We start from the raw sequence: 112,528 nt of genomic DNA, 5'->3' as shown, positions 1-112,528 counted from the left end.
GCTTGCTTATATAAATATCTTTAGTTACTGTCGGCGGCACACGGCGCTCCCGGGCGCCCTACCCCCCCCGGCCCCCCCCGCCCCCCCCCCCCCCCGCGCCCCCCCCCCCCCGTGTAGACCCCACACCCCCCCCCCGCCCCCCCACCCCGGCCCCGTGGCGCGCGCCGCCGGGGGGTTCCCCCCCCCCCCCCCCCCCCCCCCCCCCCGGCGGGCCCCCCCCCCCCCCCCCCGGGCCCCCCCCCCCCCCGGGCCGGGCGCGGCCCCGCAGGCGCTCCCGCCTCGGGCCCGCCACGGTCCCGACCCCCCGGGCCACCGGGCCCGCTGCCTGCCACCTGCCGCCTGCCGCCTGCCGCCAAGCCCGGCGTGACCGCGGCCGCCGTCGTAACCCCGGTGGCCGTCGTGCTCACACGGCGCCTCCCTTGCCCGCGCGCCCGAACTGCTCGTCCAGGACGGACAGCCGGCGCCAGTACTCGTCCTCGTCGATCTCGCCGGACGCGAAGCGGCGGCCGAGCACGGCGAGCGGCGCGTCACCCGTGGGGCGGGGGTCCTCCACGGCGCGCCGGGGTCCTCGGCGCCCGCGCCAGACGGTGCGCCGCAGGACGGTGACGACGCCGATCACGACGGCCGCCCAGACCAGCGGGAAGAGAAGGACCCAGGGGCCGGGGCCCCCTCCGTCCCAGTTCGCCAGTGTCTCCAGCATGTCGGTCATCTCCCTGTTCCTCGTCCGTCGGTCACGGCTTTCGTGATGCTTCGAGACTCGCCCGGAAAGGGGGTCCGGGTCGTCGTGCGGCCGGCGGCACCGGGGATACCCCCGCGGGAGTAGGCCACGGTCGTCCGGCTGCTCCCGGCGAGGGCCACACCGGAGGGGAACGCGCGACCGTCCCGCGGTGACCTCGACTCTGTACCTACTGGTATGTACAGTGCTCCCATGAGCACCCCGGACCGACTGATCGAGTCCACCCGCGAGCTGTTGTGGGAGCGCGGTTACGTGGGCACCAGCCCCAGGGCGATCCAGCAGCACGCGGGCGCCGGACAGGGCAGCATGTACCACCACTTCAAGGGGAAGCCGGATCTCGCCCTGGCCGCGATCCGGCGCACCGCCCGGGAGCTGCGCGCCGCCGCCGACGCCGTGCTGAGCGGTCCGGGCACCCCGTACGAGCGCGTCGAGGGGTATCTGCGCCGCGAGCGCGACGTGCTGCGCGGCTGCCCCGTCGGACGCCTCACCATGGACCCGGACGTGATGGCCAGCGAGGAGCTGCGGGCGCCCGTGGACGAGACGATCGACTGGCTGCGCGAGCGGCTCGCCGGTCTCGTCGAAGAGGGCCAGGAACAGGGGCAGTTCGCCCCGTCGCTGGACGGCGAGGAGATCGCGGCGACGATCGTCGCGACCGTCCAGGGCGGCTACGTGCTGGCCCGCGCGTCCGGCTCGCCCACCGCGTTCGACGCGGGCGTCCGCGGGCTGCTCTCCCTGCTGTCCGGCACCCGGTGAACGTTCCAGGAGGCACACCCGATGCACGCCATGCAGTACGAGATCACCCTGCCCGCCGACTACGACATGGACATCGTCCGGCGGCGGGTGGCCGACCGCGGCCATCTGCTCGACGACTGGGACGGGCTCGGGGCCAAGGCCTATCTGGTGCGTGAACGCGGGGTGCACGGTTCGCCGGTCAACCAGTACGCGCCGTTCTACCTGTGGAACTCCCCGGAGGGCATGAACGCCTTCCTGTGGGGCGGCGCCTTCCAGGGGATCGTGCGCGACTTCGGGCGGCCCGCCGTGCGGCACTGGGCGGGCGCCGCGTACGAGCCGGGCCTCGCGGCCGGTGATCCCGCCCGGTTCGCCGTGCGGCGGCGGCAGCCCGTCCCGGACGGCGCCGAGCTGTCCGAGGCGGCCGCGGAGGCGGTGCGCGAGGCGGAGCGGCTCGCCTCGCTGGACGGCGCGGTCTGCGCCGCCGCCGCGATCGACCCGCGGCACTGGGAGGTCGTGCACTTCTCACTGTGGGCCCGGGAGCCGGCCGAGGCGCCCGGCGACGTGTTCCAGGTGCTGCACCTCTCGACGCCCGAGCGCGACCGGCTGCCGCGGGGCCGGCAGTGGTGAGGAGGGTCCGTACGGTCCTCGGGGACGTGCTCCCCGGGGACCTGGGGTTGTGCGACGCGCACGGCCACCTCTTCCTGAGCAGCCCGCTGCCGCCCGGTCAGGAGTTGTGCGAGGCGTCGGCCGCGCGTGCCGAACTGGCGGCGTTCCGCGCGGCGGGCGGCGGCACCGTCGTGCAGTGGACGCCGTACGGGATGGGCCGGCGCGCCGCCGACCTGCCGCTGCTCGCCCGGGACACCGGCGTCACGGTCGTCGCGGCGACCGGGCTGCACCGAGCGGCGCACTACGCGCCACAGACGCTCACCGGGCTGCGCGGCGGGCCGGCCGGTTTGTTCGTCCGTGAACTCCCCGACGGCATCGGCACGTCCGGCGTACGGGCCGGGCTGATCAAGGTGGCCGGCGGTTTCCACGCCCTGGACGCGCACGCCCGCTGGACGATGACGGCGGCGGAGGCCCACCACGCCACGGGGGCACCGATTGCCGTGCACCTGGAAGGGGGACGGCCGCGCTCGACGTGCTCGACCTGCTGTGCGGCGAGTCCGGCGTGGATCCGGGCCGGGTGGTCGTCGGGCGTCTCAACCGCTTCCCCGATCCCGTGGTCCACCGTCAGGTGGCCGAGGCGGGCGCGTATCTCGCGTTCGACGGTCCCTCGCGCGCGAACCACGCCACGGACTGGCGCATGCCCGACGCGGTGGGCGCCCTCGCCGACGCCGGCTTCGGCCACCGGCTGCTGCTCGGCGGCGACACCACCACCGCGTCGGCGCGCTCGGCCGACGGCGGCCCCGGCGGCATGCCCCACCTCCTGCGCGGGGTGCGAAGACGGCTCGAACTCGCCGTCGGAGCGGACCTCGTGCACCGGATGCTCACCGAGAACCCGGCGAGGGCCTTCGCGGCCGAGTGGGCGTGACGGCCCGCCCGCGGACGGCCGACGCGGCGCGGCCGAGTGCCGGCCGGCGGGCGAGCGGCCCGCTCGGGCCGCCGGCGGAGGTCAGGCCGGGGCCAGGCCCGCCAGCGGGTCGTCGAGCACCGGCTGCCACGCCAGCTCGGCGGCGCCGACGAGGCTGTTGTGGTCCAGGGTGCAGGCGAGGATGGGCACCCCGCCGCTCTGTCCCCACAGGCTCCGGTCGGCGACGACGGCGCGCAGCCGGCCGGGGTCGGCGTCCAGCAGCGTGCGGTGCAGCCCTCCGAGGATGATCCGGTCGGGGTTCAGGATGTTGACCAGTCCGGCCAGGCCCAGGCCCAGCCGGTCGATCAGCGCCTCCGTGGCGGTGCGCACGGCGGGCTCGTCGTACCGGCCGTTGATCAGGTCGTTGGCCTGCCGGAGCAGCGAGCCCTCGGGACCCGGGTCCCGGCCCGCCGCGGTGAGCAGCGCCAGCGGGTCCGTCTCGACGTCGAGGCAGCCCCGGCTGCCGCAGTGGCAGGGGCGGCCCTCGGGATGGACGGTGAGGTGCCCGACCTCCAGGGCGAGCCCCGAACTCCCCGTGTGCAGCCGCCCGTCGAGCACGAGCGCCCCGCCGACGCCCCGGTGGCCGGTGGCCACGCACAGCAGGTCCCGGGCGCCGCGGCCGGCGCCGTGCCGGTGCTCGGCGAGGGCGGCGAGGTTGACGTCGTTGGCGGCGAAGGCGGGGCCCTCGACACCGGCGGCGCGGACGCGTTCCGCGAAGATCTGCCGGACGGGAGCGCCGGCGGGCCAGGCGAGGTGCAGCGGGTTCAGGGCGAGGCCGTCCGGTTCCGCGACGGCCGACGGCACGGCGAGTCCGGCTCCCACGCAGCGGCGGCCCGTCTCACGGAGCAGTTCGGCACCGGCGTCGACGACGGACCCGAGGACCTTCGCCGGGTCGGCGTCGACGATCTCGCAGCCGGGGGTCGTCGCGACGATCCGGCCGCCGAGCCCCACCAGTGCGGCGCGGTAGCCGTCGGCGTGGACCTGGGCGGCCAGCGCCACCGGGCCGTTCTCGGCGACCTCCAGACGGTGCGAGGGGCGCCCCTGCGAACCGGCCGCCGCGCCGGGCCGGGCGTCGACGTTGATCAGGCCCAGCGCCTCCAGTTCCGCCGCGACCGCGCCCGCCGTCGCGCGGGTGACCCCCAGTTCGGCGGTGAGGACGGCACGCGTCGGCGCACGTCCGGTGTGCACGAGCTCCAGCGCCGGCCCGAGCGCGCCGCGCCCCCGGTCCAGCCGCGTCCGGGTGGTCCCTTCCCCCGCCGATCGGGGGGCCGCCTTGCCGTTCATGAGGCCGAGTCTCCCATGATCCGCGGATCCGATGGCCGGTCCGGGTCGGCTACAGGCCGCTGACCCGCAGCGTGATGTTGAGCCGGCCTCTCAGGCCCAACTCCGGCGGTGCCGTGTCCGGGTGCACCCGCGGCACCCCGTGGTGGGCGAGCCGGGAAGGGCCGCCGAAGACGAACAGGTCCCGGCTGCGCAGCTCCACGTCCGTGTACGGGCGGGTCCGCGTCTGCGTGTTGCCGAAGCGGAAGACGCACGTGTCGCCGAGGCTCAGCGAGACCACGGGTGCGTCGGACCGCTCGTCGCTGTCGCGGTGCATCCCCATGCGGGCGTCGGCGCCGTAGAAGTTGATCAGGGCGATGTCGTACGCGTCGGAGGGGGTGGCGCCGGGCCCGAGGGTGTCCGCGACGGCCCGGCGTGCCAGCTCGTCCAGCCACGCCGGGAACGGCTTCACCGGGGCACCGTCGCCGTCGACGGCGGTGCGGGCGTAGCCGTACGGGTACCAGTGCCGGCCCAGGCAGACCTGCCGCGCGGTCATCGTGCCGCCGCCCGGGGTGCGCACCGTCCGCAGCCCGGCGGGCGGCCGGGCCCACTCCCGGCACGCCGCGAGCAGCCGCCGCTGGCCGGCCGTGTCCAGCCAGTCCGGCAGGTGCACGGCCCCGGGGGCGAGGTCTGCCCTGCCGCGAGGGAGGGGGAAGAGTTCCGCGTCCGCGCCCATGACTCCATCGTGGGGCACGGGGCGAGCCCGGGCGCACGCCCCGGGGTCGCGTCGCGGGGCCGCCGGAAGCGGGGAGGGTGCGTGGCTCGGATAGCCTGGGCGCACGATGAACGACCGTATGACCACACCGTGGGGCGAGTACACGCCGGCCCGCTTCCCCGAGGACCCCCGCGACCGGCTCCGCGCCTGGGACGCGGCCGACACCTATCTGCTGCGGCACCTCGCCGAAAGCGGCACACCGCTGACCGGGTCGGTGGTGGTCGTCGGGGACCGGTGGGGCGCGCTGGTCACGGCGCTCGCGGCGCACGGCCCGACGCAGATCACGGACTCGTTCCTGACGCGGGAGGCGACCCGCGCGAATCTGGCGCGCAGCGGTGCCGAGCCCGGCTCCGTGCGTCTGCTGACCACCCGGGACACTCCTCCCGACCGGATCGACGTCCTGCTGGTCCGGGTCCCCAGGAGCCTCGCCCTGCTGGAGGACCAGCTGCACCGGCTGGCACCCGCCGTGCACGCCGGGACGGTCGTCGTGGGCACCGGAATGGTCAAGGAGATCCACACCTCCACGCTCAGCCTGTTCGAGCGGATCCTCGGCCCGACCCGCACCTCGCTCGCCGAGAAGAAGGCCCGGCTGATCTTCTGCACGCCCGACCCGGCGCTCCCCCGGAGCGCCGGCCCGTGGCCGTACACCTACGCGCTTCCCGACGACGTCGGGCCGGTGTCCGGGCGGACCGTCACCAACCACGCGGGGGTGTTCTGCGCCGACCGGCTGGACATCGGCACACGTCTCTTCCTGCGGCACCTTCCCCGGGTGGACGGCGCGGCGCGCGTCCTGGACCTGGGCTGCGGCAACGGCGTGGTCGGAACGGCGGTGGCACTGGCGGCCCCGGAGGCCGAGGTGCTGTTCGTGGACGAGTCGTACCAGGCGGTGGCCTCGGCGCGGGAGACGTACCGGGCCAACTGCCGGGGCACCGCCGAGTTCCTGGTCGGCGACGGGGCCACGGACGTCCCGGCCGGGAGTGTCGACCTCGTGCTGAACAACCCGCCGTTCCATTCGCACCAGGCGACGACGGACGCGACGGCCTGGCGGATGTTCACCGGAGCGCGCCGTGCGCTGCGGCCGGGCGGCGAGCTGTGGGTGATCGGCAACCGGCACCTCGGCTACCACCTGAAGCTGCGCCGGCTGTTCGGGAACAGCGAAGTCGTCGCGAGCGACGCCAAGTTCGTGATCCTCAAGTCCGTGAAGAAGTGACCTGATCCGGACGAAAAACCCTAGGGGGCAGGCTCGTCGGTGAGCCGCTGGAGCAGGGCGAGCAGGGTCGACCGTTCGCCGTCGGACAGGGCGGAGAAGCAGTCCGCCAGGACCTCGTCGGCGATCCGGTGCCCCGCCGACAGGGTGGCCTCGCCGGACGGCGTGAGGTGGTGCTCGATCCGCCGGCCGTGTCCCGGTCGGCGCTCGACCAGACCCTGGGCGGCCAGCCGTCCGGCCAGCGTGCCGAAGGCCTGCTCGCTCTGGAAGGTGGCCGCCGCCAGCGACCGCGCCGTGGCCCCGGGCGCGCGGCCGATCGCGCGCAGCGCGTCCCACTGGGCCAGGGTCGTGCCGACGGTACCGAGCCTGCTGTCCAGGGCCCGGTGCTGACGGTACTGGGCCTGTTTGACGGCTCTTCCGAGGATCTGCGGTTCAGCGGGCATGGCCTCAGACTACCTCATGACTAAGCTTGCTTATATAAATATCTTTAGTTACTGTCGGCGGCACACGGCGCTCCCGGGCGCCCTCCCGCCCCGGGCCGCCTCGGCCCCGGCCCACCCTCTTGAGGAGCACATCCCTTGACGACCACTCACCCCACCCCGGCCCCGCATCCCGGACCCGACTCCGCCCTGTCCGAGGCAGGCACCGGACGACCCGTGCTGGTCCTGCACGGCGGCGGGGGTCCCGCCACCGTCGGCGGACTGGCCGGCCACCTCGCGCGCAGCGCGCACACCCTCGTACCCACCCACCCCGGCTGGGACGGCACCCCCCGGCCCGAGCGGATCGACAGCGTCGGGGATCTCGCCGAGTACTACCTCCGCCTCCTCCAGGACCGGGGACTGCGCGACGTGCTGGTCGTCGGCTCGTCCATGGGCGGCTGGATCGCCGCCGAGATGGCACTGCGGGACGGCACCGGAGCCGTCACCGGCCTGGTCCTGGTCAACGCCGTCGGGGTGCGCGTCGACGGCGAGCCGATCCGCGATTTCTTCGCGCTCGACGCCCGCGGCGTGGCCGAGTACTCGTACCACGACTCCGACCGGTTCTTCGTCGACCCCGCGGACATCCCGGCGGACCGTCTCGCCGTACGGCAGGGCAACATGGCGACCCTGAGGCACTTCGCCGGCGACCCGTACATGCACGACCCGGAACTGCTGCCGCGCCTGCGGGACATCCGGCTGCCCACGCTGCTGGTGTGGGGCGAGAGCGACCGCATCGTCACCCCGGCCTACGGGGCCGCGTACGCCGCGGCGTTCGGTGACGCGCGGTTCGAGGTCGTGCCACGGGCGGGGCATCTGCCCCACATCGAGCGGCCGGAGGCCACCTTCGCCCTGATCGAGGCCCACGCCCGGCGCACGGCCTGACCCCCGCCCGGTTCCGGCGCGACCCGGGCGAGAGGCACGGTGCACCGGACGCCACGGCGGCGCGCGTGCGCCGCACGGCCCCGGGCCTCGCCGGGCCGCTCAGTCGCCCCGCAGCACCCGGATCAGCCGCGCCACCGTCCTCGCCATCGCCTCCCGCCCCACACCGAGGTACGTACGGGAGTCGACCGCCTCGGGGCGACTCGCGAGGAACTCCCGAACGGCCCCGGTCATCGCGATGTTCAGGGCCGTCCCGATGTTGACCTTGGAGATGCCGCCCGCGACGGCCGCGCGCAGTTGCGGATCCGGGACCCCGGACGAGCCGTGCAGCACGAGCGGCACGTCCAGCGCCGCGGCGAGCCGCTTGAGCAGACCGTGGTCGAGGGTGGCGGTCCGGGTGGTCATGGCGTGGGCGCTGCCGATCGCGACGGCGAGACCGTCCACGCCCGCGTCGGCCACGAAGGCGCGCGCCTGCGCCGGATCGGTGCGGGCACCCGGCGCGTGCGCGTCGAGCGGCGGCGCCCCGTCCTTGCCGCCGATCTGCCCCAGCTCGGCCTCGATCCAGAGCCCCTGGCCGTGCGCCCAGTCGGCGGCCGCCCGGGTCGCGGCCAGATTCTCCTCGTACGGCAGCCGCGCCGCGTCGTACATCACGGAGCTGAACCCGGCGCCCGGCGCCTGGCGCAGCAGGTCGTCGCTCTGCACGTGGTCGAGGTGCAGGGCGACGGGGACCGTCGCGCGTTCGGCCGCCGCGGCCGCCGCGCGGGCCAGCGGGAGCAGCCGTCCGTAGCGGAACCGCACCGCGTTCTCGCTGATCTGGAGGACGACGGGGGCGTCCACCGACTCGGCGCCCGCGATGACGGCTTCGACGTGCTCCAGCGTGATGATGTTGAAGGCGGCGACCGCGCCGCGGGTCCCGGCCGCGGCGCCGATCAGCTCACCTGTCGCTGCGAGGGGCACAACGCCTCCTTCTCAGTGGCCAGCGGGGCCGAGCACCACGGAACGGGTCAGATGACGGGGCCGGTCGGGGTCGAGGCCCCGGGCCGCGGCGACCGCGACCGCGAGGCGCTGTGCGCGGACGAGTTCGGCGAGCGGGTCGAGGCCGCCGGCCACCCAGGCCGCTCCGGTCTCCCGCACCTGTTCGGCGAGCCCCTCGGGCGCCTCGCCGAGCATCCAGGTCGCGGTGCCACGGGTGCTGACGCTGATCGGTCCGTGCCGGTACTCCATCGCGGGGTAGGCCTCGGTCCAGGAGAGCGAGGCCTCCCGCATCTTCAGCCCGGCCTCGTTGGCCAGTCCGACGGTCCAGCCGCGGCCGAGGAAGGTGAACTGGGCGCAGTCGACGAGTCCTTCGGGCAGCGGGTCGGCGAGCGCGGTCCGGCCGTCGGCGACGACGGCGTCGGTGTGCAGGCCGAGATGGGCGCGGAGCAGGGTGAGCGCGGTGGTCGCGAAGCGGGTCTGCACCACGGACCGTTCGTCCGCGTGGTCGAGGACGATCACGTCGTCGGCGGACCGCATCACCGGCGTGTGCGGATCGGCGGTGACGGCGACACTGCGGGTACGCCCGCGCAGGCGTCCGAGGAGTTCGAGCACCTCGGTGGTGGTCCCGGAGCGGGTGAGGGCCACGACGCGGTCGTACGCGCGGCCGTAGGGGAACTCCGACGCGGCGAAGGCGTCCGTCTCGCCCTGCCCGGCCCCCTCGCGCAGCGCGGCGGCGGACTGCGCCATGAAGTAGGAGGTGCCGCAGCCCACGATCGCGACCCGCTCCCCGGGGGCGGGCAGCGCGGCCCGGTGGGCGCCCGCCTGCCCGGCGGCGCGGATCCAGCACTCGGGCTGGCTCCTCAGTTCGTCCTCGACGTGGGTCATCCCTGCCCCTCCCTGACCGGCACACGGCCGCACTCACGGTCTCGTGCTTGTTTGTGCAAGATATAGCGCACTTTCGAGCACAATCAAGCACAGTGACGACTTCCTGGTGCGCTAGGGTCGCGAGGGATCAAGGGATCAAGGGACGGAGAGATCCGGGAACGGAGAGCGCCATGTCACGCGACGACCGCTGGAAGGCGCTGCTGGAACTGCTCGTCGAGCGCGGCCGGCTGGACGTCGAGCAGGCCGCGTCCGAGCTGGAGGTCTCGGCCGCGACGATCCGCCGGGACCTCGACCAGCTCGCGGAGCAGCAGATGCTGGTGCGCACCCGTGGCGGCGCCGTGGTGCACGGCGTCTCCTACGAGCTCCCCCTGCGCTACAAGACCGCCCGCCACGCCTCGGAGAAGCAGCGCATCGCGAAGGCGGTGGCCGCTCTCGTCGCGCCGGGCGAGGCCGTCGGGCTCACCGGCGGCACCACCACGACCGAGGTGGCCCGCGCCCTGGCCGTGCGGGGTGATCTCACGGACGGCACGCCCGCGCTGACCGTGGTGACCAACGCGCTCAACATCGCCAACGAACTCGTCGTACGCCCGCAGTTCAAGATCGTGCTGACCGGCGGCGTGGCCCGCCCCCAGTCGTACGAGCTCGTCGGGCCCCTCGCGGACGGCGTGCTCGGGCAGATCACCGTCGACATGGCCGTTCTCGGTGTGGTCGCCTTCGACCCGGTGCACGGCGCGGCAGCCCACGACGAGGCGGAGGCCGCGATCAACAGGCTGCTGTGCCAGCGCGCGGGGCGGGTGACCGTCGCCGCCGACTCGAGCAAGCTCGGCCGGCGCGCGTTCGCCCGGATCTGCGCGGCCGGTGACGTGGACACGCTGGTCACGGACACGGCGGTGGACTCCGCCACGGTGCGGCGGTTCGAGGAAGCGGGCGTCAGCGTCGTGACGGTGTGACGCTCCTGACTTCTGTCCGGCTACTCCCTTGTCGGCGCCCGGGCAGCCGTCTACCCTGCGTTTGTGCCGCTATTGAACAAACTAACCTCGCACAGCGTCGTGCCAGGTGACGGACTCGTCCGGCTCCGCCTCGCGCTCACGGCGTTCTTCGCCCTCGACGGCTTCGTCTTCGCCGGGTGGGTGGTCCGCATCCCCGCCGTCAAGGAGCAGACCGGCGCCTCGGCCGGCGAACTGGGGCTCGCCCTTCTCGGGGTCTCCGCGGGCGCGGTGATCACGATGACGCTGACCGGCCGGCTCTGCCACCGCTTCGGGAGCCACCCGGTCACCGTCGTCTCGGCGGTCCTGCTGGCGCTCAGCGTCGCACTGCCCCCGCTCACCCACTCGGCACTCGCGCTGGGCGGCGTCCTGCTGTTCTTCGGCGCCGCGTACGGCGGTGTCAACGTCGCCATGAACAGCGCCGCCGTCGATCTGGTGGCCGCGCTGCGCCGACCGGTGATGCCGAGTTTCCACGCGGCGTTCAGCCTCGGCGGCATGATCGGCGCCGGTCTCGGCGGCCTGGTCGCCGCGCACCTCTCCCCGGTCCGCCATCTGCTCGTCCTGACCCTGATCGGCCTGCTCGTCACCGCCGCGGCGGGCCGTGAACTCCTGCGCCACGAACCACCCCGGCCCGCTCCCGCCCCGATTCCGGCTCCGGCTCCGGCTCCGGCTGCGGTTTTCGGCACGGGCGACGGCGCGGAAGCGGGGACGGGCTCCCCCCGGCCCTCCTCCCGGCCCTCCCCCGGGCGCCCCGACGGCCGTCCGCACGGCCGCACCCGCGCACTGGTCGTGGTGTTCGGCCTGATCGCCCTGTGCACGGCGTACGGCGAGGGAGCACTCGCGGACTGGGGCGCGCTGCACCTGGAGCAGGACCTCGACGCCCGTCCGGGCGTGGCGGCGGCCGGTTACGCGTGCTTCGCGCTCGCCATGACGATCGGCCGGCTCACCGGGACGACGCTGCTGGAGCGGCTGGGACACACCCGGACCGTGGTCATCGGCGGTACCACCGCAGCGGCCGGCATGATGCTCGGCGCGCTCGCCTCCTCGGTGTGGGCCACCCTGATCGGTTTCGCCGTCACGGGCCTCGGCCTCGCCAACAACTTCCCCGTCGCCGTGGACCGCGCCGGGGCTCTCGCCGGCCCGTCGGGGGTCGCCGCCGCGTCCACGCTCGGCTACGGGGGCATGCTCCTCGGGCCGCCCGCCATCGGCTTCATGGCGGACTGGTTCTCGCTGTCGGCGGCCCTCACGAGCGTCGCCGCGCTCGCCGCCGTCGCGGCACTGATCGGCTGGGGGACCCGCCGGGCGGCCGCCGCCTGAACGGCCGTACGGTCCTGCCGCCCTCTCGGCTACGCCCCCTGGCCCTTGCCCGCCAGCCGGTCCAGGGCCGCCGCCGTCAGCGCCGAGATCGCCGGGGGCAGGGCCGAACGGATGTCGGGGGCGAACAGCGGCGAGTGGTTCGGGGGGACCCGCCCCCCGGTGGCGGCCCACTGACGGCGGCCGGCGACCCCTGTCATCCAGTACACCAGTGGCACGTCCCCCGCACCGTGCAGGCCGCCGCCCGCGCCGCCGTACAGCGCGAAGTCCTCCGACGCCGTCGACGTGGGCCAGTCCGTCACCCGCTCCGGCCCGAACAGGGCCGTGTGGGCGGCGCGGACCGCCTCCGTCACCCCCGGCGTCACCCACAGGGCCGGCGTGCGGGTCACCGCGGCGATGTCCGGGTCGCGCGGACACGCGGAGGCCGCGCACTCCGCCCGCACGATCCGCTCCACCGCCGCCAGCGCCCGCTCCAGCGACGGTTCGGAGAGCGCTCGCACGCCGATGCCCAGGGACGCCGTGGCGGGCACGACGTTCACCGCCGTGCCCGCCCGCAGCGTGCCCACCGTCAGCGTCACGTGCTCCCCCGGCGCTGTCTCCCGCGACACCACCGCCTGGAGCCGCAGCACGATCGCCGCCGCCGTCACCACCGGGTCGACGGTGAGCTGAGGGGTCCCCGCGTGCCCGCCCCGTCCGTGCACCGTCACCTCCAGAGCGGCGCTCGCCGCGGTCACCGGGCCCCGGGGCGTACCGTGCGCCACCATCCCGGCCGGCAGCGGCGCCGCGTGCTGGGCGAGCACGACGCCGGGGACGCCGAAGCGCTCGTACAGTCCCGCCGTCAGCATCGCCCGTGCCCCGGTCAGCGTCTCCTCCTGCGGCTGGCCGACCACCACGAGGGTCCCGTGCCAGTCCGCCGTGGTCCGGGCCAGCAGCGCGGCCGTCCCGGCCGCCGCGGCCAGGTGCAGGTCGTGCCCGCAGGCGTGCATGGCGCCGTTCCCGCTCGCGTACGCGAGCCCGGTCTCCTCCGTCACCGGCAGCGCGTCCAGCTCCGCCCGCAGATAGACGCAGGGCCCCGGGCCGTTGCGCAGCACTCCGACCACGCCGTGGCCGCCGACGCCCCGGGTCACCTCCAGGCCGAGCGCCGCCAGCCGGTCGCCGAACCGACGGGCCGTGCGCTCCTCCGCGCCGGACAGCTCCGGCGCGGAGTGGACGTCCAGATAGAGCGTCAGGGCGGAGCGGTCCGCCTCCCCGGCCCGCGCGAGGGCGAGAGCCGGGTGGAGGGCGGTGGGTGACACGGACACGGGCTCTCCTTCTTTCCGGTGAGGGCACGTCCGGCGGGGACGTGCGTGCCGCTGGCGCCGCGCGCCAGCGACCTGTCAGCGGACGGCGGGCCGAACGGTGAGCGGGGGGCGCTGGAATGGACCCATGCCCGTCGGCCCCGTCCGGGGCCGCGGAACCTGAGGAGGCAGCATGAACAAGGACCTGAGCACCCTCGCCGACGAGATCCTCGAGCTCGAGGCCGAGACCTTTGAGATCTCCGACTACTCGGACGCCAGCGAGGTCGTGCTGGCCGGCTCCACCAGCTGCAGCTCCACCTCGACGTGCAGCTCCACCACCAGCACGACGTCCTGTTCCGCCTGACTCCTCGTCAGGTCCTTCGGCGCGCCCGTTCTCCGTGGTCCTGCGGAGACCGGGCGCGCCAGGGCTTTCCGTCCGGACCGGGCCGGACCCCGCGAGCCCGGCACGGCCCCGGCGAGAGGTCTCGGCACACCCGGCGCGGACCGGGCGCTACGGGAACGGGTGCGGCACCCGGTGGATCTCCGCGTCCGTGAGGTCGGCCGTGCGGTGCCCGCCGCGCCGCAGCGCGGTCCGGAGCCGGGGCATCAGCGGCGCCCGCTGCCGGTTCCAGCCGAAGTCGATCGGCAACAGCCCCGGCACCAGCGTGCTGACCGTGCGCAGCCCCATCCGCTCCTGCTCGGGCGTCGTCTGGTCCACCACGATCACATCGTGGCCCGCACCGGCGAGCGCGTCCGTCACCGCGCGCAGATCGTCCCGCAGGTCGAGCGTCCTCGGCCGCTGCGACCGCTCCCACTCCTCATAGGTCTCCCCGAAGGAGCGGACCGCGCTCGGCTCCAGGAAGGCCCGTGCGTGCGTGGCCATTTGCGGCAGCCCGTACAGCTGCGCATGGTCCTTCAGGTGCCGTACCCGGTCGAAGTCGTCCGCCATCGACTCCAGTTCGGCCCGCCGCTCCTCCGTCTGCCGGGCCAGGTGAGGGATGTAGGTGAGGACTTCCGACAGCGCCCCTTCCACGGCCGCGCGCGGGTCGAGGGAGGCCGCCGCGGCGAACGACAGCAGCCCCGGGCCGCCGTCGCGGCGCACCGCGACCGCCGTCGCCACCGGCACCGGCAGGTCGATCCGGTGGTCCAGGACGTGCACGTCGTAGCCCTGGAGCGCGGCGCGCTCCGCCATCGCCCCCACGGCCCGCCCGCCCACCGTCGTCAGGTCGATCGCCGGCAGCCGGGCCGCCGAGTACCAGGCGTTCAGGAAGGCGTCGCGCTCGACGAGTTCGAGGAGTCCGCCGAGCACCGCCTCCTCCAGGCCGCCGCCGATGGCGCAGCCGTTGGAGCACTCGAAGACGAAGTTGTCCGCCTGGAGGCCCGCGCTGTAGTAGACGAGCCGGGAGGGCACCAGGACCGGCCGGCCGTCGCGCAGCGACCAGCCCCACTCCCACGGGATCTCGCGGTCCGGGTCGAACGGGGCGACGAGCGGGTCCTCCCGGTAGGTGCGGTCGTCGTAGAAGCCGCACTCCGCCGGGTCGACCGCCCGCTCCCGCACCTCGTTCCACGAACCGAGGACCGGAGCGTGCGGAGCCCGCCGGTGGGTGCCCGCGTACCGCTCCAGACCCTCCAGGAACGCCAGCGTGCGGCTGGTCGCGAAGGCGTTCTCCTGCCCGCTCCACGTCACGTCGTTGAGCCCCGCGTAGCCGCGCACGAAGACACTGCCCGCGACCGGTGCCGTCGTCGGCGAGGTGACGCTCAGCCACGTCCCGCCGCCCAGCACCCCGCACACCGGGTTGGCCAGCGCCTCCTGGGGGATCGGGTACGAGCCGGCCGGCCGCAGCCGGTACGCGTCGGGGCGCGGCTTGCGGCGCTCCACCAGCTCCACCGCGCGCGGCCCGGCCGGCTCCGGCGCCGGTCCGCAGTCGGGGCAGAGCGGGTCCGCGAGCAGCGGATACGTCCGCACCGTCAGCGTCGCCAGATCGACCCGGGTCACCTGCGGCAGGGCCCGGTCCGCGTCCCCGGCGGCCGGCGGCTCGGCGCCCGGTCCGGCCAGCACCGCGGCGCAGACCGCCGCCACCGCGTCGTAGGTGTGCGGGGTGAGCAGCGGCCAGACACCCGCCGGGCGCGGGCACTCGGGGCCACCGGTCTCCAGCGCGTCCCGCTCGCTGCGGCCGCGCAGCCGCTGCCAGCGCAGCGCCAGACAGCGCCCGCAGGCGGGAGCGGTGCCGTCACCGCCCCACGGGCCGACCAGGACGGCGGAAGCCGTGAGGTGGACCCGGGCCCCGGCCCGTTCGGCCTCCCACGGGTCGGGGGCTCCGGGGCCGCCCCGGGGCGCGCCGGCGTCGGTGACCCCGACCGGCACCACCGTCACGTCCGCGCCGAGCCGCCCGCCGAGCGCGGCCCGCAGCTCCGCCCGGGCCCGGTCCATCGGCGCCTCCACCGGCCGCTGGGCCACCGGGGTGCTCACGCGGACCTCGTCCAGCGGAAGGTCCTCACCGCGACCGCGCCGAGGACCGCCGCGAACACGGCCAGGCCCGCGCACCCCACCAGCACGTCGGAGGAGTCACCGCGTCCGGCCAGCGCGTGCGAGACGGCGTCGTTGAGGTAGCGCAGCGGCATCACCAGAGACACCTTCCGCAGCCACCCCGGCATCGAGTCGAGCGGGAAGAAGGAGCCCGACAGGAACGCCATCGGCAGCATCAGGAAGTTGGCGACCGCCGCCACCGACTCCGGGGTGTCCGCGAACGAGCCGATGATCACGCCGAGCAGCAGGAAGGTCGTCACCCCGAGCGCGAGCACCGGGACGAGCAGCGGCCAGCCGGAGGCGGGCCGCAGCCCGAACACCGGCAGCATCGCCACCCCGACGAAGAGCAGCGACTGCACGGCGCCGACCACCAGGGCGATGACGTACCGCGAGCCGATCACGGCCGACAGCGGCGCCGGGGACATCCGGATCAGCCGCAGGATGTCGTCCGACCGCCACTGCATGAGGGTGAAGGCGATCCCGAAGACGGCGGCGTTCGCCACGCCCCACGACAGCACGCCGGCAGCCGTGTACGAGAGGTAGGAGAGACCGCTCTCCTCCACCTCCTGCCCCTTGAAGATCAGGCCGAAGACGACGAGGAAGATCAGCGGGAAGGCGAAGGTGAAGAACAGGGTGGTCTTGTCGCGGATCTGGGCGCGGTAACCCGCCCCGGTCAGTGCGGCGTAGGCGCTCATGGTCACGGCTCCGTGGTCTCGGCGGTCCGCACGGCGCCTTCGGTGTCGAAGGCGCCGGCCGGCCGGGTGGTGAGGTCGAGGTAGACGTCCTCCAGGCTCGGGGTGCGCGTCTGCACCCCGTTCAGGCCGACGAGCCGGTCGACGGCGGTGAGGACCTGCCCGGGCGTGTGGGTCTCCAGAACGAGCGAGCCTCCCTGGACGCTCACCCGCTCCACGCCGTCGAGCCGGGCGGCGGCCCCTTCGTCGAGCCGTCCCAGCGGCAGCAGCAGCCGGCTCGGTGCGCGCGAGGCACCCACCAGGTTGTGCGGGGAGTCCGTCACGGCGAGCCCGCCGTTCACCAGGATCGCGATGCGGTCGCACAACTCCTCGGCCTCGTCGAGGTGGTGGGTGGTGTAGACGATCGTGCGGCCCGCCGCCTTCAGGCCGCGCAGCACCCCCCACAGCGCTCGCCGGGCCTGTGGGTCGAGCGCGGCCGTCGGCTCGTCCAGGAAGATCAGCTCGGGTTCGTGGACCAGGGCGGAGGCGATGGCGAGCCGCTGCCGCTGACCGCCGGACAGGTTCTCCACCCGTACCTTCCGCTGCTCGGTGAGCCCCACCGCCTCCAGCGTGGAGTCGACCGCCGCCCGCGGCGCTCCGTAGAGCGCGGCGACCGTGCGCAGGTGCTCGTGCGCGGTCTGCCGGACGAAGAAGGCGGAGGACTGGGTCTGCACCCCGATCCGGGGGAGCAGCGTCGTGTCGCGGGGCCAGGGCGGGCGGCCGAAGAGGGCGACGGCGCCCCTGTCGGCCCGGCGCAGCCCCTCCATGATCTCCACCAGGGTCGACTTGCCGGCGCCGTTGGGCCCGAGCAGGCCGAAGAACTCGCCCCGGTGGATCTCCAGAGAGACGTCGTCGACGGCGAGCCGGTCCCCGTACCGCTTGGAGACCCCGTCCACACGGACGGCGGCGGTCGGCGGACTGCCCGTGGCGGACTCGGATGACGTGGCCTGTAGCTCGTTCATGTGGCGGCTGGCCCTTCGTTGGAAGCGGGGACACGGGGGGTACGGCGGGGTCACCGCAGCAGCAGGAACAACAGGGCGGGGGTGGCCGTCACGGCGAACGCCATGAGGAGTGCCGCCCCTGCCGCGTACGCCGTGTAGATCCGCCGTGCCCGTGGCGGGTACTCGGCGACCGCCGGCGCCCCGCCGCTCCGGCGCAGCGCCAGGTAGGCGCGGGTCTCGGGGGCGAGTTGGGCGACGCCGAGGGCGTGACCCAGCATCCGGTAGCCGTCGAGGGGCGGCAGCGGCATCAGATTGCCCAGCCCCTGGATCGTGCCGAGCAGCAGCGTTCCCGCCACGAAAGGGCGTTCGGCGGCGCCGTCGGGCAGCAGCGGCCACCAGACGCCGAAGGGCAGCAGCAGCATCAGGTTGAGGTGGGCTCCCGCTCCGGCGATCACGAGCTTCGCCCTGCGGCCCGGCAGGAAGAGGTAGTCGTCGACCGTGCAGTAGAGCAGGGCGGCCGGCAGCCGCCATCTCAGCCCGATCTCGGTGACGTGCCCTCCGTAGTGCTGGGCGGCGACCCCGTGGGCCAGTTCGTGCACCGTGATGCTGAACCACAGGAAGAGGGCGATCCCGGCGAACGCGGCCGGCTGCGCGGTCAGCTCCCCCGCAGCGCCGGCCAGGGTGCCGGCCTGCCCGGCGAGCAGCCCGAGCAGCGCGAGTTCGGCGGCGAGGAGCGGCAGTTGGACGAGCGGACGCAGCAGGGGCCGCAGCAGGCCGTGGAGCCGGGCGGTGGTGGCGTCGGCGTCCTTCACCATCGGCCGGGTGCCCCGCCACGGCGAGTTGGGCGGCGTCCTCGGCGCGGTCACGACCGGGTCGGGCGCGCCGGCGAGGAGACTCCGTGTGCCGAGCAGGCCGAGCAGCCGCGCCCAGTGCTCCTCGCCGAGCCGCCGGCCGAAGCGCTCCGCGTACACGGGCGCCAGATCGTCGAGGTTCCGTGTCCCGTCGAGCCGCACGATCAGGAAGTACTCCTTCTCGCCGACCTCGAACGCGGCCCCGCTCACCGGGTGCCGGATCAGGTGGACGGTGCGGGGCCCGCGCAGCAGCGCCGGACTGAACCGGACCCCGGGCCGCAGCGCGGGCCGGTGGGCGCGCAGGGCCGCGGACGCCGCCGTCACCTCGCCACCCCCGCCGCCGTGCCCGGAACGCCGTCACGCAGCACCCGCCCCAGCACGTACGACAGGTACGCCTCGTCCCGGATCGTGACCTGGAGCCGGTTGTTGGTCATGTGCATGTAGGGCGAGAGCAGCCGGGGCAGCACCGCCGGCACGTTCGTCAGCGGCTCCAGCGGCGCCGCGTCCACCGGCTCCGTCCGCTGCTGCCCGGTGTCCTCCCGTGCCGGACCGTCCCACACGGGGAAGACGAGCGCGCCCCGGGCGGTCGCCTCCTCCACCCGCGACCTCAGCTCCAGACAGTGCTCGGCCCAGCCCCGCAGGAAGGACGGCAGACGTCCCAGCTCCCCCGCCCGGACCGCCGCGCGGACCGCCGCGAACCGGCGCCCGAGCGACGGGGCGAGTTCCGCGTAGCCGCGCTCGTACTCCTGCGAACCGATGAAGCCGGTGTCCGGGAACGCCCGGTGCCAGAACTGGTAGTAGCCGTCGAGGTACGCGGCAAGCCGGTCGTCCTCCGGCAGGAAGCAGCCCGCCATCACCATCATCAGCTGCGCCGAGGTGCCGAGCAGCACCGTCCGCAGATGCAGGTTCATGGTGCGGAAGGCGTCCATGACGAGATCGCTGGAGTGCCGGAAGTGCCACTCGGCCAGCTCCACCCCGGCCGGGCCGCCGTACTTGGCGTACTCGGGGGCGTACGGCTCCTCGCGGACGGAGTTGTTGGGCCGCAGCCGCATCCGGCCGTCCTCCCCCACGTACCGGCCGCGGTCCTCACCGGGGAACTCGATGTCGAAGAGCGCGTCGTAGAAGTCCTTCAGGAAGCCGGAGTCCACCTCGTACAGCGCCGGACGGGCCTTCAGGAAGGCGTCGAGCGCCTCCTGTGCCCGGTGTCTCACCTCCGTCGCGGCGGCCACGCTCGACGGGCGCAGCCGCAGTCGGACGTGCGGCCCCTCCAGCCAGTAGTTGATGAAGAAGTACCCGTCGAGCAGCCCCTCCTCGGAGAGGCGCGCGACCAGCGGACGGACACAGTCCACCAGGAGCGGGCGGGGGCTGGCCGCGTAGAAGACGTGCAGTGCCAGCCACGGTCCCGGCCGGGAGGTCAGCGGGTCGGTCAGTTCCGGCATGTCGGGCCGCCCTCGGCAGACGTACGGCGGAAGGGGGAGCGGGAAGCGGAGGTGAAGGTCTCCACGGCCAGTTCGGACACGTGCCGGCCCTGGCCGCGGACGAGCTGGAGCCCGTCCTCGTCCGGGAGCATCTCGCGCAGCACCACACGGGAGCCGGGATCGCGGTCGAGCAGGGAGTCGAAGGCGGTCAGCGACAGCGGGCTCGCGAAGTCGACGTACAGCGGCTTGGCGCCGGGCACCCGCCGCCCGTCCCGCTGCGGCGTCGCGAACACCCGGTCCGGCAGCCCGTGGGTCCGCTGCCAGCGCCGCCAGGCCAGCCACCAGCCCGCCTCGTCGGCGCCCGGCCGGCGCACCGGCAGCACCGGCGTCTCGGCGGTCCACGCCCGGCGGGCCAGGACGACGTCGCCGTGGACGACCCGCGGCCTGCGCGTCACCCCGTCGGCCGCTGGGCCCGTCGGCACCCCGCCCCACACGTCGGCCGGGGCCATGGTGCTGGGCGACAGGAGCAGCAGGGTGCGCGGAATCTCCGGCAGGGCCACCGGCACCAGATAGCCGAGGTAGACGGGGATCACCCGGCGGCCGAGCCGCTTCGAACGGAGCGTCAGCCGGTCCGTGTCCTCCTCGTGCACCAGGTAGAGGTCGTCCAGGTCGAGCCGCGCCTCCTCGGGAACGGTGGAGGTCTCGCCGGGACACACGATCTGGTGATCCGTCAGCCGGCCGTGCAGGTTGAGGTTGCTGGTCACCGGCCCGCCGGTCAGCTCGGCGAAGACCGCGCCCTCCGGTTGCCGCTCCCGCAGCTCCTCCCGCAGCCGCTCGGAGAGTCCCGGTTCGCCCGCCCCGTCGGGGCCGCCGTCGTAGGCGTGGGTGAAGCGGCTGAACGGGAAGGCGAGCCCGCCGTAGGAACGGTTGAGCACCACCCGGTGCCGGCCCTCGCGCAGGTCGATCTGGAGGTGATGGCTCTGCGGAACGAAGTCCTGTGCCGGCGGGACGAGTTCGGCCGCGACGCCGGACAGCAGCTCGTCCGGCAGCCGCAGCTCCTCCTCCCCGGCGTCCCGTTCCCACGCGGCCCGCATCCCGGCCGTGAACCGCCGCCGGGCCTCGTCCAGGCGGCGCATGGCCGGCTGCCCTAGCCAGTTCTCCTCCGGGACGTACGCTCCGTCCGCGTCGAAGGGGGAGCGGGTGGCGGTGAACGAGAGGTACTGGTCGAACAGGTCCTCGTGGAAGTCGTGCACGAGACCCAGCAGGTCGTCGCAGCGCCCGCCCCGCCCGTAGCGGGCGAGGAAGAAGCCGTGCAGCACGATCCGGTGGGGCAGCGTCAGGTCGAACAGCGGCAGGATTCCCTCGACCCTGCGCAGCGCACGTCCGGTCCGGCCGCCGAGCAGCCCGGGGCCGGCCGTCACCGCGTCGCCCGCGCTGACGTCCTCGTACAGCAGCGTCCGCGGCAGCACCGGGTCCACCGCGCCCAGCGCCCGCTGCACGTCGAGAAGCCTCTCCCGCAGCGAGCGCAGCAGGTCCCGCCGCTCGGCGAGCCCCGCCTCCGGGTAGGCGGCGAGACAGGCGGCGGGCGCGTCCAGGCCGTCCGCGACCGAGTCCGCCCACGGCACGCCCAGTCCGCGCAGCGCCGTCTGGAAGGACCGCAGCGGATCCGGGCTGTGCACATCGGTCCGCAGGGACGGGACCTGCACCATGCCGAGCTGGAGCAGCGCCGTCGCGTACCGCTCGCAGTCCGCCGCGCCGGCCCCGTGCTCCCGGCGCAGCCACCCGGCCAGATCCCGGTGGCGCAGCCCCTCCCGCTCACCGACGAAGGCCAGCAGCCGGTCCAGCGTGCCGCTGCCGCGCAGGTAGAACAGGCGGTCGCGGACGGCGTCGAAGGTGACGGCCGCGCCGTCGTCGCCGGCGGTCACCCACTGGCGGACGTACCGGATCCGGTCCTCGTCGCGCCCCCAGCCGGGGGAGAGCACGACCGGCAGGTCCTGCCGCCGCACGGGGTCCGCGAGAATCAGCTCGGCGATCCGGGAGAGGGCCACGACCGTCAGCCGGACGTGTCCCGACCAGTCCTCCCCCAGGCGTATCTCCCGCTGTCCGCGCGCGTCGAAGACGCCGGAGGCCACTGGCGTCAGCGTGCTGAACGGGCTGGTCTTGCACGCCGTCCGGAAGAGGTACGTGAGAGCGGACCGTTCGACCTTCCGCATCCGCTTGCCGGGCTCGGCCGACGTGTCCGCGAGGTAGGCGTCGAGGCGGGAGTCCAGCGTCGGGGAGGCGAGCAGCAGCCCGTACCGCAGGCGGTCGTCCGTGAGCGCCGCCTTGAGCGCGCCACGCGTCTCCCGGAGCTCCGCCGCGAGCAGCTCCGGGCCTTCGGCCAGGAGATCGCCGTACCGGTCGCGTTCCTTCAGCCAGCCCTCCACCCGGGCTCCCGCCGACGCGTCCAGGGCGGTGACGAGCTGCCGCGCCGCCTCCGGGTCGGCGGGGAGCCGGTTGTTGAAGACCTGACGGCGCAGTGCCAGGAGGGCGCGGCGGGCGTCGGCACCCGCGGCGTCGGCGGCCTCGACGAGGCCGTGGAGCAGATCGCTCAGCGCGGCACCCTCGTCCACGAGCCGGGCCTCGTGCTCCAGGACCTCGTCGGCCCAGGCCAGGGCGCGCGGACAGCGCAGTCCCCGGACGGTCTCCACCGGCAGGCCCGCGGCGCGCAGCAGGAATCTCCGGCCCACCTCCCAGCCCTCCGCCGGGCGGGCGGGGGCCGTGGCGGGCGTCGTCTCGGGCAGTGTCATCGCAACACCTCAGGCGATCTCGTGACGGAAGTCGGCCGGTGCGGGCCGCTCGTGCCCCAGCGGCATGATCAGCAGCGGTGCCTCCCCGGTGCCCGTGAGGCCCAGGCGCTCCACGAACGACACGTTGTCGAAGCCGAGCGCCACGCCCGCCCCCACCGACAGGGCCGAGGCGGCGAGGTAGAAGGCCTGGGCGACGGCGCCGGCGGTGCCGACGGCGATGCGGTAGCCCCGGCCTCCGACCGCGTCCAGGACGGCTTCGGTGCGGACCGTCGGCACGAGGACGGCACCGGCCTGCTCCAGGTTGTAGTTGGCGAGGAAGTAGTTCTCCTGGAGGAAGACCCCCTGCTCGCCCGGGACGACGAGCGCCAGTTCACCGCCGTCGGGGTCGTAGGCGTACGCGCCGGGCTCGACGCTCTCGACATGGTTGACGAAGACGTACAGCCGCACGAGCGGGCCGGAGCGCGGCTCCCCCGGCGCCCCGGCCTCCTGCGCCTCGCCCGCCCTGTCCGCCCCGTCCGCCTCGCCGCCCAGTGAGGTCGCGGCGCAGGCGGCGAGCACGGCCGACAGTTCGGCGGCCGTCACCGGCCGGGTCGCGTCGAACCGCCCGAAGCTGGACCGGCGGCTCCGCAGCACCCGCCGCACCGGCACCCCGGGCAGCGCGGGCACGGGCAGGGACACCCGGGGGCCGTCCTTCGGCAGCGGCCGGACGGCCGCCGCCGCGAGGGCCCCGGGCGCGGGCCGTTCGGTGGCCGAGGCGACGGTGGCCGCGTGCATGGCACGCACGGTCGGGAAGGTGATGACCGTGCGGGACCGCTCCAGGTCGCGGTGGCGGACGGCCGGATCCGGCCCGGCCGGCGCCGCGCGCACGGCGCCCCTCCCCGCGCCCTCCCAGCGCAGCGGCACCACCGCGAAGACCGACTCGTCCCCGCCCTCGGTGCCGAGCATCCTGTTGAGCCGGGGCTCGTCGAACCAGAACAGCGGGGCGACCCCGAGCCCGTGCGCGGCGGCCCAGACCCGCCAGGTCTGCACGAGGGTGCCCACGTCCGTGCAGACCACGTGGAAGCCGAAGCTGTTGTACTTGAACGCGGTCTGCCAGTACTTCACCGAGAGCAGCAGGTACTGGTCGGTCTCCCGTGCTCGGGCGGGCGCGTCCGCACCGAGCGCCTCGCGGACCCGGGCCGTCACGTCCCCGGTGAGCAGCCGCTGCACGGCGTGCCGCTGCACGTCGTAGTGGTGGAGCCCCGGAGTGAGCGGGCCGGAGGGGCCCGAGGCCCAGTGCACGGCCACCGGGTAGAGGCCGCCGCCGCCCGCCGTGCCACGCGACCAGTTGGCATGGGTGTACAGCGGCAGGCCGGGCAGGTCGCTGTTGGCCTGGACGCCCAGGCGGCGCCCGGTCAGCCCGTAGGAGTCCTTGAGCATCGCGGACAGCAGCGGCAGGGTGAAACCGCCGTCCGCCGCGGCGCCCGGTGCGGGGAGGAGCCCGGCAGCGGCCGGGGCGTCGAAGAGCCCGTCGCCGTCCGGCAGGGCGTACGGCTCCGCGGACGGATAGAACCTCCCCTTGCGCGGGGCGTCCGGCCAGTCCGGCACGAAGTCGGCGGGTTCCATCGGGACGCGGCCGCGGTGCAGCACGGCGTCGGCGTACTCATGGGCGTACCCCATGGGGTCGGCCCCCTTTCGGACGTTCGGAAGGTGAGCGGGAGGGACGGGCTGACCGGCGGGTCATGGGAAGGGATGGGGTGCGGGGTTGAGGCCGGCGGGGCCCAGCACCGTCCTCGTCCGGGGCATGTGGCGGGCGCGCTGCCGCGCCCAGCCGAAGTCGATCGGCAGCAGGCCGGGCACGAGGACCTTCACCGTGTGCAGGCCCAGGGCCCGCTGCTCGGGCAGGGTCTGGTCGACGAGCACCACGTCGAACCCGGCCGCCGCCACCGCGTCCACCGCCCGCAGCAGGTCCTCCCGGAGGTCGGCCGAGGCGACCGCCCCCGTGGCGTCGGGCCAGGCCAGATCGGCGACGGCCAGAGGTGGACGCGGGGACCGGGGCCGCAGCAGGAAGTCGGCGTACCGGCCCATCTCCGGGAGCCCGTACAGGATCGGATGGTCGTGGAGGCTGGTGACCAGGTCGAAGTCGGCGGCCATGGCGCGCAGCCGGGGCTCGTCGCGCCGGGTCCGGCCGGCCAGGTTCACCGCGTCGGTGGCGATCTCGCACAGCGCCGAGTCGAGCGCCGATTCGGGATCGAGACCGGCGCCCGCCCCGAAGCACATCCGTCCGATGCCTCCGTCGGCACGCTCGGCGCAGGCGGTGACGACCGGGATCGGGAACCCCACCCGGGTGTCGAAGAACCGGGCCCGGTAGCCGTACATGGCCAGCCGGTCGACCATGTGCCGGGTCGAGCGCCGTGTGCTCGTCGCCGGGTCGATCTCACGCAGCGGCACCTGCCCGTACCAGGCCAGCAGGAAGGCGTCCCGCTCGACGACCTCCATCAGGCCGAAGTAGCCGGCCTCGGCCCGACTGCCGCCGGAGGCACAACCGTTGGAGCTCTCCTGGACGAACCGGTGCTCCAGACCGGGGGCGTGGTAGTACGCGAGGACCTCGGGCACCGGCCGGGGCCGGGAGTCCCGCAGCGACCAGCCCCACACCCAGGGGATCGGCCGCTCGGGCGAGAACGGTGTGACGCGCGGGTTGGCGCGGTGGAAGGCGTCGTCGTACAGGCCGGTCTCGCGCGGGTCGACGGCCGCCGGGCCCAGGTCGTCGAGGGAGGCGACGAGCCGGGCGCCCCGCCCGCGCGCCCGCATCCCCGCGTACCGTTCCAGGCCCTCCAGCACCCCGATGCGGCGGCTGCGCGCGTAGGTGTCGGCGTGCCCGCCCCAGAACGTCTCGCGCAGATACGCGCCGGAACGGGTCGAGAAGCAGCCGATGCCGGCCGAGGTCGTGGTGGAGGCCACGTCGAAGATCACGGACGGGCCGACCGCCCCCCAGTGCGGGTTGGCGAAGGCGTCCTCCGGCAGCCGGTACTCCTCGGCCGGCCGTTCCCGGAAGGCCCCGGGCCGGTGCTTCGGCGCCGGCCGCAGCACCAGGGCCGCACCCTCGGCCGCGCCGGCCCCGGGCCGGGCGCACGACGGGCACTCCGGGTCGGGGACCAGTGGGTGGGTGCGGACGGAGAGGGCGTCCAGGTCGAGCAGGCGCACCAAGGGGAACGGGCCTGGATCGGGGCCCCGTTCGGCCGCCCGGGCCACCAGCGCGGCCACCGTCGTCGCCGCGTACGGGATCCCGTACGGCCAGGCGCCCGCCGCCCGGGTTCCACCGCCCAGTTCCAGGCCCTCCCGCAGCGGCACCGACCGGACGCCCTGCCACCGCCGTTCCAGACAGGTCGCGCAGCCGGCCTCCCCGTCCGCCGAGGGCCAGGGGCCGACGAGGATGTGACGCCCGTAGAGGCGCACCGGCAGCCGCCCGTCCGCGAGGGCGCCGCCGGAGGCGTAGGCGTCGGCCACGCCCAGCGCGGCCACCTCCGGATCGGGGCAGGGAGTCAACTCCCTCAGGACCGCCGCCAGTTCGCGGGCGAAGCGTTCGGCGGCCGCCACGCCGGCCCCGGGTGTCAGGGTGTCAGCCGGCATCGGCGGCCGCCCGGGTCAGCAGCACGCGCACCGTGACGATGCCCGCCACCGGCAGATCGGCGGCGTGCGTGGGGACGACGAACGCGTCCCGTCCGGCCGCCGAGAGCCGCTCCAGGACCCGCGGCCATTCCACCCCGCGGGAGTCGGCCCCGGCCGGTCCGGCGGCGGTCACGGGCACCAGCGCCGGGTCGAGGTCCCGCAGCAGCGGGTCGCCCGGATCGGCGACGAGTGCCGACTCGGGTCCCTCGGCGTCCAGTTGGGCCTCGCCCAGGAGGTCCCGTACGGCGTCCACGGCCGCGCCGGGCAGGTCGAGAGCCGTGCCGACCGCCCACCGGCCCGGCCCCTCGCCGGTACCTGGTGCGCGGGCCAGGATCACCGAGGCGCCCGAGCGGGCCCGCTCGCCGAGGTCGAGGAGTTCCACGTCGAGGTCGAGGAGCCTGGCCGAGCGGAGCAGGAAGGTGAGCTCCGGGTCGTCGCCGAGGACGTCGGGTGCGAGGACGGCCACCTCACCGGTGCCCGCGACCGCCCGGCACAGGGCGTCGTGCGCGAGCGCCGACAGGAGGCCGGCGGCGGTCGCCTCCGGCAGGCCGGTGCCCGCCCCGGCCCCGGCCCGGGTCGGCTCGAAACGGCGGTCGGCGTTGGCCGGGCCGAACGGCCGCACGGCCCCGGCCGGCACCCGCACCGCCTCCTTCGTCAGCAGCGACGTCGCGGCCGTCCAGTCGACGGCGCCGCCCGTGCCGCCCGTTCCCGAGGCGAGGGTGAGCAGGTCCGCGGCCACTTCCGGCAGCCCGTCCAGCGGTTCACCGCTCACGGCCGCCGGTACCACGTGCTCGGCGTAGACGCAGGCCGCCGCGTCCAGCGCACGCAGCCGCGCCCCCGCCGTGTGGTGCACGTCGTAGGCGGTGACCGTACGGGTGCCCCGCGCGCCCAGGCCGAGGACGACGGAGCCCACCTTCAGCGGCGTCTGCGTCAGCGGTTCGTCCGCGTAGGCGCGAAACACCCCGGCGTGCGGGCGGACGAGGACCGAGCGGCGTTCCAGCTCGGCCAGCGGACCCCGGGCAGCGTCGTCGTCGGGCGCGGTGGCCACCGTCGGCAGGAAGGCCGGCCGCACCGGCGCCGAGGTGAGGTCGACGGGCTCCGGCGCGGCGGCGGGTGCGGCGCAGAACGGACAGCGCGGGTGCGGGAGCAGCGGCTCGGCGGCCACGTCGAGCGTCGCCGTGTGCTGGATCAGCAGCTTGTCCCGGGTCTCGGCCGGCAGTACGCCCGTCGTCAGGCGGAAGACCTCGTAGCCCAGCAGGTTCCCGACCATCGCGGCCTGGGGACCGGCCGGCTGCGCCCGGGCGGCGCCGAGCACGAGCCCGCTCCACAGGTCCGCGGCGTCGGCCGCGTCCCCGGCACAACCGAGCCGCAGCGCCGCGCAGGCCCAGCAGGCTGCCGACCCGGCGTTCATCACCGGCCCCGCCACCACCCGGTCGCCGAAGGTCCAGGCGGGCAGCAGCGCCCGTCCCTCGGGGACGCCCGCGCGCAGCAGCTCCAGCACGGTGCGGGGGGTGTCCGGGCCGGCCGCGGCCACCACCAGGTCGTATCCCTCGTAGGCGGCCCAGCCCGGGGCCCCGGCGGGGAGGACCGGCAGACCGGCCGGGCAGCCCCCGGCCGCCAGTTCTTCGGCCTCCGCCCGTACGGCCGCGAACTCGTCCGGGGTGGTGGCTCCGGTCCCCTCGGCCAGCGCGGGCTCGACGCCGATCGCGGCGCAGCCGTTGCGGAGCAGCGAGAGCACGCACCAGCGGGCCACCGGTCCGTCACCGAGGACGGCGACCCGGGTGGCGCGGAAGCGGGCGAACCGGGCGTCGGCCTCGTCGGCGTAGTGGTCGACGTAGGCGATCTGGGGAGCGAACCGGGACGCGACGGCCGGTTCGGTCGCCGGACCGTCCGCGCCCTCGGCGGGCGCGGGGACGGAACGGGCGAAACCACGCGCGTAGAGCGCCTTGACGAGACCTCCCACCATCGCTTTCTGCCGGTCACCGAAGCCCGAACAGATCTCCTCCACCGACCGGCTGCCGTCGAGGTGCGGTACAAGGAGGGTGGCGAAGCGGTACCCGGAGGCGCCGGTGAGCCGGAAGCCGCCGTCGGCGTTGTGGAAGATCACGCCGTCGGGCGTGCGCGTGTACAGGACGTCGCGGCGGACTCGCGGCCGGGTTCCGGCCACTTCCGTGTAGGACGGTGAGGTCATGCGTGCGTCACACCTCTCGTTGCGGGGCGGGCGGGCCCGGGGTGGTGGGCCGCCCGCTCGGGGCGGGGTGGTGCGGGGTGTACGGATGGGGACCGTGGGACGGAGCGCGGGCGGGTGCGCGGCCGGAGCGGGGGTACGGGTGCCGGGCCGTCAGGAGGGGGCGCCGGGCGGACTCGGCGCGGCACGGGGACGTCGTCCGCGCAGGGCGGCGGGCCGGGGCGGTCGCGGCAGCGCCTGCGGATGGCCGCCGGGCGAGACCGCCGTGCGCCGGGCGTGGGCGCGCACCAGGGAGAGCGGGCGGAAGTCGCCGGGCAGGCCCTCCTCCAGGAAGCCGGCGTCCAGGAGCCCTTCCAGGAGGAGTTCGGCCGTCTCCGCGGGGATGCCCAGGACGCCGGCGGCGCGGGCGGCGGTGAGGGGTTCGTACGGGGAGGCCGCGAGCCGCAGATGGGCCTCGGCGAGCGCGGGCGGGAGCCGGCCTATGGCCTCGTCGAGGCGTCGCGGCACCGAGGTGCGGGGGTCGTCGGCGAGGCTGAGCCGGCCGGCCGGGTCCTGTCGCAGCCAGTCGGCGTAGTCGGCGAGCCCCAGCCGGGGCCGGGTCAGGAGCCGGGCCGCGGCGATCCGCAGGGCGAGCGGGTGGTGGCCGCAGGCGTCGGCGAGGTGCCGGACGGCGGCGGGCTCGGCGCCGGCCCGCTCGTCTCCGAGCACAGAGGTGAGGAGCGCCTCGGCCTCCTCCGCGGCGAGCACGCCGAGCCGGTGCACGGCGCCGCCGTGGGTGGCCACCAGGGCGGCGAGTCCCGTCCTGCTGGTGACGAGCGCGGACGCCCCGGCGTGCGCGGTCAGCAGCGGGCGGACCTGGTCGGGGTGGACGACGTCGTCGAGTACGAGGAGGACGGCGCCGGAGCGGGCGCCGTCGGGCAGGGCGCGGCGCAGCTCGGCGGCGGCGTCCTCGGCGGTACGGGGGCTGCCGTCGGCATGGGTGAACTGGACGAGCGCGCTGCCACCGGGGTGGTGACCGGCCACCAGGTGGGCCACGTGGAGGGCGAGGGCGGTCTTGCCGATGCCGGGGGCTCCGGAGAGGACGGCGACCGGGGCGCGCCCGTCGGTGCTCACACCGCCGGTGAGCAGCCGGACCAGGGCGGCGACCTCGGCCGCGCGGCCGGTGAATCCCGGCACCGTCGGCAGGGCGGCGGAGGCCGGCACGTGCGGGGCGGGAGCCGTGCGCCCGGGGCGGGGCCGGGGGGCCGCGGCGGAGAGGGGGGCGGCCCGTCCGGCGGACACGGCGGGTTCGCGCCCGGTGCCGGCCGGGCCCAGGTGCTCGCCGCGCAGGATGGCGAGTTCGAGGCTCTGCAGTTCGGAGCGGGGATCGACGCCGAGCCGGTCGCGCAGGTACTCCTTGACGCGCCGGTACTCGGCGAGCGCCTCGGTCTGCCGGCCGAGCCGGTAGAGGGCCGTCATCAGCTGCTCGGCGAACCGCTCGTGCGCCGGGTATACGCGCGTAACATCCCAGAGATCGACGAGGGCTTCACGACAGCGGCCGTGCTCCAGTTGGATGTCGACCACCCTCTCCAGGACCCGCAGCCGCTCCTCGGCGAGACGTGGCACCTCGTCCCGGTGCAGGAGTTCCGAGGGCACGTTGGCCAGGAGCGGACCCTGCCAGAGCGCGAGCGCGCTCCGCAGGGTGTACAGCTCGGAGTCGGCGCCGGAGCCGGCGGCCCGCTCGACGAGGCGACGGAAGTGCAGCAGGTCCAGCGTGTCGGCGTCGGCGTCGATGCGGTAGCCGCCCGCCACCGCCACGACGGCCTGGTCCTCGATGCCGTACTTGGCGAAGAGCCGGCGCAGCCGCAGGACGCAGCTCTGGAGCGCGGCCTTGGCCGTGGTCGGCTGCTTCTCGCCCCAGACGGCCCCGCGCAGCCGGTCGGTGGAGACGATCGCACCGGGGCGGACGAGCAGCGCCGCGAGCAGCGCCGTGGGCTTGGAGGGCGGGAGCACCACGACGTCCCGCTCGTCGGTGATCCTCAGGGGCCCCAGCAGTTGGAATCGCACGTGTTCTCCGTCTTCCCCGAGTGCGGTACCGGGCCGCTGGTCAAGCGGCCGGCCATGCGTGGTCGTACGACGTGCCGTCGGCGGTCGTCGTCGACGGACCCGTCCGGTCGGTGCGCGGCTGCGGCGCGAGGAACGGTGCGGACGGGGCATAAATTCGGAGGCCGAACGGGGACAGCGGGCATGGGGAACCACCGGGGGAAGCGGAGGGCCGGGGCGGCGCGCTGGGCGGTCGCGGCCGGCGAGAGGCCGGAAGGTGCGGCGGGTCATGGCCCGGTCGGCGGCAGGGCCAGCACGGAAGCTACAGGCGGTGCCCGGTGCGAACCAGGGGGGATGCGCTTCCGGCCAGACTCCGGCACATAGTTGACGTCAGCATCCGGATATGCAGGGGCGTGGAAGCGGAGTCCTGGCTTCGCGGCAAGCCATGAGGGCAGGACCGGCGCTGCTCCCTATCCGGACGCCGGGAGCCGGATCCGTCCGCTCTTCGGAGAGGCGCCGGGCGGCGCGTCGCAACAGGCAACAATGGCCGCTTTCCGACCGGCCTCGTCCCGGCGGGCAACGTGAGGGCCGCTCAGGAAACGCCGTCCGGAACGCCCCGGGCCGGCACCTCGAGACGCCGCTGAGCGCCGGCGGACTCACCGGGGCGACGCTCCGGAGGCGGACCGGGACCCACCCGGACCGCGATCCTGGGCGGCACGGCCGCCGCGGCCGGGATCGTGTGCGGCGTCCTCGCACCCTCGGCGCGGACAGCCCTCCCCGGAGCACCCGCCGTCCGGCAGACTCACCGTATGGAGATCGCCGAACACCTACACGTCCTGGACCGGGAAGGCCGGCTGCTGGCCGCGTCCGCCGAGGAGACCGGCCCGGACGCCAAGGTCGCGGCCTGCCCCGGCTGGCAGGTGCGCGACCTGCTCCGGCACACGGGCATGGTGCACCGCTGGGCCACCGCGTTCGTCGCCGAGGGCCACACCTCGTACCACCCCGACGGGGGCCTGCCCGATCTGGACGGCGCCGCGCTGCTCGCCTGGTTCCGCGAGGGGCACCGTCTGCTCGTCGACTCGCTCGGCAGCGCGCCCGGTGACCTGCGGTGCTGGACCTTCCTGCCCGCCCCGTCACCGCTCGCCTTCTGGGCGCGGCGGCAGGCGCACGAGACGGCGGTGCACCGGTACGACGCCCAGTCCGCGCGCGACGCCGCCCCCGACCCGGTCGAAGGGGACGTCGCCGTGGACGGGATCGACGAGCTGCTGACGGGTTTCCACGCCCGCGAGAAGAGCCGGGTACGGACGCCGAAGCCCCGGGTGCTGCGCGTGCACACGACGGACACGGACGCGGCGTGGACCGTGCGCCTGTCGCACGAGGCGCCCGCCGCCGAGCGGGCGGGGCGGTCCGACGAGCCCGACGCCGACTGTGAACTGTCCGGGCCCGCAGGCGAGTTGTACCTGTCGCTGTGGAACCGCCTGCCGTTTCCCGAGGTGACGGGTGACGCCGCGCTCGCCACGCTGTGGCGGGAGAAGTCGCAGATCACCTGGGGCTGAGCCGCCCCGGTCCGCCGGGCCCGGCGGGGCGGTCGCCCCCGCGCGCCCGCCCGTCAGTCGCCCTCGCGGCCACCCGCGAGCATCCGCCCCAGCACCGCGCGCTGCACGGGAAGCACCTCGCCGTGCAGCGCGCGGCCCCTGTCCGTGAGGCAGACGCGCACACCGCGCCGGTCCTCCGCGCACAGGCCGCGCGAGACCAGGCCGTCCTTCTCCAGGCGGGCGATGAGCCGGGACAGCGCGCTCTGGCTCAGATGGACGCGTTCGGCGATCTCCTGGACGCGGTACGCGCAGCCGCCGTCGGCCGCGACGCCCTCGGCCAGGATGTCCAGGACCTCGAAGTCGCTGGCGCCCAGGCCGTGCCGGTGCAGCACACGGTCGAGTTCGCACAGGGTGCGCGCGTGCACCGTCAGGATGTCGCGCCACTGGTCCACGAGTTGTCGCTCGGTCTTCCGATCGGCCACGTATCCGGCCTCCCTCGCCGCCATGGGCGCACCGTAGCAAAGGACGGGCTTCATTGCACCGGAATTAAATGCGTTTGCATCTGATGCATACGCATGTACTGTCGTCGCCATGACCTCTCCGCTCACCACCTCCGCGTCCGAGACACGCTGGACTCCACGACTGTGGGGAACCCTGCTGGTGCTCTGCGCCGCGATGTTCCTCGACGCGCTGGACGTGTCGATGGTCGGCGTCGCCCTGCCCTCCATCGGTACCGAACTCGACCTCTCCACCTCGACGCTCCAGTGGATCGTCAGCGGATACATCCTGGGATACGGCGGTCTGCTCCTCCTCGGCGGACGCGCCGCCGACCTCCTCGGCCGCCGCCAGGTGTTCCTGGTGGCCCTGGGCGTCTTCGCGGTCGCCTCGCTGCTCGGCGGACTCGTCGACTCCGGCCCGCTGCTCATCGCCAGCCGCTTCATCAAGGGCCTGAGCGCGGCGTTCACCGCCCCCGCCGGCCTGTCGATCATCACCACGACCTTCGCAGAGGGCCCGCTGCGCAACCGCGCCCTCTCCATCTACACCACCTGCGCCGCCACCGGCTTCTCCATGGGTCTCGTCCTCTCCGGCCTGCTCACCGAGGCCAGTTGGCGGCTGACCATGCTGCTGCCCGCGCCCATCGCGGTCGTCGCGCTCCTCGCCGGTCTGCGGCTCATCCCGCGCAGCGAACGGGAGAAGGACCACCGCGGTTACGACATCCCCGGTGCCGTGCTCGGCACCGCCTCGATGCTGCTGCTGGTGTTCACCGTCGTCCAGGCCCCCGAGGCCGGCTGGGGAACCGCGCGGACGCTGCTCTCCTTCGCCGCCGTCGCCGTCCTCCTCACGGTCTTCGTGGCGGTCGAACGGCGCAGCCCGAGCCCTCTGATCCGGCTCGGCGTGCTGCGTTCCGGCAGCCAGGTCCGGGCCCAGCTGGGCGCCATGGCCTTCTTCGGCTCGTACGTCGGATTCCAGTTCCTGGTGACGCTCTACATGCAGTCCCTGCTCGGCTGGTCGGCGCTGCACACGGCGCTCGCCTTCCTGCCCGCCGGAGCACTCGTCGCCCTCTCCTCCACGAAGGTGGGCGCCGTCGTCGACCGCTTCGGCACCCCGCGGCTGATCGCGGCCGGCTTCGCCTCCATGGTCGTCGGCTACGCGCTGTTCCTGCGCATCAGCCTCGACCCGGGGTACGCGACGGTGATCCTGCCGACCATGCTGCTGATCGGCGCGGCCTGCGCCCTGGTCTTCCCCTCGCTCAACATCCAGGCCACCAACGGCGTGGACGACCACGAGCAGGGCATGGTCTCCGGTCTGCTCAACACCTCGGTGCAGGTGGGCGGCGCGGTCTTCCTCGCCGTCGTGACGGCCGTGGTGACCGCGAACTCCCACGAGGGCGACTCGCCCCAGGCCGTCCTGGACAGCTACCGGCCCGGACTGATCGTCGTCACCGGCATCGCGCTCGTGGGTCTGCTGATCACGCTCACCGGACTGCGGACCCGGCGTCCGCAGGAGTCGGTCCTCGTCGCCTCGTCGGCGCCGGCCGGTACGGCATCCGGTACCACCACCGGCGCCGACCTCGGCTCCGCGTCCGTCTCCACTCCGGACGCCCCCGCGGCGGACTCGGCGCCGGGGGCGGAGAAGGAGCGCGTGGCCGTGCGCGACTGAGCGGCCGCCGGACTTCCCGGCTCCGCGCGTCCGGCGGGCGGTGCGCCGGCCGCCGGACGCGCCGGACGCGGCACGTCCGGCGAGGGCGGCGCGGCCCGGACGGGGCTCAGCCGAGCCAGCCCGGCCGGACCAGGCCCGACTCGTAGGCCAGGACGACGAGTTGGGCGCGGTCGCGGGCACCCAGCTTCACCATGGTCCGGCTGACATGGGTCTTGGCGGTGAGCGGGCTGACGACGAGTCTGCGGGCGATCTCCTCGTTGGACAGGCCGATGCCGACCAGGGCCATCACCTCCCGCTCGCGCTCGGTGAGCCGGGCGAGCGTCCCGGCGGCGGCCGGCTCCTTGGAACGGGCCGCGAACTCGGCGATGAGCCGGCGGGTCACCCCGGGCGACAGCAGCGCGTCGCCGTCGACGACCGCCCTGACCGCGCGCAGCAGTTCCTCCGGCTCGGTGTCCTTCACCAGGAAGCCGGAGGCCCCCGAGCGGATCGCCTCGAAGACGTACTCGTCGAGCTCGAAGGTGGTCAGCATGACCACCCTGACGGCGGCCAGTCCGGTGTCCCCGGTGATGCGCCGGGTGGCGGCGAGCCCGTCGAGCACGGGCATGCGGATGTCCATCAGGACGACATCGGGGCGCAGTTCACCCACCTTGCGCAGCGCCTCCTCACCGTCGGCGGCCTCCCCGGCCACCTCGATGTCGGGCTGCGCGTCGAGCAGCGCCTTGAACCCCGCCCTGACCAGCGACTGGTCGTCGGCGAGCAGTAAGCGGATCACCGGTCCTCCTCGGCTCTCAACGGCAGCACCGCCAGCACCCGGAAGCCTCCGTCGTCACGCGGTCCGGCCTCGATCGTGCCACCGAGGGCGGCGGCGCGCTCCCGCATTCCGGCCAGCCCGTTGCCGCTGCCGCCCGCGTCCGCCCCGGTCGCCGGGCCGTCGTCGTCGACCCGCAGCCGCAGCGCGCCCTCGGTGCGGGAGACCAGCACGCGCGCGTGCCGTGACCCCGAGTGCCGTACGACGTTGGTCAGCGCCTCCTGGACGATACGGAAGGCGGCGAGATCGGTGCCGGGCGGAAGGGACACGGACGCGCCCTCCGTCTCGGTGGCGACGGTCAGACCGGCGCTCGCGGCCTGTTCGACCAGCTCGGGGAGCCGGTCGAGGCCCGGCGCGGGGGCACGCGGCGCCTCGCCGGGCGCGCGGAGCGTGGCGAGCACCTGCCGGACCTCACCGAGCGCCTCCTTGCTGGCGGCCTTGATGGTGGTCAGCGCGCCGCGCGCCTGCTCCGGGTCGGAGTCGAGCAGCGCGAGTCCGACGCCCGCCTGGACGTTGATCACCGAGATGCTGTGGGCCAGCACGTCGTGCAGTTCGCGGGCGATGCGCAGGCGTTCCTCGTCGGCGCGCCGCCGGGCGGCCTGCGCGCGCTCCGCCCGCTCGCGGGCCCACTGCTCGCGGCGTACCCGCGCCAGTTCCGACAGCGCGACGATCGCCACGACCCAGGTGGCGACCACCAGCTCCTGGTACCAGGACGCGGCCCGGTCCGTCGAGGGCGGCAGCCACCGGTAGAGCCAGTGCGCGGTCAGCAGACGGCCCGCCCACAGCACGGCGACCGCTCCCCAGGCGGCCCTGCGGTGCCCGGTGACGACCGCGCTGAAGCAGCCCACCGCCACGGTGAGGAGGACCGGCCCGTACGGGTATCCGGCGCCGAGGTAGACCGTCGCCGTCGCCGCCGTGCCGGAGGCCACGAGCACCGGCCGCCGCAGCCGCCACAGCAGCAGACCGCACGCCACGAGGAGCAGCACCCGCGCGAAGACGTCGAGCTGGGCCCGGTGACCGTCCTGGGCGTGCCCGGCGAACTGCGAGCCGATCAGCACGAAGGCGGTCATCAGCAGCGTGGAGGGCCAGGGCAGCCGGGCCCGGCGCTCCTCCTCGTCCCGGCGGTTCCACCAGGGCGGCCCGTGCCGCCACCACGGGCCGGGGACGCGCTGTTCTTCCATGGCCTTCACGCTAGACGGGGCGAGGCGGGCGGGGCGTCCGACGGGCGGGGTGATCACGGGTACTCCCCGGGGAGTACCCGTGACCGTCACGGGCCCGCGGTGGGCGCCGTACGGGGTCAGCCCCGGGGATCGCCGGCCTGCGGATACACCAGGCCCACCCCGTGGGCGAGTTGGCCGGCGGCGTGGCGGAAGAACGCCTCCCGGTCCTCCACCACCCGGTTGAACTGTCCGAACACCTCGAAGCCGACCAGCCCGTAGAGCTGCGCCCAGGCCGCGACGAGCGCCGTGACGACCTCGGGCGGCAGGTCGGGGGCGAGCTCGGCCGCCAGCCGCCGGGCCTCGGGGCGCAGCTCGGCGGGGAGCGCCGGCCGGGCCAGCCCCTTGCTCTGGTGCGCCTCACGGACGATGCCGATGAGGAGGAGCCCGACGCGGGCGGCGGACGCGACGGTCGTGGAGGGCGCGGTGTATCCGGGCACCGGCGAACCGTAGATCAGCGCGTACTCGTGCGGATGCGCGAGCGCCCAGCCTCGCACCGCCTCGCAGACGAGCATCCAGCACCGTACGGGGCCCTCGCCCGCGCCGGACGCGTGCGCGGACTCCGCGGCCTCGCCGAGCGAGTCGTACGCGTCGATGATCAGGGCGGTCAGCAGGTCGTCCCGGCTGGGGAAGTAGCGGTAGAGCGCGGAGGAGACCATGCCGAGTTCACGGGCCACGGCCCGCAGGGAGAGCTTGGCGGCTCCTTCGGCGGCGAGCTGTCTGCGCGCCTCCTCCTTGATGGCCGCGGTGACCTCGGTCCTGGCGCGGGCCCGTGCTCCTCGTGCGGTGCTCATGCGGTGCAGTGTCCCATGCTTTCCGGAGCACTGCACACAAAGGAGAGCGGTGCACATTGTTGAGAGCACTGCTCTTGCAATGACGCGCCGAGCGGGTGCAGACTGGTGCTCACAAACGAGAGCACCGCTCTCTCCATCGCGGAGGTCACCATGTCGTCATCGCCGTACTACCTCAAGGGCAGCCCGCTCAACGTCCGGCTGAACAGCGTGATCGGCTGGCTCGCCCGCCACGGCGTCAGCCTCATGGGCTCCGCGGAGATGTCGGTACGCGGCCGCAAGAGCGGCCGGATGCAGCGCGTCCCGGTCAACCCGCACACCTACGAGGGCGCCCAGTACCTGGTCTCCGCCCGGGGCCACTCCCAGTGGGTGCGCAACATGCGGGTCGCGGGCGGTGGCGAGCTGCGCGTCGGCCGGAAGGTCCGCGAGTTCACCGCGGTGGAGCTTCCCGACGCGGAGAAGCTCGCGGTCCTGCGCACCTACCTGAAGAAGTGGGGCTGGGAGGTCAACCAGTACTTCCAGGGCGTGACGGCCGAGTCCAGCGACGAGGAACTCATCGCCGCCGCACCCGACCACCCCGTCTTCCGGATCACCGTGAAGCGGTGAAGCGTTCAAGCCGCGAACCGCATGACCCGGCCGACGGCCCGACCGGTCGCGCACGGCTGGCCCGGCGCGAAGCGCCCGCCGGGCCGGAGCCAGGGCCGCCGGCCCGCGCGAACCGCCTGGCCCGCTCGCTCTGCCCGCCCTACCGGTCGAGCGCCGACAGGGCGCGGCCGGCCATCGGGTGCGAACGCACCAGCTCACCGAGCGACGTCGAGCCGCGCGTGATCCCGGTGAACGCCTTCCACGCGGGCCGGAAGCCGGTGAGCGCGGCGTGGAACATGCCCGGGCGGCGCTCGAAGGCCCTGAGCAGGCTCTTGCCGACGCCCATCTCCACGCCGAGGCCCGCCTTGACCGCGAAGGCGTAGTTCAGCGCCTGGCGCCGGGTGTCGACCGCGTCGTGGGCCTCCGCGATCCGCACCGCCCACTCGCCCGCGAGGCGGCCGGAGCGCAGCGCGAAGGAGATGCCCTCGCGGGTCCACGGTTCCAGCAGGCCCGCCGCGTCGCCGCAGACCAGCACACGCCCCCGGGAGAGCGGGGAGTCGTCCGCCCGGCAGCGGGTCAGGTGCCCGGAGGAGAGGGCCGGTTCGAAGCCGGCGAGCCCGAGCCGGGCGATGAAGTCCTCCAGGTACCGCTTGGTGGCGGCTCCTTCGCCGCGGGCCGAGATCACGCCGACGGTGAGCGTGTCGCCCTTGGGGAAGACCCAGCCGTAACTGCCGGGCATCGGGCCCCAGTCGATGAGGACGCGGCCCTTCCAGTCCTCGGCGACGGTCTCGGGCACCGGGATCTCCGCCTCGAGGCCGAGATCGACCTGGTCGAGCTTGACGCCGACGTGTGCTCCTATCCGGCCCGCGCTGCCGTCGGCGCCGACGACGGCCCGCGCCAGCAGCGTCTCGCCGCCCTGGAGGACGACGGCCACCGTGCGCCGGTCCGGCACGGCCGAGCCGTGCTGCTCGACCCGTGACACCGAGACGCCGGTGCGCAGTTCGGCGCCGGCCTTCTGGGCGTGCTCGACGAGCTGCTGGTCGAACTCGGGCCGGTTGATCAGCCCGAACAGCATCTGCCTGGAGCGGCGGGTCCGCGCGAACCGGCCGTCCATCGAGAACGTCACCGCGTGCACCCGGTCCCGCAGGGGCAGCTCGAAGCCGGGGGGCAGGGCGTCGCGCGAGGGGCCGATGATGCCGCCGCCGCACGTTTTGTAGCGGGGCAGCTCCGCCTTCTCGACCAGCAGGACGCTGCGTCCCGCCACCGCTGCCGCATAGGCGGCCGAGGCGCCCGCGGGCCCCGCGCCGACCACGACGACGTCCCATACCCTCTGCTCGTCGCCCGCCGAAGAGTTCTCGCTGCTCACGATGGTCTGATGCTCCCGATCCAGCCGCCTGCCGCACCTTTCCCCCGCATCCTACGGCGGACGTCGCCGCAGGCCGTTGTGGGAGGATCGGCGTACAGAAATAGAACGTCGCACCCACAAGGAGCGTGCCCATGTCGTCGAATCCGGTCGCCGAGACCGTCGCCTCGCTGATGCCCAGGGCGAAGGCGGAACTCACCGAGCTGGTGGCCTTCAAGTCGGTGGCGGATTTCGACCAGTTCCCGAGGAGCGAGAGCGAGGGCGCCGCGGGCTGGGTGGCCGACGCGCTGCGCGCCGAGGGTTTCCAGGACGTGGCCCTGCTCGACACCCCCGACGGCACCCAGTCGGTGTACGGGTTCCTGCCCGGCCCGGAGGGCGCCAGGACGGTCCTGCTGTACGCGCACTACGACGTGCAGCCTCCGCTGGACGAGGCGGCCTGGGCGAGCCCGCCGTTCGAGCTGACGGAGCGCGACGGCCGCTGGTACGGACGGGGCAGCGCCGACTGCAAGGGCGGCCTCATCATGCACCTGCTGGCGCTGCGGGCGCTCAAGGCGAACGGCGGCGTGCCGGTGCACGTCAAGGTGATAGCCGAGGGTTCGGAGGAGCAGGGCACCGGCGGTCTGGAGCGGTACGCCGAGGCGCACCCCGAGCTGCTGGCCGCGGACACCGTCGTCATCGGTGACACCGGCAACTTCCGGGTCGGCCTGCCGACGGTCACCTCGACCCTGCGCGGCATGACCCTCCTCCGGGTCCAGGTCGACACGCTCGAGGGCAATCTGCACTCGGGGCAGTTCGGCGGCGCGGCGCCCGACGCGCTCGGCGCGCTGGTCCGCGTGCTGGACTCGCTGCGGGCCGAGGACGGCTCCACGACGGTCGACGGGCTCACCGCGGACGCCGTCTGGGACGGGCTGCAGTACGACGAGGCGGCCTTCCGGGCGGACGCGAAGGTGCTGGACGGGGTGGAGCTGATCGGCTCCGGCACGGTCGCCGACCGCATCTGGGCCCGCCCGGCCGTCACCGTGCTCGGCATCGACTGCCCGCCGGTGGTCGGCGCGACGCCGTCCGTGCAGGCGGGCGCCCGTGCGCTGATCAGCCTGCGGGTACCGCCGGGCGTGGACGCGGCCGAGGCGACGAAGCTGCTGCAGGCGCACGTGGAGGCGCACACGCCGTGGGGCGCGCGGGTGCGGACGGAGCAGATCGGCCAGGGGCAGGCGTTCCGCGCCGACACGACCAGCCCGGCGTACGAGGCGATGGCCCGGGCCATGGCGGTCGCCTACCCGGGCGAGGAGCTGCAGTACGCGGGCCAGGGCGGCTCGATCCCGCTGTGCAACACGCTGGCCGCGCTGTACCCGGAGGCGGAGATCCTGCTGATCGGCCTGAGCGAGCCCGAGGCGCAGATCCACGCCGTGAACGAGAGCGTGTCCCCCGAGGAGCTGGAGCGCCTCTCGATGGCGGAGGCGCTGTTCCTCCAGAACTACGCCGGCAGCTGAGCCGGGCGGGTTCACCGGTGGCCGCACGTCCGGCGTGCGGCCACCGGTGCTCCCGGCGGGAGGGACGGCGCCGGGCGGCTACACCGGTACGCCCGCCTCCAGATAGAGCGCCGCGCCCCGCTCCCGTGCCCGCAGGGCCCAGCGGAGCCGCTCGTAGCGGACGGGGGGCAGCAGCCGGGCCGCCTCCTGCTCGGTGACGAACCGCCAGTCGCGCAGTTCGGGACCGGGCAGGAGCATCCGTTGGGCGTCGGCGGTGTCGAGCCGTCCGCCGTCGAAGATCAGCCGCAGGCCGCCGTAGCCGGGCGGTACGGGGGTCTCCCAGTCGACGACGAGGAGCCGGGGCAGCTCGTCGAGGCGGAGCCCGGTCTCCTCGGCGACCTCGCGGACGCCCGCGCGCGCGGGCGCCTCGCCGGGTTCGACGACGCCTCCGGGAAACTCCCAGCCCGCCTTGTAGGTCGGGTCGACGAGCAGGATCCGGTCCTGTTCGTCGAAGAGGAGCACACCGGCGGCGACGGTCTCGGCGGTGGGTTCGGGGGTCTGCACGATGTCGCAGGCCGGGGCCTCGCCGGTGAGCACCGCGTCGGCGATGCGCCGGGCGGCTTCGTACGGGGTGAGACCGCCGGTGTCGACGGGGTGGGCGTCGGCGGTCAGCCAGGAGTCGAGCGCGGCGCGGTAGGGCTCGATGTGGTCGAAGGCCCACTGGCGTACGCGCAGGTCGCCGTCCGGGAGGTCGGGTGGGACCTCCCGGTCGGCTATTCGCTGGCGCAAAATCGTTTCCGCCGGAGCGAGGAGCACATGGCGGACCGGGATCCGGCGCGAGGCGAGGCCGCCGAAGATCTCGTCGCGGTACTCCTGGCGGAGCAGGGTCATGGGGACCACGAGGACGCCACCGAGTTCCGCGAGCATGGCGGCCGCGGTGTCGACCACGAGGCGCCGCCAGATCGGCAGGTCCTGGAAGTCGCCGACCTCGGCGAGGCGTTTGGGCGGCAGCAGGTACGCGAGTCCGCCGCCGATGACCTCGGGGTCGAAGAGCGTGCTGTTCGGGATCAGGTCGATCAGTTCCCGTGCGGTGGTGGTCTTCCCCGCACCGAACGCACCGTTGATCCAGACGATCACGGTTCCCCCTCTTCTGTTGGCCCCCTGTGGCTTGCCCGCTCCACCCTGCCACGGAAACCAGGCGCTGATGAGAGCGCCGCCAGGACACCTGATCCCGGACACGCCACGGCGCCCCCGCCCCGGAAGGAGGGGCGGGGGCGCCGTGGCGGCGGGGTCAGCCGTCGTGCCCCGGGGCGTGCTCGTCCAGGGCCACGCCGTCGGTGTCGACGGTGTGGTCGAGGGCGCTGAGCGTGTCCTTGGCGTCCAGGCCGCCCAGCGCGGCGCTGTCGAGGGCGTGGGACGGGGTGACGGCCGCGACCACGAATCCGGCGGCGAGGGAGGCGACGGCCAGCATGCTTCGCTTCTTCATGCCCCGCTCAACTGCCGAGCGGCCGCCGGGGTCACGGGTGAGCGTCCTTCCCGGCCGGGAACATGAGGCGGCCGCGGCGGGGCGTGCGTGCGCACCGGCACGGAGCGGTCGCCCTCCCCCCGCCCGGCGAGGACGGGCCGTCGGCGGGCCGGCACCGGCGCCGCCGCCGGCCACCCGCACCGCACGCCCTCCGGGCACCACACCGGTACCGCGCACCACACCGGTACCGGGCACCGCACGCCCTCCGGGCACCACGTCGTCCGATCGCCACGTCGTCCGATCGCCACGCGGGCGGCACCGCCTGCGGCCGCCTGGGCGTCAGCCGCCCACGCCCGCCGCGGTCGCGTCCGTCCGCCGGGTGAGCGCGGCCGCCGCGGCGCCGACCAGACCGGCGTCCGTGCCCATCCGCGCGGGCGTCACCGTCAGACGCCGTACGAAGGAGAGCGTCGCGTAGTCGTCCAGGGCCTTGCGCAGTGGCGTGAACAGGACGTCGCCGGCGTTGGCCACTCCCCCGCCGACGACCGCGATGTCGATCTCGACGAGCGTCGCCGTGGCCGCGATACCGGCGGCGAGCGCCCTGGCGGCGCGCTCGAACGAGGCGACGGCCACCGCGTCCCCGGCCCGGGCCGCGGCGGCCACCGCGGCCGCCGAGGCGTCGCCGTCCGGGCCAGGCCGCCAGCCGCCCGCCTGGGCGCGGCGGGCGATGTTGGGGCCGCTGGCGATGCGCTCCACGCAGCCGCGCGAGCCGCAGGGGCAGGCGTCGCCGTCCAGGTCGACGCTGATGTGCCCGATGTGGCCCGCGTTGCCCGTGGGTCCGGGGTGCAGCCGGCCGTCGAGGACGAGGCCTCCGCCGACACCGGTCGACACGACCATGCACAGCGCGTTGTCGTGGCCCCGGGCCGCGCCCTGCCAGTGCTCGGCGGCGGTGATGGCGACGCCGTCGCCGATCAGCTCCACGGGCAGCCCGCCCGTCGCGGCACGGACCCGCTCGACCAGCGGGTAGCCGCGCCAGCCCGGCACGTTCACCGGGCTCACGGTGCCCGCCGAGGCGTCCACCGGACCCGCGCTGCCGATGCCGACCGCGCGTGCCCGGCTCCAGAGCGGGGAGAGCGCCAGCTCACGGAGCACCTCCTCGACGGCCCGCATCACGGTGTCGCCGTCCTCGCGCGCGGGGGTCGCGCGCTGCGCGCGCACGAGGATCCGGCCGTGGGCGTCCACCAGCGCTCCGGCGATCTTGGTGCCGCCGATGTCGAGCGCGGCCACGAGGTCGGTGTGCATAGAGTCAGATCTCCCGCTGCTGTGTCCTTCCGGCGCCTGGCACACGGCTCGCACCGCGGGCACCGGATCCCCGGCCGGGGGCTGGCAGACGACGTGCCCCGTGAGGGGCGCGGGCCGGAGATTGTGGTGGACAGTGTCTCCCGCATCTGACAACGTTGTCCAGGCTCTATGCTCGACGCCACATCCTCATACAACCCCATGGACCGACCCTCACCCCCCGCCCCGCGGGGGACGCGCGCCATGGACGACAGGACAGGACAGCGCATCGTGGCCCAGACCGCCCGCCGATCCGAGAACCGCTACGGCAACCGCCCGACCATGAAGGACGTCGCGGCGCGCGCCGGGGTCGGGCTCAAGACGGTGTCGCGGGTGGTCAACGGGGAGCCGGGCGTCACGCCCGACACCGAGCGCCGGGTGCAGGAGGCCATCGACGCGCTGGGCTTCCGGCGCAACGACAGCGCGCGGGTGCTGCGCAAGGGCCGCACCGCGAGCATCGGCCTGGTCCTGGAGGACCTCGCCGACCCCTTCTACGGTCCGCTCAGCCGCGCCGTCGAGGAAGTGGCCCGCGCGCACGGCGCGCTGCTGATCAACGGCTCCAGCGCCGAGGACCCGGACCGCGAGCAGGAGCTGGCGCTCGCCCTGTGCGCGCGCCGCGTGGACGGACTCGTCATCATCCCGGCGGGCGACGACCACCGCTATCTGGAGCCCGAGATGAAGGCGGGCGTCGCCACGGTGTTCGTGGACCGCCCCGCCGGGCAGATCGACGCCGACGTCGTCCTCTCGGACAACTTCGGGGGCGCCCGCGACGGTGTCGCCCACCTCATCGGGCACGGCCACCGCAGGATCGGCTTCATCGGCGACCAGCCGCGCATCCACACGGCCGCCGAGCGGCTGCGCGGCTACCGTACGGCCATGGAGGACGCCGGGATACCGGTGGAGGACGCCTGGATGTCCCTGGGCGTCACCGACCCGGTCCGGGTGCGCCGGGCCGCCGAGGAGATGCTGGCCGGCCCCTCCCCCGTCACCGCGATCTTCACGGGCAACAACCGGGTGACGGTCACCGTGGTCCGCGTCCTCGCCGAGCACCGCACCCCCGTCGCCCTCGTCGGCTTCGACGACATCGAGCTCGCCGACCTGCTCCAGCCCGGTGTCACCGTGGTCGCGCAGGACGCCGCCACCCTCGGCCGTACCGCCGCCGAGCGCCTCTTCCGCCAGCTGGACGGCGCGCTGCTGCTCCCGGAGCGCATCGAGCTCCCGACCCGCCTGATCACCCGCGGCTCGGGCGAACTGCGGCCCGCGGGCTGACCCGCGGGCCCACGAGGGCGACGGGCCCGGGGCGCGTGTGCCGTACCAGGCGTCACGAGCCGGGCGGGACTTCCGAGACAACACCTAGGAGAGCGTCAGCCCGCCGCGGCGCGGTGAGGCGAAGGCGTCGAGGTCGGCTCGGGTCAGCCCGGTGGCACGGGCGACCTCGTCCATGTCGAGGGCGCCGCAGTCGAGGCCGCGCAGCAGGTAGCCGCTGAGCGCCTTGGCCGTCGCGGGCTCGTCCATCACGTCGCCGCCGGTCCGGCCGGCGTACCGGACGAGCCGTGCGGCGGCCCGTTCGAAGCCCTCCCGGTAGAAGGCGAAGACGGCGGCGTAGCGGGTCGGGAGGTGGCCCGGGTGCATGTCCCAGCCCTGGTAGTAGGCGCGGGCCAGGGCGCGGCGGGTCAGGCCGTGGTGCAGCCGCCATGCCTCGTGGACCTGCGCGGTGGGGCCGACGGGCAGGACGTTGGTGGAGCCGTCCGAGACGCGTACGCCGGTGCCCGCGGCGGCGACCTGCATGACCGCCTTGGCGTGATCGGCCGCCGGGTGGTCACTGGCCTGGTGGGCGGCGGAGACGCCGAGGCAGGCGCTGTAGTCGAAGGTGCCGTAGTGCAGGCCCGTGGCGCGCCCCCCGGCGGCCTGGATCATCCGGGCGACGGCCGCCGTGCCGTCGGAGGCGAGGATCGACTGGCTGGTCTCGATCTGGATCTCGAACCCGATCCGGCCGGGCTCCAGGTCCCGGGCCCTCTCGAACTCCTCCAGCAGCCTGACCATCGCGGTGACCTGCTCCGCGTACGTCACCTTCGGCAGTGTCAGCACCAGCCCCCCGGGCAGCCCGCCGGCCTCCATCAGCCCGGACAGGAAGACGTCGAGGGTGCGGATGCCACGGTCCCGGACGGCCGCCTCCATGCACTTCATGCGGATGCCCATGTACGGGGCCGCCGTGCCGTCCCGGTACGCCCGGGCGATCAGCCGGGCGGCGCGCGCCGCGTCGGCGTCCTCCTCGGCGTCCGGGCGGGGGCCGTAGCCGTCCTCGAAGTCGACGCGGAGGTCCTCGACGGGCTCGCGCTCCAGCTTGGCGCGCACGCGCGTGTACACGGGCTCGGCCAGCTCGTCGGCGAGGCCGAGGACGGCGGCGAAGGACGCGGCGTCCGGGGCGTGCTCGTCGAGGGCCGCCAGCGCCCGGTCGCCCCAGGAGCGGATCGTGCCGGCGGCGAAGTCGTCGCCCGGGACGTACACGGTGTGGACGGGCTGGCGGGTTCCGGGGTCTCCCGGGTAGCGGCGCTCCAGCTCGGCGTCGACCGGGGCGAGGGAGGCGCTGATCTCCTCGCTGACCCTGCCCGCGAGACTCGTGGTCACCTTCTCCTGGCGGCCCTGACCCATCTCACACCCTCCAGCTTTCCGTCACGCGGAATTAGCAATCCGTATGGTGAAGTTATCCGGCGATCTTCCCACCGGTCAACACCTTCCCGCCGACCGTCCGTCCGTACCGGCGACGCGGACCGTCGCACACCCGCCGCACACCCGCCGACGGGGCCGTCCGGCGCGAGGGAACGCCCGAGGCCCCTGCGACCGTGCTGGTCGCAGGGGCCTCGTGGCTCGGGTGACGGAGGCCGGGGCCTCCGTGGCGGGATCAGCCCTTGCGGGTGTTGATCTCCTCGGTGAGCTGCGGGACGACGTCGAAGAGGTCGCCGACGACGCCGTAGTCGACGAGGTCGAAGATCGGGGCCTCCGCGTCCTTGTTGATGGCCACGATGGTCTTCGAGGTCTGCATGCCGGCCCGGTGCTGGATCGCGCCGGAGATGCCCGAGGCGATGTACAGCTGCGGCGAGACCGACTTGCCGGTCTGGCCCACCTGGTTGGTGTGCGGGTACCAGCCGGCGTCGACGGCGGCACGCGAGGCGCCGACGGCCGCGCCGAGCGAGTCGGCGAGCGCCTCGATGACGGCGAAGTTCTCGGCGCCGTTGACGCCACGGCCACCGGAGACCACGATCGCGGCCTCGGTCAGCTCCGGGCGGCCGGTCGACTCGCGCGGGGTGCGCGAGGCGACCTTGGTGCCGGTGGCCTTCTCGGAGAAGGTGACCGCGAGGGCCTCGACGGTGCCCGCGGCGGGGGCGGCCTCCACGGCGGCCGAGTTCGGCTTGACCGTGATGACCGGAGTGCCCTTGGAGACGCGGGACTTGGTGGTGTAGGAGGCGGCGAACGCGGACTGCGTGGCCACCGGGCCCTCGTCGCCGGCCTCGAGGTCGATGGCGTCGGTGATGATGCCGGAGCCGATGCGCAGCGCGAGGCGGGCGGCGATCTCCTTGCCCTCGGCGGAGGACGGCACCAGGACGGCGGCCGGGGAGACGGTCTCGTACGCGGCCTGGAGCGCGTCCACCTTCGGTACGACGAGATAGTCGGCGAACTCGGGGGCGTCGGCGGTGAGGACCTTGACCGCGCCGTGCTCGGCGAGCGCGGCAGCGGTGTCGCCCGCACCGGCGCCGAGGGCGACGGCGACGGGCTCGCCGACGCGGCGGGCCAGGGTCAGCAGCTCCAGGGTGGGCTTGCGGACGGCGCCGTCCACGTGGTCGACGTAGACGAGAACTTCAGCCATGGGACTTCTTCTCTCCTGCTTGCGAAAGATGAGGGGCGGTCAGCGGATCCGGGACTCGGGGCACGGAGTGACCTCCGGCCCGCGAGGCTGCGTCAGACGAACTTCCGCTCCGCGAGGAAGGCGGCGAGCTGCTTGCCGCCCTCGCCCTCGTCCTTGACGATCGTGCCGGCGGTGCGCGCCGGACGCTCGGCCGCGGAGTCGACCGTGGTGTAGGAACCCTCCAGGCCGACCTCCTCGGCCTCCAGGTCCAGGTCGGACAGGTCCCAGGACTCCACCGGCTTCTTCTTCGCCGCCATGATGCCCTTGAAGGACGGGTAACGGGCCTCACCCGACTGGTCGGTGACCGACACGACGGCCGGCAGCGACGCCTCGAGCAGCTCGGAGGCCGAGTCGCCGTCGCGGCGGCCCTTCACGACGCCGTCCTCGACGGAGACCTCGGACAGCAGCGTCACCTGCGGCACACCGAGACGCTCGGCGAGCAGCGCGGGTACGACGCCCATGGTGCCGTCGGTGGAGGCCATGCCGGAGACGACCAGGTCGAAACCGGCCTTCTCGATCGCCTTGGCGAGCACCAGCGAGGTGCCGAGGGCGTCGGTCCCGTGCAGGTCGTCGTCCTCGACGTGGATGGCCTTGTCGGCGCCCATCGAGAGCGCCTTGCGCAGCGCGTCCTTGGCGTCCTCGGGACCGACGGTCAGCACGGTGATCTCCGCGTCGTCCGCCTCGTCGGCGATCTGCAGCGCCTGCTCGACCGCGTACTCGTCGAGCTCCGAGAGCAGACCGTCCACGTCGTCACGGTCGACGGTCAGGTCATCGGCGAAGTGCCGGTCGCCAGTGGCGTCGGGCACGTACTTCACAGTGACAACGATCCTCAAGCTCACGCCGGCTCTCCTACTGCATCGTGATTTCCGAGCTGCCTCTTGCAGGCAGCATAGGCGCCTGAAGCGGCCGATCCCGGTCGGGGCGACCCGCGCTCCGAAGGGAAATATTACTCGTCAGTACACCGAGACTCTTCCCGCTAAGCAAGCGCTTTGAACTGTGACCTTGACAACGCTGCGTAGTCGGTCACGGGGCGCGGTCGCCGCGGTCAGTCGCGCAGGCCGCCGAAGCGTCCGTCGTGATAGAGCAGAGGGCGCCCGGAACCGGTGGGATCGCCCAGGACGGCCTCGGCGAGGACGACGCGGTGGTCACCGGCGGGCACACGCGCGACGATCCTGCAGACCAGCCAGGCGAGGACCCCGTCGAGCACGGGCACGCCCTGGGGCCCCTCCCGCCAGCGGGTGGACGGGCCGAAGCGGTCGGCGCCGCTGCGGGCGAAGGTGGCGGCGAGGTCCCGCTGGTGTTCACCGAGCACGTGGACGCCGACGTGGCCGGACTCGGAGATCGCGGGCCAGCTGGAGGCCGCCGTACCGATGCCGAAGGAGACGACCGGCGGGTCGGCGGAGACCGAGGTGAGCGAGGTGGCGGTGAATCCGACCGGACCGCCGGCGCCCTGGGCGGTGATCACGGCGACGCCTGCCGCGTGCCGCCGGAAGACGGAGCGCAGCAGGTCCGGGGAGGCGAGCCGGGTGGCGTCGAGATCGGGGGTTGCCGTCATGGAGTTGTCCTTCTTCACGAGTCGACGAGCGGGTCCGTGGCTGCTCAGTGGCCCGGACAGCACGCGCTCGCCGTGCGGGCGAGGTCCACATGGACGCGCTCGGAGAGAAGGATTTCCTTGGGCATACGGTCAGGCTGACGATAGGTGGGGCCTGCAGTCAAGTGCGTTCCGGTATCTGGGAGCAGCGTCACTACGGGTGTCCGGCCCCGGCCCCGCCACACGTCGGGGCGGCACCGCATCCCCGCTCAGGAGTCTCCCGCCCCGCGCCGCACGGCCTCGCCCAGTGCGGCGACGACGTCCGCCGTGCGCGGCCGGCCCGCGGCACGCCGGACGATCCGGCCCGCGGAGTCGAGCACGAGGACGGTCGGGGTCTTCAGGATGTCCAGTTCGCGTACCAGCCCGAGATGTTCCTCGGCGTCGATCTCCACGTGCGACACGCCGGGGACCATCCCGGCCACCTCGGTGAGGACCCGGCGGGTGGCCCGGCAGGGCGCGCAGAAGGCGCTGGAGAACTGGACCAGCGTCGCGCGCTCCCCCAGCGTTCCGCCCACTCCGGCCAGCACCTCGCCGAGACCGGTCTCACCGCCGGCGCCGCCCGCACCGGGAACCGCTCCGTCCCCCTCGCGCCCGTGCACGTACACCCTCCCGCTCCGCCGTCACCACGGCACTCGACCCTATGCGGCGGACCCTCACGGCTGTCCGCCGGCGCGGCATCACACCCGCACCGCATGTGCTTCCTGACCTCACCAGCGTTCACCGAAGGCGGCTGATTCCCGTCCGGCGGGCGGGTGACGTGACGAGGATCTCGCGCGTGGCGGGCACCAGGGCTGGCCAGCCGTTCGTTCTTCGGGCACGATCTGCGCAATGCCGTAAACCTACGGCCGCGTAACTTCCAGCCGGGAGAACCCTTCCCAGGCAGAGAGAAGGGTCCACCCCCTCCATGGCAGAGCTTGTCTACCGTCCCGTGATCGGTCTCGCCCGCACGCTGTTCAAGGCTTGGGACCTCAAGATCGACTGCAAGGGATCGGAGAACATTCCGCGCTCGGGTGGTGCCGTCCTGGTCAGCAACCACATCAGCTACCTGGACTTCGTCTTCGACGGCCTGGCCGCCCTCCCGCAGAAGCGCCTGGTGCGCTTCATGGCCAAGGAGTCGGTGTTCCGGCACAGGATCTCCGGCCCGCTGATGCGCGGCATGAAGCACATCCCGGTGGACCGCAAGCAGGGTGAGACGGCGTACGCGCACGCCCTGGAGTCGCTGCGCGCCGGCGAGATCATCGGGGTCTTCCCCGAGGCCACCATCTCGCAGTCGTTCACCCTCAAGAGCTTCAAGTCGGGTGCCGCGCGGCTGGCCCAGGAGGCCGGCGTGCCGCTGGTGCCGATGGCCCTGTGGGGCACCCAGCGCCTGTGGACCAAGGGACACCCCCGCAACTTCAGGCGCAGCCACACCCCGATCACCATCCGCGTCGGCGAGCCGGTGGAGGCTCCGACCGACCAGTACGCGGGAGCGATCACACGGCGGCTGCGCGAGCGCGTCCAGGAGCTGCTGGAGGCCGCGCAGCGCGCCTATCCCGTGCGCCCCAAGGGCCCGGACGACACCTGGTGGATGCCCGCCCACCTCGGCGGCACGGCGCCCACGCCTGAGCAGGTGCGCGCCGCCGAGGCCGGCTGAGTCCGGCCCCCGTTCCTCAGGCCGCCGACTCCGGTGCGCGGACCGTGATCCGCGCACCGGGGCTGAACTTCTCGAGCAGTTCGGCGAGCTCGGCGCCCGCCGCCGTGACGTCGGCCACCGGCATCGGGGCCAGGCTCTCCAGAAGGAAGATCGCCGAGGTCGTCTCCTCCGTGAGCCGCGTGCGCGGCCCCTGCCGCCAGTTCCAGCGGCGGCAGGTCACGCCCGCCTCGTCGCACCACACGACCTCACCGGCGTCCGGGTGCTCGACCGCCTGCTCGCCTCCGGCGACGGTCACGAAGTCCTCCTCACCCGTGGCGCGCACCAGCCGCATGGCGCCCTGGACGCGGTCGAGGTCCTCACCGCCGACCGGGATCAGATGGGCGACGCTGATCGCGTTGTAGAGGTCGACCAGCAGGTTGATCCGGGGCAGCCCGGCGTCCGACAGGGCCCGCTTGGCCAGTGCCTCCGCCGAGTTGCGCGTCCGGGACGGCTTGGAGCCGAAGGCCGTGTAGATCTCGCGCCAGGCCGCGACGTGCGCGTCCTCGTGCGGCGCCCGGCCGTCCAGACGGGCGGCGAGGCGGCGGCCCGCGTCGTCGAGCAGCGCGGAGGTGCCCTCGGTACTGGGCCCGCCCACGAGTCCGTGCGCCTCGACGGCGACATGGGTGAACCCGGGCGCCAGGGCGCGGACCTCGTCGGACACGGTGAGGGTGAGAGTCATCGTCTGCCTTGCCTCCGAATGCGGCGGGAAGGGACCCTCAGAGGGTGCTCGGAAGGCGCTTCCACAGGGACGGCCGGTCGGGTGCGGCCCTGAGGGCGTCGAGCACGACCGGATGGGGTTCAGTGTAGAGCACTGGATAGTCCAGCTCATTGGACTGCGGGTCCGGCGTCCAGGCCAGTCGCTCGCCGTCCAGGGAGAACCGTGCGTCGACGCCCGGTTTGTTGCCGCGGCAGTCCTGCCGGTGCCACGCCCCCTTGAACCGCACGGCGACGAGACCGTGCACCGCGAGTCCGCTCCCGTCGTCGTGCGCGAGCGACTGGTAGCACAGGGCGGTGGGGATGTCCTCGGCGCGCAGGAGCGCGGCCAGGGCGTGGGCCTTGGCGTGGCAGATACCGGTGCGCCGCTCCAGGACGTCGGAGGCACGCCAGGTGACGCGCGGATCGTCCGCGTCCTGGGAGTGCGGGATGGTGTCGCGTACGAATTCATAGGCGGCCTGCGCATAGGTATACGAGTCGGTGACGTCCCGCGCGAGGCGTGCCGCCGTTTCGCGGACCAGCGGATGATCATGGTCGATCGCCTCGTCGGCGGCCAAGTACGCGGACAGGTCGGAAGTTTGCTGGATCAGCTCCATGCCCGCAGAGCATAGGAACGCGGCCGACCGAGAGTCAATGACATTTCGGTCGACCGCATACCTATGCAGTCACTGCCGTCTCGGCGTCAGTGCGCCATCTCCTCCTTGAGGGCGGCCACGAACCCGTCCACGTCGTCCTCGGTCGTGTCGAAGGCGCACATCCAGCGGACGTCGCCGGCCGCCTCGTCCCAGAAGTAGAAGCGGTAGCGCTTCTGCAGCCGCTCGCTCACGTCGTGCGGAAGGCGCGCGAAGACGGCGTTGGCCTGCACCTCGTGCAGGATCTCCACGCCGTGGACGGCGCGGACCCCCTCGGCGAGGCGCTGGGCCATCTCGTTGGCGTGCCGTGCGTTGCGCAGCCACAGGTCCTTCGCGAGCAGCGCCTCCAGCTGCACCGAGACGAACCGCATCTTGGACGCGAGCTGCATCGACAGCTTGCGCAGATGCTTCATGTGGCGGACGGCGCCCTGGTCGAGGACGACGACGGCCTCGCCGAACAGCGCGCCGTTCTTCGTCCCCCCGAGGGAGAGGATGTCGACGCCGACCGCGTTGGTGAACGTCCTCATCGGAACGTCCAGCGAGGCGGCCGCGTTGGCTATCCGGGCGCCGTCGAGGTGCACCTTCATGCCGAGCGCGTGGGCGTGGTCGCAGATCGCGCGGATCTCGTCGGGCGTGTAGACGGTGCCCAGTTCGGTGTTCTGCGCGATCGACACGGCCTGCGGCATCGCCCGGTGCTCGTCGTCCCAGCCGAAGGCCTGCCGGTCGATCAGCTCGGGCGTCAGCTTGCCGTCGGGGGTGGGCACCGTGAGGAGCTTGATGCCTGCCATCCGCTCGGGGGCGCCGCCCTCGTCGACGTTGATGTGGGCGCTCTCCGCGCAGATCACCGCGCCCCAGCGGTCGGTGAGCGCCTGGAGCGCGACCACGTTGGCGCCGGTGCCGTTGAAGACGGGGAAGGCCTCAGCGCCCGCACCGAAGTGGCTGCGGACGATCCCCTGCAGGCCCGCCGTGTAGTCGTCCTCGCCGTACGCGATCTGGTGCCCGCCGTTGGCCAGGGCCAGGGCGGCGAGCACCTCGGGGTGGGCCCCCGCGTAGTTGTCGCTCGCGAAGCCGCGGACCTCCGGGTCGTGATGACGCCTCGCGTCGGTCCTGGGAGGGTTCACGGTTTCTCGGTCAGCCACAGACGGTTTCCGTTCACTTCGGCGGCGGGCCGCTCCCAGACGCCGGCGATGGCCTCGGCCAGCTCCTTGACGTCGGTGAAGCCCGCGAACTTCGCGTTGGGACGCTCGGCGCGCATCGCGTCGTGCACCAACGCCTTCACCACCAGGATCGCAGCCGCGGAGCGCGGGCCGTCCTCGCCCCCCGCCTTGCGGAAGCCGTCGGCCATGGCCAGCGTCCACGCCTCGGCGGCCGCCTTCGACGCGGAGTACGCCGCGTTGCCCGCGGTGGGCTTGGAGGCGCCCGCGGCGCTGATCAGCAGGTAGCGGCCCCGGTCACTGCGCTTGAGGGCGTCGAAGAAGGCGAGCGAGGTGTGCTGGACCGTGCGGATCAGCAGCTTCTCCAGCAGGTCCCAGTCGGCGAGGTCGGTCTCCGCGAAACCGGCGCCGCCGCGCCAGCCGCCGACGAGGTGGACCAGGCCGTCGACACGCCCGAAGTCCTTCTCGACGCGCCCGGCCCACTCGCGGGCCGCGGCCGCGTCGAGCAGGTCGACCGTGTCGCCCACGACGGTCGCCCCGCCGTGCGCGTAGCGCGCCGCGTCCACCGCCTCGGCGAGCCCCTCGGCGTTCGCGTCGGAGCCGATCACCGTCGCGCCGGCCTCGGCGAGCCGGACCAGCGCGGCCCGGCCGGCCGGTCCCGCCGCGCCCGCCACCGCGATCACAGCGCCACTGAGAGCCCCGTTGCCCTGAGCCATGGTCTTCGCCTCCTGAGCGTCCTGTGCGTCCTCGGCGGGGGCGCTCACGCGGCGGCCTTCTCGGCGTTCGCCGCGGTGATGCCCTTGGTGGAGGCGATCACCCGCTTCAGCTTCTTGGCGAGCGCCTCGTAGAACATGCTCAGCGGAAACTCGTCCGCGAGCACGTCGTCGACGAGCTTACGCGGCGGCAGGCTCAGATCCAGCGCGTCCGGACCCTTGGCCCAGCGGGAGCCGGGGTGCGGGGCGAGGTAGGTGGAGACCAGCTCGTACGCCTTGAACCAGTGGACGAGCTTGGGACGGTCGATGCCGTCGCGGTAGAGCGTCTCGATCTCGGCGCACAGCTCGTTGGTGACCTGGGGCGCGCGCTGCCAGTCGATGTGCAGCTTGTTGTCGGTCCAGCGGACGACGTCGTGCTTGTGCAGGTAGGCGAAGAGCAGCTGGCCGCCGAGCCCGTCGTAGTTGCGGTCGCGCTCGCCGGTGACCGGGAAGCGGAACATCCGGTCGAAGAGCACCGCGTACTGCACGTCGCGGCCCTGCGGGAAGCCGTCGGCCTCCAGCTTCACGGCCTCCTTGAAGGCGGTGAGGTCGCAGCGCAGCTCCTCCAGGCCGTACATCCAGAACGGCTGGCGCTGTTTGATCATGAAGGGGTCGAAGGGCAGGTCGCCGTGGCTGTGCGTGCGGTCGTGGACCATGTCCCAGAGCACGAACGCCTGCTCGCAGCGGCGCTGGTCGTGGACCATCGCGGCGATGTCCTCGGGCAGCTCCAGGCCGAGGACGTCCACGGCGGCGCCGGTGACGGCGCGGAAGCGGGCCGCTTCGCGGTCACAGAAGATGCCACCCCAGGAGAAACGTTCCGGCGCCTCGCGCACGGCGATGGTCTCCGGGAAGAGGACGGCCGAGTTGGTGTCGTAGCCCGCGGTGAAGTCCTCGAAGGTGATACCGCAGAAGAGCGGGTTGTCGTAGCGGGTGCGCTCCAGCTCGGCGAGCCAGTCCGGCCACACCATGCGCAGCACGACCGCCTCGAGGTTGCGGTCGGGGTTGCCGTTCTGCGTGTACATCGGGAAGACGACCAGGTGCTGGAGGCCGTCCGCGCGGTGCGCGGCGGGCTGGAAGGCCAGCAGCGAGTCGAGGAAGTCCGGCACCCCGAAGCCCTCGTCGGCCCAGCGGCGCAGGTCCTTCACGACGGCCTCGTGGTACGCGGCGTCGTGCGGCAGCAGCGGGGAGAGCTCCTCGACCGCGGCGACGACGCGGCGCACGGCGAGTTCGGCGTCGGCACGGTCCGGCGCACCCTCCGCCTCGAAGTCGACCGACCCGTCCTTGGCCTGCCATGGCCGGATCTGCTCCACGGCATCCTTGAGCACGGGCCAAGCCGGGTGCTCCACCACCCTGCCGCCAGGAGGAACTCGCCCCTCCGTAGCCTCCTGCACAAGAATTTCCGTCATGTCTCATCCTCCACGGGTGAACCTCGCGTACAGACACCGTATGTACAGGAGGTTCCGTCCGCAAGGGGAGGTCACAGAAGATTCTCCTGCGACACCCCCCATTTCACGGATGTTTTTCCCGTCGAAGGAGGGACGTGCGGTGACTTCGGCGTCCGTGGGCCCGTGCGCCACCCCTCTGGACTCAGGGCGCGCGTTTTCGGTCAACGCTCACGGGACGCGCCCACGCAGGGGTGATCCACCGGCCGGTGCGGGCCGGGCGGCCGTTGCCCGCCGCCCCGATCCGCCGCGCAGGGCCGGGGCCATCACGGCCCCCGGCCATTAGGCTGCGGCCCTGGCCGCGCGGCCGATTTCCGGACCCGGCCGCGCGGAGCCGAGCCGCCCCCGACGGAAGCGAGTCGAACCTTGAACTTCCTCACCATCGGTCACCGCGGAGTGATGGGTGTCGAGCCCGAGAACACCCTCCGGTCCTTCGTCGCCGCCCAGCAGGCGGGCCTGGACCTGATCGAACTGGATCTGCATCTGAGCAAGGACGGCGCCCTCGTCGTCATGCACGACGCCCACGTGGACCGCACGACCGACGGCTCCGGGCCGATCACCGAGAAGACCCTCGCCGAGCTGAGGGCGCTGGACGCCGGGCGCGGCGAGCGCGTCCCCGTCTTCGAGGAGGTCCTGGACGCCGTACGGGCTCCGCTGCAGGCCGAGATCAAGGACGTCGCCGCGGCCCGGGCGCTGGCCGAGGTCATGCACCGGCGGGACCTGGTGGCGCGCGTCGAGGTGCTGTCCTTCCACGACGAGGCGATCGCCGAGGTCTCCCGGCTGGTCCCGGGTGTCCGCACCGCGCTGGTGGCCAGCCGCTACGGTACCGACGTCGTCGAGCGCGCGACGGCCGTCGGCGCCGGCACGCTCGTGCTGAACATCCGCCGCCTGACCCTGGAGATCGCCGAACACGCGCGCAAGGCCGACCTGAGGATCATCGGCTGGGTGGTGAACACCCAGGACCACCTGCGTCTCGTGCGGGCCCTGGAACTGGACGGCGCGACCACCGACTACCCGGAGATCAAGCGGACCGGCCGCTTCACCGCGTGACCGTCACACCAGCGGCTTGACCAGCAGCTCGAACTGCAGGTCCGCGCGCCGCGGCACGCCGAAGCGCTCGTCGCCGTACGGGAAGGGAGTCATCTCTCCCGTACGGCGGTAGCCGCGCCGCTCGTACCAGGCGATGAGGTCGTTCCGCACCGAGATCACGGTCATGTGCATGGCTTGCGCACCCCACACCTCGCGGGCGTACCACTCCGCCTCCGCGATGATCACCTTGCCGAGCCCCGCGCCCTGCAGCGCCGGGCTCACGGCGAACATGCCGAAGTAGGCGTGGTCACCGCGGTGTTCGAGCTGGCAGCAGGCCACCACCGCGCCGTCCCGCTCCACGGTCAGCACACGGCTGTCGGGCGACTTGATCACCGCGCGCACGCCCTCGGGATCGGTCCGCTGCCCGTCGAGGATGTCCGCCTCCGTGGTCCAGCCGGCCCGGCTCGGCTCTCCGCGGTACGCCGACTCGACGAGGGCGACGATGACGTCCACGTCGGCGTCGGTGGCATCGCGGAAGGTCAGTCCGGTCGAGGCGGTGTCCATGGAGCGCGTCCTTACGTCCTGTCGTGCGGTGTCCGGCGTGAGGTGCCCGGTGCCCGGTGTGCACGGTGACCGGCGCGGCGGGCACGGCCGAGACTAGCCCGTCCGGGCCCCCACCTCCAGGGCGGTCCGCGGCCGCCCGGCCTCCGGGCTCTCATGTTCGGATCAAGCCGGGCCGGCGAGCGGGCCAGGCATGATCCGGACGCGAGGCTCTAGGCTCCGGACGCATGGTGCATGTACTGAGCAGCCGACTGCTTCTCCGCCCCACCGACCCCGAGCGCTCCCGCGAGTTCTACGGCGGGAAGCTGGGCCTGGCCGTCCACCGCGAGTTCGGCACGGGCCCCGAGCGCGGCACGGTCTACTTCCTCGGCGGCGGCTTCCTGGAGGTCTCGGGCCGCTCCGAGGCGCCCGCGTCACCGGCGCTGAGACTGTGGCTCCAGGTGGCGGACGCGGCGACGGCGCACGAGGAACTGGCCGCGGCGGGCGTCGCGATCGTGCGACCGCCGGTGAAGGAGCCGTGGGGCCTGATCGAGATGTGGATCGCTGACCCCGACGGGACACAGATCGTGCTCGTGGAGATCCCGGCGGACCACCCGCTGAGGTCCCGGCCGGGGATCTGAGACCCGCGCGGTGCCTGCGGCCCTGGTGTGCGGCATTCCCGGCCCGCTCGTGACGGACGGGCCGGTGCGCCGTCCGTTGGCCGCGGCGGGCGGCCGGGCATAGCGTGCGGAGGGGGTTTCGACGGGAAAGGAACGTCGCCATGCAGCTCGACAGGCCGGTGACCGGCGGCCCCTGCTGGACCGAGCTCGGGACCAGTGATCTCGAATCGGCCAAACGCTTCTACGCCGACCTGTTCGGCTGGCGTCCCGAGACGGACCCGCGCCCGGAGGCGGGCGGATACACCGTCGCGCACCTCGGGGACGCCCCGGTGGCCGCGCTGTCGCCGCTGTACCAGGAGACGCAGCCCGTCGCGTGGAACGTGTCGTTCGCCGTGACCGACGCGGACGCGGCCGTCGAGGCGGTGCGGGCGGCCGGCGGCACGGTCCTCGTCGCCCCGATGGACGTGTTCGACGTGGGCCGCTTCGCCGTGGTGTCCGACCCCGAGGGCGCGGTCTTCCAGCTCTGGCAGGCCAGGTCGTTCGCCGGCGCGGACCTCTTCAACGCGCCCGGCGCGCTCGGCTGGGTGGAGCTGATGACCCGTGCGCCCGACCGGGCCACGGAGTTCTACACGACGCTGTTCGGATGGACCGTGGGCGGCTCTGACCGCTACACCCAGTGGGGCCTGGCGGGCGCGGACTTCGGGGGCATGCTGACGATGGACGAGAAGTTCCCGCACGAGGTTCCGCCGCACTGGCTGCCGTACTTCGCCGTCGAGGACGTCGACGCCACGGCGAACGCCGCGGCCGGGGCGGGCGGCTCTTCGCTGATGGAGCCCACCTCCGTGCCGGACGGTCCGCGCATCGCCGTACTGCGCGACCCGCAGAAGGCGGTCTTCGGGATCTACCGCGCCCGGGACGAGGAGCGGCAGGGTGGTGCGCCGGGCGCCGCCTGACGTCGCGGCCGTCGGTGCGGTGGCCGCTCAGAGGCGCGCCGCGCCCAGCCTGCCCTCCAGCTGGCCGAGCAGTTCGCCCAGCAGTGCGGCGAGTTCGCCCCGCGCGTGGGGGGCGAGCCCGGACAGGACCGCCGACTCGTACGCGAGCTGTTCGGGCAGGACGCCGTCGACCAGGTCACGGCCCCGGTCGGTCAGCCGGACGTGGGCGACACGCCGGTCCCGGGTGTCGCCCCGCCGCTCGACCAGCCCGCGTTCGGTCAGCTGCTTGAGGCGCTTGGTGACGGCGGCGCCGGAGGAGAAGGTCTCGCGGGCGATCTCGCCCGGCGTCAGCTCGTGTCCCGTACGCCGCAGGGTGCCGAGCACGTCGAACTCCGGGCGGGTGAGTCCGGCCCTGCGCAGCGGGGCGTCCTCGGCCTGCTGCAGCAGCGCGCCGCAGCGGTTGATGCGGCCGATGATCTCCATGGGTCCGGTGTCGATGTCGGGGCGCACCGCGTGCCACTGCCGGACGACTCCGGAGACGGTGTCCCGTACCCCGGCGCCACCGGTGGTCCCGCCGGAGCCGGGGGCGCCGGGCTCCGGGGCGGCCTCCGGGGCCGGGTGTCCGGCCGGGTCGTCCACGGCCGGTGTGCTGCGTACGCCGCCGTCCGTCGTCATGCTGGTGCGCCCTCCATGGCGTGCGGTCCCTGCCGTCGTACCGTCATCGCGAGGGTACGGTGTCCGTCCTGCTCGGCCCGCATCACCCGCTCCTCGGGCAGCGCGCGCTGCCACCACTCACCGGACGCGGCGTCGGCGGTGGCCCGCAGCCCGACGACGGCTGCGGTCAGGTCCTGGCGCGCGGACTCCAGCTCCCCGGGGCCGGGCCGCTCGGCGGCGAGGACGCGCGTGGCGTGCTCGCGGACCCGTTCGACGGAGCGGAGGGCGTCCTCGACACGGTCTCCCGCCCGCCGGTTGGTGACGGCGACGGCCGCGAGGAAGCCGACCAGAGCCCCCACCACGGTGTCGGCGGCCCGTTCGGTGATGAGTTCACCCGGCTGCTGGACCTGCGCGAACTCGGTGATGAGCAGGGCCATGGGCGTCACGCAGATGGTGCCGAGCCAGTAGTTGCGGCCGATGAGCGCCTCGGCGCCGAAGTTGAGGGCGAGGCAGCACAGGACGAGGGCGGTCTGGCCGAGATGGGCGAGCGGTGCGACGGCCGCGAAGACGAGCACCCCGAGGAGGTTGCCGACGACCCGCTGGACGCTGCGGCCCCACGTCAGGGTCAGGTTGATCTGGTAGAGCGACGCGGCGGTGACCAGGGCCCAGTACGGGCGGCCGATACCGAGCGCGAGCGAGGCGTAGCCGGCGAGTGCGCAGCCGAGGGCGGTGCGGACGGCGACGGGCGCGAGGGGGCCGAGGCGGCGCGACAGCGGCGGTTCGCCGTGGGTGAGCCCGGTCTCCACGCCGAGCAGTTCGTCGGCGGTCCCCGGGAGGCCGGCCGGACACGGGACGGGGCCCGAGCCTCGCAGTTCGCGGGCCCAGGCGCGCAGAAGTGCGGGGTCGGTGTCGGCGGGCGCCGCGAGCGCCACCTCGGCCCGTACGACGAGACCTTCGAGGGCGCGCCGGGGGGCGGTGCGGGCACCGGTGGACAGCAGCGACTGCCAGGCGGTGTGCACGGCCGAGGCCGCGGCGGCCCTGGCCCGCGCGGCGCCGTCGCCGCTCGCCCGCTGCCCGGCGTAGGCGGCCGCCGCTTCCAGGGCGTGCGCGGTGGCCCTGCGCTCCGGGCCGTGCGGCCGCAGCAGACCGGGAGCCATGCCGACGATCCACGCCCAGGCGCCCGCGGCGGCGGCCAGCGCGAGGTGGGCCGGCACCTGGCCGAGGGTCTGCGGCAGGAACAGGGCGGCCGAGGCGATGAAGGTGAAGATCACATGGCCGGGCGGGCCGATGCGGGTGGCGTCGCAGAGTGCCTTCTGCGCGGCGGCGAGGAGCGCCCCGACGGTGACGAGGACGACGCCGGAGGTCGTGAGGGACGCCGTGACCAGGGAGACGGCCAGGCCGGCGAGCATGCCGAGGACCACCCCGGCGAGGGTGCGGGAACGGGCGGCGTAGGGACGGTTGTGCGCGTAGAGGGCGCACAGGGATCCGGCCATGGTGTACATGGCCAGGTCGAGGCGTCCGAGGGCGACCAGGAGCAGGTTCGGAGGGGCCACCGAGGCGACCACGCTGAGCGCCGGTTTGAACCAGATGCCCGAGGGCCTGCCCAGGCGCAGGACGCCGGCGAGGGGGAGCCGGCGGGCGGGCCGGGAACGCGGGGTGGCGGTGCTCATGAGGACGAGGTTAGCAGGTGTTTTACTTATAAAACACATGTGATGCATCACGGCGTCCGCTTCCGCACGCTCCCCCGCGTACGCCTGTGCGCTCGCGTGCGCACCGATCGGCACGGGCATTTGTTGACCGACTGTCCGACACCGGCGAACGGGGAGGTGCGCGGTGCACGGACCGGTTCAGCCCGGCTGGCTGCTCGTCGCGCTGTGCGCGGCGACCGGGGCCTACTGCCTGCTGCGGATGCGCAGCACCGTCGAGGAACAACGGCGCGCGGCGGGCGGCGAGGCGCTGATGGGGTTCGGCATGGCGTTGATGGCCGTGCCCGCGGCGGCCCTGGCGCCGCCGCGATGGGCCTGGACCGGCTACGCGGCCGTGTTCGGCGCGGCCGCCCTCCGGGCGCTGTGGGAGGCACGGACGCGCCCGCATCATCTGCACCATCTCGTGGGGGCCGCCGCCATGGTCTACATGGCCGCCACCATGGCCGCGTCCCCCGGACCTCACGGGCACGGGGCGCACGAGGGGCACGGCGGTTCCGGAACACCGCTGGTGACGGGCGTCCTGCTGCTCTACTTCACCGGTTACGTGCTGTGGGCCGGGGCGCGGCTGCTCCCGGTGCCGGCCCTCGCCGGCGCCGGCGCGCCCGCCCGCGCGGGCGGGGCCGGCTGGGGGGACCGGCCCGAGGTGGCCCGGGCGTGCCGGCTGTCCATGGGCATCGCGATGGTCGCCATGCTGCTCACGCTCTGAGGCGGCTCCCGCTCCGCCGCCGGCAGCACCCCCGGGCCCTGGAGATCACCGGATCCCGCCCGTCGGGCGGGACGGCCGTACGCGTCCGTGGCGTACGTCACTTGGCGCGACAGCCCGTATCCTCCGGCGCGGCCCGCTCATAGGCTTTCACCATGATGGTCCCCGCGGCACTGCTGCTGCTCGGCGCCCTGGTCGCCGTCGTCGCTCCGCGGCTGCTCGCCCGGGCGGACTGGCCGGACCGTGAACCGGTGGTCGCCCTGTGGGTGTGGCAGTGCGTCGTGGCGTCGGTTCTGCTGTGCTGCGTCCTGTCGATGACCCTCAGCGCGGCCGCCGCCTGGATGGCCGTCCGCGCCCAGGTCTTCGGTGTCGCGCCGCACTCCGTCGTGGACGCCTACGCGCTGGGCACCGGCGGGACCTACGCGGCGACGACCGCCGTGACCCTTGCGTGCGGGGGCGTGTGGACCGCGGCGATGCTGCTGCGCGAGGTGGTACGGGCCCGGTCGCGCCGTCGGCGGCGCCGCGCCGAACTCCTGGTGCGCGCTCCGCTGTTGCCCGGTGAGGAGCCCGGCAGCGACCGGCTGGTGGTCCTGGAGGGCGAGCGCCCCGACGCCTGGTGGCTGCCCGGTGCCGCACCCCAACTCGTCATCACCACGGCCGCGTTGCGCCGTCTGAAGGGGCGCAGGCTGGATGCCGTGCTCGCCCACGAACAGGGCCACGCCCAGGCCCGGCACGACTGGCTGCTGCACTGCTCGGGAGCGCTGGCGGGCGGGTTCCCGCAGGTTCCCGTGTTCGCCGCGTTCCGCGACGAGATGCACCGGCTGGTCGAACTCGCCGCCGACGACATGGCCTCACGCCGCTTCGGCCGCCTCACCACCGCCCTCGCACTGGTCGAACTCAACGAGGACCGGGGCGTGTTCGGCCCCTGCCCGACCCCGCAGGCGGACGTCCCGCAGCGCGTCCACCGGCTGCTGGCCCCCCGGGACCGGCTCACGGCGGCACGACGGCTGCGGCTGACCGCGACGGCGGCACTGGTCCCGGCCGTCCCGGTCCTGGTGGCGTTCGTACCGGGACTGCGGGCCCTTCGGTAGTACGGGCCCGGCTCACCGCGGGCCGCGCGCCGCCTCCCCCGCGTACACCTCACTGGCCTCGGGTGCGGCCGGTCGGCGAGGATCACCGTATGCACTCCGCGCCCGCCGACTCGCCGCCCCGCACGCCGGGCTCCCGGACCGCCACGCTCGTCACGGCGGCCCTGCTGCTCCCGAACGTGCTGCTCCTCCTCCTGGTCGCCCTCTCCTGGCAGCCGCTCCTCGCCCTCGACGGGGACATCTCCCGGACCACGCACCGCTGGGCCGTGGACGAACCGGGCGTCACCCACGTCTTCCGCGTCCTGACCGACTGGGTCTGGGACCCCTGGGCGATGCGCGTGCTGTGCGCGGCCGTCGTCGTCCTGCTGCTGCGGCACTCGGCGTGGCGGACCGCCCTGTGGCTGGCGGCCACGTGCGCGCTCGGCACCCTGGCCCAGCAGGGCCTCAAGGCCGCGGTCGGGCGCTCCCGCCCCGTCTGGCCCGATCCGGTCGACTCCGCGCACTACGCGGCGTACCCCTCCGGGCACGCCATGACGGCCACCGTGGTGTGCGGGCTGCTCCTCTGGCTGCTGCACTCCCACGGCGCCGGGCGCGCCCTGTGGCGCTCCGCCCTCGTCGTGGCCGCGGTCTCCGTCGTCGGGGTCGGGCTGACCCGGGTGTGGCTGGGGGTCCACTGGCCCTCGGACGTCCTGGCCGGATGGCTCCTGGGGGCCCTCTTCGCCGCGGCGGCGGTCGCGGTCCACCCCTTCACGTGCGGGGAGACGACGCGCACTCGACCGCCGGGGGCACGGCCCGAATGATCGTCGGCATGGCCGTGACATGCGTGCTCTTCGACTTCTCCGGGACCCTCTTCCGTATCGAGTCCACCCTGTCCTGGCTGAGCGCGGTGCTGGCGGAAACGGGGGTCGGCCTGCCCGAACCCGAACTGACGCGGACGGCGCGGGCCCTGGACGCGGCGGGGGCGCTTCCGGGCGGCGCCTTCCCCTCCCGGCCGGTGCCGGAGGCGCTCGCCGGGGTGTGGAAGGTCCGCGACAGCAGCGCGGAACTGCACCGGGCCGCCTACACGGGGCTCGCGCGGCAGGTGCCGCTGCCCGACCCCCGGCTGCACGACGCGCTGTACGACCGCCACATGGCGCCTGACGCGTGGAGCCCCTACCCCGACGCGGCGGACGTGCTGGACACCCTGCGCCGGCGGGACGTCGCCGTCGGAGTGGTCAGCAACATCGGCTGGGACCTGCGGCCCGTCTTCCGGGCACACGGCCTCGACCCGTACGTGGGCGCGTACGTCCTGTCGTTCGAACACGGCGTGCAGAAGCCCGACCCGCGGCTGTTCCGCGCGGCCTGCGAGGCGCTGGGTGCCTCCCCGCGCGACACCCTGATGGTCGGTGACGACCGCCGCGCCGACGGGGGCGCTGCCACCCTCGGCTGCGGAGTGCACTTCGTGGACCACCTGCCGGTCGCCGAGCGCCCGCTGGGGCTGCGGCCGGTGCTGGATCTGGTCGCCGGCTGATCCCGCGTCCGCCGTCCGCGCCCTCGGAGCCCGGCCCCGTCAGCCGCGCGCGAGCGGGCGGGGCGACGGGCGGTGACGTCCGTTCAGGGCCGCCCGCAGGCAGGGGGCGAGGACCGCGCGGACGTCCGCCGCGCTCAGCGTGGCCGCCGGGCCCAGCGGGCTGAGGTACCGGGTGAAGATCAGGCCGCCGATCACGGTGACGGCGGCGGTGGCGCGGTCCGTCGCCTCCGGGCCGCCCAGGTGTTCGGCGATCCGCCCGAGCACCTCGCGCTCCAGGAACTCCCGGAAGACGCGCATGGCCTCCTCGTCGCGCATCGACGTCCCGTCGAAGACGGACATGGGACCGCCGTCGGGGCCGTCGTCCTCCCAGAGGGAGGTGACGGCCGCCAGGATGCGGTCGGCGAGCCCCGCGGGGTCTCCCTTCAGCGCGTCGACGAGTGCGAGGGAGTGTCCGCACCGGATATTCATCGCCTCGCCGAAAAGGCCCTTCTTGGAGCCGAAGTGGTAGGCGATGAGCGCCGAGTCGACGTCTGCCGCGGCGGCCACGGCGCGCAGGGTCGTGCCCTGGTAGCCGTGCTCCAGGAACAGGTCGCGGGCGGCCTCGGCGATCCGGGACCTGGTCGGTGGATTGCCGCGCGGCCGACCCCGGGTACGGGGACGGGCTCCGGTTTTATTCATCAGCGTTGAATATGCGGCGGACCGGACGCACTGTCAAGCGAGCGCGCCGACCGCCGGCCGGACGGCGCGCCCCGCCCTCGCGCGTCGTCGCGAGCACTCACCCACGGAGGACAGAACCCATGCGCATCGCCGTCTTCGGAGCCGGTGGCCCCACCGGTCGCCGGCTCGTCGAGCAGGCCCTCCTCGCCGGGCACGAGGTCACCGCCGTGACCCGGCGTCCGCACCGCTACGCCGCACAGGACGGGCTGACCGTGACCGACGCGGACGCCACCGACGCCGACGCGGTCGACGCGGTGGTCGCGGGCAGCGACGCCGTCCTGTCGGCACTGGGCGTTCCGCCGGGCCGGAGACCGGTGTCGCTCTACTCGGTGTCCGCCGGGCACATGACCGCCGCCATGGCACGGCACGGCGTGAAACGCCTGATCACGGTCAGCTCCAGCGTCCTCGACCCCCACTGGCGCCCCAGCGGCGCCTTCTTCTTCAACCACGTACTGGACCCGTACGTGAACCGGGTGATCGCCCGCACCGCCCACGACGACATGCGCAGGATGGAGTCCCTGATCCGCGGCACCGAACTGGACTGGACGTTCGCCCGCCCGTCCGGCCTCTTCGACCATCCGCGTCCGACCCACCACGTGGTGGACGAGAACAGCGCGGACGGCGTGTTCACGGCCCGGGCCGACCTGGCCGCGGCGATGCTCCGCGAGCTCACCGACGAGCAGTACGTGCGCCGTGCCCTGGGCGTGGTCACCACGGAGGTCCGGCCGAGCATCCCGCGTCTGATCCGGGACGCGGCCGCCAAGGGGAAGTAGTGCCCTGCCGCACCCCTGGCAGGCGCGCCGAGGGCGCCGCACGTCCGTCTCGGGCGATCCCCCGCGTCGCCCGAGACGGACGGCAGCCCGGAACAGGCCCCGCGAGGGAGCCGTACCGGATGCGCTGAGTATAGTTGGCTGGCAGCCAGTCAACGCAGGAGTTACAGGATGTCGCCGCGCAGCGCCTCGGTCAATGAAGAGTTGCGGCGGCGTTCCCGCGAGCGGCTGCTGCAGGCCGCCGTGGAGCTGGTGGGCGAGCGCGGCTTCGAGGCGACGACCCTGGGCGACATCGCGGACCGAGCGGGCTCGGCGCGCGGACTGGTGTCCTACTACTTCCCCGGCAAACGCCAGCTCGTGCAGTCCGCTGTGCACCGGCTGATGCACCGCACGCTGGAGGAGGCGCTGGAGAGCGAACCGCGCACCGAGGACGGGCGGGAGCGGATGGCGCGGGCCGTCGACGCGATCCTCGGCCTCGCGCGGGACCGTCCGGTACTCATGCGCCAGCACATGGCCGGCATCCTGCAGGCCGAGGGGTTCCTCCAGTGCCCGGAGCAGCAGCGTCTCGCGGAGTTGCTGCGGGACACCGTCACCCGCCACGGTTCGGCGGACGCCGCCGCCGACTACCCGATGCTGCGCTCGCTGCTGATGGGCGCCGTCTACGCGGCGCTGGTGCCGGGCGCGCCGATGCCCGTGCCGGTGCTGCGGGCCGAGCTGTTCAAGCGGTACCGGCTCGACTGGGAGATGGGCTATCCACCGGACGCCGAGGTGGCAGGCGGGACGTGCGGGACGGATCTGTCACGGTTCTTCGCCACGGAGAGCCGCCCCTGCGAGGGCCCCGGCCGCCCGGGGCGGCGGGCGGGCGGACCGGCGCGCGAGGCATGACCACCCGGCGGGCCGGCGGGCGGGCGGCCATCGCTCGGCGGGCCGGCGCGAGCGCCAGGATACGCCGGATGCCGTAACCACCCGTCCTGGCCCCTCCCCTCGTCGGCCGCGCGGTGCGATGCTGGAGCTGACAGCGATCTCCTCGGACGCGTCGGGCCACCGCGGATCGATCGGGCTCCCTCCGATTCCCGGGCTCGCTCCGGTGCCACGCGGCCCGGGCACCCGGAGCACGCCCCGGAGCCCCGCGCGTGCGCACGGCCCGGGCCTCCCCGGACATCTCGGGTTTCCTCGGGACAAGGAGTTCGGCCGTGCTGCATGTCGCCGTCGTCGGTTCGGGACCCAGCGGGGTCTACACCGCCCAGAGCCTGCTCCAGCAGAGCGAGTCGCCGGATGTGCGGGTGGACGTCCTGGACCGGCTGCCCTGCCCGTACGGACTGGTGCGCTACGGCGTGGCACCGGACCACGAGAAGATCAAGTCGCTGCAGCAGAACCTGCGCTCGGTCCTGGAGGACGAGCGGGTGCGGTTCCTGGGCGGCGTCCGGGTCGGCCCGGGAGGGCTCCCGGCCGCGCGGCTGCGGGAGCTGTACCACGCGGTGGTGTACTGCGTCGGTGCCGCGACCGACCGCCACCTCGGGGTGCCGGGAGAGGAACTGCCGGGCAGCTGGTCGGCGACCGAGTTCGTGTCCTGGTACAGCGCGCACCCGGACTGCGCCCAGGACGGATTCCTTCCGGGCGCCCGGTCCGCCGTGGTCGTCGGCGTCGGCAACGTGGCCGTCGACGTGACCCGGATCCTGGCACGTGGTGCCGCCGAACTGGGCCCGACCGACATGCCGCAGGCGGCGCTCACCTCGCTGGCCGCCAGCACGGTCACCGAGATCCACATGGTCGGCCGCCGCGGCCCCTCACAGGCCCGCTTCACCACCAAGGAGCTGCGGGAACTGGGCTCCCTGCCGGACGCCGACGTCGTCGTCGACCCCGAGGAGCTGGCGCTCGATCCGGCGTACGCCGACCCCTCGGGACTGCCCGCCGCGAACCGCCGCAACGTGGAGGTGCTGCGCGGCTGGGCCGGGCGCCCGCTGCTCAGGGGCGCTGCCCGGCGCATCCGGTTGCGCTTCTTCCTGCGCCCGGCCGAACTGCTCGCCGACGGCGGGCGCGTGGGCGCGGTGCGCTTCGAGAGGACGCTGCCGGACGGGCACGGCGGGGTGCGGGGCACGGGCCACTACGAGGATGTCCCGGCCCAGCTCGTGCTGCGTTCGGTCGGCTATCGCGGGGTGCCGCTGGAGGGGCTGCCGTTCGACGCCGTTCAGGGCACGGTGCCGCATCGCGCCGGCCGGGTGCTGCGGGACGGCGAGGTCGCGCCGGGCGAGTACGTGGCGGGCTGGATCAAGCGGGGTCCGACGGGCGTCATCGGCACCAACCGGCCGTGCGCCAAGGAGACCGTGACGTCGCTCCTCGCGGACGTCCCGGTCCTGACGGCACGGGCGGTGCCCGCCGATCCGCTCGAGGTGCTGCGGGCCGAGGGCGTGGAGCCGGTCGAGTGGTCCGGCTGGCAGGCCATCGAGCGGGCGGAGAAGGAGCTCGGGGCGTCGCTGGGGCGCGGAGTGGTCAAGCTGCCGGACTGGCCGTCACTGCTGGCGGCGGCTCGCGGCGGGAAGGCGGTGGCGCGCGGGGCGGACGGGACGGGTGCCGCGGAAGGCCCCGGTGCTGTGGGGACGGTCGGCGCCGTGGAGGCGGTCGGCGGCGCTGCAGCGGTCGGCGCCCTGGAGGCCGTCGGCGACGAGGAAGCGGTGGGCGCTGAAGCGGTGGGCGCCACTCCCCCGGCGCGTCCGTCCCGCGTACCGGAATCACCGCTCTGACCTGGGGCGGAAGCCGCTGCAGGGGTCACTGTCAGTGCCGGGGTGCAGACTGGCCCGTGTCTGAGACAGTGACGTCCCGGAGGTGGCCGAGATGGCCGAAGTACTGCTGACCGTGGGCACGCGCAAGGGCCTGTTCATCGGGCGACGGCGCGATGGAGCCTGGGAGTTCGACGAGAGTCCGTATTTCAACGCGCAGGCCGTGTACTCGGTCGCCATCGACACCCGGGGTGACACCCCGCGCCTGCTGGCCGGGGGTGACAGCGCGCACTGGGGCCCCTCCGTCTTCCACTCGGACGATCTGGGCCGCAGCTGGACCGAACCGGCGCAGCCCGCCGTCAGGTTCCCCAAGGACACCGGGGCCTCTCTGGAGCGGGTGTGGCAGCTGCACCCGGCCGCCGCCGAGCCCGACGTGGTCTACGCGGGCACGGAGCCGGCCGCGCTCTACCGCTCCGAGGACCGTGGCGAGACCTTCGAGCTGGTGCGGCCGCTGTGGGAGCATCCGACGCGCTCCGCGTGGGTGCCGGGCGGTGGCGGCGAGGGGCTCCACACGGTACTGACCGACGCGCGCGATCCGCGTGCCGTGACGGTGGCCGTGTCCACCGCCGGTGTCTTCCGCACCGAGGACGGCGGGGCGAGCTGGACGCCCTCCAACTCCGGTGTCTCGGCGGTGTTCCTCCCCGATCCGAACCCGGAGTTCGGCCAGTGCGTCCACAAGGTCGCGCGGGACGCGGCGACGCCTGACCGGCTGTATCTGCAGAACCACTGGGGTGTGTACCGCAGCGACGACGCCGGTCAGCACTGGACGGACATCGGCGAGGGGCTTCCGTCCACCTTCGGCTTCGCGGTGGCGGCGCACCCGCACCGGGGCGGCACGGCGTACGTGTTCCCGATCAACGCCGACGCCGACCGGGTCCCGGCCGGCCGGCGCTGCCGGGTGTTCCGTACGGCGGACGCGGGCGGCAGCTGGGAGGCACTGTCGTCCGGGCTGCCCGAGGGCGACCACTACGGGACGGTGCTGCGGGACGCGCTGTGCACGGACGGCGCAGACCCGGCGGGCGTCTACTTCGGCAACCGCAACGGAGAGGTGTACGCGTCCGCGGACGACGGGGACAGCTGGCGGCAGTTGGCCTCTCATCTCCCGGACGTCCTCTGCGTGCGCGCCGCGGTGCTGGACTGAGGAGGACCCGTGGGCGGGGCGAGCGGCGGGCAGGCGGCTGGTGTGCGGGCGGCCTGACCTGCGGGACGCGGGCGGGCCGGGTGGCGTGCGGGACGCGGGGCCCGGTGCACGGGCGTCAACTTCCGTCCGTGGCCCGCTCGTCGGGAGAGCGAGCGCACCGTTCCGGGCGTCGGCACGCCATTGTGACCCGCTTTCCGCGAGGCGGGCGGCGCGGCCCTGGTGCCGTCCCCGCCCGCCCCGCGGTCACCGGTTGATCGCCCCTGCCCGTACGGCAGTAGGGTGACGCGCGTGGCACCACGACCGTTGTATGAGATTGTCGAAGCGGGCTGGGCGAAAGCACTGGAACCCGTGTCCGGACGGATCGCCGAGATGGGTGACTTCCTGCGCGCGGAGATCGCCGCGGGCCGTACCTATCTCCCGGCCGGGCAGAACGTTCTACGGGCCTTCCAGCAGCCGTTCGACGAGGTCCGTGTCCTCGTCGTCGGCCAGGACCCGTATCCGACCCCGGGGCACGCCGTGGGACTGTCGTTCTCGGTGGCCCCTGAGGTGCGCCCGCTGCCCGGAAGCCTGATCAACATCTTCCGGGAGCTGAACACCGACCTGGGCCTGCCCGAGCCCTCGACCGGCGACCTGACCCCGTGGACGCGGCAGGGCGTACTGCTGCTCAACAGGGCGCTGACGACCGCTCCGCGCCGGCCCGCCGCCCACCGCGGAAAGGGCTGGGAGGAGGTCACGGAGCAGGCGATACGGGCGCTGGCGGCGCGCGGGCGCCCGCTGGTGTCGATCCTGTGGGGCCGCGACGCCCGCAATCTGCGTCCACTGCTCGGCGACCTCCCGTCCGTCGAGTCCGCGCACCCCTCCCCGATGTCCGCCGACCGCGGTTTCTTCGGCTCCCGCCCCTTCAGCCGCGCCAACGATCTGCTGACGCGGCAGGGAGCCGAGCCGGTGGACTGGCGCCTGCCGTGACCGGCCCGGCCGGCACACCGGGGCCCGGCACCTGCGCGCACGGGCCCGGCGTTCTCGCCGTGGACTCCGGCGGCTCGGGGCTGCGCGTCACCGTCGCCCGGCCCGGCGGCGGGCCGTCGGCCAGGCGCGAGTCCGTCGAACCGGTGCGCACGGGGGCGCGGGGCATCGACCCCGGCCACCTGATGGAGCAACTGGTGCCGATGGCCCGGGCCGTGCTGGCCGAGACCGGGGTCGGGGAGCCGGCCGCTGCCGTCGTCGGAGCGGCGGGCCTGGCCTCCCTGGGCGACGCGCTGCGGGCCGAGCTGCCCGCGGCGCTGGCCCGCGAGTTCGGCGTCCGCAGGGTCGCGCTCGCCGCGGACGCCGTCACGGCGTACGCGGGCGCGATCGGTGGTCTGCCGGGCGCGGTGGTCGCCGCGGGGACCGGCATGATCGCGACCGGCACGGACCTGCGCGGCTGGCGCCGGGCGGACGGCTGGGGTCATCTGCTCGGCGACTGCGGCGGCGGGGCGTGGCTCGGGCGGGCCGGCCTGGAGGCGGCCCTGCGCCACCACGACGGACGGCCCGGAGGGTCATCGGCGCTGCTGGCGCGGGTGGAGGCCGAGTTCGGTCCCGTCGCGGAGCTGCCCGGCCGGCTGTATCCGCGCGCCGACCGTCCGGCGGTTCTCGCCTCCTTCGCCCCCGCTGTGGCCTCCTGCGCCGCCCAGGACCCCGTGGCGGCGTCCATCCTCGGTGCGGCGGCCCGGCACATGGCCGAGTCCGCGGCGGCGGTGTGCCCTGCGGACGGCGAACCGCGTGTCGCGCTCACCGGCGGCCTGTTCAAGATCGGCGCCCCCCTCCTCGGGCCCCTGGAGGCGGAGCTCGCGCGGCGGCTTCCGCACGCGCGGCGGGTCCCGAGCGCCGGCGATCCGCTGGACGGGGCGGTCCGCATCGCGGTGGACCTGGCCGCGGGCGAACCGGCCCTCCCCCGCGACGAGCGCATGCTGTACGTGGTCACGAGCGCGCGAGGCTGACGCGGGTCCCGCGGCTGCGGTCGGCCGGAGCACGACGGCGGGCCCCGGTACCTGGAGCGACGACGGACTCCGGGACCTGGCACGGCGGCGGGTATCCGGGCCCGGCCGACCACGTCGCACGGTGGGGCGAGCCGTACCGATCAGGTGCGATCTGTACAGAACTCATCAGACAAAAGCGGACGGAAACCGCTCACCTGCACCCTCCCCGAACAGGGGAGCCCAAGAAGCCAGTAACATGCGGGCGCATGAGCTCCCCCACTGGGCCCGCGTCCGGCCTGCCAGTACGAATGCCGCGACCCCGCCAGCCCGGGCGGCACCGCCGTCCGGAGCCGCTGGCGGCTCCCGAGGGCGCGCCCGCGCTCGTCCTCGCGGTGCCGGGCACGCCCAGCGCCGCCACGCGCAGCCTCGCCGAGGAGGTCGTGAGCATCGCGCGCTCCGAGCTCCCCGGCCTCGACGCACGCATCGGTCACCTCGACGGGGACGACGCCGAGTTCCCCACCCTGCAGTCCGTCCTCACGCGCACCTCCGAGGAGCGCGTCGAGCGCTTCGAGCGGGCGCGTGCCGCGGGCGTGGAGGCGCCCGAGCCCGACGGCCCCGCCGCCGTGGTGGTACCGCTGCTCGTCGGCCCGGACGGCGCGCTGCTGCGCCGGGTCCGTCAGGCCGTCATGGACAGCCGTGTCGCCGCCGACCTGACCGATGTCCTCGGCCCGCACCCGCTGCTCGCAGAGGCGCTGCACGTGCGGCTTTCCGAGGCGGGCCTGGCCCGTGCCGACCGCGCCCGGCTGTTCACCGTGGCGACGGCCGCGGACGGCATCATCCTGGCCTCCGTGGGGGGCGAGGAGGCGGTGCAGGCGGCCGGGATCACCGGGATGCTGCTCGCCGCGCGGCTCGCCGTGCCGGTGATGGCGGCGGCGCTCGACGAGGAGGGGGCCATCGCGGCCACCGCCGAGCAGCTGCGCTCCTCCGGTTCCCAGCAGCTCGCGCTCGCCCCGTACCTCATCGGCCCGGAGCTGGACGCGGGGCTGCTGGACGAGGCCGCAAAGGAGGCCGGCTGCTCCGCCGCCGAGGCCCTCGGCCCGTACCCGGCGATCGGCAAGCTCGCGCTGGCCAAGTACACGACGACGCTGGGCATCGCACCGCAGCAGCCGCAGGGCACGCCGGCCCGCTGAGCCGGACGGCGCGCTCGCGTCGGCGCCTTGATGCCGAAGGGCCCGTTCCCGCCGCCGCACGGCGGAAACGGGCCCTCTCGCGTGTGCGGCGCGGGCTGCCGGTGGGCGGCGTGCGGGTTCCCGGCGACGGGGTGGCGACCGGGGGGCCCCGAGGTCAGCCGAAGATCACGCAGGAGGCCGCCGGGGCCTCGACGGCACCGGCCCGGCGCGGGACTCCCGTGTCCGGGTCGACGGCGAACCAGGTGACATCACCGGAGCGCTCGTTGGCGACGTACAGGAAGCGGCCCGAGGGGTCGAGGGTGAGGTCGCGCGGCCAGACGCCGCCGCACGGCACCGTGACGACCAGGCGCAGCCCCTCCCCGGACGGGTCGGGCGTCAGCACGGAGAGGACGTCCTGCCCTCGGGTCGCGGTCCACACGAAGCGGCCGTCGGGCGAGACGACGATCCCGGACGGGTAGGCGTCGCCGCCCGGCGCTCCGTGCAGCACGGGGACCTCGTCGCCCGGGCGCAGGGCACCGGCGGCGGCGTCCCAGCGGCAGACGGTGACGGTGGGCGCGAGTTCGTTGACGACGTACGCGACGTCCCCGCCGGGGTGGAAGGCCAGGTGGCGGGGGCCCGAGCCGGGGCGCAGCGCGGTCTCCCGGTGCACCGTGAGGCCCGCGCCGTCCAGCGCGCACACGCGCACGGAGTCCGTGCCGAGGTCGACGCTGACCGCCCAGCGCCCGCCGGGGTCGGACTGCACCTGGTGGGCGTGGGGTCCGTGCTGGCGGGGCGTGTGCGGACCGGAGCCGGTGTGCCGGAGCACCTGCGGCGCGGTGTCCGCGAGAGTGCCGTCGGGGCGCAGGGCGAGGGCGGAGACGCTGCCGGAACCGTAGTTGGCGGTCAGGACGTGGCCGGCGAAGAGGCCGAGGTGGGTGGGTCCGCTGCCGCCGACCGGGACGGGCGGTCCGCTGAGCTCGGGTCTCCCGGCGCCCACCCGGTACGCGGCCACGGCGCCGTCGGGCGTCTCGCTGACCGCGTAGAGCATGTCCCCGGCGGGTGACAGCGCGAGATAGGACGGGTCGGGGACGTCGTCCACGGCGTCCAGGACGGTCAGCGAGCCGCTGTCCCGGTCGACGGCCGCGGTGAGCACACCGGCGCCTCCCGCCGCTGTGAACGTCCCGATGAACGCGCGTCGCCCCAGCCTGCCGGCGTCTGCCACTACCGTCCCCTTCCGGTCCCGGATCCGACGGAGCGACGGTAGCAGCCACAGAGTTAAGGTCTAGACCAACCCCTCCTGGTTCGGCTCGTGTTGCCTCACCTGTTGCCTCACCTGCCCCTGGCGCGCGGGTCATCGGTCCGGCGCCGCTCAGGCCTTCACGAGCGGCGGGCGCGTGCCGCCGCGCAAGGGGGCGGCGAGGCCCGTGAGGGCGTGCTCCAGGGCGTGGAGGTGGGTGAGCGCCTGCTCGGCGCCCGGGTGGTGCCCGGGCGCGGCGGCCCGGCCCGGCGCGGGGTACTCCGGCACCGCGCCGACCAGGGACTCCACCGCCTGTTCGACACGTCGGCAGGCGGCCGTCAGTCGGGCGTCGTGCGAGGCCTCCGGATCGGCGGCGACACCGGCCAGACCACGCGCCTCCCGGACGCAGTCGTCCAGCAGAGCGAGGATCCGGCGGGCCCGCTCCTTGCGGGCGCGCAGCGGGTTCAGCGGATGCACGAGGGGCGCGAGCGCCATCCGTACGCGCCCCAGGAGTGCCTCGAGTTCCGCCACGCGGGGCGCGGGGTCGGCGAGCGCGTCGCCCGCGAGCCGCCGGGAGGCGGCGGCGGTGCAGCCGTGGACGGCGTGCAGCACACGGTGCACCCACCGGTCGGTCACGGCGTGCGTGGTGATCGGCAGGACCAGAGCCACGGCGAGCGCGGCGCCGACCGCGCCGGCGGCGGTCTCGGTGAGCCGCAGACCGAGCAGGCCCGGGTGCAGGACGCCGAGCAGGCCGTACAGCAGGCCCGCCATGACCGTCACGAAGAACATCATCCAGCTGTACGAGAGCGCGGCCGTGTAGAAGATCCCGAAGACGCAGCCGGCGACGAGGACGGCGGTCGGCACGGGCGCCCCGTGCAAGGGGACGCCGACCAGGAGGCCGGCCACGATGCCGGTGACGGTGCCCAGGAGGCGCCGGAAACCGCGCACGAGCGTCTCCCCGCGCGAGGCCGTGTTGACGAAGATCCACCAGGCGGCGCCGACGGCCCAGTACCAGCGGTCGAGCGAGAGGACCTGCCCGGCGGCGATGGCGAACGCGCACGCGGCGGTCGCCTGGAAGGCCTGCCGGGTGGCCGGCCGGTCGAGTCCGCGTCCGTCCAGGGGTGCGGGCACGGCGGCCGGCGGGGTGCGCCGCTCGACACACCAAACCCCGAACCGCACCGCCGAGGAAGCGGCCAGCGACAGGGTGATCGCCGCGCACAGCTCGCCGAGCTGACGTGGCACCGCGTGCAGGAACTGAGTGGTGAAGAACATCATGAAGGCGAAGATGCCGAGCGCGTGGCCGCGCGGGCCCCAGCGGCGTGCGCCGACACCGCAGAAGATCACCACGAGCCAGGCCGCGTCGCGCGCGAGCGGCGCCCCGTGCAGTTCCGTGGCCAGCGCGAGCACCGGGAGGCCCGCCACCGGCAGCAGCGCCGTCGTGACCGCCTGGTCGCGCACGGTCGCGTCACCGACGGTGAACAGCGCCAGCAGCGCCGCGAGGCCACCGGTGATCGAGGCGGGCAGGGACAGGCCGGCCAGCTCCGAGAGGGTGACCGCGAGACCGATGCCGAGCACCGCACGCAACGAGACCCGCAGCCGGAACAGACCCGGATCCGGAGCCATGAACATCTTCTTCACCGTCGGCTGCCCGCCCCCGTCTCGCATCGGCACACCGGGCCCGGCGACCACTCCGGCGCCCGGCCCTCAGAACATGGGAAATGGCGCCGCGGCACGGATCCGGCTTCTTCGCCGTCCGGCGCTGCGCGGCGCCATTGATGAAGCCAAGGTAAGCGTCGTTACGGCAGTGGCTCAACTCGTGGCTCGCACACTGAACCATTGGTACAGTCGAACGCGATCACTCCTGACTACGAGGAGGCCAACGGACCATGCCTGTGGACGCACTCGACACCCGCATCCTGCGGCTGCTCCTCGAACAGCCGCGCACCAGCGTGCGCGAGTACGCCCGGGTGCTCGGCATCGCCCGCGGCACGCTGCAGGCCCGTCTCGACCGGCTGGAGCGGGACGGGGTGATCACGGGCGCAGGCCCGTCGCTCTCTCCCGCGGCGCTGGGTCATCCCGTCCTCGCCTTCGTGCACATCGAGGTCACCCAGGGCCATCTGGACGACATCGGCGACGCCCTCGCCGCCGTACCGGAGATCATCGAGGCGTTCTCCATCACGGGCGGCGGCGATCTGATGACCCGGGTCACGGCCAGGGACAACGCCCACCTCGAAGACGTGATCCAGTCCCTGATCAGCCTTCCGGGCGTGGTGCGCACCCGGACCGAGGTGGCCCTGCGCGAGCGCGTCCCGTACCGCCTCCTGCCCCTCGTGGAGTCGATCGGCCGCCGGGCGGGCGGCCCGGCCTGACACCCGCGAGCCGGGCGGGCGGCGTTCCCCAGCCGTGCCAGGGCGCGGACCGCCGCCGGTGAGCACCGGTTCGGCGACAGGCACGGCCCACCGCGCACCGCCTCCGGCGTCGACGGCACACCGCTCAGGCGTTCGTCAGCGCGTCCCTGTCGTGGTGGATCGGCGTCGCCGAGCCGGTCAGCGGGGCGCCGGTCCCGCCCTGCCGCACCGCCACGATCTCGGCCGCGATGGACACGGCGGTCTCCTCGGGCGTACGCGCTCCCAGGTCGAGCCCGATCGGAGACCGCAGCCGGGCCAGCTCCCGGTCCGTGAGCCCCGCCTCGCGCAGCCGCCGGTCACGCTCCTCATGGGTCCGGCGCGAACCCATCGCCCCGATGAAGGCGACCGGCATCCGCAGAGCCTTTTCCAGCAGCGGTATGTCGAACTTGGCGTCGTGGGTCAGCACACACAGCACCGTCCGCTCGTCGGTCGCCGTGCGCCCGAGATAGCGGTGCGGCCACTCGGCCACGACGTCGTCCGCCTCGGGGAACCGGGTTCTGGTGGCGAAGACCGGCCGGGCGTCGCACACCGTCAAGTGATAGCCGAGGAGCTTGCCCGAGCGCACCAGGGCCGCGGCGAAGTCGACGGCACCGAAGACGATCATGCGCGGGGGCCGGACCCGCGTCTCGACCAGCACCGTCACCTCGTTTCCGCAGTGCGATCCGCTCTCCGAGAGGGTGAACGTGCCGGTGCGGCCCGCGGCCAGCATGGCGCGCGTCTCCCTCAGGGCGGCCCGGTCGAGCTCCGGATGCCCATCGAGGCCTCCCTCGTACGATCCGTCCGCCCGGACGTGCAGCGCCGCGCCGAGCAGCCCCGCCGGTCCCCGGGCCACCCGGGCGACCGCCGTGGTCTCCCCCCGCGCCGCGGCCGACAGCGCCGTCACGAACACCTCGCGGCCCGGTGCGTCAGCGCCCAGCGGCGTGACCAGGACGTCGATGACACCGCCGCAGGTGAGGCCGACGGCGAAGGCGTCGTCGTCGCTGTAGCCGAACCGCTCCAGCACCGGATCGCCGTCCTGCAGTGCCCGCACGCACAGGTCGTACACCGCCGCCTCCACGCACCCTCCGGAGACCGAACCCACGGCCACGCCGTCGCTGTCGACGGCGAGGGCGGCGCCCGGCCCGCGCGGCGCGCTGCCGCCCACGGCCACGACCGTGGCGACGGCGAACTCACGGCCCTGCGCACACCACCGGTCCAGCTGGCCGGCGATGTCAAGCATCGCGGTCCCCTCCGGGAGCGGCCCCCGTGCGGCCGCCGCGCTCCGTCTCGGCGCCCACCGGTCCCGCCGCCCGCAGAACCTTGTCGGGGCTGATCGGGAGGTCCCGGTGGCGCACGCCGGTCGCGTGCCACACGGCGTTGGCGACGGCCGCCGCCGTGCCCACGATGCCTATCTCGCCGATTCCCTTGATGCCGACCGGGTCGTCCGGGTCCGGGTCGTCGACCCAGCCGACCTCGATGGGCGGCACATCGGCGTTCGCGGCGACGTGGTAGCCCGCGAGGTCCGCGCCCACGAGCCCGCCCGACGCACGGTCACGGACCGCCTTCTCGTGCAGGGCCATGGAGATGCCCCAGGTCATCCCGCCGACGAACTGGCTGCGCGCGGTCAGCGGGTTCACGATCCGGCCGGCGGCGAAGACCCCGACCATGCGCCGGACCCGCACCTCGCCCGTGGAGACGTCCACGGCGACCTCGGCGAACTGCGCGCCGTACGAGTGCCGCTCCTTCTTCGCGAGTCTTCCGACCGCCTCGGAGGTGTCCGAACGTGCCGTGATGCCTTCCGGGGGGATGGCCCCGCCGAGCGCGATGCGCGCCCGCAGCTCGCTCGCCGCGACGGTCACCGCCCAGCCCCAGGAGCGCGTACCCATGGAGCCACCGGCGATCATCGCGGGGCCGAAGTCGCTGTCCGCGATGCGCACCCGGACCCGCCCCGGCGCGACCTCCAACGCGTCCGCCGCGATGAGCGTCAGCGCGGTCCGCGCCCCGGTGCCGATGTCGGCGGCGGTGATCCGGACGGTGAAGGTGCCGTCCGCCTCCGCCGTCACCACCGCGGTCGAGGGCGCCACGCCCGACGGATAGGTGGACGCCGCGGTGCCGGTACCGAGCAGCCAGCGCCCTTCGCGGCGCACGCCCGGGCGGGGATCGCGGTCCGCCCACCCGAACCTGCGGGCCCCCTCCTGGAAGCATGCGAGCACGTTGCGGCTGCCGAACGGCAGCCCCGACACGGGCCCCGCCCCGGGTTCGTTGCGGGCCCGCAGCACGATCGGGTCGACGCCGCACTTCTCGGCGAGTTCGTCGAGCGCCGACTCCAGTGCGAACGAACCCGGCGCCTCGCCCGGCGCACGCATCCAGGTCGGTGTCGGCACATCGAGCGGTACGACACGGTTCACGGTGTGGTGGGCCTCGGCGTCGTACATCACCCGCCCCATCAGGGCGCTCTGCTCGACGAACTGGTGCACGGTCGACGTGAGGCTCAGCGCCTGGTGGTCGAGGGCGCGCAGCCGCCCGTCGGCGTCGGCACCGAGCCTGACGCGCTGCGCCGTCGGACTGCGGTAGCCGACGAGCGAGAACATCTGCCGTCGGGTCAGCACGACGCGCACCGGGCGGTGCAGGACGGTCGCGGCCATCACGGCGGCCACCTGGTGCGGACGGAGCCCCTTGGATCCGAAGGCACCGCCGACGTGCTCCGAGCGCACCCGGACCGTGGCCGGGTCCAGTGAGAACAGCTTCGCGAGCTCGTCGGCGACCCATCCGCTGCCCTGGTTGGAGTCCACGACCTCGAGCCGGCCGCCGTCCCAGCGGGCGGCCGCCGCATGCGGCTCGAGCGAGCTGTGGTGCTCCTCCGGCGTGCTGTAGGCGGCGTCCACGACGACGGCGGACTCGGCGAGTGCGGCCTCCAGGTCCCCCTTCTCGGTCTCCGCCTGCATGGCGGGTGTGTTCTCCGGGGTGCGGATGCCGGGGCGGTCCGCCGAGAAGTCGACGTCGTGCGGTTCCGTCTCGTACTGGACCTCCAACGCCTCGGCGGCTTCTCTGGCCTGCTCGGACGTCTCGGCGACGACGAGCGCGACCGGCCAGCCCGCGAAGGGCACACGGTCGTCCTGGAAGAGCCCGACGATGGGGTCGGGCCGTCCCAGCGGGCCCGTGTAGTCCGTGTCCACGCGCGGAGCGTTCCCGTGGTGCAGCACGGTCAGGACTCCGGGCATCGAGAGAACCGGTGTCTCCCGCACCGACAACACGCGGCCGCGGACGACCGCCGACAGGACGAGCCAGCCGTGGGCGAGCCCGGCGAACGGGATCTCTCCGGCGTAGCGGGCGGCTCCGGTGACCTTGTCGACGCCCTCCACGCGGGTGTGCGCGGATCCGACGGCACCCGTCACCGCCGCGGCCGGGGTGGTCGTCGTCATCGGGTGGCCTCCTCGGTGAGATCGGTCAGCACGGCCACTACGAGGTTGCGCATCAGCGTCACCTTGTACCCATTGCCGGGCAGTGGCCGGGCGGCTGCCAGTTCGGTGTCCGCGGCGGCGGCGAACGCCTCGGCGCTCGCCGGTCCGCCGGTCAGCGCCCGCTCGGCCTCCCTGGCCCGCCACGGCCGTGACGCCACCGCCCCGAAGGCCAGGCGGACCTCGCGCACGACACCGTCCTCGACGCCCAGGGCGGCCGCGACCGAGCCGATCGCGAACGCGTACGAGGCGCGCTCACGCACCTTGCGATAGCGGGAGAGGGCGTGAGCCGGGGCGGGCGGCAGGGTCACGCCGGTGATCAGCGCGCCGGGAGGCAGGGCGGTCTCCTGGTGCGGGGTGTCACCGACCGGCAGATAGAACTCCGCGAGCGGCAACTCCCCGGGCCCGTCGGCCGCTTCGTACGAGACGACGGCGTCGAAGGCGGTCAGCGCCACCCCCATGTCCGACGGGTGCACGGCCACGCACTGCTCTGATCCACCGAGGATCGCGTGGTTGTGGTGCTCCCCTTCGATGGCGGGGCAACCGCTGCCGGGCACACGCTTGTTGCACGCCTTGGCCGGGTCGGTGAAGTACCCGCAGCGAGTGCGCTGGAGCAGATTCCCGCCGACGGTGGCCATGTTGCGCAGCTGGCCGGAGGCACCGGCCAGGAGGGCCTGGGTCAACGCGGGGTAGCGACGCCGGACTTCCGGGTGGGCGGCCAGATCGCTGTTGGTGACGGTCGCCCCGATCCGCAGACCACCGCCCGGTGCCGGCTCGACGCGGTCCAGCGGCAGCTCACGCACGTCGACGAGCCGGGTGGGACGCTCGACCCCGGCCTTCATCAGGTCCACGAGGTTGGTGCCGCCGCCGAGGAAGCGTGCGTCGGGGTCGGCGCCGAGCAGCGCGACCGCGCCAGGGACGTCGTGGGCCCGCTGATAGCCGAACTCCCTCATGCCACCGCCTCCGTGCCTGTGTCCGCACCCGCGTCCCCAACGGGGCCGGTATCCGATGACGCGCCCGGCGTGGCGCCCGCTGCCTCGCCGCCCGGGGCTCGCAGCTCCGCCGCCGCCCGCGCGACCGCCTGCACGATGGACACGTAGGCGCCGCAGCGGCACAGGTTGCCGCTCATCCGCTCCCGGATCTCCTCGGGCGTGAGCGGCGGCGCGCCCGCCTCGGGCCGCACGTCGGCGGTCACCGCACTGGGCCAGCCCGCCGCGTGCTCCTCGATCACGGCGACGGCCGAACAGATCTGCCCCGGCGTGCAGTAACCGCACTGGTAGCCGTCGAAGTCGAGGAACGCCTGCTGCACCGGATGCAGCCGCTCACCGTCCGCGACGCCCTCGATGGTGGTGATCGCACGCCCTTCCGCGGCCACCGCGAACTGCAGACAGGACAGGGCCCGGCGCCCGTCGAGGAGCACCGTGCAGGCTCCGCACTGGCCCTGGTCGCAGCCCTTCTTCGTGCCGGGCAGATCGAGACGCTCGCGCAGTGCGTCGAGCAGGGTGGTGCGGTGATCCGCGGGCAGCGTGTACTTCTCGCCGTTGACGTGCAGGGTGATGGCGCTGGACGTCGAGGGGGCTGGGGCCATGGTCAGCCTTCTTTCGCGTGTCTGATGCGCGTCGGGCCACACGTGTCCGGCGGGCGGAGCCGGTGACGTGCTGGGTCGGAAGGGGTGCGGAGGGTGCTACGCCTGCTGCGGTCGACCGGACCACCCCGGGGAAGAACTCCAGGGCGCCCCGCGGAAGTGCGAATGTGTGGGGGGCGGGCAGTGCGGGACAATGCCGGCAGCGATCGGTTCCGGCCGTCCCGACCAGCCGTTTATGCGGCTATGGTGGATGTCCGAGTCCTAAGCGGACAACTGTCCGCTGACTTTGAATTTAGCGGACAGCTGTCCGCTTAGCAAGAGTGATCCGGGACCGGGTTCCAGCAGCCGACCGTGATTCCCGGCAGGAGGACGAGTGCGGAACAAGCCGGACAAGAAGCAGGCACCCCTCCACTCGAAGGCCCCTCTGCGCTCGGACGCGCAGCGCAACCGCGAGCGCATCCTGGAAGTGGCCCTGGAGGAACTGACCCGCTCGGCGGACGCCCCGCTCAGCGCGATCGCGAAGAAGGCCGGCGTCGGGCAGGGGACGTTCTACCGCAACTTCCCCAACCGCGAGGCCCTGGTCCTGGAGATCTACCGCCACGAGGTCCAGCAGGTCGCCGACACCGCGAGCGAACTGCTGGAGACCCGGGACCCCGAGCAGGCCCTGCGCGAGTGGATGGACCGGCTGGCTCAGTACGCGATGGCCAAGGCCGGACTGGCGGACGCGCTCCGCAAGGCGACGACCTCACGCGGTGGCAAGCCGGAAGTGGGGCACAGCCGGATCAGCTCGGCGGTCGCGCTCCTCCTGGAGGCCAACGAGCAGGCCGGCACGATCCGCCCGGGGGTGACCCCCGACGACTTCGTCCTAGCCATCGCCGGCCTCTGGCAGATCGACCCGCACGGCGACTGGCACGGACAGGCCGGGCGCCTCATGAATCTGGTGATGGACGGACTGCGCACCGGCGCACCCGGGGCGGAGGCGGCGCGTACCACCGGGCCGAGCGTCCGCAGCATCACGAACGCGGACGGCACCGGCTCGAGCGGCCGCTGAAACGACGTGGGCGGACGCCACGGGTACGCGCGGCCGCTGAACGGCACAGACGCCACCGGGCGGCCACGCCCCCGATGCGGACGAAGTGGGGAGCGCGGCCGTCCGGCTCACGCGCCCCGACGGACGCGGGCGGCCTTGCGCGCCTCGGCGGTCTGACGGGCCTCGGCGGCGCGGCGGGACTCACCGGAGCGGCCGGGGCGCCCCGGCCGCGTCCCCATGCCGCGGAACGGAGCGCCACCGCGGCTGGGGCGCTCCGTGACAGGCGAGCCGCCCCCGATGGGGACCCCGGACGGCGCCTGGGCACCGGTGATCCGGCTCAGCTCCGCCTCGCCCGAGCGGACCTGCGCGACGCGCGGGGTGACGCCCGCGTCCGACATCAGCCGCGCCATGTCCTGGCGCTGGTTGGGCACGACCAGGGTCACGACCCTGCCGGACTCGCCGGCCCTGGCGGTGCGTCCGCCACGGTGCAGATAGTCCTTGTGGTCGGCAGGCGGGTCGACGTTGACCACGAGGTCGAGGTTGTCGATGTGGATGCCGCGGGCCGCGACGTTCGTGGCCACCAGGACCGTGACGTCGCCCGTCTTGAACCGCGCCAGCGTGCGGGTCCGCTGGGGCTGCGACTTGCCGCCGTGCAGCGCGGCGGCCCGCACACCACTGCCCAGCAGGTGCCGGGTGAACTGGTCGACGGCGTGCTTGGTGTCCAGGAACATGAGGACCCGGCCGTCGCGGGCGGCGATCTCGGTCGCCGTGGCGTACTTGTCGGTGCCGTGCACGTGCAGCACGTGGTGCTCCATCGTGGTGACCGCTCCCGCCGAGGGGTCGACCGAGTGCACCACCGGGTCCTGGAGGTAGCGCCGGACCAGCAGGTCGACGTTGCGGTCCAGCGTCGCCGAGAACAGCATCCGCTGGCCGTCGGGACGCACCTGGTCGAGGATCTCGGTGACCTGCGGCATGAAGCCCATGTCGGCCATCTGGTCGGCCTCGTCCAGAACCGTGACGGAGACCCGGTCGAGGCGGCAGGCCTTGCGCTCGATCAGGTCCTTCAGGCGGCCGGGCGTCGCGACGACCACATCGGCCCCGGCCCGCAGCGCACCGGCCTGCCGTCCGATGGACATGCCGCCGACCACGGTGGCCATCCGCAGCTTCAGCAGACGAGCGTAGGGCGTGAGGGCGTCGGTGACCTGCTGGGCCAGCTCGCGGGTGGGGACGAGAATGAGCGCGAGGGGCTGCCGGGGCTCGGCGCGCCGGCCGGCCGTGCGGACGAGCAGCGCCAGCCCGAAGGCGAGCGTCTTGCCCGATCCGGTCCGTCCGCGGCCCAGCACGTCGCGGCCCGCGAGGGAGTTCGGGAGGGTGGCTGCCTGGATCGGGAACGGCTCCGTCACCCCGCTGTCGGCGAGCAGATCGACGAGCGCCTTCGGCATGTCCAGTTCACCGAAGGTGTCGGCGGCGGGCAGAGCGGGCGTGACGGTCACCGGCAGCGCGAACTCTCCGCGCTGCGAGCCGGGGCGACGCCCCTGGCCGCCGGGGCCACCCCGGCCCTTGCTGCCCGCGTTCGAGCGGGAGCCGGAGTGCGAGCGAGCCCCGGAGTGCGAGTGGGAGTGCGAGTTACGGTCGTTCGGACGGGCTGAGCGGTTCAAGGAGAACCTTTCCTCGACATGGCGCGTATCGAGGAATTCTCGGCGGTGCGAGCCGATCGAATTGCAAGAACGAGCCGGATGACTGGCTGCGCCGCAGCCGTCCGTGACCGGCGCGGGGCATCTTCGGCGCCCCACGGTTCCAGGTGCCGGTACCAGTGTCGCATCCTCGCGGCCGGCTCCGGGGGCGCTCGTCCTGGGCTCCCGCAGGCCTCGCGCGCCGGGGTGCGTTGCGTTCACCCGTGCGCCCGGCGCACGGGTGGGCGCCCGCTCGGTGCCGTCAGCCGGTCCCGCCCTCGTCGAAGCTGGCGAAGTAGGCGGCTGCCATGTCCTCGTCGCCGTGCCCCTGGGCCGCCGCCCGTCGGAACCGTTCGGCGCCGGCTTCGGCCACGTCGAGACGGATACCGTGCTGCCGCCCGGCCTCGACGATCAGGCGGGCGTCCTTCTCCGCCGTTGTCACGGCGAAGGCGGCCGGCGACAGGCGGTCACCCAGCACGAGGCCGGCCTTGGCGTGGAGATAGCCCATGTCGAGCGGACCGCCCGCGATGGCGTCGAAGAAGTCCTGCGGGTCGACGCCGAGGACCTGCGCCAGGGACAGGGCCTCACCGACCGCGTTGGTGGCGGCGAGGACCCAGCTGTTGGCCACGAGCTTCAGTCGCGTCGCGCTGCCCGCGGCACCGTCCTCGCCGGTCCACACGGTGCGGGTCCCGACCGCCTCGAACACCGGGGCGACGGTCTCCCTGCCGACGCGCGGGCCCGCCGCGAGGACGAGCAGCTGACCGGCCTCCGCGGGTTGCCTGGTGCCGAGCACAGGAGCGTCGAAGAAGACCAGCCCCTGCTCCTGGGCGAACCCTGCCAGCTCCGCCACGGCGTCGAGCCCGGCAGTGGTCGACTGGATCCAGGTGGTGCCCGGACGCAGCGCGGGAGCGGCCTGGCGCATGACGTCCAGGGCGGCGGGGCCGTCGTGGAGCATGGTGAGGACGACATCGGCGTCCCGGACCGCCTCCGCCGGACTGCCGGCGACGTGGGCGCCGTCGGCGGCGAGCGGTTCGGCCTTCGCACGGGTGCGGTTCCAGGCCCCGACGGTGTGCCCGGCGCGGGCGAGGTTGCGGGCCATCGCGGCCCCCATGATCCCGGTGCCCAGGACGCTCACGGTGAGGGTGTCGGTCATGACGCCAGCCTTCCTTTTCGTCGTGCGGTCGCGAGATCCGCGGTGCCGCACGGGGTGTCGGTTGTCGGCCTGATTTGCCATTCTGGCGCCGTGCCCGATCCCAGTCCCGTCACCCCCGACGCTCCCGTCCGTATCACCACTCCCCTTCTCACCCAGCAGTGGCTGGATCTGACCTTCATCCACTGGGCCGTCGATCCGGAGGTCATGGCTCCGCTGCTGCCGCGCGGGACGGTCCCCGACACGCACGACGGCGTCACGTACGTCGGACTCGTCGCCTTCCGGATGCACCGCGTCGGCTGGCTCCGGCTGCCCGGGGTGCCCTACCTGGGGTCCTTCCCGGAGACCAATGTGCGCGTGTACTCCGTGGACGCGCACGGCCGGCGCGGTGTGGTCTTCCTGTCGATGGACGCCGCACGGCTGATCCCGGTGGTGATGGGACGCGTCTGCTTCCGGCTGCCCTACCTCTGGTCCCGGATGACCGTCGAGGCCGCAGGTGACACGGTCACGTACACCGGCTCCCGCCGCTGGCCCGGTCCGCGCGGCGCGTACAGCCGGATCACCGTGCGGACCGGGGCGCGCGTCGAGGCGCCCAGCGAGCTGGAGCACTTCCTGACCGCACGCTGGGGCATGCACAACGCCTTCTTCGGCAGGACGGGGGACGCGGCGTACCTGCCCAACCACCACCCGCGCTGGCCCCTGCACCGTGCCGAGCTGCTCGTGTGCGACGAGAACCTCGTCGCCGCGGCCGGTCTCCCCGCGCCGAGCGAAGCCCCGGTCAGCGTCCTCCACTCCCCCGGCGTCCCGGTCCTCCTCGGCCGCCCGGCGCGGCCGGCGGGCATCCCCACCCCCTGAGCCGGCCCGGCCGCCGGAGCGGCTGACGAATGCCGCTCAGCCCAGGAAGCTCAACCGCACCTTGCGGTCGGGGTTGTCCCTGTTCGTGTCGACGAGGCAGACCGACTGCCAGGTGCCCAGTTCCAGGTTTCCGGCGATCACCGGCAGGGTCGCGTGCGGCGGGACGAGAGCGGGCAGCACATGGTCGCGGCCGTGGCCCGGGCTGCCGTGGCGGTGCTGCCAGCGGTCGTCCGCCGGAAGCAGGGAGTGGAGGGCGGCGAGGAGATCGTCGTCGCTTCCCGCGCCGGTCTCGATGATCGCGACACCGGCGGTCGCGTGCGGCACGAAGATGTTCAGGAGACCGTCCCGGCCGGCCGCGGCGTCCCGGAGGAAGGACGCGCACTGCGGCGTCAGGTCGACGACCGCCTCCGACGAACCGGAGGTGATGTTCAGGACACGGGTGCTGAAGGCGTCGGGCATACCCCCATGCTCACCCATGAGCGGGGTTCCACACGCGTTCGGCACTCAACCGGTCCCGCGCTCCCCCACGGGGCGGACACCCTCGGGAAGATCCCGGCGCCCCGCCCGGTTGGGAGAGGCGTGAACGATATCGGGGTGCGCGCACACGAGGTCGACGTCGTGGTCATCGGCGCCGGGCAGGCCGGGCTCTCCAGCGCCTACCACCTGCGGCGCACCGGGTTCGAGCCCGGACGGGACTTCGTCATCCTGGACCACGCGCCGCGACCGGGCGGCGCCTGGCAGTTCCGCTGGCCGTCGCTGACGTACGGCAAGGTCCACGGGATGCACGCGCTGCCCGGGCTCGAACTGACGGACGCCGATCCCGCGCGGCCGTCCTCCGAGGTCGTCGCCGAGTACTTCGACGCGTACGAGCGGACGTTCGACCTGCGGGTACGGCGCCCCGTGGACGTACGCGCGGTGCGGTCCGGCGAGGCGGGGCGCCTGCTGGTGGAGACGTCCGCGGGGACCTGGTCGGCCCGGGCGCTGATCAACGCGACGGGGACCTGGGACCGGCCGTTTTGGCCCCGCTATCCCGGTCAGGAGACCTTCCGGGGACGCCAGCTGCACACGGCCCAGTACCCGGGGCCCGAGGAGTTCGCCGGTCAGCGCGTGGTCGTCGTGGGCGGCGGCGCCTCCGGCACCCAGCACCTGATGGAGATCGCCCCCTACGCCGCCCGGACCACCTGGGTGACACGCAGGCCGCCGGTGTTCCGGGAGGGGCCCTTCACCGAGGACGCGGGCCGGGCGGCCGTCGCGCTCGTGGAGGAGCGGGTCCGCCAAGGGCTGCCGCCGCAGAGCGTCGTCTCCGTGACCGGGTTGCCGCTCAACGAGGCGATCCGGAGGGCCCTGCGCGACGGCGTCATGGACCGGCTGCCGATGTTCGACCGTGTCACCGCGGACGGCGTGGAGTGGGACGACGGCCGCCGGGTGGAGGCGGACGTCATTCTGTGGGCGACCGGATTCCGCGCCGCGATCGACCATCTGGCGCCGCTGCGCCTGCGCGAGCCGGGCGGCGGGATACGTGTCGACGGCACGCGCGCGGTCGCCGATCCCCGGATCCACCTGGTCGGCTACGGCCCCTCGGCCAGCACGATCGGCGCCAACCGTGCGGGGCGCACGGCGGTACGGGACATCAGGCGGCTGCCGGCCCTGGCGCCGGCCGCCGCGTGACATGGCGCGGACCCGCTTCCCCGCCCGCGCGCGGGAAAGCCGGACGGGACACGTCCGCGCGCTCGGCGCGCGCGGGAGGCCGAGGTCAGCCGCTGACGGACGTTGCGGCCGACGCGGGGGCGACGGAGGTGTCCGAGGGGGCGGGAACCGGCGCCAGGGCGGTGGCGGCACCGGCCGAGACCGGGGGCGTCGTGGCCGGGACGGAGGTGGAGGCCGGGGCGGGCGCGGAGGCGGAGACCGACGCGGAGGCCGAGTCCGAAGCCGTCGGACCCGGATGGTTCCGGTTGAACTCCTCCACGTTCTTCTGGTGCTCCTCGGCACTGGCCGTGAAGCGTGTGTCGCCGGGCTTGACCGTGACGAAGTACAGCCAGTCGCCCTGGGCGGGGTTGACCGTGGCGCGCATCGCCTCCTGGCCCGGGTTGGAGATCGGCGTGGGCGGCAGCCCCATCCGCTGGTACGAGTTGTAGGGGCTGCTGAGCTGCGTGTCGCTCACGGTCGTGTTGAGTGTGGAGCGGTTCAGCGCGTAGTTGAGAGTGGAGTCCATCTGCAGCGGCATCCCCCGCTCCAGACGGTTGAAGATCACCCGGGCGACCTTGGCCATGTCCGCCCTGCTCGCCGCCTCCGCCTGGACGATGCTCGCGACGGTGACGGTCTGGTACGCGTTGACACCGCTCCGCTGGGCGCCCGCCGTGACATGGCCCCCTGCGAACTTCCGGTTCGCGGTGTCGACCATGGCCCGCAGCAGGGACTCGGGGGTCGTCCTGTCGTCGATCGGGTACGTGGCCGGGAACAGGTAGCCCTCCGGGTTGCCCGCCGCGTCGTGCGGGAGCTTGAGCCTGGCCTTGCCCAGGGACTTCTTCGTGGTCCCGGCGGGGGCACCGAGTGCCTTGTCGACGGCCGCGTAGACCTGTCCGGAACGCCAGCCCTCGGGGATCACCAGGGAGGCGGGCCCGGGGCTCCTCTCCCCCCTGAGGCTCAGCAGCGGCACCGCCACGGCGGTGGCCGCCACGACGGCTCCGATCACGATGAGAGCGCCCCGGCCCCGGCGCGTCAGCCGGACCGTGTTCCGCTGCGGAGTGTTCGTCTGCATGCGGGCACGGTAACCCGATCATGGTGTCAAATCTGGCATATCGTCATTTAACTGACTCCAGTTGGGCGTCCCGGCGCACCAGAGCGGCGTAGCGTCCACCCTGCTCCAGCAGTTCCTCGTGGGTGCCGCGCTCAGCCGCGCGTCCGGCGTCGAGCACCACGATCTGGTCGGCGCCCCGGACCGTGGACAGCCGGTGCGCGATGGTCAGGGTGGTGCGGTCGGCCGAGAGGGCGTCGATGGCCTTCTGCACGGCGTGCTCCGTGCGGGTGTCGAGCGCGCTGGTCGCCTCGTCGAGGATGAGGACCGGCGGATCGCGCAGGATCGTGCGGGCGATCGCGAGGCGCTGCTTCTCGCCACCGGAGAACCGGTGACCGCGCTCGCCCACGACCGTGTCGTACCCGTCGGGCAGTGAGGCGATGTGGTCGTGGATCTGCGCCGCCTCGGCGGCCGCCCTCAACTCCTCGTCGGTGGCGTCGGGCTTGGCGAAGCGCAGGTTCTCCGCGACCGACGCGTGGAAGAGGTACGTCTCCTGCGACACCACGCCGATCCCCCGGGCCAGCGTGTCGAAGTCCAGGTCGCGCACGTCGATCCCGTCGAGGGTGACCCGGCCGCCGGTGACGTCGTACAGCCTCGGCACCAGATGACCGAGCGTGGACTTGCCCGCGCCCGTCGGACCGACGACCGCGAGGCTGCCGCCGGCCGGAACGGTCAGGTCGATGCCGTCGAGGATCGGCCCGCTTTTGCCGTCGTAGCGGAATTCCACGTTCTCGAAGCGGATCTCGCCCTCGATCCGCTCCAGATGCACCGGACGCTCGGGTTCGGTGATGTCGATCGGCAGGTCGAGGTACTCGAAGATGCGCTGGAAGAGGGCGAGGGAGGTCTGGATCTGCACACCGGTCGACAACAGGCTGACGGTCGGCCGGAACAGGCCCTGCTGGAGCGAGACGAAGGCGACGAGTGTGCCGATCGAGACGGAGGGCCCACCGAACTGGAGGGCGATACCCGCGGTCCAGTAGATGACGGCGGGCATGGCCGCCATGACGATGGTGATGACGGCCATCCGCCAGCGCCCTGCCATGTTCGACCTCACCTCGAGGTCCACCAGGCCCTCGGACTCGTCGGCGAAGGCACGCGTGAGCGAGTCGGCGCGGCCCATAGTGCGGCCGAGCACGATGCCGCTGACGGAGAGCGACTCGGTGACGGTGGCGGCCATGGCCGCCATCTGCTTCTGGCGCTGCGTGGCGATCCTCTTCCGCTCGCGTCCGACCCGGCGGCTCATCCAGACGAAGAGCGGTAGCAGGAGGAGCGAGACGACCGTGAGCCGCCAGTCCAGTGCGATCATGGCGACGACGGTGGCGACGACGCTGGTGAGGTTGGAGACCAGGGAGGTCGCGGTCGAGGTGACGGTCGCCTGCATACCGCCGATGTCGTTGGCGATCCGGGACTGGACCTCGCCGGTGCGCGTGCGGGTGAAGAAGGCGAGGGACATGCGCTGCAGTCGGCCGTAGACGGCGGTGCGCAGGTCGTGCATGACGCGCTGGCCGACGGTCGTGGAGATGAGCGTCTGCAGCACACCGAAGACGCTGGTGACGACCGCACTGAGGATCATGCCGAGCGCCAGGAGGCTCAACAGGCCCGTGCGGCCCTGAGGGATCGCGACGTCGAGAATCTCCCTCAGCAGGAACGGTGTCGCGACGGAGACGAGGGACGCGGCGCCGACGAGAAGGCCGACGACCGCCAGGCGGCCCCTGTAGGGCCGGAAGAGGGCGAGAATGCGACGCACCTGCCGCGGCTGTTCGTCTGCCACGGGCGGCGGGGTCCAGGTGGGTTGTCCGGGATGCATGGGCTCCTACGAGGATGAGAGAACGATGACATGCGGAGCTTAGCTCATTGTTACCTATACTCACAATGAACGGCATCCTGATATTGTTCCCGTATGACCACCCCAGACGCCGACGGCCAGCTCGCCGAGCAGTTGCTGCGGCTGACGCGCCGCGTGCACCGCATCCAGAAGCACCACCTGGAGCGATGCGGCCTCGGCGTCACGCCGGCCCAGTCCCGGCTGCTGCGGGCCCTCGCGCACTACAGCTCGCCACCGCGGATGGCCGACCTGGCCGAGCGCATGGAGGTGGTCCCCCGGGCCGTGACGACCCTCGTCGACGGCCTGGAGGCGAGCGGCACGGTGCGGCGGGTGCCGGACCCCACCAATCGCCGGGTGATCCGGATCGAGATCACGGACGAGGGACACAGGGCCCTCGGTGAGCTGCGCGGCGCCCGCCGGTCCGCGGCGCAGGAGATCCTCGCGCCCCTGACGGCCGGTCAGCGCGAGACACTGGGCGGGCTGTTGAACACCCTGATCGACGGCGTACCGCACGCGGAGCACTCCGGCTGAGGGACGCGCGAGGCGCGACCGGGGAGGGCACGGATCAAAAGGTGCCCCCCTACGCCGCGGGCCCTAGCTCTTGAGGTCCGCCTCGTCTCCCATGACGACCATCGGATGCTGATCCGGGTCGAGCGTGCGCAGCAGGTAGCGCATACCGGACTTGGGCAGGCTTACACACGCCGAGGTGCCGCTGCCGTGGTCCATGTGCAGCCAGATGCCGCCGCCCTTCGACTGGCCCTGGGGTCGGGTGGGGTCGTTGGGTGAGGTTCCCTTCACCCGGTTGTAGTCGATGGCGATGACGTAGTCGAAGTCGTGCCAGTACGACTTGGCCCAGTAGTGCGGCGCCTGGAAGGACGCCGACTCGGTGTACGGGAGCCGGGCGCCCGGATCGCCGAGCACACCGCCCGCGTCGCTGAGCGTGAAGACGCCGACCGGGCTGCGCTTGTCGCCCTCGGTGTGGTCGGTCGTCCAGCCCTTCTTGCCGTTGTGCCCTTCCCAGCTGCGGGTACGGTCCCACGTCGAGCCGTTCTTTGTGTACAGGACGACGGTCGAGTCCGCCGAGTTCCTGCCCGCGCCGTAGACCGCCACGACCTGACGAGAGTCGGCGGGAATCTGCTTGCGCAGCCGGGCTCCCACGTCGGGGATGTGCTTGAGGTCGGCCGTACGGACCTGGCGGTCCGCCCCGCCGCCGGAGCCCCCGTCGCCCTTCGCCTTCGATCCGCTTCCGTCCGAACCACCGCAGGCGGCCAGGGACATAACAAGGACACCGCAAGCCGCTGCCGCGACCCCCGTGCGCATCGCACCGACTATTCGCATGCCGTCCATCGTCGCACCACGCACAGCGCTCCCGCGCCCGGCCCCTGGCTTCCCGGCCCGGTCCGGGCGGTCGGGGGCGGGGGTACGCGGGTGTGCGGCGCGGCCCTCGCACCCCGAAAAACCGGTTGCTTCCGACCACGCAACGACGCGAACCTTTCACGGCTTGTTGCCGAACGCGGCGGCCGGTCCGCCCCGGATTTCGGCAGTCGGTCCGTAGCGGGCCCCGGCCGCCCTCTCCCACCCCTGACACGAGCCACTGGGACGTCATGCAGATTCAAGACCTTCCGTATCCCGACCCGGGTGTGCCCGACGCACGATCAGGTCCCCGATTCCTGTGGTGGCTCGGCCGCAATCAGCTCGGCGGACAGGTCAGATCCCTGGCCTGGGGCATGCTGCACTTCCTGGCCGTGTCCGGGCTGCCGTTCTGCGTGGGACTGGCGATCCAGGCCGTCGTCGATCGTTCGGGCACCCGGCTCGCCCTGAGCGGCGGACTGCTCGTCCTGTGCGGTGCCTGCATCGCGCTCGGCGACACCATGCTGCACCGGGCCGCCGTCACCAACTGGATCACCGCGGCCGCACGCGTCCAGCAACTGCTGGCCCGCAAGACGGCCCAGCTGGGCTCCGCGCTCACCCGGAGGGTCGCGGCCGGTGAGGTCGTTGCCGTCTCCACCGGCGACGTCGAGAAGATCGGCTGGTTCGTCGAGGCCCTGTCCCGGTTCGCGTCGGCCGCGCTCACCGTAGTCGTCGTCTGTGTCGCCCTCGTCGTCTTCCAGCCGGCGCTCGGCGTCGTCGTCGCCGTGGGCGTGCCCGTGCTGGCGCTCGCCGTCCTGCCGCTGCTGCCCCGCGCCACCCGGCGTGCCGACGTGCAGCGCGAGAAGGCCGGGCGCGCCACCGAGCTGGCATCCGACACGGTCGCCGGTCTGCGCGTGCTGCGCGGCATCGGCGGCGAGGAACTCTTCCTGGACCGCTACCGCCGCGCCTCCCAGGACGTCCGCCGGGCCGCGGTGCGCAGTGCCCGCATGTGGTCGCTGATCTCGGCGATCCAGGTGCTGCTGCCAGGGCTGCTGCTCATCGCGGTCGTCTGGCGTGGCGTGGACCTGGCACGCGACGGCCGGATCACGGTGGGCGAACTGGTCACCGTCTACAGCGCGGTCATGCTGCTCACGTACCCGCTGCGACACTTCGAGGAGATCGCCATGGCGTACTCCTTCTCGCGTCCGTCCGCCAGGCGAGCGGCCCGGGTGCTGGCCCTGGAGCGTGTCATGGACGGCGACGGCTCCCGTGCGGCCGCGGCGCCGACCGGTGATCTGTACGACCCGTCCACCGGGCTGCTCGCCCCGGCCGGCCGTCTCACCGCCGTGGTCTGCGGCGATCCGGACGCGGCGGGGCTGCTGGCCGAACGGCTGGGCGGACACCCCGCCGCGGAGGGCGACAGCGCGCCGTCGGCACTGCTCGGCGGGGTTCCGCTGGACGAGCTCCCGCTCGACTCCGCCCGCGCGGCCGTGCTGGTGCAGGACAAGGACCCGGTGCTGCTCTCCGGCAGCCTGCGTGAGCTGCTCGACGTGCCCGCCTCGGGCGCGGTGCGTGCCACCGACGCCCTGGAGGCGGCGCAGTGCGGTGACGTCCTGGAGGCGCTGTCCCAGGGCTCGCTCGACTCCGGCGACCCGATGGTCGCCCGCATCACCGAGCGCGGCCGCTCGCTCTCCGGCGGCCAGCGCCAGCGCCTCGCTCTGGCCCGGTCACTGATCACGGACCCGGAGGTCCTCGTGCTGGACGAGCCCACGTCCGCCGTGGACTCCCACACCGAGGCCCGGATCGCCGACGGCATCCGCGCGCTGCGTACCGGCCGCACCACCGTGGTCCTCACGTCCTCGCCCCTGCTGCTGGACCGTGCCGACGAGGTCGTTCTGGTCCACGAGGGCACGGTGGCGGCGGTGGGCGGACACCGGGAGCTGGTGCGCAGCGACTCCCGGTACCGGGCCGTGGTCACCCGTGAGACCGACGAGGAGGCCGCCGCCGGCCGTGCCGGGGCTGACACGGTCCGCGAGCTCGGCCGACTCGACGAGATGGAAGACCTGGAAGAGATCGAGGAGACCGCATGATCGGCGTGGCGCCACCGGCGTACGACCCGGCGGCCCCGACGACGGCGAACACGCTGCCCGTCGGCGCCCCCGCGACCGTACGCGCCTACGTACTGGAGCTGTTCCGGCGGCATCGCCGGGCCTTCCTGCTGCTCGTCGCCGTCAACACCGTCGCCGTGGTCGCCTCCATGGCCGGCCCCTTCCTTCTTGGCGGCCTGGTCGAGGACGTCTCCGACGGTGCCGCGGCCGCCCGCGCGCTGCATCTGGAGCGCATCTCCGCGTTGTTCGTCCTCGCGCTGGTCGTGCAGGCCGTGTTCGTACGTCAGGTGCGGCTGCGCGGGGCGATGCTCGGCGAACGGATGCTGGCCGATCTGCGTGAGGACTTCCTCGTCCGGTCGGTCGGCCTGCCGCCAGGCATTCTCGAACGGGCGGGGACCGGCGACCTGCTGTCCCGGATCACCACGGACATCGACCGGCTCGCCAACGCCATGCGTGAGGCCGTGCCGCAGCTGGCGATCGGCGCGGTCTGGGTGGTGCTGCTGCTCGGCGGTCTCGCCGTGACCGCGCCGCCGCTCGCGCCCGCCGTGCTCGTGGCGGTGCCGCTCCTGGTGGCCGGCTGCCGCTGGTACTTCAGGAGGGCGCCCTCGGCCTATCGCTCGGAGGCTGCCGGTTACGCCGCGGTGGCCTCCGCGCTCACCGAGACCGTGGACGCCGGACGCACCGTCGAGTCGCACCGGCTCGGCGACCGCCGCATCGCCCTGTCGGAGCGGCGGATCAAGGAGTGGACGGCCTGGGAGCGGTACACCCTCTGGCTTCGCTCGGTGCTCTTCCCCGTCATCAACTTCACCCATGTCACGGTCCTCTGCTCGGTCCTGATGATCGGCGGGGTCTTCGTCCTGCAGGGCAGGATCGGCGTCGGACAGCTGACGACGGGCGCGCTGATCGCCCAGATGCTCGTCGACCCGTTGGGCCTGATCCTGCGCTGGTACGACGAACTGCAGGTCGCGCAGGTCTCCCTCGCGCGTCTGGTCGGTGTCCGGGACATCGAGCCCGACGCGGGCGACCCGGCGGTGACGCCGGACGGCCGCGACGTCCACGCGGACCAGGTGCGCTTCGGCTACCGGGCGGGCGTCGACGTCCTGCGCGAGGTGTCCCTGCGGGTCGCGCCCGGTACCCGGCTCGCCCTGGTCGGCCCGTCCGGCGCGGGCAAGTCCACGCTGGGCAGGCTGCTCGCCGGCATCTACGCGCCGAGGGACGGCCGGATCACGCTCGGCGGCGCCGAGCTGACCCGGATGCCGGCCGAGGAGGTGCGCTCCCACGTCGCGCTCGTCAACCAGGAGCACCACGTGTTCGTCGGCTCCCTGCGCGACAACCTGCTGCTCGCCCGCACCGGAGCACAGGACGCCGAGCTGTGGGCGGCCCTCGGGGCCGTGGACGCCGACGACTGGGCCCGCGCTCTGGACGACGGTCTGGACACGGAGGTCGGATCGGGCGGGCACGCGCTCACTCCTGCCCAGGCGCAGCAGGTCGCCCTGGCCCGGCTGGTGCTCGCCGACCCGCACACCCTGGTCCTGGACGAGGCGACCTCGCTCCTCGACCCGCGCGCGGCCCGCCACCTGGAGCGCTCCCTCGCGCGCGTCCTCGAGGGCCGGACCGTGGTCGCCATCGCCCACCGGCTGCACACCGCCCACGACGCCGACCTCATCGCCGTCGTCGAGAAGGGCCGCATCAGCGAACTCGGCAGTCACGACCAGCTTGTCGCCCGGGACGGCGCGTACGCGGCGCTCTGGCGGTCCTGGCACGGGTGAGCGCGTCACGGGCGGCCCCGCCGGGCCGCCCGTGACGTTGCGCGGTGGGGAAAGGGGGTGGAAGGCTGGATACAAGGCACCGGCTCCGGGAAACCGGGAACCATCCGGCTCTCGAAGGACGAGGCCCGTGCCCGGCGGCCCGCACGCCCGCCCGTCGAGCAGGACGGCACCGGGCCGACCGACCCCCTGGAGGTACCCGTGGACAGCGCCGACGGATGGGGAGACGACGTCTACCAGCCCGACGGATCCGAGATTCAGGAGGATTCCGGTCTGCTGGACGCCGAGGACACCCTGGACGCCGACGGCGTCGCCGATCCCCTCGACCGGGGCTGGTCGCCGCCGGAGCGGCCGTGGGCCGTGGAGCACGACGGCGTGACCGCGGCCGAGCGCCGACGGGGCGAGACGCTGGACCAGCGCCTGGCCGGGGAACTGCCGGACATCGCGGAGCCCGAGGGCGACGGCATCGGAGACTCCCAGGACACCGACGGTGAGGCCCTGGACGGCGAGGTCGGCGCCGACCGCTCCGGCCGTCTCGTCGCACCCGACGAAGGAGCGCACGAGGACGAGGAGAGCGGTCTCGTCGCGAGCGACGTGGGCATCGACGGCGCCGCCGCCTCGGCCGAGGAGGCCGCGATGCACACCGTCGACGAGGACGCCCTGCCCGGCTGATCCCGGCCCCCTCCCCCCACGCAAGGAGCAGCCATGCAGCAGGACAAGCACCCGGACTACCGGCCCGTCGTCTTCCGTGACCGCGCCGCCGGATACGCCTTCCTCACCCGGTCCACGGCGGCCAGTGACCGGAGCATCGAGTGGGACGACGGCGAGACGTACCCGGTCGTGGACGTCGAGATCTCCTCCGAGAGCCACCCCTTCTACACCGGCAAGGCCCGCACGGTGGACTCGGAAGGGCGCATCGCCCAGTTCCAGAAGCGGTACGGGACCGGGACCGGCGGGGACGGCCCGGCCGCCGGGAGCGCGTCCGACGGTGACGACGGCGCCTGACGGGGTGGCGGGGCCACTCAGATGAAGTTGAGCGCGGCCGCGCAGCCCACCCCGCCGAGGAGCATGAACACCGGCATCAGCACCTTGAGCTCGACCCAGCTGCCGGCCCTGAAGCGCATCGCCTTCGGCGGGCCGATCGGATACCAGCGCTTGCGGCCGATCGGTATCGGCCACAGGACCGGGCAGCCGGACACCGTCAGCGCGTCCCCGAGGTCGTGCACCAGGGCGCCCAGGACGATGGGCAGCCCGAGCCACAGGTACTCCTGGCCGGGCGCGGTGAACAGCCAGTCCGATCCGTTGCCCGGCTTGTCCAGGACTCCCGCGAGGATCCAGGCGCTGGTCGCGGCGAGGAGCCACACCAGCACGTCGCTGCTCGATCCCCGGGCGGCCCGCCACAGAAGGCCTTCGATCGCCAGCACCAGGTGCACGAAGAGGATGCCGAGAACCGTCCAGCGCCCTCCGGTGATCGCGGCGAGTGAGGTGCCCGCGCCGATCAGCACGGCCCACAGCCATGTGTGGGTCAGCGTGCGGTGGCCGCCGGAACGCCGGGGGTCGCCCGGCTTGCGGGTCGATCTGTAGACGGCGTACGAGAGCTTGTCGACGATCTCGCACAGGGCCCGTGAGACGGGTCCGAAGGCGCGCGAGATGGTGGCCGCCTTGTGGTCCAGGTCGGGGGCGAGAGCGGCACCCGCGCAGATCAGGGCGCCGACCAGGAGAACCGGCCAGGGCATGGAATGGCCTGCGGCGGCCGCCGCCGCTCCGACGCCGAGCCAGGCGGCGGCTCCCGACAGTGAGTGTGCTGGTCCCATCATGGCCGTTCCCCGCCCCATTCCTCTGGTGCCGCTGCTCAGTTGCCCGCGTCCGCCGACGGATCGCCGGCGCCACAGCGTAGCGTTCGTGATCTTCGGGGCGGCATCCGATTCCCTCATCGGGTGGGAGGGCAGGCAAGATGGGGGCGTGACCCTTATCGATCAGCTCCCGCAGACCGCCGACCCGGACGCCCTCTACGAAGCCTTCGAGTCGTGGACCGGGGAACGCGGTCTCACGCTCTACCCGCACCAGGAGGAGGCGCTGATCGAAGTGGTCTCCGGTGCGAACGTGATCGTCTCGACGCCCACCGGCTCGGGCAAGAGCATGATCGCGGCGGGGGCGCACTTCGCTGCGTTGGCGCGCGACGAGGTCACCTTCTACACGGCTCCGATCAAGGCACTGGTCTCGGAGAAGTTCTTCGAGCTGTGCAAGCTCTTCGGTACCGAGAACGTCGGGATGCTCACCGGCGACGCGTCCGTGAACGCCGACGCGCCCGTCATCTGCTGCACCGCCGAGGTGCTGGCCTCCATCGCGCTGCGTGACGGCAGGAACGCCGACGTGGGACAGGTCGTGATGGACGAGTTCCACTTCTACGCGGAGCAGGACCGGGGCTGGGCCTGGCAGATCCCCATCCTGGAGCTGCCGCAGGCCCAGTTCATCCTGATGTCGGCGACGCTCGGCGACGTGTCGATGTTCGAGGAGGATCTGACCCGGCGCACCGGCCGGCCCACCTCGGTGGTCCGCTCCGCGACGCGCCCCGTACCGCTCTCGTACGAGTACGTGGTGACGCCGCTCACCGAGACCCTCACCGAGCTGCTGGCGACCAAGCAGGCTCCGGTCTACATCGTGCACTTCACGCAGGCGCAGGCGGTGGAGCGGGCGCAGGCGCTGATGAGCATCAACATGTGCACGCGCGAGGAGAAGGACCGGATCGCCGAGCTGATCGGCAACTTCCGCTTCACCACCAAGTTCGGCCGCAACCTCTCCCGGTACGTACGGCACGGCATCGGCGTCCATCACGCGGGCATGCTGCCCAAGTACCGCCGCCTGGTGGAGAAGCTGGCCCAGGCGGGTCTGCTGAAGGTCATCTGCGGCACCGACACGCTCGGTGTCGGTGTCAACGTCCCCATCCGCACCGTGCTGTTCACCGCGCTGACCAAGTACGACGGCACGCGGGTGCGGACGCTGCGGGCGCGGGAGTTCCACCAGATCGCCGGGCGGGCCGGGCGGGCCGGGTTCGACACGGCCGGTTTCGTCGTGGCGCAGGCACCCGAGCACGTCGTCGAGAACGAGAAGGCGCTCGCCAAGGCGGGTGACGACCCGAAGAAGCGCCGCAAAGTGGTGCGCAAGAAGGCTCCGGAGGGATTCGTCGCCTGGTCGGACAACACCTTCGAGAAGCTCATCGGCTCCGATCCCGAGCCGCTGACGTCGCGTTTCCGGGTGACGCACACCATGCTGCTGTCGGTGATCGCCCGGCCCGGCAACGCCTTCGAGGCGATGCGGCACCTCCTGGAGGACAACCACGAGCCGCGCAAGCAGCAGCTGCGGCACATCCGGCGGGCGATCGCGATCTACCGCTCGCTGCTCGACGGCGGGATCGTCGAGAAGCTCGACAAGCCGGACGCCGAGGGACGGATCGTGCGCCTCACCGTCGATCTGCAGCAGGACTTCGCGCTCAACCAGCCCCTGTCGACGTTCGCTCTCGCCGCCTTCGAGCTGCTGGAGCCCGAATCGCCGTCCTACGCGCTGGACATGGTGTCGGTCGTTGAGTCCACGCTGGACGACCCGCGGCAGATCCTCGCGGCGCAGCAGAACAAGGCGCGGGGCGAGGCCGTGGCCGCGATGAAGTCCGACGGCGTCGAGTACGAGGAGCGCATGGAGCGGCTTCAGGACGTGTCGTACCCCAAGCCGCTGGAGGAGCTGCTCTTCCACGCGTACAACACCTACCGCCAGAGTCATCCGTGGGTCGGGGACCACCCGCTGTCCCCGAAGTCCGTCATCCGTGACATGTACGAACGGGCGATGTCGTTCACCGAGTTCGTCTCCTTCTACGAGCTCGCCCGTACCGAGGGCATCGTGCTGCGCTACCTCGCCGGCGCGTACAAGGCGCTGGACCACACCGTCCCGGACGACCTCAAGTCCGAGGACCTGGAGGATCTGATCGCCTGGCTCGGCGAGATGGTGCGTCAGGTCGACTCCAGTCTGCTGGACGAGTGGGAGCAGCTCGCCAACCCGGAGGTGATGACCGCCGAGGAGGCCCAGGAGAAGGCCGACCAGGTCAGGCCGGTCACCGCCAACGGCCGGGCCTTCCGCGTGCTGGTCCGCAACGCGATGTTCCGCAGGGTCGAGCTCGCCGCTCTGGACAACGTGGACGAGCTGGGCGAGATGGACGCGGAGTCCGGCTGGGACGCCGACGCGTGGGGCGAGGCGATGGACGCGTACTGGGACGAGTACGAGGACCTGGGCACCGGTCCCGACGCCCGCGGGCCGAAGCTGCTGCTGATCGAGGAAGAGCCGCAGAACGGTCTGTGGCGCGTGAGGCAGACCTTCGCCGACCCGAACGGTGACCACGACTGGGGCATCAGCGCGGAGGTCGACCTGGCGGCTTCCGACACGGAGGGCCGCGCCGTCGTCCGCGTCACGGCCGTCGGCCAGCTGTGAGCACGGGGGAACTGATCGCATGACGAATCCGGCCGAGAGGCTCGTGGATCTGCTCGACCTGGAGCGGATCGAGGTCGACATCTTCCGTGGCCGCAGCCCACAGGAGTCCCTGCAGCGTGTCTTCGGTGGGCAGGTGGCGGGACAGGCGCTGGTCGCCGCCGGCCGCACCACGGAGGGCGACCGGCCCGTGCACTCGCTGCACGCGTACTTCCTGCGCCCGGGGCGGCCGGGCGTGCCCATCGTGTACCAGGTCGAACGGGTCAGGGACGGGCGCTCCTTCACGACGCGTCGCGTCACCGCCGTGCAGCAGGGCCGCACGATCTTCAATCTGACCGCCTCCTTTCACAAGCCTGAGGTAGGGAGCTTCGAGCACCAGCTGGCGCCCGCCCGCGAGATCCCGGATCCGGAGTCGCTGCCGACGGTGACGCAGGAGGTGAGGGAGCACCTGGGCGAACTCCCCGAGACTCTGGAGCGGATGGCCAGGCGCCAGCCCTTCGACATCCGCTATGTGGACCGGCTGCGCTGGGGCCCCGACGACATCAAGGGCGCCGAGCCGCGCAGCGCGGTGTGGATGCGCGCCGTCGGGCCCCTGGGGGACGATCCGCTCGTGCACACCTGCGCACTGACCTACGCGAGTGACATGACGCTCCTGGACGCCGTCCGCATCCCCGTGGAACCGCTGTGGGGGCCTCGCGGCTTCGACATGGCCTCGCTGGACCACGCCATGTGGTTCCACCGGCCGTTCCGTGCCGACGAGTGGTTCCTGTACGACCAGGAGTCACCGGTGGCGACGGGCGGGCGGGGCCTGGCCCGCGGACGCATCTACGACCTGAAGGGCCGACTGATCGTCTCGGTGGTCCAGGAAGGGCTGTTCAGAGCCCTGTAGCCGAGGCGGTGGGAGGCCCGGCAGGACGCTGTCCCGCGGTTCGGCAGGCCGGCGGCAGCGGTGACCGGCGCCGTCCGCAGCGCTCAGGGCTTTCTGCGACTCAGCCACCCGGTCAGGCCCCGCGGCCGCTTGGGCCGCGCGTCCGTGGCCGCGCCGCTGTCGGCGGTCGCCCCGGATCGCTGGGCGGTGGCCGGCGGGAGAGCACGTACGAAGCGCGGCGGGGCCTCCGGCGGCATCGCGGGTCCGGGGGCGGGCCGGATCGTCCGGGCCTCGGTCACCGCCTGGTCCAGGTCCGCCCTGAGCCAGCTGATCTCGTCGGGGTCGTCAGCCGTCATGATGCGAGCGGCGAGATGTGCGGCCGGCGAGTCCGGGGCGCCGTGGGACGCCTGTGCGGGGCGCAGGAGGCTCAGGTGCGCCCGCTCGCGGGGGTCGTGGACGATCTCTGCGACCTCGTCGTGAGCGAGGAAGGACGCCATGACCGCGGCCCGCTCCCAGGGGTCCTCGGCCTGGCGCAGGAGGAAGCCGATCTGGCGTCCCCGCCAGTTGCGCGGGCGCAGATCCAGGCCGGCGGCCAGCTGGTCGAGCAGCCCGCCGTGCATCCGGCCCTCCAGCAGCCGGGCGTTGTCCTCCTCGGTACCGAACTGCCGCAGTTCCTCCGCGAGATACAGCCAGACGATCGCCCTGTACCGGTTGAGCGAGAACTTCACCGGAACGATCGCGCCCAGACGCGCCAGGCGCGTGAACCTGGCGGTCGTCACGCCCATGAGGGACGCGCCCTGATGCGTTCCCACCGCGGTCACCCTCGCCCTCAGTGCCTCAGGAAAGCCGTCCTGGGCTTGTACCCGGTCGATCTCCGCGCGAGCGACTCGGCGTCCTCCGCCACCCTCGTCGGGGACGGTCCTCACGCGTCCGAGGTGCACCGCAAGGTCGAACTCCGCGCGCTGGAGTCCCAGTTCTCGCGCGGCACGGCCGAGGGCTACGAGCGGGCTCCGCGTCGCGGTGGTGTTCGCGCCGGTTTTCGCGGCCCTGCTCGCCGTCCTGTCTGCTCGCGGCGGCCGGTGACTCGAGGACGGCGCATTCGACGGCACGGAACCGGCGGACCTGGGTCCGGTGGACGCGGTAGCGGCGGACCTGTATTCGGTGGACGCGGTACCGGTGGACGTGGGCGTGGTGGCCCGGATGACGGTGTTGCCGGACATGGCGGTCTCCCCCGTGGAGCGAGTTGCTCGCGCTGGTTCGCGCTTGCTTCGAGAAAAACCGTAGCCGGTTCGCGGCTCGTCGGCGCGGGCCTGTGGATAACTTCGACGCGGCGACGTACTCGCTGGTCAGGGCCCTGTAGCGAGCCTAAGGCAGCTCGGTGGCAGAGTCGCTCTCCGGCTTCCGGGCGTCCACTGCGAGGTGTTCGCCGACACGGTTGACGAGGAGCGTCATCTCGTACGCCACCTGACCGATGTCGGCCTCCGCCCCGCTGAGCACGCACAGACAACTGCCCGGTCCCGCCGCGGTGACGAAGAGCACCGCCTGATCGAACTCGATCATGGTCTGGCGCACCTGCCCGGCGCCGAAGTGGCGTCCGGAGCCCTTGGCCAGGCTGTGCAGACCCGATGAGACGGCGGCGAGGTGTTCGGCGTCCTCGCGCCTCAGGCCGGTGCTCGCGCCCGTCACCAGCCCGTCGTTGGACAACACCAGCGCGTGCCGCACGTGTTCGACTCGCTCGGTCAGATCGTCCAGCAGCCAGCCGAGCCCCGTGTTCTGTGCCATGGTCCGGTCTCCCCCTGGTGTCCGTCCTCCCTGGCCGGAGGATCTGACCAGCCAGCCTTCCCCACTGTCGGCGTCCCGGCAAGGAAGATGGGGCCATGGCAGAGAAGATGACCGATGAGCAATGGCGGGCCTTCGTCTCCGAGGGCACCCGTACCGGCAAGCTGTCGACGGTCCGGGCCGACGGGAGGCCGCACGTGGCACCGGTCTGGTTCCTGCTCGACGGCGACACCCTGGTGTTCAACACCGCCCGGGAGACCGTGAAGGGCCGCAATCTGGTCCGGGACGGCCAGGTCGCCCTCTGCGTGGACGACGACCGGCCGCCGTTCGACTTCGTGACCCTGGAGGGCCGGGCGGAACTCTCCGAGGAGCCGGAGGAGTTGCGGTACTGGGCGACCCGGATCGGGGCGCGTTACATGGGCGAGGAACGCGCCGAGGAGTTCGGGGCCCGCAACGGGGTGCCCGGTGAGCTTCTCGTGCGGGTGGCGGTCACCAAGGTGCTGGCGTACCACGGCATCGCCAACTGATCCCCTTACGGCTGACGGCTGACGGCTGACGGCTGACGGCTGACGGCTGACGGCTGACGGTCCGGCTCGTCCGTTCGGTTGCGCGTCTACGAGGACGGTGCGGAATCATGCGAGGCATGAGCGACGATCACACGAACGTCCAGGCGTTCTTCACGGCTCGTGCCGCCGACTGGGACACCCGGTTTCCCGACGACGGGCCCGCCTACGCAGCGGCGGTCGCCGAGACCGGACTGCGCGAAGGTGATCGCGTGCTCGACGCGGGCTGCGGCACCGGGCGCGCACTGTCCGCGCTGCGGGCGGCGGTCGGGCCCTCCGGAGTCGTCGTCGGCGTCGATCTCACCCCGGCCATGCTCGACGCGGCCGTGCGGGCGGGGCGGGACGGCCAGGGGCATCTGCTGCTCGCCGATGTCGCCGCCCTGCCGTTGCGGCCGGCGTCCCTGGACGTCGTGTTCGGGGCAGGGCTCGTCTCGCATCTCGCGAGGCCGGCCGAGAACCTGCGGGAGCTGGCCAGGGTGGTGCGGCCCGGGGGAACGCTGGCCCTGTTCCACCCGATCGGCCGGGCCGCGCTCGCGCGACGCCAGGGGAGGCAGATCACCCCTGGCGACCTGCGCGCGGAGGCGAATCTCGGCCCTCTGCTGGCCACGGCCGGATGGACGCTGACGTCCTACGCGGACGAGGACGACCGGTTCCTCGCGCTGGCGGTGCGCGAGCGGTGATCCGTCCCGTCCGGACGACTCCTGCCGCAGTACCGTCCGGTCATGCCGCTCGGGCAGGAGCCCGGCCCGCGCCTTTCGCGCGCCCTCGTCCCACCCGAACCGGACTTCTTCGTGGGCGTCGAGGAGGCCTCTTCTTCTGCCACCGAGGCCACAACTCTACTTTGTGTAGCGGCGGATGAGCGTTCGGCGACGCTGCGCAGCCGTTTCGCCGGACGGCCGTTTCGCCCCTGTCCTGCCGGATAACTGCAGCTCCGAGTGTGTTGGGGGCTCGTGACAAGCACCTTCCCGTCGCATTAGGGTGCGCCGACGGACAAGCGATGGGGAGGCTGGGATGGCCGGGACGGACGAAGAGGCCGTCGCCGCCGGGGACGACGACGCACTGTACGTGCTGACAGCGGTGCTGCTGACGCCCGCCAAGTTCCCCAGCGTGCTGGGCGACGACTATCCGGAGGCGTGTGCGGCGCTCGGGCTCGCACCCCTCGCCGACGGATACGGACTGGTGATCGGCCAGGACGGTGGCGGTGCGCGATGGACGGTCGTCGTCGACGACGTGTCGCTGGTCGCCGTCGCCATCGCGTCCTGGGACTGCGGCATGGAGTACGACCTGTCCCCCGGGGAGCGCACGGTCGTCGCGGCGCTGCCCGGCTGGCCCCTCGCCGTGGCCGTCGCGGCACCGGGAGTGCCCGCGCCCCACGACCCCGGACCCGAGCTCGCGGACCGGCCGCCCCTGTGCCCGCCGGACACCGCCACCTGGGGGCCCGCCCAGCGGCGGCTGGGCGCCGACGAGATCGCCCTGCAGTGGGCGACCTGGCGGGATCAGATCGACGACGGAGACTTCGCGCTACCGGCGGACGGGGCGAAGCAGCAGGCCTCGCACCCCGCGACGGGTGACGGCGACAGCACAGGTGCGAACACGAGCACCAGCACCAGCACCGATATCGAGTCGGCGGAGGGGCAGGCCGGCAGGAAGGGGCAGGACGCGGCAGAAGGTGCCGCGGGCGAGCGGAGGACAGCGGGTGTGGAACGCAGCGGTGTCCGCCGCGTTCTCGCCGAAGCACGCTCCTACGTGGACACACCGCCGCCGCTCGGCCGGGTCCGGTCCTCCTTCGCCACCAGCGACGCGCGCACCCTGCGTGCCGACGGGCCCGGATGGTCGCTGGTCGCCAGGACCGACGACATCGCCTTCGTACTCCTCGACGAGGAGCCCGGCGAGGTGGTGCCCGTGGGGCGTGGGCCTGAGCTGCCCGCGCTTCTGGAGGCGCTCGACAAGATGGCCGTACGCCCCAACTGAGCGGAACGCGGCGCGGGTGGGCCCTCGGCCCTCGCTCCCGGTACACCCGCGCTGATTGTGGCGAACTCCTACGCAGACCAGCCGTTCCATGTGGCGCGAGCCCATGGTCGGTCGGGGGCCGGGCCCGCACGATGAGGCAGCCCTTCGCTCCTCTTCCCGTCCCTGTTCCGGAGGCCGGTCATGCGTATGTCCCGAGGTGTCCCCCTGTGTGCCGCCGCTGTGCTGGCCCTCGCGCTCGCGGGGCCGGCTCCGAACGAGGCGTCGGCGGCGAGTGGCGGCGGAGCGTCGTCCGGCCGGCACTGCGCGGGACAGAAGGCCGTACGCGTGCCGGGCGCCGCCTTCCAGCGGCGCGCATGCCTGCCCGATCTCACCACCGCCGGACTCGCGGGAACGCCCTATACGGACTCCGCGGACCAGGCGGGGTTGACGGCGAAGGGCACGAGCAGCCCGTCCGACGTCCCCGGCACGCAGATCGACGGGTATTTTCCCGACGACTCCCACTTCAACGCGACGCACGGCTGGGACCACGACGCGCAGTTCGTCATCAGGCTTCCCGACCACTGGAACGGCGGGCTCGTGGTGACGGGAGCGCCCGGCACACGGAAGCAGTACGCGACCGACGTCGCCATCTCCGACCAGGTCCTGGCCCAGGGGTACGCCTACGCCGCCACCGACAAGGGCAACAGCGGATCCGACTTCTACCGGGACGGGGACCGGCCCGGTGACGCGGTGGCGGAGTGGAACGCGCGCACCACCCAGCTCACTCGGGCCGCCAGGCGGACCGTCACCCAGCACTACGGGCGTGCACCGCGCCGCACCTACATGACGGGCATCTCCAACGGCGGATACCTGACCCGGTGGCAGCTGGAGAACCACCCGGAGCTGTACGACGGCGGTGTGGACTGGGAGGGTGCGCTCTGGACCCGGGGCGGGCCGAGTCTGCTCACATCACTGCCTGTCGCGGTGGCACACTCGCTCGGAACGGCCGGGGACGACGAGATGTACGAGGCCGGATTCGCCCGCGGTTCCGAGTTCCTGTGGCCCTATCACGAGAAGGCGTACTGGGGCGTCACGCAGAAGATCTACCGCGCCGCGTTCGACCCCTCCTACGACCCGGACTGTCCGGGCGCCTCGGCCGGGTCCACCGTGGAGCAGATACTGGCCCCTTGTGCGTCGGACGCGGCGTACGACTACGGATCGCGCCCCGCGTCCGTCCACCGCGCCGTGGCCCGCGTCGCGCTGACCGGCCGGATCGGCAAGCCCCTGATCACGCTGCACGGCACTCTGGACGCGCTTCTTCCCGAGGCCGCGGACTCCGATGTGTACGCCCGGATGGTCGACGGGAGCGGAAGGGGGCGGCTGCACCACTACTACTCGATCGAGGGCGGCACGCACGTGGACGGGCTCTACGACACGTTCCCCGACCGGCTGCGGCCGATCCTGCCGTGCTACCGGTCCGCCTTCGGCACGCTGACCGCCTGGGTGGAGAAGGGGGTACGTCCGCCCGCGGACCACACCGTCGGCAGGCCCGCGAGCGGCGACCTGGTCAACTCCTGCTCGCTGGGAGCAGGAGCACCGCGCCGGTAGCCTCTCAGCGTCCCAGCTCCCTGCCCGACACCCGTCGCAGCCTGCGCCGCTGCGACGGGTCCAGCGTCAGGTACGCGGCCGCCGGGACACCGAGGACGATCAGGAGCGCCGCCCACCAGGGCAGCCATATCAGCAGGAGCAGTCCGACTGCCACGCCCCCCGCGGCGATCTTCGCCTTCTTCGACATGTACGTCGCCTCCTTCGCGGCTGTGCCGCACTCTGCACCATAGAACGGGTGCGCGTCTCCCGCGGTTCCGCCGCACGACCCTGACAAACCCCTGAGCCCTCCCCCGCTCACCCCCGACGGGCACCCTTTGTGACCCACGTCACAACAGAGGGTCCACGGTCCGGCCCCTCGATGCTGTACCCTCGGCGACCTCCGCAACCAGTAGTCAAACTTGAGGAATACGTCGTCACTGTGCAGAGGATTCCCGCACCGTCTCCCGCAGAAGTCTCCGAACTCGCTCGCTGCTGTGCCGTGTTCATGCCCGCCGACCCCTACCGCGCAGGCAGCCTCGCCTTCTGGCGGCCCGACGGCGGGGCCCCCGCCCACTTCTCGGGCCGTACGCAGGATCTGACCGTGGTCGTGCCGGGAGACCGGGGAGTCGAGGTCACCCGCGTACCCGCCGTGCTGCTGCCCGTCGACATGGCCCTGCCGGTCCTCACGCGCGCGCGTGCGAGCGACCGGACGCACCGGTCCGCGTCCTTCTGGGGCGCCGCCACCCTGCTGGCGCTGCGGTTCGCCGCGCGCGGTCTCCTGCTTCCCGGCCTGACCGCCGACGACCACGACGCGTGGCGCGTCGGCCCGCTGCGGGCGGACGACGTGAACCTCGTGCGCACCCTCGCGGCCTCCATGCCGCCGGAGGCGCACGCGGTGCCGTCGGAGACGAAGGGCCCTGTGCTGCTGCCCGCCCAGGAACCGCTCCTGCGGGCCTTCCTCGACGCGGTCGCCGACGTGCTGCCCCGCTCCCCCGCCGCCGAACTCGCGGCGGGAGGCCCCGCCTTCGCCGCGCAGAGGCCGCAGCGCGTCCCCGAGCAGCGGGCCTGGGCGACCGACGTCGCCGCGGGTCACGACGCCGGCGTACGCCTCTCGCTGCGTGTCGAGGTCCCGGGCCTCGACTCCGTCGTCGACGACGACGCGCGACTGCCGTTCACCGCCGTGCTCCAGGTGCACAGCGTGAACGATCCCGCCGTCGTCGCGGACGCCGCCGAGGTGTGGGCCGGCGCCGGCGCGCCGGACGGTGCCTTCGGCCCGCGCGCGCGGATCGACGTTCTGCTCGCCCTGCGGCGTGCCGCCCGGGCCTGGACTCCGCTGACGCCGCTGCTCTCCGCGGCTGTACCGGATTCCGTCGAACTGGGCGACGAGGACGTCAGGGACCTGCTCGGCGAAGGCTCCCGTACCCTGACGGCGGCCGGGATCGACGTCCACTGGCCGCGGCAGCTCGCGCGCACGCTGACCGCCCGCGCGGTCGTCGGCCCGCCCGACGACGACCGGGAACCCGCCAAGGCCGCTTCCGACACCCCGTCGTTCCTGTCGGCCGACGCGGTGCTCGCGTTCGACTGGTGGTTCGCGCTGGGGGACCAGCGGCTCACGCGGCAGGAGCTGGACCGCCTCGCCGAGGCGAGCCGCCCGATGGTGCGGCTGCGCGACCAGTGGGTTCTTGTCGACCCTCAGGAGATACGGCGGGCCCGTGCCCAGCAGGACAGCAAGATCACACCCATCGACGCGCTGAGTGCCGCGCTGACGGGCTCGACGGAGGTCGACGGCCGCCGCGTCGAGGTGCAGCCGACCGGGTGGCTGGCGGCGCTGCGGGAGCGGCTGGCGGACCCGGAGGGACAGGAGCCCGTCGGCCAGCCGGAGGCGCTCGCGGCGACGCTGCGGGACTACCAGCTGCGGGGCCTGAACTGGCTGGCCCGGATGACCTCCTTGGGCCTGGGCGGTTGTCTCGCCGACGACATGGGCCTCGGCAAGACGATCACTTTGATCGCCCTGCATCTGCACCGGCAGACGGACCCGGCGTCGGCGGGTCCCACGCTCGTCGTGTGCCCCGCCTCCCTGATGGGCAACTGGCAGCACGAGATCGAGCGGTTCGCGCCCGGCACGGCGGTACGCCGGTTCCACGGCGCCGGGCGCGGCCTGGAGGCTCTGGCCGCGGGTGAGTTCGTGCTGACCACCTACGGCACGATGCGGCTGGACGCCCCACGGCTGGCCGCCGTGGACTGGGGCCTGGTCGTCGCGGACGAGGCCCAGCACGTGAAGAACCCGTACTCGACCACGGCGCGCCGACTGCGCACGATCGGGGCACGCGCGCGCGTGGCGCTCACCGGCACTCCCGTGGAGAACAACCTCTCGGAGCTGTGGGCGATCCTCGACTGGACGACACCGGGTCTCCTCGGCAGGCTCGGCAGCTTCCGCACCCGTTACGCGCGAGCCGTCGAGGGTGGCCAGGACCCCGGTGCGGCCAGACGGCTCTCCCAGCTGGTGCGGCCGTTTCTGCTGCGTCGCCGCAAGGCCGACCCGGGCATCGCCCCGGAGCTGCCGCCGAAGACGGAGACCGACCGGACCGTGTCGCTCACCAAGGAACAGGCGGGTCTCTACGAGGCGGTGGTGCGCCAGACCCTCGCGGAGATCTCGGCCGCCGGCAGCATGGCGCGGCGCGGCCTGATCGTGAAGCTGCTCACCGGGCTGAAGCAGATCTGCAACCACCCCGCGCAGTTCCTCAAGGAGGACGATCCCACGATCCCGGGCAGGTCCGGGAAGCTGGAGCTGCTGGACGAGCTGCTGGACACCATTCTCGCCGAGGGGGCGAGCGCCCTGGTCTTCACGCAGTACGTGGGGATGGCGCGTCTGATCGAGCGCCATCTGGCGACCCGTGGCGTGGCGACCCAGTTCCTGCACGGCGGCACTCCCGTCCCGGCGCGCGAGGCGATGGTGCGGCGCTTCCAGGAAGGCGCCGCGCCCGTCTTCCTCCTGTCGCTGAAGGCCGCGGGCACGGGTCTGAACCTGACACGCGCCGAGCACGTCGTGCACTACGACCGCTGGTGGAACCCGGCCGTCGAGGCGCAGGCCACCGACCGCGCGTACCGCATCGGCCAGACCCGGCCCGTGCAGGTGCACCGGCTCATCGCGGAGGGGACCATCGAGGACCGTATCGCCGACATGCTCGTACGCAAGCGCGAGCTGGCCGACGCGGTGCTCGGCGCCGGTGAGTCGGCGCTCACGGAACTGACGGACGCCCAGCTCGCCGACCTGGTCGAGCTGCGAGGGAGCGCACGATGAACGACCGTCACGAAGACCGCACGTTCCCCGCGCTGCCGCCCGCCCGCGGGCGCGGTTTCGCCGAGACCTGGTGGGGGCGTGCCTGGCTGAAGGCCCTGGAGGACACGGCTCTCGACTCGGCGCAGCTGAAGGCGGGCCGGGCACTCGCGCGCGCGGGTGCGGTGGGTGCGGTGTCGGTGCGCCCGGGGCGGGTGACGGCCGTTGTCCGGGACCGGGACGGCACCCCTCGTCGTGCGGACGTCCTCCTGCAGGAACTGTCCGGGTCGCAGTGGGAGCACTTCCTGGACATGGCCGTCGAGCGGTCCGGGCACGTCGCGGCGCTGCTCGACCGCGAGATGCCGCCCCATCTGGTCGAGGACGCGGCGGCCGCCGGGGTCGAGCTCCTGCCGGGGCTCGGTGACCTGGAGGCGCGGTGCGACTGCGACGCCTGGGACCACTGCGCTCACTCGACCGCCCTCTGCTATCAGATGGCGCGACTGGTGGATCAGGACCCGTTCGTCCTGCTGCTGATGCGGGGCCGCGGCGAACACGCGCTTCTGCGGGAGCTGCGGGTGCGCGACACGCCCCGGGCCGGCACGGCTGCCCCGGACGAGGTCCACCCGGCCGGTGTCGACGCCGCCGACGCGTACGCGGCCGGCGGCATCCTGCCGCGTCTGCCCGACCCTCCCGAGCTGCCCGGGGAACCCGGCCCGCCGCCCGCCCTGGACACCGAGGCGGAGGCGGCGCCCGGTGTCGAACCGGCCGCGCTGGAACACCTGGCGGCGCAGGCGGCCGAGGCGGCTCATCGGCTCCTCGCGGACGCCCTCGGCCCCGGCCACGCCGGGCGCCCTCCCGCGCCGCCGCTGACGCTCGCCCAGGACGCGGTCCGGCTCGCCGCCGGGCAGCCGGAGAGGACGGTGTCGGCGCGACTGGCACAGGGGTCGGGCCGGGATGCGGAGAGCATGGCACTCGCCGTGCGTGCCTGGCGCGAGGGTGGTGCCGATGCGTTGTCGGTGCTGGAGGACGAGTGGGCCGGTGACGCGACCTCGCTCGCACGCGCGCGTGCCGCTCTCGAAGCGGCCTGGGAGGAGGGCGACCGGCCTGCGTTCCAGCGGTCCGGCAACCGGTGGACGCTCGAGGACGAGTCCGTTCAGTTGCGGCTGGGCCGCGACGGACGGTGGTGGCCCTACCGCGACGAGCGGGGCCGCTGGGCTCCCGCCGGGCCGGCCGCGGGCGACCCGGCCACGGCCCTGGCGACGGCGGAGGGCGACGTGAACGGCGAGCCGGCCGGCGCCTGACGCCCGGCGTCCTCTCGGGGCGGGCGCGATCGTGGGGCGGTGCCCGGGCTCCTGTCGGCAGGTGCGCGCGCGTACCTGCCGGCAAGAAGCGGGGGCCGGAACGTGCCCGCGGCCGGAGACCGGGCGCACGGCGGGCCCACGGACCTGGGTCCGGGCCGGGCGGCGCCGGCCCGAGAGGGGACGGACCGGCGCACCCCGGCCGGTGTGAGTGATCAGCCGCGCGCCCCCAGCAGGTGGTCCATCGCCAGCTGGTCCAGACGCTCGAACGCCATACCGCGCTCGGCGGCCGCGTCCACGTCGAAGTCCTCGAAGGCCCCGCGGTCCGCGAGCAGTGCCGGCAGGCCGTCCGCGGCGGTGGGCTGGGCCAGCTCGTCGAGACGCGAGGCGCGCAGCGCCTCCTGCACCTCGGGGTCGGCGCGGAAGGCGGCCGCGCGTTCCCGCAGCATCAGGTAGTTGCGCATGCAGCCCTCGGCCGACGCCCAGACGCCGTCGAAGTCCTCGGTCCGCGGCGGCTTGAAGTCGAAGTGCTTCGGCCCCTCGTAGCCGGCCGTCTCCAGGAGGTCGACGAGCCAGAACGCGGCCCTGAGGTCACCGGCCCCGAAGCGCAGGTCCTGGTCGTACTTGATACCGGACTGGCCGTTGAGGTCGATGTGGAAGAGCTTGCCCGCCCACAGGGCCTGCGCGATTCCGTGCGGGAAGTTGAGCCCCGCCATCTGCTCGTGCCCGACCTCGGGGTTGACGCCGTACATCTCGGGACGCTCCAGGCGCTCGATGAACGCGAGGGCGTGGCCGACCGTGGGCAGCAGGATGTCGCCGCGCGGCTCGTTCGGCTTGGGCTCGATCGCGAAGCGGAGGTCGTACCCCTGGGACGTCACGTACTCGCCCAGCAGGTCGAAGGCCTCCTTCATGCGGTCGAGCGCGACGCGCACGTCCTTGGCGGCGCCGGACTCGGCCCCTTCCCGACCGCCCCAGGCGACATACGTCCGGGCGCCGAGTTCGACGGCCAGGTCGATGTTGCGGATCGTCTTGCGCAGGGCGTAGCGACGCACGTCACGGTCGTTGGCCGTGAAGGCGCCGTCCTTGAAGACGGGGTGGGTGAAGAGGTTGGTGGTGGCCATGGGCACGGTCAGGCCGGTCGCGTCGAGGGCCTGCCGGAACCGCTTGATGTGCGACTCGCGCTCGGTCTCCGAGGAGCCGAAGGGGATCAGGTCGTCGTCGTGGAAGGTCACTCCGTAGGCGCCGAGCTCGGCCAGGCGCTGCACCGACTCGACCGGGTCCAGGGCGGGCCGAGTGGCGTCGCCGAACGGGTCCCTTCCCTGCCAGCCGACGGTCCACAGGCCGAAGGTGAACCTGTCATCGGGGGTGGGCTGGTAGTTCATGCCGCGACTCCTTGCTGCTCGGACTATTTCGTCATGGCGCTTA

General features: G+C 73.6%; 100 protein-coding genes and 2 pseudogenes. 45 read left to right on the top strand and 57 right to left on the bottom strand.

Going from position 1 to position 112,528, the window contains the following annotated elements; all coding sequences use genetic code 11:
* Window positions 1–403: 403 nt before the first annotated feature.
* A complete protein-coding gene (locus tag ACFY93_RS17515; protein ID WP_391359382.1) occupies window positions 404–697 on the bottom strand; it encodes an SHOCT domain-containing protein in 294 nt (97 codons plus the stop codon).
* Window positions 698–913: 216 nt separating this feature from the next.
* Between ACFY93_RS17515 and ACFY93_RS17510 the strand changes: the two genes are divergently transcribed.
* The 3 genes and pseudogenes from ACFY93_RS17510 (at window position 914) to ACFY93_RS17500 (ending at window position 2,999) form a co-directional block, all read left to right on the top strand.
* Complete coding sequence (locus tag ACFY93_RS17510; protein ID WP_391359330.1) at window positions 914–1,489, top strand: TetR family transcriptional regulator C-terminal domain-containing protein; 576 nt, start codon at window positions 914–916, stop codon at window positions 1,487–1,489.
* 21 nt (window positions 1,490–1,510) lie between these two features.
* Window positions 1,511–2,095, top strand: coding sequence for a DUF4865 family protein (locus tag ACFY93_RS17505; RefSeq protein ID WP_391359328.1), 585 nt, complete (start codon window positions 1,511–1,513; stop codon window positions 2,093–2,095).
* A pseudogene (locus ACFY93_RS17500) lies at window positions 2,092–2,999 on the top strand (phosphotriesterase). Before ACFY93_RS17505 ends, ACFY93_RS17500 begins: the two are co-directional and overlap by 4 nt.
* Before the next feature lie 81 nt (window positions 3,000–3,080).
* Here ACFY93_RS17500 and ACFY93_RS17495 read toward each other — a convergent pair.
* Both ACFY93_RS17495 and ACFY93_RS17490 read right to left on the bottom strand, forming a co-directional pair.
* Window positions 3,081–4,322: an ROK family protein gene (locus ACFY93_RS17495; RefSeq protein ID WP_391359326.1), complete on the bottom strand. Its 1,242-nt coding sequence runs from the start codon at window positions 4,320–4,322 to the stop codon at window positions 3,081–3,083.
* A 49-nt stretch (window positions 4,323–4,371) separates the two neighbouring features.
* The gene (locus ACFY93_RS17490) at window positions 4,372–5,034 is read right to left on the bottom strand and encodes an alpha-ketoglutarate-dependent dioxygenase AlkB (RefSeq protein ID WP_391359323.1); all 663 of its coding nucleotides are present in this window, start codon (window positions 5,032–5,034) and stop codon (window positions 4,372–4,374) included.
* A gap of 106 nt (window positions 5,035–5,140) precedes the next feature.
* Between ACFY93_RS17490 and ACFY93_RS17485 the strand changes: the two genes are divergently transcribed.
* Complete coding sequence (locus ACFY93_RS17485; RefSeq protein ID WP_391359321.1) at window positions 5,141–6,283, top strand: methyltransferase; 1,143 nt, start codon at window positions 5,141–5,143, stop codon at window positions 6,281–6,283.
* 20 nt (window positions 6,284–6,303) lie between these two features.
* Here ACFY93_RS17485 and ACFY93_RS17480 read toward each other — a convergent pair whose 3' ends face one another.
* Window positions 6,304–6,723 carry a MarR family transcriptional regulator gene (locus tag ACFY93_RS17480; RefSeq protein WP_391359319.1) on the bottom strand — a complete coding sequence of 140 codons (420 nt, stop codon included), beginning with the start codon at window positions 6,721–6,723 and terminating at the stop codon, window positions 6,304–6,306.
* Between the two features lie 135 nt (window positions 6,724–6,858).
* On the opposite strand from ACFY93_RS17480, the gene ACFY93_RS17475 reads away from it, so the two are divergent.
* Window positions 6,859–7,641: an alpha/beta fold hydrolase gene (locus tag ACFY93_RS17475; RefSeq protein WP_391359316.1), complete on the top strand. Its 783-nt coding sequence runs from the start codon at window positions 6,859–6,861 to the stop codon at window positions 7,639–7,641.
* 99 nt (window positions 7,642–7,740) lie between these two features.
* Here ACFY93_RS17475 and ACFY93_RS17470 read toward each other — a convergent pair whose 3' ends face one another.
* On the bottom strand, window positions 7,741–8,595 hold the full coding sequence (locus ACFY93_RS17470) for a ketose-bisphosphate aldolase (RefSeq protein ID WP_391359314.1): 855 nt from the start codon (window positions 8,593–8,595) through the stop codon (window positions 7,741–7,743).
* Window positions 8,596–8,607: 12 nt separating this feature from the next.
* Window positions 8,608–9,498, bottom strand: coding sequence for an SIS domain-containing protein (locus ACFY93_RS17465; protein WP_391359312.1), 891 nt, complete (start codon window positions 9,496–9,498; stop codon window positions 8,608–8,610).
* A 170-nt stretch (window positions 9,499–9,668) separates the two neighbouring features.
* Here ACFY93_RS17465 and ACFY93_RS17460 point away from each other — a divergent pair, with 170 nt between their 5' ends.
* Together ACFY93_RS17460 and ACFY93_RS17455 are read left to right on the top strand one after the other, a co-directional pair.
* Window positions 9,669–10,448, top strand: coding sequence for a DeoR family transcriptional regulator (locus tag ACFY93_RS17460; protein ID WP_391359309.1), 780 nt, complete (start codon window positions 9,669–9,671; stop codon window positions 10,446–10,448).
* Between the two features lie 99 nt (window positions 10,449–10,547).
* Window positions 10,548–11,801, top strand: a complete 1,254-nt coding sequence (locus ACFY93_RS17455; RefSeq protein WP_391359306.1) for an MFS transporter — start codon at window positions 10,548–10,550, stop codon at window positions 11,799–11,801.
* A 29-nt stretch (window positions 11,802–11,830) separates the two neighbouring features.
* Here the strand turns inward: ACFY93_RS17455 and ACFY93_RS17450 are convergent, their stop codons facing one another.
* Window positions 11,831–13,093 (bottom strand): amidohydrolase, encoded by a 1,263-nt coding sequence (locus tag ACFY93_RS17450; RefSeq protein WP_391359379.1) that lies wholly within the window; start codon window positions 13,091–13,093, stop codon window positions 11,831–11,833.
* Window positions 13,094–13,268: 175 nt separating this feature from the next.
* Here ACFY93_RS17450 and ACFY93_RS17445 point away from each other — a divergent pair, with 175 nt between their 5' ends.
* On the top strand, window positions 13,269–13,439 hold the full coding sequence (locus tag ACFY93_RS17445) for a thiazolylpeptide-type bacteriocin (protein WP_024494121.1): 171 nt from the start codon (window positions 13,269–13,271) through the stop codon (window positions 13,437–13,439).
* Window positions 13,440–13,586: 147 nt separating this feature from the next.
* Here the strand turns inward: ACFY93_RS17445 and ACFY93_RS17440 are convergent, their stop codons facing one another.
* The 10 genes from ACFY93_RS17440 to ACFY93_RS17395 form a co-directional block, all read right to left on the bottom strand.
* Complete coding sequence (locus ACFY93_RS17440; protein WP_391359376.1) at window positions 13,587–15,506, bottom strand: TOMM precursor leader peptide-binding protein; 1,920 nt, start codon at window positions 15,504–15,506, stop codon at window positions 13,587–13,589.
* A gap of 35 nt (window positions 15,507–15,541) precedes the next feature.
* Entirely contained in the window at window positions 15,542–16,297 is a 756-nt protein-coding gene (locus tag ACFY93_RS17435) for an ABC transporter permease (RefSeq protein WP_391359302.1), read from the bottom strand.
* A gap of 2 nt (window positions 16,298–16,299) precedes the next feature.
* Complete coding sequence (locus ACFY93_RS17430; protein WP_391359299.1) at window positions 16,300–17,295, bottom strand: ATP-binding cassette domain-containing protein; 996 nt, start codon at window positions 17,293–17,295, stop codon at window positions 16,300–16,302.
* 50 nt (window positions 17,296–17,345) lie between these two features.
* A complete protein-coding gene (locus ACFY93_RS17425) occupies window positions 17,346–18,449 on the bottom strand; it encodes a metalloprotease (protein ID WP_391359297.1) in 1,104 nt (367 codons plus the stop codon).
* Entirely contained in the window at window positions 18,446–19,564 is a 1,119-nt protein-coding gene (locus ACFY93_RS17420) for a lantibiotic dehydratase C-terminal domain-containing protein (RefSeq protein ID WP_391359294.1), read from the bottom strand. The genes ACFY93_RS17425 and ACFY93_RS17420 overlap by 4 nt, the downstream gene beginning before the upstream one ends.
* Entirely contained in the window at window positions 19,552–22,332 is a 2,781-nt protein-coding gene (locus ACFY93_RS17415; RefSeq protein WP_391359290.1) for a lantibiotic dehydratase, read from the bottom strand. The genes ACFY93_RS17420 and ACFY93_RS17415 overlap by 13 nt, the downstream gene beginning before the upstream one ends.
* A 9-nt stretch (window positions 22,333–22,341) precedes the next feature.
* Window positions 22,342–23,991 (bottom strand): nitroreductase family protein, encoded by a 1,650-nt coding sequence (locus tag ACFY93_RS17410; RefSeq protein ID WP_391359287.1) that lies wholly within the window; start codon window positions 23,989–23,991, stop codon window positions 22,342–22,344.
* Between the two features lie 60 nt (window positions 23,992–24,051).
* Window positions 24,052–25,941, bottom strand: coding sequence for a TOMM precursor leader peptide-binding protein (locus ACFY93_RS17405; protein WP_391359284.1), 1,890 nt, complete (start codon window positions 25,939–25,941; stop codon window positions 24,052–24,054).
* Entirely contained in the window at window positions 25,931–28,171 is a 2,241-nt protein-coding gene (locus ACFY93_RS17400; protein WP_391359281.1) for a TOMM precursor leader peptide-binding protein, read from the bottom strand. The genes ACFY93_RS17405 and ACFY93_RS17400 overlap by 11 nt, the downstream gene beginning before the upstream one ends.
* Window positions 28,172–28,321: 150 nt before the next feature.
* Complete coding sequence (locus ACFY93_RS17395) at window positions 28,322–30,214, bottom strand: BTAD domain-containing putative transcriptional regulator (protein ID WP_391359278.1); 1,893 nt, start codon at window positions 30,212–30,214, stop codon at window positions 28,322–28,324.
* 785 nt (window positions 30,215–30,999) lie between these two features.
* On the opposite strand from ACFY93_RS17395, the gene ACFY93_RS17390 reads away from it, so the two are divergent.
* A complete protein-coding gene (locus ACFY93_RS17390; protein WP_391359275.1) occupies window positions 31,000–31,746 on the top strand; it encodes a maleylpyruvate isomerase family mycothiol-dependent enzyme in 747 nt (248 codons plus the stop codon).
* 53 nt (window positions 31,747–31,799) lie between these two features.
* On the opposite strand, the gene ACFY93_RS17385 is transcribed toward ACFY93_RS17390, so the two are convergent.
* A complete protein-coding gene (locus ACFY93_RS17385) occupies window positions 31,800–32,231 on the bottom strand; it encodes a MarR family transcriptional regulator (RefSeq protein ID WP_391359273.1) in 432 nt (143 codons plus the stop codon).
* A gap of 85 nt (window positions 32,232–32,316) precedes the next feature.
* Here ACFY93_RS17385 and ACFY93_RS17380 point away from each other — a divergent pair, with 85 nt between their 5' ends.
* Window positions 32,317–33,885, top strand: coding sequence for an MFS transporter (locus tag ACFY93_RS17380; RefSeq protein ID WP_391359270.1), 1,569 nt, complete (start codon window positions 32,317–32,319; stop codon window positions 33,883–33,885).
* Between the two features lie 106 nt (window positions 33,886–33,991).
* Here the strand turns inward: ACFY93_RS17380 and ACFY93_RS17375 are convergent, their stop codons facing one another.
* The 3 genes from ACFY93_RS17375 to ACFY93_RS17365 form a co-directional block, all read right to left on the bottom strand.
* On the bottom strand, window positions 33,992–34,657 hold the full coding sequence (locus tag ACFY93_RS17375) for a response regulator (protein ID WP_391359268.1): 666 nt from the start codon (window positions 34,655–34,657) through the stop codon (window positions 33,992–33,994).
* Window positions 34,654–35,874: a histidine kinase gene (locus ACFY93_RS17370; protein ID WP_391359265.1), complete on the bottom strand. Its 1,221-nt coding sequence runs from the start codon at window positions 35,872–35,874 to the stop codon at window positions 34,654–34,656. Before ACFY93_RS17370 ends, ACFY93_RS17375 begins: the two co-directional genes overlap by 4 nt.
* Before the next feature lie 116 nt (window positions 35,875–35,990).
* Window positions 35,991–36,704 carry a WHG domain-containing protein gene (locus ACFY93_RS17365; RefSeq protein ID WP_391359261.1) on the bottom strand — a complete coding sequence of 238 codons (714 nt, stop codon included), beginning with the start codon at window positions 36,702–36,704 and terminating at the stop codon, window positions 35,991–35,993.
* 150 nt (window positions 36,705–36,854) lie between these two features.
* On the opposite strand from ACFY93_RS17365, the gene ACFY93_RS17360 reads away from it, so the two are divergent.
* A complete protein-coding gene (locus ACFY93_RS17360) occupies window positions 36,855–37,307 on the top strand; it encodes a nitroreductase/quinone reductase family protein (RefSeq protein ID WP_391359373.1) in 453 nt (150 codons plus the stop codon).
* Window positions 37,308–37,446: 139 nt separating this feature from the next.
* Here ACFY93_RS17360 and ACFY93_RS17355 read toward each other — a convergent pair whose 3' ends face one another.
* Complete coding sequence (locus tag ACFY93_RS17355; protein WP_391359259.1) at window positions 37,447–38,652, bottom strand: geranylgeranyl reductase family protein; 1,206 nt, start codon at window positions 38,650–38,652, stop codon at window positions 37,447–37,449.
* A gap of 131 nt (window positions 38,653–38,783) precedes the next feature.
* Here ACFY93_RS17355 and ACFY93_RS17350 point away from each other — a divergent pair, with 131 nt between their 5' ends.
* Window positions 38,784–40,139 carry a M20/M25/M40 family metallo-hydrolase gene (locus ACFY93_RS17350; protein ID WP_391359256.1) on the top strand — a complete coding sequence of 452 codons (1,356 nt, stop codon included), beginning with the start codon at window positions 38,784–38,786 and terminating at the stop codon, window positions 40,137–40,139.
* A gap of 78 nt (window positions 40,140–40,217) precedes the next feature.
* Here the strand turns inward: ACFY93_RS17350 and ACFY93_RS17345 are convergent, their stop codons facing one another.
* From ACFY93_RS17345 to ACFY93_RS17335, 3 genes are all read right to left on the bottom strand, one after another.
* Window positions 40,218–41,255 (bottom strand): NUDIX domain-containing protein, encoded by a 1,038-nt coding sequence (locus tag ACFY93_RS17345; protein WP_391359253.1) that lies wholly within the window; start codon window positions 41,253–41,255, stop codon window positions 40,218–40,220.
* A gap of 154 nt (window positions 41,256–41,409) precedes the next feature.
* Window positions 41,410–41,604, bottom strand: a complete 195-nt coding sequence (locus ACFY93_RS17340; RefSeq protein ID WP_391359251.1) for a hypothetical protein — start codon at window positions 41,602–41,604, stop codon at window positions 41,410–41,412.
* A 318-nt stretch (window positions 41,605–41,922) separates the two neighbouring features.
* Window positions 41,923–42,882 carry an ROK family protein gene (locus ACFY93_RS17335; protein ID WP_391359248.1) on the bottom strand — a complete coding sequence of 320 codons (960 nt, stop codon included), beginning with the start codon at window positions 42,880–42,882 and terminating at the stop codon, window positions 41,923–41,925.
* 240 nt (window positions 42,883–43,122) lie between these two features.
* On the opposite strand from ACFY93_RS17335, the gene ACFY93_RS17330 reads away from it, so the two are divergent.
* Window positions 43,123–44,187 (top strand): substrate-binding domain-containing protein, encoded by a 1,065-nt coding sequence (locus ACFY93_RS17330; RefSeq protein WP_391359245.1) that lies wholly within the window; start codon window positions 43,123–43,125, stop codon window positions 44,185–44,187.
* 84 nt (window positions 44,188–44,271) lie between these two features.
* On the opposite strand, the gene ACFY93_RS17325 is transcribed toward ACFY93_RS17330, so the two are convergent.
* The 6 genes from ACFY93_RS17325 to ACFY93_RS17300 all read right to left on the bottom strand — a co-directional run bounded on the left by ACFY93_RS17325 (window position 44,272) and on the right by ACFY93_RS17300 (window position 49,018).
* Window positions 44,272–45,570 (bottom strand): DUF6986 family protein, encoded by a 1,299-nt coding sequence (locus ACFY93_RS17325; RefSeq protein WP_391359242.1) that lies wholly within the window; start codon window positions 45,568–45,570, stop codon window positions 44,272–44,274.
* A gap of 250 nt (window positions 45,571–45,820) precedes the next feature.
* Window positions 45,821–46,783 (bottom strand): FAD-binding protein, encoded by a 963-nt coding sequence (locus ACFY93_RS17320; protein WP_391359239.1) that lies wholly within the window; start codon window positions 46,781–46,783, stop codon window positions 45,821–45,823.
* Window positions 46,784–46,875: 92 nt separating this feature from the next.
* Window positions 46,876–47,661, bottom strand: coding sequence for an electron transfer flavoprotein subunit beta/FixA family protein (locus ACFY93_RS17315; RefSeq protein WP_391359236.1), 786 nt, complete (start codon window positions 47,659–47,661; stop codon window positions 46,876–46,878).
* Window positions 47,662–47,867: 206 nt separating this feature from the next.
* The gene (locus tag ACFY93_RS17310) at window positions 47,868–48,377 is read right to left on the bottom strand and encodes a flavin reductase (RefSeq protein WP_391359233.1); all 510 of its coding nucleotides are present in this window, start codon (window positions 48,375–48,377) and stop codon (window positions 47,868–47,870) included.
* A 44-nt stretch (window positions 48,378–48,421) separates the two neighbouring features.
* Window positions 48,422–48,502, bottom strand: a complete 81-nt coding sequence (locus tag ACFY93_RS17305) for a putative leader peptide (RefSeq protein WP_391359370.1) — start codon at window positions 48,500–48,502, stop codon at window positions 48,422–48,424.
* 120 nt (window positions 48,503–48,622) lie between these two features.
* Window positions 48,623–49,018, bottom strand: coding sequence for a thioredoxin domain-containing protein (locus ACFY93_RS17300; RefSeq protein ID WP_391359230.1), 396 nt, complete (start codon window positions 49,016–49,018; stop codon window positions 48,623–48,625).
* Between the two features lie 299 nt (window positions 49,019–49,317).
* On the opposite strand from ACFY93_RS17300, the gene ACFY93_RS17295 reads away from it, so the two are divergent.
* Window positions 49,318–50,046 (top strand): 1-acyl-sn-glycerol-3-phosphate acyltransferase, encoded by a 729-nt coding sequence (locus ACFY93_RS17295; protein ID WP_391359227.1) that lies wholly within the window; start codon window positions 49,318–49,320, stop codon window positions 50,044–50,046.
* A 16-nt stretch (window positions 50,047–50,062) separates the two neighbouring features.
* Here the strand turns inward: ACFY93_RS17295 and ACFY93_RS17290 are convergent, their stop codons facing one another.
* From ACFY93_RS17290 to ACFY93_RS17270, 5 genes are all read right to left on the bottom strand, one after another.
* A complete protein-coding gene (locus tag ACFY93_RS17290) occupies window positions 50,063–50,764 on the bottom strand; it encodes a phenylalanine--tRNA ligase beta subunit-related protein (protein WP_391359224.1) in 702 nt (233 codons plus the stop codon).
* Between the two features lie 37 nt (window positions 50,765–50,801).
* Window positions 50,802–51,395, bottom strand: a complete 594-nt coding sequence (locus ACFY93_RS17285; RefSeq protein WP_391359221.1) for a transglutaminase domain-containing protein — start codon at window positions 51,393–51,395, stop codon at window positions 50,802–50,804.
* Window positions 51,396–51,481: 86 nt separating this feature from the next.
* Window positions 51,482–52,552: a beta-eliminating lyase-related protein gene (locus ACFY93_RS17280; RefSeq protein ID WP_391359219.1), complete on the bottom strand. Its 1,071-nt coding sequence runs from the start codon at window positions 52,550–52,552 to the stop codon at window positions 51,482–51,484.
* Window positions 52,549–53,301 (bottom strand): SDR family NAD(P)-dependent oxidoreductase, encoded by a 753-nt coding sequence (locus tag ACFY93_RS17275; protein WP_391359367.1) that lies wholly within the window; start codon window positions 53,299–53,301, stop codon window positions 52,549–52,551. The genes ACFY93_RS17280 and ACFY93_RS17275 overlap by 4 nt, the downstream gene beginning before the upstream one ends.
* A gap of 44 nt (window positions 53,302–53,345) precedes the next feature.
* Window positions 53,346–54,743 (bottom strand): DUF6421 family protein, encoded by a 1,398-nt coding sequence (locus ACFY93_RS17270; RefSeq protein ID WP_391359217.1) that lies wholly within the window; start codon window positions 54,741–54,743, stop codon window positions 53,346–53,348.
* Between the two features lie 402 nt (window positions 54,744–55,145).
* On the opposite strand from ACFY93_RS17270, the gene ACFY93_RS17265 reads away from it, so the two are divergent.
* Entirely contained in the window at window positions 55,146–55,829 is a 684-nt protein-coding gene (locus ACFY93_RS17265) for a glycerophosphodiester phosphodiesterase family protein (protein WP_391359214.1), read from the top strand.
* 3 nt (window positions 55,830–55,832) lie between these two features.
* On the opposite strand, the gene ACFY93_RS17260 is transcribed toward ACFY93_RS17265, so the two are convergent.
* A complete protein-coding gene (locus tag ACFY93_RS17260) occupies window positions 55,833–56,372 on the bottom strand; it encodes a GNAT family N-acetyltransferase (RefSeq protein WP_391359211.1) in 540 nt (179 codons plus the stop codon).
* 224 nt (window positions 56,373–56,596) lie between these two features.
* Here ACFY93_RS17260 and ACFY93_RS17255 point away from each other — a divergent pair, with 224 nt between their 5' ends.
* A complete protein-coding gene (locus ACFY93_RS17255) occupies window positions 56,597–56,989 on the top strand; it encodes a VOC family protein (protein ID WP_391359208.1) in 393 nt (130 codons plus the stop codon).
* 140 nt (window positions 56,990–57,129) lie between these two features.
* The gene (locus ACFY93_RS17250) at window positions 57,130–57,921 is read left to right on the top strand and encodes a VOC family protein (protein WP_391359206.1); all 792 of its coding nucleotides are present in this window, start codon (window positions 57,130–57,132) and stop codon (window positions 57,919–57,921) included.
* Window positions 57,922–57,948: 27 nt separating this feature from the next.
* On the opposite strand, the gene ACFY93_RS17245 is transcribed toward ACFY93_RS17250, so the two are convergent.
* The gene (locus tag ACFY93_RS17245) at window positions 57,949–58,575 is read right to left on the bottom strand and encodes a MarR family transcriptional regulator (RefSeq protein ID WP_391359203.1); all 627 of its coding nucleotides are present in this window, start codon (window positions 58,573–58,575) and stop codon (window positions 57,949–57,951) included.
* Window positions 58,572–60,224, bottom strand: coding sequence for an FUSC family protein (locus tag ACFY93_RS17240; protein ID WP_391359200.1), 1,653 nt, complete (start codon window positions 60,222–60,224; stop codon window positions 58,572–58,574). The genes ACFY93_RS17245 and ACFY93_RS17240 overlap by 4 nt, the downstream gene beginning before the upstream one ends.
* A 163-nt stretch (window positions 60,225–60,387) precedes the next feature.
* Here ACFY93_RS17240 and ACFY93_RS17235 point away from each other — a divergent pair, with 163 nt between their 5' ends.
* From ACFY93_RS17235 to ACFY93_RS17220, 4 genes are all read left to right on the top strand, one after another.
* Window positions 60,388–60,966 (top strand): DUF5134 domain-containing protein, encoded by a 579-nt coding sequence (locus ACFY93_RS17235; RefSeq protein WP_391359197.1) that lies wholly within the window; start codon window positions 60,388–60,390, stop codon window positions 60,964–60,966.
* A gap of 152 nt (window positions 60,967–61,118) precedes the next feature.
* The gene (locus ACFY93_RS17230; protein WP_391359194.1) at window positions 61,119–62,054 is read left to right on the top strand and encodes a M48 family metalloprotease; all 936 of its coding nucleotides are present in this window, start codon (window positions 61,119–61,121) and stop codon (window positions 62,052–62,054) included.
* An 89-nt stretch (window positions 62,055–62,143) separates the two neighbouring features.
* A complete protein-coding gene (locus tag ACFY93_RS17225) occupies window positions 62,144–62,851 on the top strand; it encodes a phosphatase PAP2 family protein (RefSeq protein ID WP_391359191.1) in 708 nt (235 codons plus the stop codon).
* 14 nt (window positions 62,852–62,865) lie between these two features.
* The gene (locus ACFY93_RS17220) at window positions 62,866–63,561 is read left to right on the top strand and encodes an HAD-IA family hydrolase (RefSeq protein WP_391359364.1); all 696 of its coding nucleotides are present in this window, start codon (window positions 62,866–62,868) and stop codon (window positions 63,559–63,561) included.
* Between the two features lie 39 nt (window positions 63,562–63,600).
* Here the strand turns inward: ACFY93_RS17220 and ACFY93_RS17215 are convergent, their stop codons facing one another.
* Window positions 63,601–64,239, bottom strand: coding sequence for a TetR family transcriptional regulator (locus ACFY93_RS17215; protein WP_391359189.1), 639 nt, complete (start codon window positions 64,237–64,239; stop codon window positions 63,601–63,603).
* A gap of 119 nt (window positions 64,240–64,358) precedes the next feature.
* On the opposite strand from ACFY93_RS17215, the gene ACFY93_RS17210 reads away from it, so the two are divergent.
* The 7 genes from ACFY93_RS17210 to ACFY93_RS17180 all read left to right on the top strand — a co-directional run bounded on the left by ACFY93_RS17210 (window position 64,359) and on the right by ACFY93_RS17180 (window position 72,111).
* Entirely contained in the window at window positions 64,359–65,051 is a 693-nt protein-coding gene (locus ACFY93_RS17210) for an NAD(P)H-binding protein (protein WP_391359187.1), read from the top strand.
* Between the two features lie 168 nt (window positions 65,052–65,219).
* Complete coding sequence (locus tag ACFY93_RS17205) at window positions 65,220–65,933, top strand: TetR family transcriptional regulator (RefSeq protein WP_391359183.1); 714 nt, start codon at window positions 65,220–65,222, stop codon at window positions 65,931–65,933.
* Between the two features lie 308 nt (window positions 65,934–66,241).
* The gene (locus ACFY93_RS17200) at window positions 66,242–67,789 is read left to right on the top strand and encodes an FAD-dependent oxidoreductase (protein ID WP_391359180.1); all 1,548 of its coding nucleotides are present in this window, start codon (window positions 66,242–66,244) and stop codon (window positions 67,787–67,789) included.
* 91 nt (window positions 67,790–67,880) lie between these two features.
* Window positions 67,881–68,966, top strand: coding sequence for a WD40/YVTN/BNR-like repeat-containing protein (locus tag ACFY93_RS17195; RefSeq protein ID WP_391359177.1), 1,086 nt, complete (start codon window positions 67,881–67,883; stop codon window positions 68,964–68,966).
* A 288-nt stretch (window positions 68,967–69,254) separates the two neighbouring features.
* The gene (locus tag ACFY93_RS17190; protein ID WP_391359173.1) at window positions 69,255–69,932 is read left to right on the top strand and encodes a uracil-DNA glycosylase; all 678 of its coding nucleotides are present in this window, start codon (window positions 69,255–69,257) and stop codon (window positions 69,930–69,932) included.
* Complete coding sequence (locus ACFY93_RS17185) at window positions 69,929–70,942, top strand: BadF/BadG/BcrA/BcrD ATPase family protein (protein ID WP_391359171.1); 1,014 nt, start codon at window positions 69,929–69,931, stop codon at window positions 70,940–70,942. The genes ACFY93_RS17190 and ACFY93_RS17185 overlap by 4 nt, the downstream gene beginning before the upstream one ends.
* A 245-nt stretch (window positions 70,943–71,187) precedes the next feature.
* Complete coding sequence (locus ACFY93_RS17180; protein ID WP_391359168.1) at window positions 71,188–72,111, top strand: sirohydrochlorin chelatase; 924 nt, start codon at window positions 71,188–71,190, stop codon at window positions 72,109–72,111.
* Between the two features lie 154 nt (window positions 72,112–72,265).
* On the opposite strand, the gene ACFY93_RS17175 is transcribed toward ACFY93_RS17180, so the two are convergent.
* Both ACFY93_RS17175 and ACFY93_RS17170 read right to left on the bottom strand, forming a co-directional pair.
* A complete protein-coding gene (locus ACFY93_RS17175; protein ID WP_391359165.1) occupies window positions 72,266–73,312 on the bottom strand; it encodes a beta-propeller fold lactonase family protein in 1,047 nt (348 codons plus the stop codon).
* Window positions 73,313–73,459: 147 nt separating this feature from the next.
* Complete coding sequence (locus tag ACFY93_RS17170; protein WP_391359163.1) at window positions 73,460–74,956, bottom strand: FUSC family protein; 1,497 nt, start codon at window positions 74,954–74,956, stop codon at window positions 73,460–73,462.
* 257 nt (window positions 74,957–75,213) lie between these two features.
* Here ACFY93_RS17170 and ACFY93_RS17165 point away from each other — a divergent pair, with 257 nt between their 5' ends.
* Window positions 75,214–75,696: an Lrp/AsnC ligand binding domain-containing protein gene (locus tag ACFY93_RS17165; RefSeq protein WP_391359160.1), complete on the top strand. Its 483-nt coding sequence runs from the start codon at window positions 75,214–75,216 to the stop codon at window positions 75,694–75,696.
* A gap of 124 nt (window positions 75,697–75,820) precedes the next feature.
* Here ACFY93_RS17165 and ACFY93_RS17160 read toward each other — a convergent pair whose 3' ends face one another.
* Genes ACFY93_RS17160 through ACFY93_RS17145 form a run of 4 tightly spaced genes read right to left on the bottom strand, consistent with a single transcriptional unit; the run spans window position 75,821 to window position 80,760 of the window.
* On the bottom strand, window positions 75,821–76,954 hold the full coding sequence (locus ACFY93_RS17160) for an XdhC family protein (protein ID WP_391359157.1): 1,134 nt from the start codon (window positions 76,952–76,954) through the stop codon (window positions 75,821–75,823).
* Window positions 76,947–79,136, bottom strand: coding sequence for a molybdopterin cofactor-binding domain-containing protein (locus ACFY93_RS17155; protein WP_391359154.1), 2,190 nt, complete (start codon window positions 79,134–79,136; stop codon window positions 76,947–76,949). Before ACFY93_RS17155 ends, ACFY93_RS17160 begins: the two co-directional genes overlap by 8 nt.
* Window positions 79,133–80,125, bottom strand: coding sequence for an FAD binding domain-containing protein (locus tag ACFY93_RS17150; protein ID WP_391359151.1), 993 nt, complete (start codon window positions 80,123–80,125; stop codon window positions 79,133–79,135). The genes ACFY93_RS17155 and ACFY93_RS17150 overlap by 4 nt, the downstream gene beginning before the upstream one ends.
* A complete protein-coding gene (locus ACFY93_RS17145; protein WP_391359150.1) occupies window positions 80,122–80,760 on the bottom strand; it encodes a 2Fe-2S iron-sulfur cluster-binding protein in 639 nt (212 codons plus the stop codon). The genes ACFY93_RS17150 and ACFY93_RS17145 overlap by 4 nt, the downstream gene beginning before the upstream one ends.
* 370 nt (window positions 80,761–81,130) lie before the next feature.
* On the opposite strand from ACFY93_RS17145, the gene ACFY93_RS17140 reads away from it, so the two are divergent.
* Entirely contained in the window at window positions 81,131–81,808 is a 678-nt protein-coding gene (locus ACFY93_RS17140; RefSeq protein ID WP_391359147.1) for a TetR family transcriptional regulator, read from the top strand.
* A gap of 107 nt (window positions 81,809–81,915) precedes the next feature.
* Here the strand turns inward: ACFY93_RS17140 and ACFY93_RS17135 are convergent, their stop codons facing one another.
* Together ACFY93_RS17135 and ACFY93_RS17130 are read right to left on the bottom strand one after the other, a co-directional pair.
* Window positions 81,916–83,445 (bottom strand): DEAD/DEAH box helicase, encoded by a 1,530-nt coding sequence (locus ACFY93_RS17135; protein WP_391359144.1) that lies wholly within the window; start codon window positions 83,443–83,445, stop codon window positions 81,916–81,918.
* A gap of 277 nt (window positions 83,446–83,722) precedes the next feature.
* On the bottom strand, window positions 83,723–84,694 hold the full coding sequence (locus ACFY93_RS17130) for an NAD(P)-binding domain-containing protein (RefSeq protein WP_391359141.1): 972 nt from the start codon (window positions 84,692–84,694) through the stop codon (window positions 83,723–83,725).
* 9 nt (window positions 84,695–84,703) lie between these two features.
* On the opposite strand from ACFY93_RS17130, the gene ACFY93_RS17125 reads away from it, so the two are divergent.
* A complete protein-coding gene (locus ACFY93_RS17125) occupies window positions 84,704–85,465 on the top strand; it encodes a DUF2071 domain-containing protein (RefSeq protein ID WP_391359138.1) in 762 nt (253 codons plus the stop codon).
* A 36-nt stretch (window positions 85,466–85,501) separates the two neighbouring features.
* Here ACFY93_RS17125 and ACFY93_RS17120 read toward each other — a convergent pair whose 3' ends face one another.
* Window positions 85,502–85,924, bottom strand: coding sequence for a YjbQ family protein (locus ACFY93_RS17120; protein ID WP_391359362.1), 423 nt, complete (start codon window positions 85,922–85,924; stop codon window positions 85,502–85,504).
* Window positions 85,925–86,059: 135 nt separating this feature from the next.
* Here ACFY93_RS17120 and ACFY93_RS17115 point away from each other — a divergent pair, with 135 nt between their 5' ends.
* The gene (locus ACFY93_RS17115) at window positions 86,060–87,133 is read left to right on the top strand and encodes an NAD(P)-binding domain-containing protein (protein WP_391359136.1); all 1,074 of its coding nucleotides are present in this window, start codon (window positions 86,060–86,062) and stop codon (window positions 87,131–87,133) included.
* A 277-nt stretch (window positions 87,134–87,410) separates the two neighbouring features.
* On the opposite strand, the pseudogene mltG reads toward ACFY93_RS17115, so the two are convergent.
* A pseudogene (gene mltG, locus ACFY93_RS17110) lies at window positions 87,411–88,223 on the bottom strand (endolytic transglycosylase MltG); the annotation flags it as partial.
* A gap of 43 nt (window positions 88,224–88,266) precedes the next feature.
* On the bottom strand, window positions 88,267–90,066 hold the full coding sequence (locus tag ACFY93_RS17105; protein WP_391359135.1) for an ABC transporter transmembrane domain-containing protein: 1,800 nt from the start codon (window positions 90,064–90,066) through the stop codon (window positions 88,267–88,269).
* A 93-nt stretch (window positions 90,067–90,159) separates the two neighbouring features.
* On the opposite strand from ACFY93_RS17105, the gene ACFY93_RS17100 reads away from it, so the two are divergent.
* Window positions 90,160–90,615 (top strand): MarR family transcriptional regulator, encoded by a 456-nt coding sequence (locus tag ACFY93_RS17100; RefSeq protein WP_391359120.1) that lies wholly within the window; start codon window positions 90,160–90,162, stop codon window positions 90,613–90,615.
* Window positions 90,616–90,678: 63 nt separating this feature from the next.
* Here the strand turns inward: ACFY93_RS17100 and ACFY93_RS17095 are convergent, their stop codons facing one another.
* Window positions 90,679–91,422 (bottom strand): hypothetical protein, encoded by a 744-nt coding sequence (locus ACFY93_RS17095; RefSeq protein ID WP_391359118.1) that lies wholly within the window; start codon window positions 91,420–91,422, stop codon window positions 90,679–90,681.
* Window positions 91,423–91,688: 266 nt separating this feature from the next.
* On the opposite strand from ACFY93_RS17095, the gene ACFY93_RS17090 reads away from it, so the two are divergent.
* From ACFY93_RS17090 to ACFY93_RS17075, 4 genes are all read left to right on the top strand, one after another.
* Window positions 91,689–93,524, top strand: a complete 1,836-nt coding sequence (locus ACFY93_RS17090) for an ABC transporter transmembrane domain-containing protein (protein ID WP_391359114.1) — start codon at window positions 91,689–91,691, stop codon at window positions 93,522–93,524.
* Window positions 93,521–95,311 carry an ABC transporter transmembrane domain-containing protein gene (locus ACFY93_RS17085; protein ID WP_391359111.1) on the top strand — a complete coding sequence of 597 codons (1,791 nt, stop codon included), beginning with the start codon at window positions 93,521–93,523 and terminating at the stop codon, window positions 95,309–95,311. The genes ACFY93_RS17090 and ACFY93_RS17085 overlap by 4 nt, the downstream gene beginning before the upstream one ends.
* 198 nt (window positions 95,312–95,509) lie before the next feature.
* Window positions 95,510–95,980 carry a DUF5709 domain-containing protein gene (locus ACFY93_RS17080; RefSeq protein ID WP_391359359.1) on the top strand — a complete coding sequence of 157 codons (471 nt, stop codon included), beginning with the start codon at window positions 95,510–95,512 and terminating at the stop codon, window positions 95,978–95,980.
* 33 nt (window positions 95,981–96,013) lie between these two features.
* Window positions 96,014–96,313 (top strand): type B 50S ribosomal protein L31, encoded by a 300-nt coding sequence (locus tag ACFY93_RS17075; RefSeq protein ID WP_391359105.1) that lies wholly within the window; start codon window positions 96,014–96,016, stop codon window positions 96,311–96,313.
* A gap of 17 nt (window positions 96,314–96,330) precedes the next feature.
* On the opposite strand, the gene ACFY93_RS17070 is transcribed toward ACFY93_RS17075, so the two are convergent.
* The gene (locus ACFY93_RS17070) at window positions 96,331–97,125 is read right to left on the bottom strand and encodes a metal-dependent hydrolase (RefSeq protein ID WP_391359102.1); all 795 of its coding nucleotides are present in this window, start codon (window positions 97,123–97,125) and stop codon (window positions 96,331–96,333) included.
* On the opposite strand from ACFY93_RS17070, the gene ACFY93_RS17065 reads away from it, so the two are divergent.
* Both ACFY93_RS17065 and ACFY93_RS17060 read left to right on the top strand, forming a co-directional pair.
* Entirely contained in the window at window positions 97,124–99,784 is a 2,661-nt protein-coding gene (locus ACFY93_RS17065) for a DUF3516 domain-containing protein (protein ID WP_391359099.1), read from the top strand. The genes ACFY93_RS17070 and ACFY93_RS17065 overlap by 2 nt on opposite strands.
* Window positions 99,785–99,803: 19 nt before the next feature.
* Window positions 99,804–100,670, top strand: a complete 867-nt coding sequence (locus tag ACFY93_RS17060) for an acyl-CoA thioesterase domain-containing protein (protein WP_391359096.1) — start codon at window positions 99,804–99,806, stop codon at window positions 100,668–100,670.
* 83 nt (window positions 100,671–100,753) lie between these two features.
* Here ACFY93_RS17060 and ACFY93_RS17055 read toward each other — a convergent pair whose 3' ends face one another.
* The gene (locus ACFY93_RS17055; RefSeq protein WP_391359094.1) at window positions 100,754–101,869 is read right to left on the bottom strand and encodes a DUF6397 family protein; all 1,116 of its coding nucleotides are present in this window, start codon (window positions 101,867–101,869) and stop codon (window positions 100,754–100,756) included.
* A gap of 145 nt (window positions 101,870–102,014) precedes the next feature.
* Window positions 102,015–102,431 carry a roadblock/LC7 domain-containing protein gene (locus ACFY93_RS17050; RefSeq protein ID WP_391359091.1) on the bottom strand — a complete coding sequence of 139 codons (417 nt, stop codon included), beginning with the start codon at window positions 102,429–102,431 and terminating at the stop codon, window positions 102,015–102,017.
* 95 nt (window positions 102,432–102,526) lie between these two features.
* Between ACFY93_RS17050 and ACFY93_RS17045 the strand changes: the two genes are divergently transcribed.
* The 4 genes from ACFY93_RS17045 to ACFY93_RS17030 all read left to right on the top strand — a co-directional run bounded on the left by ACFY93_RS17045 (window position 102,527) and on the right by ACFY93_RS17030 (window position 106,549).
* Window positions 102,527–102,955: a TIGR03618 family F420-dependent PPOX class oxidoreductase gene (locus ACFY93_RS17045; protein ID WP_391359088.1), complete on the top strand. Its 429-nt coding sequence runs from the start codon at window positions 102,527–102,529 to the stop codon at window positions 102,953–102,955.
* Window positions 102,956–103,071: 116 nt separating this feature from the next.
* Complete coding sequence (locus ACFY93_RS17040) at window positions 103,072–103,671, top strand: methyltransferase domain-containing protein (protein ID WP_391359085.1); 600 nt, start codon at window positions 103,072–103,074, stop codon at window positions 103,669–103,671.
* Between the two features lie 331 nt (window positions 103,672–104,002).
* On the top strand, window positions 104,003–104,962 hold the full coding sequence (locus ACFY93_RS17035) for a hypothetical protein (RefSeq protein WP_391359082.1): 960 nt from the start codon (window positions 104,003–104,005) through the stop codon (window positions 104,960–104,962).
* A gap of 180 nt (window positions 104,963–105,142) precedes the next feature.
* A complete protein-coding gene (locus ACFY93_RS17030; RefSeq protein WP_391359080.1) occupies window positions 105,143–106,549 on the top strand; it encodes a tannase/feruloyl esterase family alpha/beta hydrolase in 1,407 nt (468 codons plus the stop codon).
* Between the two features lie 4 nt (window positions 106,550–106,553).
* On the opposite strand, the gene ACFY93_RS17025 is transcribed toward ACFY93_RS17030, so the two are convergent.
* Window positions 106,554–106,736, bottom strand: a complete 183-nt coding sequence (locus ACFY93_RS17025; protein WP_391359077.1) for a hypothetical protein — start codon at window positions 106,734–106,736, stop codon at window positions 106,554–106,556.
* A gap of 297 nt (window positions 106,737–107,033) precedes the next feature.
* Here ACFY93_RS17025 and ACFY93_RS17020 point away from each other — a divergent pair, with 297 nt between their 5' ends.
* Both ACFY93_RS17020 and ACFY93_RS17015 read left to right on the top strand, forming a co-directional pair.
* Window positions 107,034–109,829: an SNF2-related protein gene (locus ACFY93_RS17020; RefSeq protein ID WP_391359074.1), complete on the top strand. Its 2,796-nt coding sequence runs from the start codon at window positions 107,034–107,036 to the stop codon at window positions 109,827–109,829.
* Entirely contained in the window at window positions 109,826–111,106 is a 1,281-nt protein-coding gene (locus ACFY93_RS17015; protein WP_391359071.1) for an SWF or SNF family helicase, read from the top strand. Before ACFY93_RS17020 ends, ACFY93_RS17015 begins: the two co-directional genes overlap by 4 nt.
* Window positions 111,107–111,318: 212 nt before the next feature.
* Here the strand turns inward: ACFY93_RS17015 and xylA are convergent, their stop codons facing one another.
* Window positions 111,319–112,485 carry a xylose isomerase gene (gene xylA, locus ACFY93_RS17010; protein ID WP_391359068.1) on the bottom strand — a complete coding sequence of 389 codons (1,167 nt, stop codon included), beginning with the start codon at window positions 112,483–112,485 and terminating at the stop codon, window positions 111,319–111,321.
* Between the last annotated feature and the right edge of the window lie 43 nt (window positions 112,486–112,528).

Source organism: Streptomyces sp. NPDC008313 (assembly GCF_042956125.1).
Classification (GTDB): Bacteria; Actinomycetota; Actinomycetes; order Streptomycetales; family Streptomycetaceae; genus Streptomyces.
Note: the sequence above shows the minus strand (reverse complement) of the source record. Positions and strands in the feature narration are given on the sequence as shown.

Bases quoted from the DNA above. Each gene is read 5' to 3' on its own strand.
- ACFY93_RS17495 (WP_391359326.1), bottom strand. From the start codon at position 4,322: ATGAACGGCAAGGCGGCCCCCCGATCGGCGGGGGAAGGGACCACCCGG.
- ACFY93_RS17070 (WP_391359102.1), bottom strand. From the start codon at position 97,125: ATGATGGGACCAGCACACTCACTGTCGGGAGCCGCCGCCTGGCTCGGC.
- ACFY93_RS17335 (WP_391359248.1), bottom strand. From the start codon at position 42,882: ATGCACACCGACCTCGTGGCCGCGCTCGACATCGGCGGCACCAAGATC.
- ACFY93_RS17295 (WP_391359227.1), top strand. From the start codon at position 49,318: ATGGCAGAGCTTGTCTACCGTCCCGTGATCGGTCTCGCCCGCACGCTG.
- xylA (WP_391359068.1), bottom strand. From the start codon at position 112,485: ATGAACTACCAGCCCACCCCCGATGACAGGTTCACCTTCGGCCTGTGG.
- ACFY93_RS17205 (WP_391359183.1), top strand. From the start codon at position 65,220: ATGTCGCCGCGCAGCGCCTCGGTCAATGAAGAGTTGCGGCGGCGTTCC.
- ACFY93_RS17025 (WP_391359077.1), bottom strand. From the start codon at position 106,736: ATGTCGAAGAAGGCGAAGATCGCCGCGGGGGGCGTGGCAGTCGGACTG.
- ACFY93_RS17105 (WP_391359135.1), bottom strand. From the start codon at position 90,066: ATGCATCCCGGACAACCCACCTGGACCCCGCCGCCCGTGGCAGACGAA.
- ACFY93_RS17015 (WP_391359071.1), top strand. From the start codon at position 109,826: ATGAACGACCGTCACGAAGACCGCACGTTCCCCGCGCTGCCGCCCGCC.
- ACFY93_RS17155 (WP_391359154.1), bottom strand. From the start codon at position 79,136: ATGACGACGACCACCCCGGCCGCGGCGGTGACGGGTGCCGTCGGATCC.
- ACFY93_RS17285 (WP_391359221.1), bottom strand. From the start codon at position 51,395: ATGGAGCTGATCCAGCAAACTTCCGACCTGTCCGCGTACTTGGCCGCC.
- ACFY93_RS17165 (WP_391359160.1), top strand. From the start codon at position 75,214: ATGCCTGTGGACGCACTCGACACCCGCATCCTGCGGCTGCTCCTCGAA.
- ACFY93_RS17130 (WP_391359141.1), bottom strand. From the start codon at position 84,694: ATGGCAAATCAGGCCGACAACCGACACCCCGTGCGGCACCGCGGATCT.
- ACFY93_RS17275 (WP_391359367.1), bottom strand. From the start codon at position 53,301: ATGGCTCAGGGCAACGGGGCTCTCAGTGGCGCTGTGATCGCGGTGGCG.
- ACFY93_RS17420 (WP_391359294.1), bottom strand. From the start codon at position 19,564: ATGCCGGAACTGACCGACCCGCTGACCTCCCGGCCGGGACCGTGGCTG.
- ACFY93_RS17215 (WP_391359189.1), bottom strand. From the start codon at position 64,239: ATGAATAAAACCGGAGCCCGTCCCCGTACCCGGGGTCGGCCGCGCGGC.
- ACFY93_RS17045 (WP_391359088.1), top strand. From the start codon at position 102,527: ATGGCAGAGAAGATGACCGATGAGCAATGGCGGGCCTTCGTCTCCGAG.
- ACFY93_RS17090 (WP_391359114.1), top strand. From the start codon at position 91,689: ATGCAGATTCAAGACCTTCCGTATCCCGACCCGGGTGTGCCCGACGCA.
- ACFY93_RS17055 (WP_391359094.1), bottom strand. From the start codon at position 101,869: ATGTCCGGCAACACCGTCATCCGGGCCACCACGCCCACGTCCACCGGT.
- ACFY93_RS17120 (WP_391359362.1), bottom strand. From the start codon at position 85,924: ATGCCCGACGCCTTCAGCACCCGTGTCCTGAACATCACCTCCGGTTCG.
- ACFY93_RS17350 (WP_391359256.1), top strand. From the start codon at position 38,784: ATGTCGTCGAATCCGGTCGCCGAGACCGTCGCCTCGCTGATGCCCAGG.
- ACFY93_RS17100 (WP_391359120.1), top strand. From the start codon at position 90,160: ATGACCACCCCAGACGCCGACGGCCAGCTCGCCGAGCAGTTGCTGCGG.
- ACFY93_RS17390 (WP_391359275.1), top strand. From the start codon at position 31,000: ATGGAGATCGCCGAACACCTACACGTCCTGGACCGGGAAGGCCGGCTG.
- ACFY93_RS17145 (WP_391359150.1), bottom strand. From the start codon at position 80,760: ATGGCCCCAGCCCCCTCGACGTCCAGCGCCATCACCCTGCACGTCAAC.
- ACFY93_RS17250 (WP_391359206.1), top strand. From the start codon at position 57,130: ATGCAGCTCGACAGGCCGGTGACCGGCGGCCCCTGCTGGACCGAGCTC.
- ACFY93_RS17230 (WP_391359194.1), top strand. From the start codon at position 61,119: ATGATGGTCCCCGCGGCACTGCTGCTGCTCGGCGCCCTGGTCGCCGTC.
- ACFY93_RS17270 (WP_391359217.1), bottom strand. From the start codon at position 54,743: ATGACGGAAATTCTTGTGCAGGAGGCTACGGAGGGGCGAGTTCCTCCT.
- ACFY93_RS17150 (WP_391359151.1), bottom strand. From the start codon at position 80,125: ATGAGGGAGTTCGGCTATCAGCGGGCCCACGACGTCCCTGGCGCGGTC.
- ACFY93_RS17170 (WP_391359163.1), bottom strand. From the start codon at position 74,956: ATGTTCATGGCTCCGGATCCGGGTCTGTTCCGGCTGCGGGTCTCGTTG.
- ACFY93_RS17095 (WP_391359118.1), bottom strand. From the start codon at position 91,422: ATGCGAATAGTCGGTGCGATGCGCACGGGGGTCGCGGCAGCGGCTTGC.
- ACFY93_RS17410 (WP_391359287.1), bottom strand. From the start codon at position 23,991: ATGGGGTACGCCCATGAGTACGCCGACGCCGTGCTGCACCGCGGCCGC.
- ACFY93_RS17435 (WP_391359302.1), bottom strand. From the start codon at position 16,297: ATGAGCGCCTACGCCGCACTGACCGGGGCGGGTTACCGCGCCCAGATC.
- ACFY93_RS17440 (WP_391359376.1), bottom strand. From the start codon at position 15,506: ATGGACCGGGCCCGGGCGGAGCTGCGGGCCGCGCTCGGCGGGCGGCTC.
- ACFY93_RS17040 (WP_391359085.1), top strand. From the start codon at position 103,072: ATGAGCGACGATCACACGAACGTCCAGGCGTTCTTCACGGCTCGTGCC.
- ACFY93_RS17465 (WP_391359312.1), bottom strand. From the start codon at position 9,498: ATGACCCACGTCGAGGACGAACTGAGGAGCCAGCCCGAGTGCTGGATC.
- ACFY93_RS17415 (WP_391359290.1), bottom strand. From the start codon at position 22,332: ATGACACTGCCCGAGACGACGCCCGCCACGGCCCCCGCCCGCCCGGCG.
- ACFY93_RS17050 (WP_391359091.1), bottom strand. From the start codon at position 102,431: ATGGCACAGAACACGGGGCTCGGCTGGCTGCTGGACGATCTGACCGAG.
- ACFY93_RS17380 (WP_391359270.1), top strand. From the start codon at position 32,317: ATGACCTCTCCGCTCACCACCTCCGCGTCCGAGACACGCTGGACTCCA.
- ACFY93_RS17160 (WP_391359157.1), bottom strand. From the start codon at position 76,954: ATGCTTGACATCGCCGGCCAGCTGGACCGGTGGTGTGCGCAGGGCCGT.
- ACFY93_RS17480 (WP_391359319.1), bottom strand. From the start codon at position 6,723: ATGCCCGCTGAACCGCAGATCCTCGGAAGAGCCGTCAAACAGGCCCAG.
- ACFY93_RS17180 (WP_391359168.1), top strand. From the start codon at position 71,188: ATGAGCTCCCCCACTGGGCCCGCGTCCGGCCTGCCAGTACGAATGCCG.
- ACFY93_RS17035 (WP_391359082.1), top strand. From the start codon at position 104,003: ATGGCCGGGACGGACGAAGAGGCCGTCGCCGCCGGGGACGACGACGCA.
- ACFY93_RS17340 (WP_391359251.1), bottom strand. From the start codon at position 41,604: ATGAAGAAGCGAAGCATGCTGGCCGTCGCCTCCCTCGCCGCCGGATTC.
- ACFY93_RS17245 (WP_391359203.1), bottom strand. From the start codon at position 58,575: ATGACGACGGACGGCGGCGTACGCAGCACACCGGCCGTGGACGACCCG.
- ACFY93_RS17405 (WP_391359284.1), bottom strand. From the start codon at position 25,941: ATGCCGGCTGACACCCTGACACCCGGGGCCGGCGTGGCGGCCGCCGAA.
- ACFY93_RS17460 (WP_391359309.1), top strand. From the start codon at position 9,669: ATGTCACGCGACGACCGCTGGAAGGCGCTGCTGGAACTGCTCGTCGAG.
- ACFY93_RS17320 (WP_391359239.1), bottom strand. From the start codon at position 46,783: ATGGCTGAAGTTCTCGTCTACGTCGACCACGTGGACGGCGCCGTCCGC.
- ACFY93_RS17030 (WP_391359080.1), top strand. From the start codon at position 105,143: ATGCGTATGTCCCGAGGTGTCCCCCTGTGTGCCGCCGCTGTGCTGGCC.
- ACFY93_RS17065 (WP_391359099.1), top strand. From the start codon at position 97,124: ATGGCCGTTCCCCGCCCCATTCCTCTGGTGCCGCTGCTCAGTTGCCCG.
- ACFY93_RS17240 (WP_391359200.1), bottom strand. From the start codon at position 60,224: ATGAGCACCGCCACCCCGCGTTCCCGGCCCGCCCGCCGGCTCCCCCTC.
- ACFY93_RS17400 (WP_391359281.1), bottom strand. From the start codon at position 28,171: ATGACCTCACCGTCCTACACGGAAGTGGCCGGAACCCGGCCGCGAGTC.
- ACFY93_RS17360 (WP_391359373.1), top strand. From the start codon at position 36,855: ATGTCGTCATCGCCGTACTACCTCAAGGGCAGCCCGCTCAACGTCCGG.
- ACFY93_RS17075 (WP_391359105.1), top strand. From the start codon at position 96,014: ATGCAGCAGGACAAGCACCCGGACTACCGGCCCGTCGTCTTCCGTGAC.
- ACFY93_RS17510 (WP_391359330.1), top strand. From the start codon at position 914: ATGTACAGTGCTCCCATGAGCACCCCGGACCGACTGATCGAGTCCACC.
- ACFY93_RS17305 (WP_391359370.1), bottom strand. From the start codon at position 48,502: ATGCCCAAGGAAATCCTTCTCTCCGAGCGCGTCCATGTGGACCTCGCC.
- ACFY93_RS17210 (WP_391359187.1), top strand. From the start codon at position 64,359: ATGCGCATCGCCGTCTTCGGAGCCGGTGGCCCCACCGGTCGCCGGCTC.
- ACFY93_RS17330 (WP_391359245.1), top strand. From the start codon at position 43,123: ATGGACGACAGGACAGGACAGCGCATCGTGGCCCAGACCGCCCGCCGA.
- ACFY93_RS17370 (WP_391359265.1), bottom strand. From the start codon at position 35,874: ATGGAAGAACAGCGCGTCCCCGGCCCGTGGTGGCGGCACGGGCCGCCC.
- ACFY93_RS17325 (WP_391359242.1), bottom strand. From the start codon at position 45,570: ATGGGTCAGGGCCGCCAGGAGAAGGTGACCACGAGTCTCGCGGGCAGG.
- ACFY93_RS17505 (WP_391359328.1), top strand. From the start codon at position 1,511: ATGCACGCCATGCAGTACGAGATCACCCTGCCCGCCGACTACGACATG.
- ACFY93_RS17385 (WP_391359273.1), bottom strand. From the start codon at position 32,231: ATGGCGGCGAGGGAGGCCGGATACGTGGCCGATCGGAAGACCGAGCGA.
- ACFY93_RS17430 (WP_391359299.1), bottom strand. From the start codon at position 17,295: ATGAACGAGCTACAGGCCACGTCATCCGAGTCCGCCACGGGCAGTCCG.
- ACFY93_RS17255 (WP_391359208.1), top strand. From the start codon at position 56,597: ATGGTGCATGTACTGAGCAGCCGACTGCTTCTCCGCCCCACCGACCCC.
- ACFY93_RS17225 (WP_391359191.1), top strand. From the start codon at position 62,144: ATGCACTCCGCGCCCGCCGACTCGCCGCCCCGCACGCCGGGCTCCCGG.
- ACFY93_RS17485 (WP_391359321.1), top strand. From the start codon at position 5,141: ATGAACGACCGTATGACCACACCGTGGGGCGAGTACACGCCGGCCCGC.
- ACFY93_RS17365 (WP_391359261.1), bottom strand. From the start codon at position 36,704: ATGAGCACCGCACGAGGAGCACGGGCCCGCGCCAGGACCGAGGTCACC.
- ACFY93_RS17085 (WP_391359111.1), top strand. From the start codon at position 93,521: ATGATCGGCGTGGCGCCACCGGCGTACGACCCGGCGGCCCCGACGACG.
- ACFY93_RS17260 (WP_391359211.1), bottom strand. From the start codon at position 56,372: ATGGACACCGCCTCGACCGGACTGACCTTCCGCGATGCCACCGACGCC.
- ACFY93_RS17290 (WP_391359224.1), bottom strand. From the start codon at position 50,764: ATGACTCTCACCCTCACCGTGTCCGACGAGGTCCGCGCCCTGGCGCCC.
- ACFY93_RS17020 (WP_391359074.1), top strand. From the start codon at position 107,034: ATGCCCGCCGACCCCTACCGCGCAGGCAGCCTCGCCTTCTGGCGGCCC.
- ACFY93_RS17195 (WP_391359177.1), top strand. From the start codon at position 67,881: ATGGCCGAAGTACTGCTGACCGTGGGCACGCGCAAGGGCCTGTTCATC.
- ACFY93_RS17060 (WP_391359096.1), top strand. From the start codon at position 99,804: ATGACGAATCCGGCCGAGAGGCTCGTGGATCTGCTCGACCTGGAGCGG.
- ACFY93_RS17310 (WP_391359233.1), bottom strand. From the start codon at position 48,377: ATGACGGCAACCCCCGATCTCGACGCCACCCGGCTCGCCTCCCCGGAC.
- ACFY93_RS17490 (WP_391359323.1), bottom strand. From the start codon at position 5,034: ATGGGCGCGGACGCGGAACTCTTCCCCCTCCCTCGCGGCAGGGCAGAC.
- ACFY93_RS17445 (WP_024494121.1), top strand. From the start codon at position 13,269: ATGAACAAGGACCTGAGCACCCTCGCCGACGAGATCCTCGAGCTCGAG.